Annotated in this window: 99 protein-coding genes and 1 pseudogene (1 of these 100 cut by a window edge); 41 read left to right on the top strand and 59 right to left on the bottom strand. The window is 70.9% G+C overall.

Annotation, left to right across the window (positions count from 1 at the left end; all coding sequences use genetic code 11):
• The 3 genes in view from fmt to def are tightly spaced (at most 14 nt apart) and all read right to left on the bottom strand, a layout consistent with a single transcriptional unit that may run on beyond the window.
• A protein-coding gene (gene fmt / locus GON04_RS25935; RefSeq protein WP_157401011.1) for a methionyl-tRNA formyltransferase crosses the window boundary here: on the bottom strand, positions 1 to 199 show its 5' end (the start). 764 nt of this gene lie to the left of the window's left edge; only the first 199 of its 963 coding nucleotides appear in the window; it begins with the start codon at positions 197 to 199; the stop codon falls past the left edge of the window.
• Positions 199 to 708: a hypothetical protein gene (locus GON04_RS25930; RefSeq protein ID WP_157401010.1), complete on the bottom strand. Its 510-nt coding sequence runs from the start codon at positions 706 to 708 to the stop codon at positions 199 to 201. Before GON04_RS25930 ends, fmt begins: the two co-directional genes overlap by 1 nt.
• Positions 709 to 722: 14 nt before the next feature.
• Entirely contained in the window at positions 723 to 1,235 is a 513-nt protein-coding gene (gene def, locus GON04_RS25925; RefSeq protein WP_157401009.1) for a peptide deformylase, read from the bottom strand.
• 211 nt (positions 1,236 to 1,446) lie between these two features.
• Here def and GON04_RS25920 point away from each other — a divergent pair, with 211 nt between their 5' ends.
• From GON04_RS25920 to GON04_RS25910, 3 genes are all read left to right on the top strand, one after another.
• Positions 1,447 to 2,670 carry a LysM peptidoglycan-binding domain-containing protein gene (locus tag GON04_RS25920; RefSeq protein ID WP_157401008.1) on the top strand — a complete coding sequence of 408 codons (1,224 nt, stop codon included), beginning with the start codon at positions 1,447 to 1,449 and terminating at the stop codon, positions 2,668 to 2,670.
• A 28-nt stretch (positions 2,671 to 2,698) separates the two neighbouring features.
• Positions 2,699 to 3,820 carry a DNA-processing protein DprA gene (dprA, locus tag GON04_RS25915; protein ID WP_157401007.1) on the top strand — a complete coding sequence of 374 codons (1,122 nt, stop codon included), beginning with the start codon at positions 2,699 to 2,701 and terminating at the stop codon, positions 3,818 to 3,820.
• Between the two features lie 72 nt (positions 3,821 to 3,892).
• A complete protein-coding gene (locus tag GON04_RS25910; protein ID WP_157401006.1) occupies positions 3,893 to 4,366 on the top strand; it encodes a Smg family protein in 474 nt (157 codons plus the stop codon).
• Positions 4,367 to 4,432: 66 nt separating this feature from the next.
• Here the strand turns inward: GON04_RS25910 and GON04_RS25905 are convergent, their stop codons facing one another.
• The 5 genes from GON04_RS25905 to GON04_RS25885 all read right to left on the bottom strand — a co-directional run bounded on the left by GON04_RS25905 (position 4,433) and on the right by GON04_RS25885 (position 14,191).
• Positions 4,433 to 7,174: a DUF1631 family protein gene (locus tag GON04_RS25905; RefSeq protein WP_338051062.1), complete on the bottom strand. Its 2,742-nt coding sequence runs from the start codon at positions 7,172 to 7,174 to the stop codon at positions 4,433 to 4,435.
• A 12-nt stretch (positions 7,175 to 7,186) separates the two neighbouring features.
• Positions 7,187 to 8,146, bottom strand: coding sequence for a protein translocase subunit SecF (gene secF / locus GON04_RS25900; RefSeq protein ID WP_181653808.1), 960 nt, complete (start codon positions 8,144 to 8,146; stop codon positions 7,187 to 7,189).
• A 12-nt stretch (positions 8,147 to 8,158) separates the two neighbouring features.
• Entirely contained in the window at positions 8,159 to 10,039 is a 1,881-nt protein-coding gene (gene secD / locus GON04_RS25895) for a protein translocase subunit SecD (RefSeq protein ID WP_157401004.1), read from the bottom strand.
• A gap of 83 nt (positions 10,040 to 10,122) precedes the next feature.
• Entirely contained in the window at positions 10,123 to 10,455 is a 333-nt protein-coding gene (gene yajC / locus GON04_RS25890; protein WP_157401003.1) for a preprotein translocase subunit YajC, read from the bottom strand.
• 166 nt (positions 10,456 to 10,621) lie between these two features.
• Positions 10,622 to 14,191 carry an indolepyruvate ferredoxin oxidoreductase family protein gene (locus GON04_RS25885; RefSeq protein ID WP_157401002.1) on the bottom strand — a complete coding sequence of 1,190 codons (3,570 nt, stop codon included), beginning with the start codon at positions 14,189 to 14,191 and terminating at the stop codon, positions 10,622 to 10,624.
• A 128-nt stretch (positions 14,192 to 14,319) separates the two neighbouring features.
• Between GON04_RS25885 and GON04_RS25880 the strand changes: the two genes are divergently transcribed.
• Entirely contained in the window at positions 14,320 to 14,799 is a 480-nt protein-coding gene (locus tag GON04_RS25880) for a winged helix-turn-helix transcriptional regulator (RefSeq protein ID WP_181653807.1), read from the top strand.
• Positions 14,800 to 14,868: 69 nt separating this feature from the next.
• On the opposite strand, the gene mltA is transcribed toward GON04_RS25880, so the two are convergent.
• The 5 genes from mltA to GON04_RS25855 are packed head-to-tail and all read right to left on the bottom strand — an operon-like array spanning position 14,869 to position 23,856.
• The gene (mltA, locus tag GON04_RS25875; protein WP_157401001.1) at positions 14,869 to 16,071 is read right to left on the bottom strand and encodes a murein transglycosylase A; all 1,203 of its coding nucleotides are present in this window, start codon (positions 16,069 to 16,071) and stop codon (positions 14,869 to 14,871) included.
• Positions 16,072 to 16,122: 51 nt separating this feature from the next.
• Positions 16,123 to 16,761 carry a response regulator transcription factor gene (locus tag GON04_RS25870; protein ID WP_157401000.1) on the bottom strand — a complete coding sequence of 213 codons (639 nt, stop codon included), beginning with the start codon at positions 16,759 to 16,761 and terminating at the stop codon, positions 16,123 to 16,125.
• Positions 16,761 to 18,833 carry an ATP-binding protein gene (locus GON04_RS25865; protein ID WP_157400999.1) on the bottom strand — a complete coding sequence of 691 codons (2,073 nt, stop codon included), beginning with the start codon at positions 18,831 to 18,833 and terminating at the stop codon, positions 16,761 to 16,763. The genes GON04_RS25870 and GON04_RS25865 overlap by 1 nt, the downstream gene beginning before the upstream one ends.
• A complete protein-coding gene (locus tag GON04_RS25860) occupies positions 18,830 to 19,639 on the bottom strand; it encodes a carbon-nitrogen hydrolase family protein (RefSeq protein WP_157400998.1) in 810 nt (269 codons plus the stop codon). The genes GON04_RS25865 and GON04_RS25860 overlap by 4 nt, the downstream gene beginning before the upstream one ends.
• Positions 19,636 to 23,856, bottom strand: a complete 4,221-nt coding sequence (locus GON04_RS25855; RefSeq protein ID WP_157400997.1) for a YhdP family protein — start codon at positions 23,854 to 23,856, stop codon at positions 19,636 to 19,638. Before GON04_RS25855 ends, GON04_RS25860 begins: the two co-directional genes overlap by 4 nt.
• 103 nt (positions 23,857 to 23,959) lie before the next feature.
• Here GON04_RS25855 and glnE point away from each other — a divergent pair, with 103 nt between their 5' ends.
• From glnE to GON04_RS25820, 7 genes are all read left to right on the top strand, one after another.
• Complete coding sequence (gene glnE / locus GON04_RS25850; RefSeq protein ID WP_232533365.1) at positions 23,960 to 26,677, top strand: bifunctional [glutamate--ammonia ligase]-adenylyl-L-tyrosine phosphorylase/[glutamate--ammonia-ligase] adenylyltransferase; 2,718 nt, start codon at positions 23,960 to 23,962, stop codon at positions 26,675 to 26,677.
• Between the two features lie 104 nt (positions 26,678 to 26,781).
• A complete protein-coding gene (locus tag GON04_RS25845; protein WP_157400996.1) occupies positions 26,782 to 27,027 on the top strand; it encodes an acyl carrier protein in 246 nt (81 codons plus the stop codon).
• Positions 27,024 to 28,268 (top strand): beta-ketoacyl-[acyl-carrier-protein] synthase family protein, encoded by a 1,245-nt coding sequence (locus GON04_RS25840; RefSeq protein WP_157400995.1) that lies wholly within the window; start codon positions 27,024 to 27,026, stop codon positions 28,266 to 28,268. The genes GON04_RS25845 and GON04_RS25840 overlap by 4 nt, the downstream gene beginning before the upstream one ends.
• Before the next feature lie 68 nt (positions 28,269 to 28,336).
• The gene (locus GON04_RS25835; protein WP_157400994.1) at positions 28,337 to 29,431 is read left to right on the top strand and encodes an SDR family oxidoreductase; all 1,095 of its coding nucleotides are present in this window, start codon (positions 28,337 to 28,339) and stop codon (positions 29,429 to 29,431) included.
• A 151-nt stretch (positions 29,432 to 29,582) separates the two neighbouring features.
• Complete coding sequence (locus tag GON04_RS25830; protein ID WP_157400993.1) at positions 29,583 to 31,025, top strand: efflux transporter outer membrane subunit; 1,443 nt, start codon at positions 29,583 to 29,585, stop codon at positions 31,023 to 31,025.
• Complete coding sequence (locus GON04_RS25825) at positions 31,022 to 32,194, top strand: efflux RND transporter periplasmic adaptor subunit (RefSeq protein WP_157400992.1); 1,173 nt, start codon at positions 31,022 to 31,024, stop codon at positions 32,192 to 32,194. Before GON04_RS25830 ends, GON04_RS25825 begins: the two co-directional genes overlap by 4 nt.
• A gap of 10 nt (positions 32,195 to 32,204) precedes the next feature.
• A complete protein-coding gene (locus GON04_RS25820) occupies positions 32,205 to 35,339 on the top strand; it encodes an efflux RND transporter permease subunit (protein ID WP_157401122.1) in 3,135 nt (1,044 codons plus the stop codon).
• Here the strand turns inward: GON04_RS25820 and GON04_RS25815 are convergent.
• From GON04_RS25815 to GON04_RS25800, 4 genes are read right to left on the bottom strand one after another with little or no spacing between them, the layout of a single operon-like run.
• On the bottom strand, positions 35,336 to 35,800 hold the full coding sequence (locus GON04_RS25815) for a carboxymuconolactone decarboxylase family protein (RefSeq protein ID WP_338051061.1): 465 nt from the start codon (positions 35,798 to 35,800) through the stop codon (positions 35,336 to 35,338). The two genes, GON04_RS25820 and GON04_RS25815, sit on opposite strands and share 4 nt — an antisense overlap.
• Before the next feature lie 22 nt (positions 35,801 to 35,822).
• Positions 35,823 to 36,731, bottom strand: a complete 909-nt coding sequence (locus GON04_RS25810) for an RNA polymerase sigma-70 factor (protein WP_157400991.1) — start codon at positions 36,729 to 36,731, stop codon at positions 35,823 to 35,825.
• 35 nt (positions 36,732 to 36,766) lie between these two features.
• Complete coding sequence (gene rfaE2, locus GON04_RS25805) at positions 36,767 to 37,249, bottom strand: D-glycero-beta-D-manno-heptose 1-phosphate adenylyltransferase (RefSeq protein ID WP_157400990.1); 483 nt, start codon at positions 37,247 to 37,249, stop codon at positions 36,767 to 36,769.
• 5 nt (positions 37,250 to 37,254) lie between these two features.
• The gene (locus tag GON04_RS25800) at positions 37,255 to 38,115 is read right to left on the bottom strand and encodes a ferritin-like domain-containing protein (RefSeq protein WP_157400989.1); all 861 of its coding nucleotides are present in this window, start codon (positions 38,113 to 38,115) and stop codon (positions 37,255 to 37,257) included.
• A gap of 188 nt (positions 38,116 to 38,303) precedes the next feature.
• Between GON04_RS25800 and GON04_RS25795 the strand changes: the two genes are divergently transcribed.
• Positions 38,304 to 38,885, top strand: coding sequence for a glutathione peroxidase (locus tag GON04_RS25795; protein ID WP_157400988.1), 582 nt, complete (start codon positions 38,304 to 38,306; stop codon positions 38,883 to 38,885).
• 500 nt (positions 38,886 to 39,385) lie between these two features.
• Here the strand turns inward: GON04_RS25795 and GON04_RS25790 are convergent, their stop codons facing one another.
• Positions 39,386 to 40,000, bottom strand: a complete 615-nt coding sequence (locus tag GON04_RS25790) for a glutathione S-transferase C-terminal domain-containing protein (protein ID WP_157400987.1) — start codon at positions 39,998 to 40,000, stop codon at positions 39,386 to 39,388.
• 135 nt (positions 40,001 to 40,135) lie between these two features.
• Here GON04_RS25790 and purB point away from each other — a divergent pair, with 135 nt between their 5' ends.
• Both purB and GON04_RS25780 read left to right on the top strand, forming a co-directional pair.
• Positions 40,136 to 41,515, top strand: a complete 1,380-nt coding sequence (purB, locus tag GON04_RS25785) for an adenylosuccinate lyase (protein ID WP_157400986.1) — start codon at positions 40,136 to 40,138, stop codon at positions 41,513 to 41,515.
• Position 41,516: 1 nt separating this feature from the next.
• Positions 41,517 to 42,077 carry a YaeQ family protein gene (locus tag GON04_RS25780; RefSeq protein ID WP_181653806.1) on the top strand — a complete coding sequence of 187 codons (561 nt, stop codon included), beginning with the start codon at positions 41,517 to 41,519 and terminating at the stop codon, positions 42,075 to 42,077.
• Between the two features lie 7 nt (positions 42,078 to 42,084).
• Here the strand turns inward: GON04_RS25780 and GON04_RS25775 are convergent, their stop codons facing one another.
• Complete coding sequence (locus GON04_RS25775; RefSeq protein WP_157400985.1) at positions 42,085 to 42,387, bottom strand: putative signal transducing protein; 303 nt, start codon at positions 42,385 to 42,387, stop codon at positions 42,085 to 42,087.
• Positions 42,387 to 42,815, bottom strand: a complete 429-nt coding sequence (locus tag GON04_RS25770) for a DUF3717 domain-containing protein (RefSeq protein ID WP_157400984.1) — start codon at positions 42,813 to 42,815, stop codon at positions 42,387 to 42,389. The genes GON04_RS25775 and GON04_RS25770 overlap by 1 nt, the downstream gene beginning before the upstream one ends.
• A 57-nt stretch (positions 42,816 to 42,872) precedes the next feature.
• Here GON04_RS25770 and GON04_RS25765 point away from each other — a divergent pair, with 57 nt between their 5' ends.
• Positions 42,873 to 43,226 (top strand): phage holin family protein, encoded by a 354-nt coding sequence (locus GON04_RS25765; protein ID WP_157400983.1) that lies wholly within the window; start codon positions 42,873 to 42,875, stop codon positions 43,224 to 43,226.
• On the opposite strand, the gene GON04_RS25760 is transcribed toward GON04_RS25765, so the two are convergent.
• Entirely contained in the window at positions 43,194 to 44,705 is a 1,512-nt protein-coding gene (locus tag GON04_RS25760; RefSeq protein ID WP_157400982.1) for a M48 family metalloprotease, read from the bottom strand. The genes GON04_RS25765 and GON04_RS25760 overlap by 33 nt on opposite strands.
• Positions 44,706 to 44,802: 97 nt before the next feature.
• Here GON04_RS25760 and moaC point away from each other — a divergent pair, with 97 nt between their 5' ends.
• The 6 genes and pseudogenes from moaC to GON04_RS26975 all read left to right on the top strand — a co-directional run bounded on the left by moaC (position 44,803) and on the right by GON04_RS26975 (position 48,480).
• A complete protein-coding gene (gene moaC / locus GON04_RS25755; RefSeq protein WP_157400981.1) occupies positions 44,803 to 45,294 on the top strand; it encodes a cyclic pyranopterin monophosphate synthase MoaC in 492 nt (163 codons plus the stop codon).
• A gap of 110 nt (positions 45,295 to 45,404) precedes the next feature.
• On the top strand, positions 45,405 to 46,358 hold the full coding sequence (locus GON04_RS27310) for a tyrosine-type recombinase/integrase (protein ID WP_157400980.1): 954 nt from the start codon (positions 45,405 to 45,407) through the stop codon (positions 46,356 to 46,358).
• Positions 46,274 to 46,651, top strand: coding sequence for a hypothetical protein (locus GON04_RS25745; RefSeq protein ID WP_198349459.1), 378 nt, complete (start codon positions 46,274 to 46,276; stop codon positions 46,649 to 46,651). Before GON04_RS27310 ends, GON04_RS25745 begins: the two co-directional genes overlap by 85 nt.
• A 170-nt stretch (positions 46,652 to 46,821) precedes the next feature.
• Positions 46,822 to 47,223, top strand: a complete 402-nt coding sequence (locus GON04_RS25740; protein WP_157400978.1) for an RNA-dependent RNA polymerase family protein — start codon at positions 46,822 to 46,824, stop codon at positions 47,221 to 47,223.
• 114 nt (positions 47,224 to 47,337) lie between these two features.
• Positions 47,338 to 47,452 (top strand): annotated as a pseudogene (locus GON04_RS26980) (cyclic pyranopterin monophosphate synthase MoaC); the annotation flags it as partial.
• 11 nt (positions 47,453 to 47,463) lie between these two features.
• Positions 47,464 to 48,480 carry a class I SAM-dependent methyltransferase gene (locus GON04_RS26975; RefSeq protein WP_157401119.1) on the top strand — a complete coding sequence of 339 codons (1,017 nt, stop codon included), beginning with the start codon at positions 47,464 to 47,466 and terminating at the stop codon, positions 48,478 to 48,480.
• Here the strand turns inward: GON04_RS26975 and GON04_RS25725 are convergent.
• On the bottom strand, positions 48,467 to 50,863 hold the full coding sequence (locus GON04_RS25725; RefSeq protein ID WP_157400977.1) for a YfhO family protein: 2,397 nt from the start codon (positions 50,861 to 50,863) through the stop codon (positions 48,467 to 48,469). The two genes, GON04_RS26975 and GON04_RS25725, sit on opposite strands and share 14 nt — an antisense overlap.
• A 115-nt stretch (positions 50,864 to 50,978) precedes the next feature.
• On the opposite strand from GON04_RS25725, the gene GON04_RS25720 reads away from it, so the two are divergent.
• Genes GON04_RS25720 through GON04_RS25680 form a run of 9 tightly spaced genes read left to right on the top strand, consistent with a single transcriptional unit; the run spans position 50,979 to position 58,702 of the window.
• Positions 50,979 to 52,121: an AMP-binding protein gene (locus GON04_RS25720; protein ID WP_157400976.1), complete on the top strand. Its 1,143-nt coding sequence runs from the start codon at positions 50,979 to 50,981 to the stop codon at positions 52,119 to 52,121.
• 30 nt (positions 52,122 to 52,151) lie between these two features.
• On the top strand, positions 52,152 to 52,397 hold the full coding sequence (locus GON04_RS25715) for an acyl carrier protein (RefSeq protein ID WP_157400975.1): 246 nt from the start codon (positions 52,152 to 52,154) through the stop codon (positions 52,395 to 52,397).
• Positions 52,387 to 53,331: an iron-containing alcohol dehydrogenase gene (locus tag GON04_RS25710; protein ID WP_157400974.1), complete on the top strand. Its 945-nt coding sequence runs from the start codon at positions 52,387 to 52,389 to the stop codon at positions 53,329 to 53,331. Before GON04_RS25715 ends, GON04_RS25710 begins: the two co-directional genes overlap by 11 nt.
• Entirely contained in the window at positions 53,315 to 54,355 is a 1,041-nt protein-coding gene (locus tag GON04_RS25705) for a LuxE/PaaK family acyltransferase (protein ID WP_157400973.1), read from the top strand. Before GON04_RS25710 ends, GON04_RS25705 begins: the two co-directional genes overlap by 17 nt.
• Positions 54,348 to 55,520 carry an acyl-CoA reductase gene (locus tag GON04_RS25700; RefSeq protein WP_157400972.1) on the top strand — a complete coding sequence of 391 codons (1,173 nt, stop codon included), beginning with the start codon at positions 54,348 to 54,350 and terminating at the stop codon, positions 55,518 to 55,520. The genes GON04_RS25705 and GON04_RS25700 overlap by 8 nt, the downstream gene beginning before the upstream one ends.
• Positions 55,517 to 56,131, top strand: a complete 615-nt coding sequence (locus tag GON04_RS25695) for a GNAT family N-acetyltransferase (protein WP_157400971.1) — start codon at positions 55,517 to 55,519, stop codon at positions 56,129 to 56,131. The genes GON04_RS25700 and GON04_RS25695 overlap by 4 nt, the downstream gene beginning before the upstream one ends.
• Positions 56,118 to 57,257, top strand: coding sequence for a DegT/DnrJ/EryC1/StrS family aminotransferase (locus GON04_RS25690; protein WP_157400970.1), 1,140 nt, complete (start codon positions 56,118 to 56,120; stop codon positions 57,255 to 57,257). Before GON04_RS25695 ends, GON04_RS25690 begins: the two co-directional genes overlap by 14 nt.
• An 18-nt stretch (positions 57,258 to 57,275) precedes the next feature.
• Positions 57,276 to 58,298, top strand: a complete 1,023-nt coding sequence (locus GON04_RS25685) for an NAD-dependent epimerase/dehydratase family protein (protein ID WP_157400969.1) — start codon at positions 57,276 to 57,278, stop codon at positions 58,296 to 58,298.
• Positions 58,299 to 58,309: 11 nt separating this feature from the next.
• Entirely contained in the window at positions 58,310 to 58,702 is a 393-nt protein-coding gene (locus tag GON04_RS25680; RefSeq protein WP_157400968.1) for a GtrA family protein, read from the top strand.
• 4 nt (positions 58,703 to 58,706) lie between these two features.
• On the opposite strand, the gene GON04_RS25675 is transcribed toward GON04_RS25680, so the two are convergent.
• From GON04_RS25675 to GON04_RS25665, 3 genes are all read right to left on the bottom strand, one after another.
• On the bottom strand, positions 58,707 to 59,558 hold the full coding sequence (locus tag GON04_RS25675) for a methyltransferase domain-containing protein (protein ID WP_157400967.1): 852 nt from the start codon (positions 59,556 to 59,558) through the stop codon (positions 58,707 to 58,709).
• Positions 59,555 to 60,541 (bottom strand): glycosyltransferase, encoded by a 987-nt coding sequence (locus GON04_RS25670; protein ID WP_181653805.1) that lies wholly within the window; start codon positions 60,539 to 60,541, stop codon positions 59,555 to 59,557. Before GON04_RS25670 ends, GON04_RS25675 begins: the two co-directional genes overlap by 4 nt.
• An 83-nt stretch (positions 60,542 to 60,624) precedes the next feature.
• The gene (locus tag GON04_RS25665; RefSeq protein WP_157400965.1) at positions 60,625 to 62,148 is read right to left on the bottom strand and encodes a PglL family O-oligosaccharyltransferase; all 1,524 of its coding nucleotides are present in this window, start codon (positions 62,146 to 62,148) and stop codon (positions 60,625 to 60,627) included.
• 59 nt (positions 62,149 to 62,207) lie between these two features.
• Between GON04_RS25665 and GON04_RS25660 the strand changes: the two genes are divergently transcribed.
• A complete protein-coding gene (locus tag GON04_RS25660) occupies positions 62,208 to 62,996 on the top strand; it encodes a glycosyltransferase (protein ID WP_157400964.1) in 789 nt (262 codons plus the stop codon).
• Between the two features lie 27 nt (positions 62,997 to 63,023).
• Here GON04_RS25660 and GON04_RS25655 read toward each other — a convergent pair whose 3' ends face one another.
• From GON04_RS25655 to sucC, 12 genes are all read right to left on the bottom strand, one after another.
• Positions 63,024 to 65,939, bottom strand: coding sequence for an O-linked N-acetylglucosamine transferase family protein (locus tag GON04_RS25655; protein ID WP_157400963.1), 2,916 nt, complete (start codon positions 65,937 to 65,939; stop codon positions 63,024 to 63,026).
• A 9-nt stretch (positions 65,940 to 65,948) separates the two neighbouring features.
• The gene (locus tag GON04_RS25650; RefSeq protein WP_157400962.1) at positions 65,949 to 66,278 is read right to left on the bottom strand and encodes a hypothetical protein; all 330 of its coding nucleotides are present in this window, start codon (positions 66,276 to 66,278) and stop codon (positions 65,949 to 65,951) included.
• A 67-nt stretch (positions 66,279 to 66,345) separates the two neighbouring features.
• Complete coding sequence (locus tag GON04_RS25645; RefSeq protein WP_157400961.1) at positions 66,346 to 66,771, bottom strand: pilin; 426 nt, start codon at positions 66,769 to 66,771, stop codon at positions 66,346 to 66,348.
• A 223-nt stretch (positions 66,772 to 66,994) separates the two neighbouring features.
• Entirely contained in the window at positions 66,995 to 67,420 is a 426-nt protein-coding gene (locus tag GON04_RS25640; protein ID WP_157400960.1) for a pilin, read from the bottom strand.
• Between the two features lie 166 nt (positions 67,421 to 67,586).
• Positions 67,587 to 69,992 carry a GspE/PulE family protein gene (locus tag GON04_RS25635; RefSeq protein ID WP_157400959.1) on the bottom strand — a complete coding sequence of 802 codons (2,406 nt, stop codon included), beginning with the start codon at positions 69,990 to 69,992 and terminating at the stop codon, positions 67,587 to 67,589.
• 34 nt (positions 69,993 to 70,026) lie between these two features.
• Positions 70,027 to 70,824, bottom strand: coding sequence for an MBL fold metallo-hydrolase (locus tag GON04_RS25630; protein WP_181653804.1), 798 nt, complete (start codon positions 70,822 to 70,824; stop codon positions 70,027 to 70,029).
• Positions 70,825 to 70,903: 79 nt separating this feature from the next.
• Entirely contained in the window at positions 70,904 to 73,147 is a 2,244-nt protein-coding gene (locus GON04_RS25625) for a CHASE2 domain-containing protein (protein ID WP_338051060.1), read from the bottom strand.
• A 53-nt stretch (positions 73,148 to 73,200) separates the two neighbouring features.
• Complete coding sequence (locus GON04_RS25620; protein ID WP_157400958.1) at positions 73,201 to 73,869, bottom strand: FHA domain-containing protein; 669 nt, start codon at positions 73,867 to 73,869, stop codon at positions 73,201 to 73,203.
• A gap of 45 nt (positions 73,870 to 73,914) precedes the next feature.
• Positions 73,915 to 74,700, bottom strand: coding sequence for a Stp1/IreP family PP2C-type Ser/Thr phosphatase (locus GON04_RS25615; RefSeq protein ID WP_157400957.1), 786 nt, complete (start codon positions 74,698 to 74,700; stop codon positions 73,915 to 73,917).
• A gap of 12 nt (positions 74,701 to 74,712) precedes the next feature.
• Positions 74,713 to 77,460, bottom strand: coding sequence for a protein kinase domain-containing protein (locus GON04_RS25610; RefSeq protein ID WP_181653803.1), 2,748 nt, complete (start codon positions 77,458 to 77,460; stop codon positions 74,713 to 74,715).
• 241 nt (positions 77,461 to 77,701) lie between these two features.
• Entirely contained in the window at positions 77,702 to 78,595 is an 894-nt protein-coding gene (sucD, locus tag GON04_RS25605) for a succinate--CoA ligase subunit alpha (RefSeq protein ID WP_157400956.1), read from the bottom strand.
• Between the two features lie 21 nt (positions 78,596 to 78,616).
• The gene (sucC, locus tag GON04_RS25600; RefSeq protein ID WP_157400955.1) at positions 78,617 to 79,780 is read right to left on the bottom strand and encodes an ADP-forming succinate--CoA ligase subunit beta; all 1,164 of its coding nucleotides are present in this window, start codon (positions 79,778 to 79,780) and stop codon (positions 78,617 to 78,619) included.
• Between the two features lie 149 nt (positions 79,781 to 79,929).
• Here sucC and argC point away from each other — a divergent pair, with 149 nt between their 5' ends.
• On the top strand, positions 79,930 to 80,850 hold the full coding sequence (argC, locus tag GON04_RS25595) for an N-acetyl-gamma-glutamyl-phosphate reductase (protein WP_157400954.1): 921 nt from the start codon (positions 79,930 to 79,932) through the stop codon (positions 80,848 to 80,850).
• Between the two features lie 28 nt (positions 80,851 to 80,878).
• On the opposite strand, the gene recX is transcribed toward argC, so the two are convergent.
• The gene (gene recX / locus GON04_RS25590; protein ID WP_157400953.1) at positions 80,879 to 81,340 is read right to left on the bottom strand and encodes a recombination regulator RecX; all 462 of its coding nucleotides are present in this window, start codon (positions 81,338 to 81,340) and stop codon (positions 80,879 to 80,881) included.
• 19 nt (positions 81,341 to 81,359) lie between these two features.
• Complete coding sequence (recA, locus tag GON04_RS25585) at positions 81,360 to 82,418, bottom strand: recombinase RecA (protein WP_157400952.1); 1,059 nt, start codon at positions 82,416 to 82,418, stop codon at positions 81,360 to 81,362.
• Positions 82,419 to 82,565: 147 nt separating this feature from the next.
• On the opposite strand from recA, the gene GON04_RS25580 reads away from it, so the two are divergent.
• From GON04_RS25580 to GON04_RS25570, 3 genes are all read left to right on the top strand, one after another.
• The gene (locus GON04_RS25580) at positions 82,566 to 83,054 is read left to right on the top strand and encodes a MarR family winged helix-turn-helix transcriptional regulator (RefSeq protein ID WP_157400951.1); all 489 of its coding nucleotides are present in this window, start codon (positions 82,566 to 82,568) and stop codon (positions 83,052 to 83,054) included.
• A gap of 77 nt (positions 83,055 to 83,131) precedes the next feature.
• A complete protein-coding gene (locus tag GON04_RS25575) occupies positions 83,132 to 83,806 on the top strand; it encodes a response regulator (RefSeq protein ID WP_157400950.1) in 675 nt (224 codons plus the stop codon).
• Positions 83,807 to 83,882: 76 nt separating this feature from the next.
• Positions 83,883 to 85,355 (top strand): sensor histidine kinase, encoded by a 1,473-nt coding sequence (locus GON04_RS25570; protein ID WP_157400949.1) that lies wholly within the window; start codon positions 83,883 to 83,885, stop codon positions 85,353 to 85,355.
• Here the strand turns inward: GON04_RS25570 and GON04_RS25565 are convergent.
• From GON04_RS25565 to GON04_RS25550, 4 genes are read right to left on the bottom strand one after another with little or no spacing between them, the layout of a single operon-like run.
• On the bottom strand, positions 85,343 to 86,002 hold the full coding sequence (locus GON04_RS25565; protein WP_157400948.1) for a glutathione S-transferase family protein: 660 nt from the start codon (positions 86,000 to 86,002) through the stop codon (positions 85,343 to 85,345). The genes GON04_RS25570 and GON04_RS25565 overlap by 13 nt on opposite strands.
• Positions 86,003 to 86,021: 19 nt before the next feature.
• Complete coding sequence (locus tag GON04_RS25560; RefSeq protein WP_157400947.1) at positions 86,022 to 86,666, bottom strand: SPOR domain-containing protein; 645 nt, start codon at positions 86,664 to 86,666, stop codon at positions 86,022 to 86,024.
• Positions 86,667 to 86,681: 15 nt separating this feature from the next.
• Positions 86,682 to 87,449 (bottom strand): biotin--[acetyl-CoA-carboxylase] ligase, encoded by a 768-nt coding sequence (locus GON04_RS25555; RefSeq protein ID WP_157400946.1) that lies wholly within the window; start codon positions 87,447 to 87,449, stop codon positions 86,682 to 86,684.
• A 10-nt stretch (positions 87,450 to 87,459) separates the two neighbouring features.
• A complete protein-coding gene (locus GON04_RS25550) occupies positions 87,460 to 87,936 on the bottom strand; it encodes an SET domain-containing protein (protein WP_157400945.1) in 477 nt (158 codons plus the stop codon).
• A 79-nt stretch (positions 87,937 to 88,015) separates the two neighbouring features.
• Here GON04_RS25550 and GON04_RS25545 point away from each other — a divergent pair, with 79 nt between their 5' ends.
• A complete protein-coding gene (locus GON04_RS25545; RefSeq protein WP_157400944.1) occupies positions 88,016 to 90,994 on the top strand; it encodes a DNA topoisomerase III in 2,979 nt (992 codons plus the stop codon).
• A gap of 9 nt (positions 90,995 to 91,003) precedes the next feature.
• Here the strand turns inward: GON04_RS25545 and GON04_RS25540 are convergent, their stop codons facing one another.
• The 16 genes from GON04_RS25540 to tkt form a co-directional block, all read right to left on the bottom strand.
• Entirely contained in the window at positions 91,004 to 91,738 is a 735-nt protein-coding gene (locus GON04_RS25540; protein WP_181653802.1) for an FCD domain-containing protein, read from the bottom strand.
• A gap of 10 nt (positions 91,739 to 91,748) precedes the next feature.
• On the bottom strand, positions 91,749 to 92,423 hold the full coding sequence (locus GON04_RS25535; RefSeq protein WP_157400943.1) for a cysteine hydrolase family protein: 675 nt from the start codon (positions 92,421 to 92,423) through the stop codon (positions 91,749 to 91,751).
• Positions 92,420 to 93,991, bottom strand: coding sequence for an ABC transporter ATP-binding protein (locus tag GON04_RS25530; RefSeq protein WP_157401115.1), 1,572 nt, complete (start codon positions 93,989 to 93,991; stop codon positions 92,420 to 92,422). Before GON04_RS25530 ends, GON04_RS25535 begins: the two co-directional genes overlap by 4 nt.
• 38 nt (positions 93,992 to 94,029) lie before the next feature.
• Positions 94,030 to 94,737, bottom strand: a complete 708-nt coding sequence (biuH, locus tag GON04_RS25525) for a biuret amidohydrolase (protein WP_157400942.1) — start codon at positions 94,735 to 94,737, stop codon at positions 94,030 to 94,032.
• Between the two features lie 55 nt (positions 94,738 to 94,792).
• The gene (locus GON04_RS25520; RefSeq protein ID WP_157400941.1) at positions 94,793 to 95,710 is read right to left on the bottom strand and encodes an ABC transporter permease; all 918 of its coding nucleotides are present in this window, start codon (positions 95,708 to 95,710) and stop codon (positions 94,793 to 94,795) included.
• Complete coding sequence (locus tag GON04_RS25515; protein ID WP_157400940.1) at positions 95,707 to 96,795, bottom strand: ABC transporter permease; 1,089 nt, start codon at positions 96,793 to 96,795, stop codon at positions 95,707 to 95,709. Before GON04_RS25515 ends, GON04_RS25520 begins: the two co-directional genes overlap by 4 nt.
• A gap of 25 nt (positions 96,796 to 96,820) precedes the next feature.
• A complete protein-coding gene (locus GON04_RS25510) occupies positions 96,821 to 97,924 on the bottom strand; it encodes a BMP family ABC transporter substrate-binding protein (protein WP_157400939.1) in 1,104 nt (367 codons plus the stop codon).
• Positions 97,925 to 97,973: 49 nt separating this feature from the next.
• Complete coding sequence (locus tag GON04_RS25505; protein ID WP_157400938.1) at positions 97,974 to 98,966, bottom strand: Bug family tripartite tricarboxylate transporter substrate binding protein; 993 nt, start codon at positions 98,964 to 98,966, stop codon at positions 97,974 to 97,976.
• Positions 98,967 to 98,968: 2 nt separating this feature from the next.
• Positions 98,969 to 99,346: an oxalurate catabolism protein HpxZ gene (gene hpxZ / locus GON04_RS25500; RefSeq protein ID WP_157400937.1), complete on the bottom strand. Its 378-nt coding sequence runs from the start codon at positions 99,344 to 99,346 to the stop codon at positions 98,969 to 98,971.
• Positions 99,346 to 100,728, bottom strand: coding sequence for an AtzE family amidohydrolase (locus tag GON04_RS25495; protein WP_157400936.1), 1,383 nt, complete (start codon positions 100,726 to 100,728; stop codon positions 99,346 to 99,348). Before GON04_RS25495 ends, hpxZ begins: the two co-directional genes overlap by 1 nt.
• Positions 100,725 to 100,931: a DUF4089 domain-containing protein gene (locus tag GON04_RS25490; protein ID WP_157400935.1), complete on the bottom strand. Its 207-nt coding sequence runs from the start codon at positions 100,929 to 100,931 to the stop codon at positions 100,725 to 100,727. Before GON04_RS25490 ends, GON04_RS25495 begins: the two co-directional genes overlap by 4 nt.
• A gap of 2 nt (positions 100,932 to 100,933) precedes the next feature.
• Positions 100,934 to 101,143, bottom strand: coding sequence for a hypothetical protein (locus GON04_RS25485; protein WP_157400934.1), 210 nt, complete (start codon positions 101,141 to 101,143; stop codon positions 100,934 to 100,936).
• Positions 101,143 to 102,894: an allophanate hydrolase gene (gene atzF, locus GON04_RS25480; RefSeq protein ID WP_157400933.1), complete on the bottom strand. Its 1,752-nt coding sequence runs from the start codon at positions 102,892 to 102,894 to the stop codon at positions 101,143 to 101,145. Before atzF ends, GON04_RS25485 begins: the two co-directional genes overlap by 1 nt.
• Before the next feature lie 82 nt (positions 102,895 to 102,976).
• Entirely contained in the window at positions 102,977 to 104,281 is a 1,305-nt protein-coding gene (locus GON04_RS25475) for an adenylate/guanylate cyclase domain-containing protein (protein WP_157400932.1), read from the bottom strand.
• 141 nt (positions 104,282 to 104,422) lie between these two features.
• Positions 104,423 to 105,424 (bottom strand): type I glyceraldehyde-3-phosphate dehydrogenase, encoded by a 1,002-nt coding sequence (gene gap / locus GON04_RS25470; protein ID WP_157400931.1) that lies wholly within the window; start codon positions 105,422 to 105,424, stop codon positions 104,423 to 104,425.
• Positions 105,425 to 105,506: 82 nt separating this feature from the next.
• Entirely contained in the window at positions 105,507 to 107,582 is a 2,076-nt protein-coding gene (gene tkt, locus GON04_RS25465; RefSeq protein WP_157400930.1) for a transketolase, read from the bottom strand.
• Between the two features lie 98 nt (positions 107,583 to 107,680).
• On the opposite strand from tkt, the gene speD reads away from it, so the two are divergent.
• The 5 genes from speD (at position 107,681) to GON04_RS25440 (ending at position 113,167) form a co-directional block, all read left to right on the top strand.
• Entirely contained in the window at positions 107,681 to 108,043 is a 363-nt protein-coding gene (gene speD / locus GON04_RS25460; protein WP_157400929.1) for an S-adenosylmethionine decarboxylase, read from the top strand.
• Positions 108,044 to 108,060: 17 nt separating this feature from the next.
• Positions 108,061 to 108,738 (top strand): N-acetylmuramate alpha-1-phosphate uridylyltransferase MurU, encoded by a 678-nt coding sequence (murU, locus tag GON04_RS25455; protein WP_157401114.1) that lies wholly within the window; start codon positions 108,061 to 108,063, stop codon positions 108,736 to 108,738.
• Complete coding sequence (locus tag GON04_RS25450; protein ID WP_157400928.1) at positions 108,735 to 110,120, top strand: aminopeptidase P N-terminal domain-containing protein; 1,386 nt, start codon at positions 108,735 to 108,737, stop codon at positions 110,118 to 110,120. The genes murU and GON04_RS25450 overlap by 4 nt, the downstream gene beginning before the upstream one ends.
• Positions 110,121 to 110,233: 113 nt before the next feature.
• The gene (locus tag GON04_RS25445) at positions 110,234 to 112,558 is read left to right on the top strand and encodes an NADP-dependent malic enzyme (protein WP_157400927.1); all 2,325 of its coding nucleotides are present in this window, start codon (positions 110,234 to 110,236) and stop codon (positions 112,556 to 112,558) included.
• A gap of 204 nt (positions 112,559 to 112,762) precedes the next feature.
• Positions 112,763 to 113,167: a guanyl-specific ribonuclease gene (locus GON04_RS25440; protein ID WP_157400926.1), complete on the top strand. Its 405-nt coding sequence runs from the start codon at positions 112,763 to 112,765 to the stop codon at positions 113,165 to 113,167.
• Positions 113,168 to 113,215 lie beyond the last annotated feature (48 nt).

Genomic DNA, 113,215 nt, shown 5'->3' with positions numbered 1-113,215 from the left:
GCCGCAGGCTGCGCGGCTGCGCGACCGGGATGCCGTGCGCCAAGGCGGCCTGCTTGACGGGCGAGGCCTGCAGCTTCAGGCCGCGCCCGGCCGGGCGGTCAGGCTGGGTGAGCACCAGCGGGATCGTGTGGCCGGCCGCGTGCAGGGCCTCGAGGGCGGAACGGGCGAAGTCCGGGGTCCCGGCGAAGGCGACCCGCATCAAGGCCGCAGCGGGCTGCCGCGCAGCGTCTCGATGCCCGGATGGGCCCGCCGCACCACGTTCTGCGGGTCGAGGTAGACCCAGTAGAAGCGGTCCATGTCGGGGCCCTCGTTCCAGCGGTAGGTCATGATGTCGCCGTTCCAGCTGGCGACATGGTCGACCTTGGCCGGGCGGCCGAACTCGCGCTCGACGTCGGCCCGCGTCCACTGGCCGAGGTTGGCGTTGAGGCGGGCGAAGTCGATCGGATTGAGGACCTGTCGAACGGACACCATGCGTCCGCCGGCATCCATGTCCACCATGTAGGCGTACTGGCCGGCCGGCTGCAGCGAGTACTGCAGGCGCTCACCGCCATTGGGCAGCGGCACCACCGCGGTGGGGCGCCCCATGCTGGCGAACACCTGGTCGCGGCTCGCGCCGGGCTGCAGGTTGGAGCCGGTGGCACAGCCCGCCAGCGCCAGAACGGACGCCGCGCCGGCTGCGGCCGCCAGGATTCTCAGGGTCCGAGTCATACACGCTCCCTGGGTCAAACGCGCTCCGTGTCCCGTCGCGCCTTCAGCATCTTGGTCTTGATGCGGTTCCGTTTCAAGGGCGACAGGTACTCGACAAAGACCTTCCCGAGCAGGTGGTCCATCTCGTGCTGGATGCACACCGCCAGCAACCCATCGGCTTCCAGCTCGCGCGAGCGGCCCTGCTCATCCAGGGCCCGCACCCGCACCCGGGAGGCGCGCTCGACGCCGTCGTAGATGCCGGGGACCGACAGGCAGCCTTCGTCATTGACCTGGCGCTCCGGACTGGACCAGGTGATCTCCGGGTTGACCAGCACCAGCGGCTGGTTGCGGTCCTCCGAGATGTCGATCACGACCACCCGCTCGTGCACGTCGACCTGGGTGGCCGCCAACCCGATGCCCTGGGCCTCGTACATGGTCTCGAGCATGTCGGCGATCAGCTGGCGGACGCGGTCGTCCACGGCCGCGACCGGGCGGGCGACGGTGTGCAGGCTGGGGTCGGGGTAGCGCAGGATGGTCAGGAGGGCCATGGAGAAGAGATGCGGATGGGGGCGGGAAATTCCCGGCGCGGGTCGCCCGTCGGCTCCCCGGCATGCCGGTCGTCCCGTCGCGGGGAACTGTCGCTATTTTCGCCACTTTTGCGGAGACTCGACCGGCGAAGCGGCCAAAAACGTTGCCCGATCAAGGGCTTGGGCCCAGAATCGACAGCGATTTGTCAAGTCAGTTACGAGGAGGAAGAACATGATGGCGCATCGCCTGGCAGCAGCCGGCTTCCCGGGGCGCGCGCGCGCCACCGTTGTGTTGGCCGCGGCCCTCGCCGCCGTCCCCGCCCTCGCGCAGAACCTGCCCGTCACCCCCGGCCAGCGCTCCACCGCCGAGCAGGTGGCCCAGGCCGGCGTGCCGCTGAGCGAGCTGGCGCCCAACGCCCCGGACAGCTACACGGTCAAGACCGGCGACACGCTGTGGGCGATCTCCAAGGTCTTCCTCACCAGCCCGTGGCGCTGGCCCGAGCTGTGGGGCATGAACATGCAGGAGGTGCGCAATCCGCACCGCATCTACCCCGGCCAGCAGCTGGTGCTGGAGAAGAAGGACGGCCGCGCCCGCCTGCGCCTGCAGGCCGGCACCGAGGCCGTGCCCACCGAGGCGGTGCGGGTGTCGCCGCGGGTGCGCATCCAGGCCCTGGCCGACGCCGCCCTGCCGACGCTGCAGCCGCACCTGATCGAGCCGTTCCTGGCCGAGCCGGTCATCGTCGATGGCGGTGTGCTGGAGGCCTCGCCGCGCATCGTCGCCGGGCCCGAGAACCGGGTCCTGCTGACCCGCGGCGACCGGGTCTATGCCCGCGGCAGCAACGGCGTGCAGATGACGGCGCGCGCGTCCGGCCCGGCGGAGGAATTCCGCATCTTCCGCAACGCCGTGCCGCTGCGCGACCCGGTCACCCGTGCGGTGCTGGGCTACGAGGCCCAGTACCTGGGCAAGGCGGCGCTGCTGCGCGGAGAGACGGTGGAGGCGGTGCCGACCAGCGACGGCGGCGCCCGCAACACGCCGGTGCCGGCCACCCTCGACATCGTGTCGGCCCGCAGCGAGATGCGGGTGGGCGACCGGCTGCTGCCCGAACCGGGTCGCCAGCTGGTGAGCTACGTGCCGCGCGCGCCCGAGGCGGTCGTCGACGGCGCCGTGGTGTCCATGTACGGCGACGCGGTGGCACTGGCCGGCCAGAACTCGGTGGTGGTGATCAACAAGGGCCGGGCCGAGGGCATCGAGTCCGGCCACGTGCTGGCCATCCTGCGCCGCGGCGCCAGCCTGGTCGACCGCTCGCAGCCGGGCGAGCGCACCGAGATCAAGCTGCCCAACGAGCGCAACGGCCTGATGATGGTCTTCCGCCCCTTCGAGCACCTGTCGTACGCGCTGATCCTGGACAGCACCGAGGGTGTGCAGATCGGCGACCGCGTCATCAACCCGCGCTGAGGCGTCACCGCCCGCTGGCGCGCTTCCCATGGAGCGCGAGGAACTCGCCGCCTGGTTGCGCCTGGCCCAGACCCCAGGCGTCGGCCGCGCCACGGCCCGGCGCCTGCTGGCCGCCTTCGGCCTGCCTGGCCAGCTGTTCACCCAGACCCCGCAGGCGCTGGACGCCGTGCTGCCGCCGGCACTGGCCGAAGCCCTGCTGGCCGAGCCGCCCGGCTGGGCCGACCAGGTCGAGCGCACCTGGGCCTGGCTGCAGGAGGGCGCCGACCGCCGGCTGCTGACGCTGGCCGATCCCGACTATCCGCCGGCGCTGCTGCAGACCGAAGACCCGCCGCTGCTGCTCTATGCCCACGGCCAGCCCTGCGCGCCGTGGCCGGCCGCCATCGCCGTGGTCGGCAGCCGCAATCCGACCCCGCAAGGCCTGGCCCACGCGCGCGACTTCGGCCGCGCCTTCGCGCAGGCCGGCCTGACGGTGGTCTCCGGCCTGGCGCTGGGCATCGACGGGGCGGCGCACGAGGGCGCGCTGGAGGGCGCCGGCGCCGGCCAGCTGGCCACCATCGCCGTGGTCGGGACCGGGCTGGACCGCGTCTACCCGAGCCGCCACCTGGAACTGGCGCACCGCATCGCCCGCCAGGGGCTGCTGCTGTCCGAATATCCGCTCGGCATGGGTCCGCTGGCGGCCAACTTCCCGCCCCGCAACCGCATCATCTCGGCCCTCGGCCAGGGCACGCTGGTGGTCGAGGCGGCCTTGCAGTCCGGCTCGCTGATCACCGCGCGGATGGCCGTCGAACAGGGCAAGGACGTGTTCGCCATCCCGGGCTCGATCCACTCGCCGCAGGCGCGCGGCTGCCATGCCTTGCTCAAGCAAGGCGCCAAGCTGGTCGAGACGGCGCAGGACGTGCTCGAGGAACTGGCGCCGGCAGCCGTGGCGGCGCCGCGCGCGCCGGCCCCGGCGGTGCACGAAGCCCCGGTCGACCGGCGCGCAACGGCGCTGCTGGAGGCGCTGGGCTTCGACCCGGTCGGCCTCGATGCGCTGGTCGCCCGCACCGGCATCGCCGCCTCGACGCTGCAGGCCCACCTGCTCGAACTGGAGCTCGCCGGCCGCGTGGCGCGGCTGCCGGGCGGCCTGTTCCAGCGCCAGGCGTCGGCTTGAGCGGCGACGCTTGCGGGCAACAGTGGGCCAAATCCGCGCCGACGGCGGCGGGGTCTGGGCTATATTGGGTCCATGTTCGAAGTGCTGGTGTTCGTGTACGAAAACTACTGGCGCGGGGATGCATGCCCCGAACTCCAACAGCTGGAGCGCAAGCTCAATGCGCACGGCTTCGAGCCCGACGAGATCCACCAGGCGCTGGACTGGCTCGATGGGCTGAACTTCGCGGCCCAGAGCGCCGAATTCGATGACGCCGCGGCGCCCGCCCCCCAGTCCAGCCACGGCATGCGGGTCTACTCGGTCGCCGAGCAGGACCACCTGGGGGCGCAGTGCCTGGGGTTCATCAGTTTCCTGGAGACCGCCGGCGTGCTGCCACCGGCGCTGCGCGAGATCGTGGTCGACCGGGCGATGGCCGTGCCGGGCGATCCGGTCGCCGTCGACGACCTGAAGATCATCATCCTGATGGCGTACTGGAGCACCGGCCGCGAGCCCGACGCCCTGGTGCTCGACGAGCTGTGCGACGACACCACCGGGCGCCTGCCGCACTGAGCGGCGCCGGGACTCCATGACGAAGGGCCGCTTGCGCGGCCCTTTTCTATTCGGGCGCGCGGCGGCCTACGCCAGCAGCCGCTCGGGGTTGGCGTCCAGCTTGGCCAGCGCGTCGCGGGTGGCACGCACGGTGAGCGCCTCTTCTTCCGCCGGCAACACCAGGCCGGCCTGCAGGTAGGACGCCAGGCGCCGCAGCTGCACCAGGAAGCTGCGGCCCTCGGCCGAGGCGAACAGGTGCAGCTGGCGCCGGTCGCTGCGCCAGACGTACTGCACCTGGTGCACCGTGCCGTTGTGGTCGAGGGTGAACCAGTTGCCCTGCTGCAGCTCCAGCGCCCAGGACAGCATCGCGTCGCTGGGCTTGGAGCCGCCGTCGGCCACCACCTCGATCATCGAGGCGTCGATGCCCAGCATCATCTCGATGCTCTCGGCATCCAGCGGCAGGTCGGCTTCGGCGCCGGGATCGTCGGAGACGAAGTCCTCCAGGTTGGCCAGCCGCTTGGTCAGCGCCTCGATCTGGGCCTGCGGGATCGACTCGGTCTTGGACATGAAGGCGTCGGCCAGGGTGTCGCCGATCACCTTGATCTGCTTTTCCTGCTCCGCCGCCTGCAGCCCGAGCAGCGACATGCCGGCGCGCAGCCGCGTGAGGAGGTTGGGCAGGTCCTGGATGACCTTGGCGCGCTCGGCCCGGTTGGGCTTGGCGCTGGCCGACCACACCAGGTCGGCGGCCGACTTCTTCATGGCAATGGTGTCGGCATGCTGCGGGCCGTTGCGCACCGCGGCCACGGCCAGCACCTCGGCCCAGACCTTGAACAGGAACTCCCGGATCTCGTCGCGCACCGGGATGTCGTTGAGCATCTTGCGCAGCTCGATGGTGTACTGGATCGCCATCGTTTCCTTCTGCTCGACCTGCTGCGCCACGCTCACCAGGCGCTGGGTGTCGCCCTTCTCGGTGAGGAACTTGGCAAGGAACTTCTGGAACTCGTCGTACACCAGCTGGAACACGCGCCGGCCGGTCTCGGGATACTGCTCGATGACCTGCACCACCCGCTTGATCTCGCTCTCGAGTGCGCTGCCGCCGATGCTGGCGGCGTTGAAGCCGAGCACGCAGGAGCCCATGCGGTCGATCAGCTGGCGGGCCGGGTGCTGCAGGGTGCCGAAGAACTCGGGTTCGGCCAGCGCCACCCGCAGCACCGGCATCTGCAGCCGGGCGAACCACACCCGCACGGCGGCCGGGATGCGCTCCTCGGACAGGATGCTCTGGAACATCAGCGCGACGATCTCGATGGTGGCCTTCTCGGTCTGGGTCGCGGCCTTCTTCTTGAGCTCGGTGGTGCGCTGGCGCAGGTCGACGGCGACCTGCTCCACGGCGGCGTCGTCGAAGACCACCACCTCCTGCAGGGTGTTGGCCTGCTCCTGCAGCTGGGTGTTCACCTGCGTCTGGACCTGGGTCGCGTGCCGCTGGATCGCCTCGGTCAGTGCCGGCGACGCGCCCCCCGCGCCCTGCTCGGGGTTGTAGCCGGCCTTGTCGGTGAGCAGGCGCCGCAGCTGGCCGATGACGCCCGAGGCCCGCATGCGGGCGCGCGCCAGCGGCGTGCTGGACGTCATCAGGCGGGTCTCGTCGGCCACGCCGCCCATGCTGCGGGTGCCCTGGCCGCCGGCCGGCTCGCCCGGACCGCCGCCGGCCGCGCCGCCCCCTGCGGATGCGCCGCCCTGGAAGCCGGTGCCGCCGGAACCGGCACCGGCGGACCCACCACCTTGGACGCCGGCACCGGGGGTGCCGCCACCGAACCCGCCGCCGTGGCCACCTGCACCGTGGGCACCGGCGCCGTGGCTACCCGTGCCGTGGGCACCTGCACCGGCGAAGCCACCGCCCTGGAAAGGCGCGCCGGGGCCGCCACCGCCCTGCAGGCCGCCGCCCATCGCACCGGCCCCCCCGGGCACGGTGGCGCCGCCGGGCACGGTGGGGCCGCCCGGCATGCTGGCGCCGCCGGGGATGGAGTAACCGCCCGAGGGGCCGCCCGCATAGTCGCCGCCGTACCCGCCCGAGGTCGAGCCGCCGCCTGCGGACCAGCCGCCCGTCCCGGGGTCGCCCTGGGCCGCCGGATCGGCGCCCGGCTCCGCGGCCGGACCGCCCCCCGGGGCACGCCGCAGCGGACCGGCGCGCCGCACCCGCTTGGACAGCTCGATGTCCGGCATCACGCCGCGCTCGACCAGGAAGGCGTTGAGGGACTTGTAGACCGGCACCAGGCCGCCGGCCATGTGCTTTTCGATGACGTCCTGCGCCGCCTGCCAGTGCGGCCGCGTCAGCCCGCTGCCGGTCCATTGCTCGAGCATGAGCTGCGCGATGGCCTCCGGCCGCAGGATGTCATCGCTGGCGAGATCGCCGTCTTCCAGGTGCTGCATGCGCACCTTCAGGTCGTTCAGCTCCCAGCTGGCCTTGTCGCCGATGGCCTGCGCCAGGCGCGAGGACAGGATCTTGGCCTCCACCACGTCGTCGCCGATCAGCTCGAGGTTCAGCATCTCGAGCCGCACCCGGGTGGTGGCCGTGGCCGGCACCAGCGCCTTGCGCCAGGCGCGCACGGTGCCTTCCTGCCAGGCGACGCGCTGGCGGTCGAACTCGAGCAGCGCATCGCGCCGCTCGTGGCCTTCCCGGCTGTTGGTGGCGCTGTCCACCAGTTCGCTGAGCCGGTTGCGCACGGCGTCCGCCAGCGGCCTCAGGGTCTCCAGCAGTCCCGCCACGAAGTGCTCACGCGCCTGTCGTGCCAGCGGCAACGAGGGGGGCGGCGGGGGAGGAGGCGAGCGGAACACGGTGTCGGACGGTCAGACCATGGCGCCGGCGTTGGGGTCGTTCGGGTCTTCCTTGCGGGAGCCGCCGCCGCCCCCCTTGACCAGGTCCTCCCGCTTGACGCCCAGCCACATGGCGATGGCGGCAGCGACGAACACCGACGAATAGATGCCGAAGCAGATGCCGATGGTGAGCGCGAGCGCGAAGTAGTGCAACGTGGCGCCGCCGAACAGCAGCATCGACAGCACCATGATCTGGGTCGAGCCGTGGGTGATGATGGTGCGGCTGATGGTGGAGGTGATCGCGTTGTCGATGATCTCCACCGTGTTCATCTTGCGGTAGCGGCGGAAGTTCTCGCGGATCCGGTCGAAGATGACCACCGACTCGTTGACCGAGTAGCCCAGCACCGCCAGCACCGCCGCCAGCACCGCCAGCGAGAACTCCCACTGGAAGAAGGCGAAGAAGCCCAGGATGATGACCACGTCGTGCAGGTTGGCGACGATGGCCGCCACCGCGAACTTCCACTCGAAGCGGAAGGCCAGGTAGATCATGATGCCGGCCACCACCATGGCCAGCGCCTTGAGGCCGTCGGTGGCCAGTTCCTCGCCGACCTGCGGGCCGACGAACTCGGTCCGGCGCAGGGCGACGGCCGGATCGGCGGCCTTGAGCGCGCCCATCACACGCTCGCTCTGTTGCGCGGAACTGACGCCTTTTTGCGCCGGCAGCCGGATCATGACGTCGCGGGCGGTGCCGAAGTTCTGCACCTGCACGTCGGCGAAGCCCAGGCCGGAGACGGTCTGGCGGATGCGCTCGACGTCGGCCGGCTGGCTGTAGGCGACCTCCATCACGGTGCCGCCGGTGAACTCCACCGAGAGGTGCAGGCCCCGGTGGAACAGGAAGAAGACGGCCGCGGCGAACGTCAGGAACGAGATCAGGTTGAATGCCAGCGCGTTCCGCATGAACGGGATGTCGCGCCGGATCTTGAAGAATTCCACTACAGCTCTTCCTTATTCGGCCTTGGTTATAGCGCTGTCCGCCGCCGGACGCCAGACCGTTCCGATCGACACGGTCTTGAGTTTCTTCTGGCGGCCGTACCAGAGGTTGACCAGCCCGCGCGAGAAGAACACCGCCGAGAACATCGACGTCAGGATGCCGATGCAGTGCACGACGGCGAAGCCGCGCACCGGCCCGGAGCCGAAGGCGAGCAGGGCCACGCCGGCGATCAGGGTGGTGACGTTGGAGTCCAGGATGGTGGCCCAGGCCCGGTCGTAGCCGGCATGGATGGCCGCCTGCGGCGCCGCCCCGTTGCGCAGCTCCTCGCGCACCCGTTCGTTGATCAGGACGTTGGAGTCGATCGCCATGCCCAGTGCCAGCGCCATGGCCGCCATGCCCGGCAGGGTCAGGGTGGCCTGCAGCATGGACAGCACCGCCACCAGCAGCAGCAGGTTCACCCCCAGCGCCAGGCCGGAGAACAGCCCGAACAGCATGTAGTACACGGCCATGAAGGCCACGATGGCGGCGAAGCCCCAGGCCACGCTGTGGAAGCCCTTGGCGATGTTCTCGGCGCCCAGGGTCGGGCCGATGGTGAGCTCCTCGATGATCTCCATCGGTGCCGCCAGCGAGCCGGCGCGCAGCAGCAGGGCCAGGTCGTTGGCCTCGGTGACGCTCATGGAGCCGGAGATCTGGAACCGGTTGCCCAGCTCGCCCTGAATGACCGGGGCCGTGAGCGCCTCGCCCTTGCCCTTCTCGAACAGCAGGATCGCCATCCGCTTCTTCAGGTTCTCGCGGCTGACGTCGCGCATGATGCGGCCGCCCTTGGCGTCCACGGTCAGGTCGACCTTGGGCTGCTGGTTCTGCTGGTCGAAGCCGGGCTGGGCGTCGGTCAGGCTGTCGCCGGTGAGGATGACCTGCTTCTTGACGATGACGGCCCGGCCGTTGCGCTCGAGGTAGCGCTCGGAGCCGAACGGCACCGGGCCGGCCCCGACCTCGGCGGCGCGCGCCTCGCTGCTCTCGTCGACCAGGCGCATCTCCAGGGTCGCCGTGCGGCCCAGGATGTCCTTGGCCTTGGCCGTGTCCTGCACGCCGGGCAGCTGCACCACGATGCGGTCCAGGCCCTGCTGCTGGATCACCGGCTCGGCCACGCCCAGCTCGTTGATCCGGTTGTGCAGCGTGACCATGTTCTGCTTGAGCGCCTGCTCCTGCACCCGGCGCGCCGCTTCCGGCCGCAGGGTGGCGGTGATGCGGTACTCGGTGCCGTCGGGGGCGTCGGTCGCCTGCAGGTCGGCGAACTGGTCCTGCAGCACGCGGCGGGCGGCGGCCACCGTCTGGCTGTCGCGGGCCCGGATCTCGATCGCCTGGCCATTGCGCTGGATGCCGCCGTGGCGCACGCCGGCCTCGCGCATCTGGCTGCGCAGGTCGCCGGCCAGCGACTCGGCACGCTTGGTGAGCGCCGCCGGCATGTCCACCTGCAGCATGAAGTGCACCCCGCCGCGCAGGTCCAGGCCCAGGTACATGGGGGCCGCGCGCAGGGCGGTGAGCCACTTGGGCGAGCTGGACAGCAGGTTCAGCGCCACCACGTAGGCGGTGTCGTTGGGATCGGGCGCCAGTGCCTTCTGGATCGCGTCCTTGGCCTTGAGCTGGGAGTCGGTGCTGTCCAGGCGGACCTTGACCGAGCCGGCCTCCAGGCTTACCGCCTCCGGCTGGACGCCGGCCGCGGCCAGCGCCTGTTCCACCTTCACGCGCGTGGTGTCGTCGATCTTGACGACCGACTTGGACGAGGACACCTGCACGGCGGGCGCCTCGCCGAAGAAATTCGGCAGCGTGTACAGCACGCCCACCACCAGTGCGACCACGAGGATCGCGTACTTCCAGACCGGGTATCTATTCATGGCGAAGGTTCAGCGTGCGGCGCCGGCGGGGGGCGCGAGCCGGCGAGTCCCGCCCGACGCTCGACGCGCGGGCGGCCGACCTCTTACTTGATCGTGCCCTTGGGGAGCACCTGCACGACGGCGCTGCGCTGCAGCTGCACTTCCACGCCGCCGGCGATCTCGACCGACAGGTAGGTGTCACCCAGCTTGGTGACCCGGCCCAGCAGGCCGCCGGCGGTGGCCACCTCGTCGCCCTTGGCGAGGGCCTCGACCATGGTCCGGTGCTCCTTCTGCCGCTTCATCTGCGGGCGGATCATCACGAAGTACAGCACCACGAACATCAGCACCAGCGGCAGCATGCTCATCAGGGAGGACTGCATGTCGCCGCCGGTCGAGGCGGCCGGGGCGGTCTGGGCGAAGGCGGAGGAAATGAACAAGGGAACTCCAGCGGAAAGCCGACGGACGCGTCGGACAGGACGAGCGCGCACCCGCCGGGCGGCCGGTGCGTGCACAACCGCGGGATTGTAGAACGCCGGCGGAGCCGGCCCCGGCCGCGGCAGGGGCATGGCCGACCGCCGCCGGCCAGGGCTGGGCCGGCCGGGCTCAGGCGGCCTGGCAGGCCGGCGCCGGCTCGCGCCAGCGCTGCAGCAGCACCTCCCAGCGCGGGCGAACCGCCGCCAGATGGCGCTCCTTGACGTGCCCGTAGCCCTTGATCTGCTCGGGCAGGGCGGCGATCTCCAGCGCCAGGGCATGGTTGCCGGCGTCCAGCCCGGCCAGCACCTCCTCGATGGCGGCGCGGTACTCACCGATCAGGGCCCGCTCGGTGCGGCGCTCCTCGGTGCGGCCGAACACGTCCAGCGGCGTGCCGCGCAGGCCGCGCAACTTCGCCAGCAGCCGGAAGCCGACCGCCATGCCGGGGCCGTACTTGCGCTTGACCAGCTCGCCCTGGGCGTTGCGGCGGGCGATCAGCGGCGGCGCCAGGTGGTAGTGGACCTTGTAGTCGCCCTCGAACTGGGCCGCGATGCGCTCCTGGAAGCCGGTCTCGGTGTGCAGGCGCGCCACCTCGTACTCGTCCTTGTAGGCCATCAGCTTGAACAGGTTGCGGGCCACGGTCTCGGCCAGCGCGGTGCGGCCCAGGCCGGACTCGGCCGCCCGCACCCGCTCGACGAAGTCGGCGTAGCGCCGGCCATAGGCGGCGTTCTGGTAGGCGGTGAGGAAGGCCACCCGGCGCGCCACCAGGCTGTCCAGCGTCTCGCGCTTCTTGAACTCGATCACCTGCGCCGCCGGCGCCAGCAGCTGCTGCACGGCGGCCGGGTCGTGCGCCGCCTGCCGGCCCCAGGCGAACGCCGCCTTGTTGGCCTCGACCGCCACCGCGTTCAGCTCGATCGCCCGCAGCAGGGACGCCAGGCCGAGCGGCACCCAGCCCTTCTGCCAGGCATAGCCGAGCAGCATGGGGTTGGTGTAGATGCTGTCGCCCATCACCCGCGTGGCCAGGGTGTCGGCGTCGAAGCTGCCGACCTGCTCCGGCCCCACCGCTCCGGCGATGTCGGCCACGCAGGCCTCGGCCGGGTTGGCCCAGTTGCCGTCCTTGACGAAGGCGGCGGTGGGCGTGCTGTGGGCGTTGAGCGCCACCCGGGTCCGCCCAGGGCGCAGCCGCAGCACTGTCTCCTTGCCGGCCGCCACGATCGGGTCGCAGCCGATCACCAGGTCGGCCGCCGCCATGCCCACCCGGGTGGTGTGGATGCACTCGGGGCTGTCGCCGATCAGCACGTGGCTCCAGGTCGCGCCGCCCTTCTGCGCCAGCCCGGCCGCGTCCTGGGTGACGATGCCCTTGCCCTCGATGTGCGCCGCCATGCCGAGCAGCTGGCCGATGGTGATGACGCCGGTGCCGCCGACGCCGGCGACGACGATGCCGTAGGCACCGTCCAGCGCCGGCAGCGCGGGCTCGGGCAGCGGGCCCAGCTCGGCCGGCGACGGGACCTTGGCCTTGGCCTTCGCCTGGGTCTTGAGCTTGCCGCCCTCGACCGTGACGAAGCTGGGGCAGAAGCCCTTCAGGCAGCTGGTGTCCTTGTTGCAGGTGCTCTGGTTGATGGTGCGCTTGCGGCCGAACTCGGTCTCCAGCGGCTCGACCGACAGGCAGTTGCTCTTGGCGCTGCAGTCGCCGCAGCCCTCGCACACCAGCTCGTTGATCACCACCCGCACGGCCGGATCGACGATGGCACCGCGCTTGCGGCGGCGCCGTTTCTCGGTGGCGCAGGTCTGGTCGTAGAGGATGACGGTGGTGCCTTCGAGGTCGCGGAACAGGCGCTGGATCCGGTCGAGCTCGTCGCGGTGCTCGACCCCGACGCCCGGCGGCAGTTTGGCCTCGGCGTACTTCTGCGGCTCGTCGGTCACCACCACCAGCTTCTTCACGCCCTCGGCCACCAGGCTGTGCGCGATCTGCAGCACCGAGTGGCCCTCCGGCCGCTCGCCCACCTGCTGGCCGCCTGTCATGGCGACGGCGTCGTTGTACAGCAGCTTGTAGGTGATGTTCACGCCGGCGGCGATGGCCTGCCGGATCGCCAGCAGGCCGCTGTGGAAGTAGGTGCCGTCGCCCAGGTTGGCGAACACGTGCTTCTCGCCGGTGAACGGCTGCTGGCCGACCCAGGGCACGCCCTCGCCGCCCATCTGGGTGAAGCCGACGGTGGAGCGGTCCATCCAGGTCGCCATGAAGTGGCAGCCGATGCCGGCCATGGCGCGCGAGCCCTCGGGCACGACGGTGGATGTGTTGTGCGGGCAGCCGGAACAGAACCAGGGCTGGCGGTCGGCCTTGACCTCCAGCACCTGCATCGCGCGCTCCTTGGCCTCCAGCACCGCCAGCTGGGCGTCGATGCGCGCCGTGGTGTCGGCGTCCAGGCCCAGCTTCTTCAGCCGGCGCGCGATGGCGCGCGCGATCAGGGCCGGCGACAGGTCGGCGTTGGCGCGCAGCAGCGCGTGGGCACTGGGATTGGGCACCGACCACTCGCCACCGCTGTAGTCGCCCTCGCCCTCGTCGAACTTGCCCAGGACGGTGGGCCGCACGTCGGGCCGCCAGTTGTACAGCTCTTCCTTCAGCTGGTACTCGATGACCTGGCGCTTTTCCTCCACCACCAGGATCTCGCGCAGCCCGGTGGCGAACTCGCGCGTGATCTGCGCCTCCAGCGGCCAGACGACGGCGACCTTGTGCACCCGGATGCCCAGGCGCTGGCAGGTGGCCGCGTCCAGCCCGAGGTCGTCCAGCGCCTGGCGCATGTCGTTGTAGGCCTTGCCGCTGGCGATCAGGCCGAAGCGGTCGTTCGGGCCCTCGATGACGTTGTGGTTCAGGCGGTTGGCGCGGATGTAGGCCAGCGCGGCGTACCACTTGTAGTCGAACAGGCGCGCTTCCTGGTCCAGCGCGTGGTCGGGCCAGCGGATGTGCACGCCGCCCGGCGGCATCGTGAAATCGTCCGGCAGCCGCACCTGCACCCGCTGCGGATCGATCAGCGCGGTGGCGCTCGACTCGACGATCTCCTGGATGGTCTTCATGCCGGTCCAGACGCCGGCATAGCGGCTCATGGCGAACGCGTGCACGCCCAGGTCCAGGATGTCCTGCACGGTGGCCGGGAAGAACACCGGCAGCCCGCAGGCCTTGAAGATGTGGTCGCTCTGGTGCGCCGCGGTGGAGCTCTTGGCGACATGGTCGTCGCCGGCCACGGCGATCACGCCGCCCCAGGGCGTGGTGCCGGCCATGTTGGCGTGCTTGAAGACGTCGGAGCAGCGGTCCACGCCCGGCCCCTTGCCGTACCAGATGCCGAACACGCCGTCGAACTTCTGCGGCTCCTTCGGCGCGAAGCCCAGCTGCTGCGTGCCCCACAGCGCCGTCGCCGCCAGCTCCTCGTTCACCCCGGGCTGGAACACGATGTGCTGCGCCTTCAGGTACTTGCTGGCCTTCCACAACGCCTGGTCGTAGCCGCCCAGCGGCGAACCGCGGTAGCCGCTGATGAAGCCGGCGGTGTTCTTGCCCACCAGCGCGTCGCGCCGGCGCTGCAGCATCGGCAGCTGGACCAGCGCCTGCACCCCGCTCATGAAGGCGCGCCCGTACTCGAGTGCGTACTTGTCGTCCAGCGTGACGGTCTCGAGCGACTTGCGGATGTGTTCAGGCAGGGGCGCGTTCATCGAATCGGGTCTCCGGGGGAGCGGCGTGGGACAGCGGCACAGTGTAGGGAGAAAGGCCGGATCAGTCTTTGCTTTCGATGCCCCAAAACCGCTAGGATCAGGAAGATCCTTGCTCAAGATAGGTCATCGTGGAAAGACTCGACAAGTTCGACCTCCGTATCCTGGAAGAGTTGCAAGCCGACGCCCGGCTCACCAACGCCGAGCTGGCGCAGCGCGTGGGCCTGTCGGCGGCGCCCTGCTGGCGCCGCGTGCGGGCGCTGGAGGAGGCCGGCTACATCAAGGGCTACCACGCCGAGATCGACCGCCACCGCATCGGCCTGGGCGTGCTGGCCTTCGTGCGGCTGGACGCCGACCGCAACACCGGCGAGCGCACCCGGGAGATGGAGGAGGCGATCCGCAAGATCCCCGAGGTGGTGTCCTGCCACTACATCAGCGGCGCCGGCACGTTCGAGCTGCAGGTCGTCTCCAGCGACCTGGACAGCTTCTCGCAGTTCGCGCGCCGGGTGCTGATCAACCTGCCCAACGTCAAGGACCTCCACACCAGCTTCTCGCTGGGCGAGGTCAAGGCGAGCCGCGCACTGCCGCTCGGGCACTTGAAGCCGGATTGAGCGCGCGCCGGCCTGCGGCGACGGTCACCCGCAAGGTCGGCAGCGTGGTCTGCCGCTGAGCGGCCCGCGTCAGCGCGGCCACAGCGCCCACAGGCGCAGCGGCTGCTTCAGGCGCCCGGCCAACTCGCCGGCCTCGGCGCCCCAGCCGGCGAACCAGTCGGCCCGCAGCGCCCCGACGATGGCACTGCCGGTGTCCTGGGCCAGCACCAGCCGGTTCAGCGTGACCACCGGGCCGCTGGAGGCCAGCCAGACCGGCGTGCCGTACGGGATGCTCTCCTTGTCGACCGCGATCGAGCGGCCGGGCGTCAGCGCCACGCCCTGGGCGCCGCGCGGCCCGAAGGCGGCCTCGAGGTCGCCGAGCGGCTCCTCGCGGAAGAACACCACCCGCGGATTGCTCCACAGCAGCTCCTGCTGGCGCTGCGGGTTGTCGCGCAGCCAGCTGCGGATGCCGGGCCAGGAGGCGTCGCGCACCGCGCCCTGCTGCAGCAGCCAGCCGCCCACGCTGCGGTACGGCTGCTCGTTGCTGCCTGCGTAGGCCAGCCGCGCCATCCGCACGCTGCCGTCGGGCTCGGTGATGCGCAGCCGGCCGGAGCCCTGGATCTGCAGCACCAGGGCCTCGATCGGGTCGGCCAGCCAGACGATCTCGCGCCCGCGCAGCTGCGCACGCGGCTCCGGCTGGGTGTCGATCTCCTGCCGGCTGTACCAGGGCTTGCGGCTGGCCAGCGTGGCCGGCGGCCGGTACAGCGGCACCGTGTGGCGGGCGGTGGGCTGGCGCGAGGCGTCCAGCAGCGGCTCGTAGTAGGCGGTCAGCAGGCCCTCGGCCGCGCCCTGCAGCGGTTCGATGCGGTAGGGCTGCAGCCGCTCGCGCATCCAGGCGCGCTGCTCCTGCGCGCTGCCGATCGACAGCTGGCGCACCTGCGGGCAGAGGGCGGCGAAGGCGGCCGGCGGCCGCTCGCAGCTGCGTAGCCAGGCGTTCCAGGCCTCGTGCAGGGCATCGTCGTCGAAGCCGGGCAGCTCGTTCCAGCGCACCGGCACCCAGCGGCTGCGGCCCTGCAGCAGCGGCGCGCCGGGCGCCGCCTCGTCGGCCGGGGCGGCGGCCGACGGCGCTGGCGGCGGGGCCGTCGCCGGCACCGGTTCGGGCAGGGGCACCGAGGCGCAACCCGCCAGCATTCCTACAATCAACGCCCATCCGTACCGTCGTCGCATGCTGCTGATTCTGCTGGAAGCCCTGCTCGCGCTGGGCCTGCTCGTCCTGATCGTCTGGTGGACCATGTTCTCCGGCCGGCCCAAGGGCGAACCGCCGCCCGAGGACGAGCCGCCGCGCTAGCGCGCCGGTTCGACGTCGCGCAACACGTTGGCCAGTTCGACGGCCGACTTCACCTCCATCTTGTCGAACACCCGGGCCCGGTGCACTTCCACCGTGCGCACGCTGATGGCGAGCTGGTCGGCGATCAGCTTGTTGGGCAGCCCGCGCGCCACCAGCCGCATGACGTCGCGTTCGCGCTCCGTCAGCTCGGCCAGCCGCGCCGCCAGCCGGTCGCGCGCGCGCCGCGACGCCAGCACCCGGCGCGACTGCGCCAGCGCCTGCTCGATGCGGTCGACCAGCGCGTTGTCGGAGAACGGCTTCTCGCAGAAGTCGAAGGCGCCGCGCTTGACCATGCCGACCGCGGTCGGCACGTCGGCATGGCCGGTCAGGAAGATCACCGGCATCACCTCCACCAGCCCCTGCGCGGCCAGCCGCTCGAACAGCGCCAGCCCGCTCAGGCCCGGCATGCGAACGTCCAGCAGCAGGCAGCACGGCTGGCCCGGCTGCCAGCCGCCGGCCAGCATGGCCTCGAAGTCCTCGCCGGCGGCGAAGCGTTCGCTCGGCAGGTGGCGCGAGCGCAGCAGCCAGGCAAGCGCCTCGCGCACGCCCTCGTCGTCGTCGACGATGAACACAGTGGCATCGGGAGCTGGCTGCATCAGGCGGTGGCCGGTTCGCTCGGCGCCGCGAGCGGCGCCGCCACCGGCTGGGTGGGGAGGGTGAATCGGAAGACGGTGCCCTGCGGCCGGTTGGGCTCGTAGGCGAGGAAGCCGCCGTGCTGCTCGACCACCGTGCGGCACAGCGACAGGCCCAGGCCCATGCCCTCCGCCTTGGTGGTGAAGAAGGGCGTGAACAGCTGCTTGCGGACCTCGTCCGGGATGCCGGGGCCCTGGTCGGCAACGGCGAACTCGAGCCAGGCGCGGCCGTTGGCATCGTCGGGCGCGGCGCGCCGCACCTGGATCTGCAGCGTGGGCTGGCGCACGCCGGCCTGGTCCATCGCCTGCATGGCGTTGCGCGCCAGGTTGAGCAGCACCTGCTCGACCATCGTGCGGTCGCACAGCACCGCCGGCAGGCCGGCCGGCACCCGGGTCTGGACCTGCACGCCGAGCTTGCGCGCCTGCAGCCCGACCAGCGGCATGACGGCCTCGATCAGCGCCTGCGGCGCGACCGGCTCGCGGTCCTGGTCGCGCCGGCGCACGAAGTCGTGCACGCTGCGGATCACCTTGCCGGCGCGCTCGGCCTGCTCGGCGATGCGGCGCAGCGCCAGCTGCATGTCGGCCTGCGCCGCCGCGCCGCCCGCCTGCAGCAGGTTGAGCGAGCCGGTGGCATAGCTGGAGATCGCCGCCAGCGGCTGGTTCAGTTCGTGGCTGAGCAGCGAGGCCATCTCGCCCACCGTCGCGAGGCGGGCCGTGGCCTGCAGGCGTTCCTGGCTGGCGCGCGAGAGTTCCTCGATCCGGCGCTGCTCGCTCATGTCGAGGAAGGCGCTCATCCAGCCGGTCTGCACGCCCTGGGCGTTGATCAGCGGCGCCTCGATGATCAGCACCGGGAAGCGCGAGCCGTCCTTGCGCATGAAGACCGACTCGAAGCCCTCGCGCGGCGGTGCGAAATGGCCGGCCAGCCGGACCTCCTGCCGCTTCTGGTACTCGCCGGCCAGCTCGGGCGGCCAGTACGGCGCCGGCGTCGCCTGGCCGAGCAGTTCCTCGGGCGGAAAGCCCACCATGGCGCAGAAGGCCGGGTTCACGTAGGTGATGCGCCCGCGCAGGTCGCGCGCCCGCAGGCCGGTGACCAGCGAATCCTCCATCGCCTTGCGGAACGCCAGCGCCTCGGCCAGGTCCTGCTCGACCTGCAGCCGCCGGCGGGTGTCCTTGCCGAGCAGGAACAGCACCGCCAGCAGCGCGATCGAGGTGATCGTGACCAGCGCCGTCAGCACGTTGGGGAAGATCTCGGGCGCGCCGCGCCAGCTGTCGACGCGCAGCACCAGGGTGTTGCCGGGCAGGTCGAGCAGCTGCTGGGCGGTGAACACGCGCGAGCCGCGGCGGGCATTGCCGTGCAGCGCCAGCCGGGTGCCGTCGGCCTCGGTGAACGAGACCTCCTGGCTGCGGGCCAGCTGCGGGCCGACCAGGCTGGCCAGCATCTCGCCCAGCGAGTAGGTGGCGACCATGTAGCCGGTCAGCTGGCCGGCCACCATCTGCGGCAGGCACAGCTCCATCACCTCCAGCCCCAGCCCGTCGTTCTGCGGCACGAAGTAGCTGGCGGCGTAGCCGGCGCCGCTGCTGCGGCGCGCGTTGGCGCAGGCCAGGGCGACGTCGGCATGGGCGTTGGCGCGGCCCAGGCGGTCGAACACCGGCGGACGGTACGGCGTGTCGACCGAGCCCATCACGCCCAGCTGGGCGTCGCGCCACTCCACCCGCACCAGCTCGCGCCGCTCGTGCAGCAGCCGCAGCGCCTCGGCCGACCAGGCCGCCAGCGTGGGCGTGCCGGCCTGCAGGGCCTGGATCGACTGCACGTTGCGGGTCATGGCGCCGCGGATGTCGGACAGCGCCTCGGCGGCGTCGCGCTCCAGGCGCGACTGCACCTGGCTGGCCTCGTAGCGCCCGGCCAGCCAGATCAGGGTCACCAGCAGCGTGGCGACCAGCGTGCTCAGCGACCCCCACAGCAGCCAGCGCTGCGCCGCCGGCGGCCGGCCGCCCCCGTCGTCGGGCGGGGACTGCAGGCGCCGGGCGTCGCTCATAGGACGCGGTGCTCCAGCGCCGGCAGCTGGCGGCGCACCTGGGCCAGGCGCTCGCCGTCCAGCGCGGCCACCACCAGCCCCTCGCCCTCGTCCTCGCGCTGCGCCAGCACCACCCCCCAGGGATCGACCACCAGGCTGTGGCCCCAGGTGCGGCGGCCGTTCTCGTGCAGCCCGCCCTGCGCCGGCGCGGCGACGTAGGCCAGGTTCTCGATCGCCCGCGCGCGCAGCAGCGGCTCCCAGTGCGCCTGGCCGGTGCCGTGGGTGAAGGCGCTGGGCACCAGCAGCAGGTCGGCGTCCAGCCGCCGGTACAGCTCGGGAAAGCGCAGGTCGTAGCAGACCGACAGGCCGACCCGCCAGCGCCGGCCGTCGCGCGCGGCGAGGTCGAACGCGACCGGCGCGGCGCCCGGCTCGATGGTGCGCGCCTCGTCGAAGCGCTCGCGCCCGTTGTCGAACCGGAACAGGTGGATCTTGTCGTAGCGGGCCACCGGCTCGCCGGCCGGCGACCAGGCGATGCAGGTGTTGCGCACGTGGCCGGGGTCGGCGCCGGCCAGCGGCAGCGTGCCGCCGACCAGCCACAGGCCGTGGCGGCGGGCCTGGTCGGCCAGGAAGTCCTGCACTGGGCCGGCGCCGGGCTGCTCGCGCACCGCCAGCTTGTCGGTCTCGGCGCGGCCCAGCAGGCAGAAGTACTCCGGCAGCACGGCCAGCTCGCAGCCCTGGGCGGCGGCCTGCGCCAGCAGCCGGCCGGCCGCCGCCAGGTTGTCGTCCAGGCGCGGGCCGGACAGCATCTGGATCGCGGCGATCTTCATCGCGACACTCCCTGTTCGGCCAGCGGGCCGGCCTGGCGGGCGTTCTCGGGCGGCGGCTTGGTGACCTTGCTGATGCGCGGATCGGTCCAGGTGCCGTCGATCTGGAACTGCTGGGTGATGGCGCGGGCCAGCGGCTCGCGCAGGAAGATCTGGGCCAGGAAGGTGCCGATGCCGATCGCCGGGTTGATGGTGGCGGCCACCAGCGAGGCGGTGCCGGCGTTGATCTCCGGCACCACCACCACCCGCACGTCCTGCGTCTCGCGCGCCAGGTCGGCCTTGCCCTCGGTCAGCACGGCGGCGTTGACGCCCTTCATCTGCAGGTTGTTGGTGGCGGCGACGCCCTGCTGCACGGTGACGTCGCCGCGCAGGAAGTCGAACGCGAAGCCCTCGCTGAAGACGTCGCGGAAGTCCAGCGTCAGCCGGCGCGGCAGCGACTGCAGGCTCAGCACGCCCAGCAGCTTGGCCAGCCCCGGGTCGGCCTTGAGGAACTGGCCGTTCTCGACGTTGATGTGGAAGGCGCCGGTCATCGACGGGTAGTCGAAGCCCAGCGGCGAGCCGATCCAGGCGATCTGGCCTTCCAGCCGGCCCTGGCCGCGCTGCACCACGCCCTTCATGCCCATGCGGCCGAGCAACTGGCCGGCGTCCTGGATGTCGAGCCGGAAATTCATCACCGTGCGCCGGCGCTCGTGCGCGACCCGCGGCGGCGGCCGGCTGCCGGGTGGCTGCGCCTGGGCGTCCACCGCCGCCCAGTTGCCGATGGCCGAGAAGGTGGCCTCCGGCATCAGCAGGCTGAGCTTGTTGAGACGCCATTCGCGCACCCCGCCCTCGCGCGCGACGGCGCCGCCGCCGCGGTTGACGGCGTCGATCTCCAGCCGGCCGAGCTTGCGGCCGCGCAGTTCGAAGTCCTCCACCACCACGTCCAGCGCCGGGATCGCGCTCGGCTGTTCGTCCAGCATCGCCTCGACGGCGCTGGCGGCGGCGCTGGCGATCGACAGCCGGGCCAGCCGGGCATAGACCCGGCCGGCGCCGTTGCCCGAGGGCTGGCGGTACTCGACATAGCCGCCGAGCTCGTCGGCGTCGACATTGCCGCGCCAGAGCAGTCCCTCGCGCGTCCCGCCCACCACCAGGTTGTGGAGCGTGCGGCCATCGACGGTGAGTTCGCGCGCCCGCAGCGCCAGCCTGGTGGGCAGGTAGCCCAGGCCGTCGATGGCCGCGGTCGCGCCGCGCGGAGCCGGGGACGCCGTCGCGGCGGGGGCCGAGGTCGGTGCGGATGCCACGGCAGGTGCAGATGCGGCGGCCGGCGCGGATGCGGGGGCAGGTGCGGACGCGGGAGCCGACACGGCAGCGGCCGCCGCGTGGCCCACCACCCCGTCCAGTGCTTCCTCCCAGGCGTCGATGTTGGCCACGCCCAGCACCAGGTTGGCGGCCACGCCCTGTTCGGGCAGGGCGACCGACTCGCCGGGCGGCAGGCCGACCGCGATCGTGCCGCGCAGCACCCGCGGCTCGGCGCCCGAAACGTCGCGCACGTAGCGGACCGCCAGGGCGCGGCCGATCTCCACCGACAGCTGGTCGACCGGCTCGCCCTCGCGCAGCCGTGCGTTCTCGTAGCGCAGCGGCAGGACGGCGTCGGGTGCCTTGTTCAGCGGCGGCGGCAGGTTCAGGCCCAGGCCCTGCAGCGAGCTGGTGAGCTGGATCTCGGGGCTGCCGCCCCGGCGGAAGGTGAGCGTGCCGGCGTAGGCGGCGCTGCCGCTGGCCTGGCGCGCCAATCGGGCCACCCCGCCCAGCTCGCGCGCCTGGCGCAGGCCCTCGGCGCTGGCGACGCCCTGCACCCGCAGCACGACGGCGCTGTCGCCGTTGCTGCCTCGGGTGCCGCCCTCCACCCGCAGGTCGCCGCCAAAGGCGCGCGCCTGCGTGCCGGTGAGCGAGAACCCGCGCTCGTTGAACGACACCGTTCCGCGGGCCCGGCCCAGCGCCGGGCTGTCGGGGGTGATCTGCAGGTCGTTGCCGGCCAGCACCACCGAGCCCTGCACCCGGCTGCGTTCGAGCTGGGCGATCGGCAGCGACAGCTTCAGCCGCACCTCCGCCGGGCCGTTGGCGGTGGCGCGGGCCAGCGCGTCCTGGGCCAGCGCCGACACCGGCGAGCGCTGCACCACCTGCAGCGCCTCGGCGAGCGGCCCGCGCACCTCGCCGCTGACCTCCACCGTGCTGCGCGCCAGGTCGGCGACCTCGGCGTCGGCTTTCACCCGCAGGCCCGGCGCGCCGGCGAAGCGGCCGTCGGCATGGACCACCCGCAGGCTGGTGCGGTCGAACACCAGCTGGCCGGACAGCTGCGTGAGCACCGGCCACGGCAGCGCGCCCGGCTTGGCCGGCGCCCGCGGGGCGAAGGCGTAGGTGGCGTTGCGCACCTGCGCCGTCACCTTGAACTCGCCGGACTTGCCCTGGGCGAACGGGAACTCGCGCAGGTCGCCCTTCAGGCGGAACCGGGCCTCGCTCACCTCGGCCTGCTGCACCGCCTCGCGCACGTAGCTGCGCGCCGTCTGCGGCAGCCGCAGCGGCAGGTAGCGCCAGACCCGGCTGCCGTCGGCGCGCGCCAGGCTGCCCTGCAGGTCGAGGACGCCCGGATAGCGGTGGGCCGGGTCGTCGCCGGTGCGCCAGGAGCCCTGGGCCTCGCCCTGGGCGTCGGCATTGGCGAACTTCAGGTTGCTGGCGGTGACCGCCAGCCGGCTGCCGGTGCGCTGCCACTGCAGGTCGCCGCTGAACCGGGCGAACGGCAGCAGCGGTTCCTCGAACACGCCGGGCAGCTCGAGCGCGCCGTCCTGCATGGTCAGCCTGGCCCGGCCGCCGGCCTCGCTCAGGTCGAACTCGGCCGCCAGGTTGCGCACGCCCGGCGTGCCCGCGACCGGGCGGCCGCCGGCCGGCGGCTGCGGCGCCGGCACCGCGGCCACGTGCAGGCCGCTCAGGCGGCCTTTGGCCTGGTAGGACGTCGGCGCCTGCACCGGCCCCTGCCAGCGCGCCTGCAGCGTCTCGACCACACCGCGCGGCGCGTGCGTGGCCAGGGCGGCGTGGGTCGCCGCCCCCAGCGGCAGCCGCTCGGCCAGCGCCCCCAGCGCCGCCAGGTCGAGGCGGTCGGCGCGCACCTCGCCGCTCTCGGGTCGCCTGGCGCCGGCCGGGGTCCAGCCGACGAACACGTTGCCGCCCGGCCAGCGCTGGCCGTCGGCGGTGACGAACTGCAGGTCGCGGGCCTCGACCTCGACCCCCTCGCCGACCCGCCGGGCGGCGATGCGGCCGGCCAGCGAGGCCAGCGCCAGCGGCTGCAGCCCGGGCGCCAGGCGGGTCGAGACGCCGGCCACCGCCAGGTCGGCGACGGCACCGGTGACCTCGCCGGCGGCGATGTCGACCCAGGCCCGCACGGCGCCGTGGCCGCCTTCGAGGCGCGCGTCGATCGGCGTGTAGCGGCGCAGTTCGCCGAGCTCGATGCGGCCAAACGCGCCATGGAACTGGCCGTCCCAGTCCTGCCAGCGACCGGGGTGGGTGGACAGGAACGGCTGGCGGAACGCGCCGACCAGCGTGAAGCGGTCGCCCACCGCCGCGGGCGGCGTGGCGTCGAGGCGGATCGCGTGCCGGCGGGCGGTGTTGCGCACCACCAGGTCGACGCCGGCGAGCACCAGTTCCGGCGCCTGCCGCATCTCGTCGGTCCAGTGCAGCTGGCCGCCGCGCAGCACGATCTCGGCCTGCTCGAACACCCAGTCGGCGGCGCCGCCGTCGTCGCGGCCACCGCGCGTCACGTCCAGGCCGGCGACCAGCACCCGGCCGTCGACGGTGCGCCGGATGTCCAGCACCGCGCCCTCGATGTACAGCTGGTCGAAGCCGCGGTGCCAGAGCGACCGCGGCGACAGCGCGGTGACCACGCGCGGCAGCCGCAAGGCCTCGCGGCCCTGCGGGTCGAGCAGCACGACGCCGTCGAATTCGACCGTCGGGATCAGGCCCTCGCTGCGCGCGCTGACGGCGCCGATGCGCACGGGCACCCCCAGGACCCGCGTGGCCTGGGCTTCCAGCACGGGGCGCCAGTCGCTGATTCGCGGCACAATCCAGCCGTGCAAAGCGCCCCAGCCCAGCGCCAGCAGCAGCCAGAAGGCGGCCAGCAGCCATAGTGCCCCCTTCGCGCAGGCGGCATAGAACTTCAGCAGGCGCGATGGAAGGGGCGGCGAATCGTTCATGAAAGACGACGATGTGGCAGGAATTATGAGCGCCGGCTCCGGCACCGCCCCGGAGCCGGGCAGCCCGGTCCTGCCGGGCGCAGGACGGCTGGTGCAAGGTGAGATGGCCCCGCCGGCCGCGGGTTCCGCCCATTCCCGCTTCGTGCAACGGATCCGGCGCCGCTACGCGCAGGAGCTGGCCCTGCTGCCGCCGGGCGTGCCCGGCCGCGAGGCCCTGCGGTCCACCTGCGAGGCCCTGCGCCAACGCGGCCACCCGCTCGGCGACGCGCTGCGCATCCTGCGCCAGCTGGTGCTGGAGCGGCTGGCGCGCCTCGACTGCGAGGAGCACGCCTCGCTGCGCGCGGTCACCCTGGCGGTGACCCACCTGGCCGAATTCACCCTCGACGCCGCCTGCCGGCAGGCGCTGGCCGACCTCGACGCGGTGCACGGCGAGCCGCGCGGGGCCGACGGCCGGCGCGCCCAGCTGTGGATCGTCGGCATGGGCAAGCTGGGGGCCCGCGAACTCAACGTGTCGAGCGACATCGACCTGGTGTACGTGTACGACCAGGACGGCGAGACCGACGGCGTCGACGGCCGCGGCCGCATCAGCCACCAGGAGTACTTCGCCAAGGCGGTCAAGGCCGTCTACGGCCTGATCGGCGACACCACCGAGCACGGCTTCGTGTTCCGGGTCGACCTGGCGTTGCGCCCGAACGGCAACTCGGGACCGCCGGCGGTCTCGCTGGATGCGCTGGAGGAGTATTTCGTCGTCCAGGGCCGCGAGTGGGAGCGCTTCGCCTGGCTCAAGAGCCGGGTGGTGGCGCCGCGCGGCGCCATCGAGGACGGCTCGGCCCAGGCGCTGCGCGCCGTGGTGCTGCCGTTCGTGTTCCGCCGCTACCTGGACTACAGCGTGTTCGACTCGCTGCGGGTGCTGCACCGCCAGATCCGCGAGCATGCCGCCCGGCGCAGTGCCGGCCGCCCCGGGCGCGCCAACGACGTCAAGCTGTCGCGCGGCGGCATCCGCGAGATCGAATTCATCGTGCAGCTGCTGCAGGTGGTGCGCGGCGGCCAGTTCCCCGAACTGCGCACCCGCCCGACGCTGGACGCGCTGGAACGGGTCGCAGCCGCCGGCCTGATGCCGGCGGCCACCGCCCAGGGGCTGGCGCACGCCTACGAGTTCCTGCGCCGGGTCGAGCACCGCATCCAGTACCTGGACGACCGCCAGACGCACGTGCTGCCGCTGGGCTGCGGCCAGGACGGCGAGGAGGGCGAGCGCGACCTCAACTGGATCGCCCGCAGCATGGGCTACCCGGACGGCTGCCCGTTCCTGCACGAGCTGGACAGCCAACGCGAGTTCGTGGCCCAGGAATTCGACACCCTGCTGGGCGGCACCCAGTCCGAATGCCGCGGCTGCGCCGGGCCGCGCGGTCGCGCCCAGCCGCCCACCCTGGACGAGCTGTGCGAACGGCTGCCGGCGCCGGTGCGCGAGCGCATCGAGCGCTGGCGCGACCACCCGCGCGTGCTGGCGCTGCGCGAGGACGCCCGCCACCGCCTCGGCCGGCTGGTGGCACGCACCGCCGACTGGCTGCTCGAGGGCCGGGTCTCGGAAGAGGCGGCGCTGCGCATGGCCGACTGGCTGGAGCCGCTGCTGCGGCGCGAGAGCTACCTGGCCCTGCTGCTGGAGCGGCCCAACGTGCACGAGCGGCTGCTGCGCCTGCTGGGCGCGGCCAAGTGGCCGGCGCGCTACCTGCTGCGCCACCCGGGCGTCATCGACGAGCTGGCCAGCAACGCCATGGTGTCCGAGCGCTTCGACGCCGCCGCCTTCGCCCAGGACCTGCAGGACCGGTGCGCGGCCCTGCGCCGCACCGGCGAGGACGACGACGAGGCCCTGCTCAACCTGCTGCGCCGCGCCCACCACGCCGAGGTGTTCCGCACCCTGGCGCGCGACATCGAGGGGCGCCTGACCGTCGAGCAGGTGGCCGACGAGCTGAGCGCGCTGGCCGACGCCGTGCTGCGCGTCACGGCGCTGTGGTGCTGGGAGCGGCTGAGGGCGCGCCACCGCGACACGCCGAGCTTCGCCATCATCGGCTACGGCAAGCTGGGCGGCAAGGAACTGGGCTACGGCAGCGACCTCGACATCGTGTTCGTGTTCGAGGACGAGGACGAGCGCGCCCCCGAGATCTACGGCGCCTTCGTGCGCAAGCTGATCAACTGGCTGACCACCAAGACCGGCGAGGGCGACCTGTACGAGATCGACACCGCGCTGCGCCCGAACGGCAGCTCGGGCCTGCTGGTCACCACCTTCGCCGCCTACGCCAAGTACCAGGAAGGCCGCGGCAGCAACACCGCCTGGACCTGGGAACACCAGGCCATGACGCGGGCGCGCTTCGTGCTCGGTGAGGCGGCGCTGGCCGGCCGCTTCGACGCCGTGCGCGAAGCCGTCATCGCCGCCCCGCGCGACGTCGGCCGGCTGCGCGAGGAGATCGTGGCGATGCGCCAGCGGGTGCGCGCCGCGCATCCGATCAAGCCCGGCTGGTTCGACGTCAAGCACAGCCCGGGGGGCATGGTCGACGCCGAGTTTGCGGTCCAGTACCTGGTGCTGTCCTGTGCGGCCGCCCATCCCGAGCTGGTGCCCAACGTGGGCAACATCGCGCTGCTGCAACGGGCCGAGGCGGCCGGCCTGCTGCCCCCGGGCGTCGGCGACGCCGCCGCCCGTGCCTACCGCGAACTGCGACGGGTCCAGCACCAGGCGCGCCTGGACGAGGCCGCCACCCAGGTCGCCGTGCTGTCGACAGAACGCGACGCCGTGCTGGCGTTGTGGCGGCACCTCTTCACGTCCTGACCCCATCCGTCGGCCCGGTCGGGCCGCGTTCAGGTTTCTGCAAGCCCATCCGCTAGACTTTACAGTCGAGTTACAAAAGTTTTCTTTTCGGCAGGGCTTCCCGCATGGCTACATCCACTTTCGACCGCTTGGCGGCCCTCGTCGCCCAACAGCACGCGGTCGACCCCACCGCCCTGACCCCGGCCACCGGCCTGGCCGACGCCGGCCTCGATTCGCTGGCCGTGGCCGAACTGCTGTTCACCATCGAGGACACCTTCGGCGTGAACCTGGGCGACATGGACGTCACCGACGTGCCGGCCACCGTCGGCGAGGTGGTCGCCCTGATCGACAGCAAGCTGGCGCCGGCATGACCGGCGCCGACGCCGAGGCCTGGATCACCGGCATCGGCATCCTGGGTCCGCAGGGCTGCGGCTGGGACGCCGTGGTGCGCGGGCTGCAGCAGCCGACGCCGCTGTTCCAGCCGGTCCCGCCGGCCTGGCAGGCCGAGCCCGGCGTGCCGGCCGCGTGGACGGCGCCGCTGGCCGCCGACGCCGAGGCGGCGCTGCAGCCGTTCGACACCGCCAGCGCCGACCGCGCCTGCGCGATGGCGCTGGCCGCCGCCGACCAGGCCTGGCGCCAGGCCGGCGCCGAGCCGCAGCCGCGCCGCGGCGGCGTCTGGTGGGGCACCGGCATGGGCGGCGCGCAGAGCACCGAACAGAGCTACCGCCGCTTCCTGCTCGAGCGCGCCGCGCTGCGGCCGATGACGGTGCCGCGCATCATGGCCAGCTCGCCGGCGGCGCAGATCGCCACCCGGCACGGCCTGCGCGGCCCCAACCTCACCTATGCGATCGCCTGCGCCTCGGCCGCCACCGCCATCGGCGAGGCGCTGCTCGCGCTGCGCGTCGGCCGCGTCGACCTCGCCATCGCCGGTGGCAGCGAATCGATGCTGCAGGCCGGCGTGCTGGCCGGCTGGCAGGGCCTGCGCGTGCTGTCGACGCTGCGCCAGGCCGAGACCGCCGCGCAGGCCTGCCGGCCGTTCGGCGCCGGCCGCAGCGGCCTGGTGCTCGGCGAAGGCGCCGCCGCACTGGTGCTGGAGCGGCCCGCCAGCGCGCGCGCCCGCGGCGCCCGCCCGCTCGCCATCCTGGCCGGCTACGGCAGCAACTGCGACGCCGCGCCCTCGCTGGTGCACCCCCAGGCCGACGGCGAGGCCGACGCCATGCGGCAGGCGCTGGCCGATGCCGGCGCCCCGGCCGACGCCGTCGGGCTGGTCAACGCGCACGGCACCGGCACCGACGCCGGCGACGTCGCCGAGGCCGAGGCCCTGGCGGCGGTGTTCGGCACCGGCCGGGCGGCCCCGGCGGTCTGCGCCACCAAGTCGCACCACGGCCACCTGCTGGGGGCCGCCGGCGCGATGGAAGCGGTGGTGAGCATCGCCAGCCTGGTCCACCAGCTGGTGCCCGCCACCCTGGGCGCCGAGCCGCGCGACCCGCGCTGCGCCCACCTGCAGCTGGCCGCGCAGCCCACCGGCCGCCCGCTCGACTGGGTGCTGTCCAACTCGTTCGCTTTCGGCGGCGCCAACGTCTCGCTCCTGTTCGGCCGCGCGCCGGCCTGAGCGCGCCGCCGGCCGCTGCCGCCCATCCCGTTTCCTTCTTCCTCCACTGTTGTTCTTCTGGTGACCGCATGCGACTGCTGCTGACGGGTGCGACCGGTTTCGTCGGGGGTGCGGTCGCGGCCGCACTGGCCGGCCGGGACCTGCTCGCGTCCACCGTGTTCCTGGTGCGCGCCGCCACCCCGGCCGAGGGCGCCCGCCGGGTGAGCGCCAACCTGGCCCGCTTCGGCGTCGAGACCGCCATCACGCCCGACCAGGTGGTGCTGGGCGACCTCACCGAGCCGCAGGCGTTCGCCGCCGCGCCCGGCCTCGACGGCCTGACCCAGGTGATCCACTGCGCGGCGCTGGCGACCTTCTCGACCAACCCGGCCATCTGGGCCCACAACGTCGACGGCACGCTGGCGCTGGCGCGGGCCGTGCACGCCCGCTCGCCGGGCCTGCGCCGCTGGGTGCAGGTCGGCACCGCGATGTGCTGCGGCCCCGGGCTGCCCTCGCCGGTGGCCGAGTCGTGGGAGGCCGGCCGCGACGAGGAGGCCCACCTGGTGCCCTACACGCGCTCCAAGATCGCGGCCGAACTGGCGCTGCGCGAGCTGCCCGGCTTCCCGCTGGTGGTGGCCCGGCCGTCCATCGTGGTCGGCCACAGCCGCCTGGGCTGCGCGCCCTCGCCCAGCATCTTCTGGGTGCTGCGCATGGCGTTCGCGCTCGAGCGCTTCACTTGCTCGCCGGCCGAGCGGATCGACATCATCCCGTCCGACTGGTGCGGCGAGGCGCTGGTGTCGCTGGCGCTGGCGCCGCGGCTGGCGCACGACCTGTACCACCTGTCGGCCGGCGGCCGCTCGAACCGCTTCGACGAGATCGACGTCGCCTACGCGCAGGCCAGCGGCCGCGAACCGGTGCTGCCGCGCTACCAGCAGGTCGCCGTGGACGAGCTGCGCAGCCTGGTGCCGCTGTTCGAGCAGCGCCTGGGCCGGGTCAACCGGCTGCTGATCCTGCGCGCCCTGACGCTGTACGGCGCCTTCGCCCAGCTCAACTACGTGTTCGACAACCAGCGCCTGCTGGCCGAGGGCGTTCCGCCGCCACCGCCGTTCGCCGACTACCTCGCGGCCTGCGTGCGCAGCAGCGAGCACGTGCCGATGACCGAGCAGATGGCGGCCGACTTCAAGTAGCGCGGCGGGCGGGCGCGGGCTCCCGCCCGGCGTTCGGTCCCGGCTGGCGCGCGTGATGTAATCCCTCGGCTCCGGCCGGCGCGAGGCGCGCCCCGCGTCCCCCGGCCGCAGGCCCGGCGGCGGCGTGCCGCCGGCCCAGGAACCGATCCCGATGACCCGCTCCGCCCGCTCCGCGCTGCGGCCCGCCCTGCTGCTCGGGCCGGTGCTGCTGGCCGCCTGCGCCGCCGCGCCGCCGCTGACGCCGCCCCGCGCGCTGGCCGAGCTGGCCCCGGCCGGCTGGCAGGCGCCGTTGCCGCACGCCGGCGAACCGGCCGCGATCGCCCGCTGGTGGCAGGGCTGGGACGATCCGGTGCTGGCCCGGGTGGTCGATGCCGCCCAGGCCGCCAGCCCCACGGTGGCGCAGGCGCGCACCCGCATCGCCCAGGCCCGGGCCGAGCGCATCGGCGCCGGCGCGGCGCTGCTGCCGCGCGTCGACGGCATCGCCTCGGCCAGCCGGGCGATCACCAGCCCGCTCTTCCCCAGCCCGGCGACCACGCTGCAGGCCGGCCTGCAGGCCAGCTGGGAACTCGACCTGTTCGGCGGCCTGGCCCAGGGCCGCACCGCCACCGACGCCCGCCTGCTCGGCGCCCAGGCCGGCTGGCACGAGGCGCGGGTCAGCGTCGCCGCCGAGGCGGCAGGCAGCTACATCGCCGTGCGCACCTGCGACGCCCTGGCGGCGGTGACGCGCGACGACGCCGGCTCGCGCGCCGAGACCGCCCGCCTGACCCGGCTGGCGGCCAATGCCGGCTTCCAGGCCCCGGCCGACGCCGCGCTGGCCGACGCCAGTGCCGCCGACGGCGCGGTGCGGCTGGCGCAGCAGGACGCCCAGTGCGCGCGCGACCGCCACGCCCTGGCCGCGCTCACGGCGATCGACGAGCCCACCCTGCGCCAGCTGCTCGCCACGGCGCCCGGCGAACTGCCGGCCCCGCCCGCCATCGAGGCCGTGCCGGCGCGCCTGCTGGCCCAGCGCCCCGACCTCTACACGGCCGAGCGCGACGTGGTGGCCGCTGCCGCCGATGTCGGCCAGGCCGATGCGCAGCGCTACCCGCGCGTGACGCTGGGCGGCTCGGTGACGCGGGTGCGCTTTTCCTTCCTCGGCACCGACAGCACGCTGAACACCTGGTCGGCCGGACCGCTGGCGCTGTCGCTGCCGCTGTTCGACGGCGGCGTGATCGGCGCCAACATGGATGCCGCCCGGGCGCGCTACGACGAGGCGGTGAGCGTCTACCAGGCCCGCCTGCGGCAGGCAGTGCGCGAAGTCGAGTCGGCGCTGGTCGACCTGGACAGCACCCGCCAGCGCGAGAGCGACGCCGCCCGCGCCGTCGAGGGCTTCCGCATCTCGTTCATCGCCGCCGAGGCACGCTGGCGCAGCGGCCTGGGCAGCCTGATCGATCTGGAGCTGCAGCGCCGCACGCTGCTCACCGCCCAGAGTTCCTGGGTGACGCTGCAGCAGGAACGCGCCGCCGCCCTGGTGGCGCTGTACCGCGCCACCGGCGGCGGCTGGTCGCGCGAGGACGTCGCGGCCGCGGCCCCCACCACCCCGGAGACCCGATGACCCGCCTCGCCCCGTCCTGGACCCGCCGCCTCGCCGCCGGCCTGGCCCTGCCGGCCACCCTGCTGGCCGCCTGCGGCGACGGCGGCGGTGCCACCGGCGGCCCGGCACTCGCGGCCTCGGCCGCACGGCCGGCACTGACCGTGGCCACGGCCACTCCCGAGCGGGTGACGCTGCCCGTCACGCTGGCCGCCAACGGCAACATCGCCGCCTGGCAGGAGGCCAGCATCGGCGCCGAGACCAACGGCCAGCGCCTGACCGAGGTGCTGGCCGGCGTCGGCGACACGGTGAAGAAGGGCCAGGTGCTGGCCACCTTCTCCACCGCCACCCTGGGCGCCGAGGCGGCGCAGACGCGCGCCGCGCTGGCCGAGGCCGAGGCGGCGGCCGCCGATGCCGCCGCCAATGCGCAGCGCGCGCGCACGCTGGAGGAGACCGGCGCCCTGTCGGCCTCGCAGATCAACCAGTACCTCACCGCCGCCAAGACCGCGCAGGCCCGGGTCGAGGCGGCGCGCTCCACCGTCGAGGCGCAACAGGCGCGGCTGGCGCAGAGCAAGGTGCTGGCGCCGGACGACGGCGTGATCTCGGCCCGCACCGCCACCGTCGGCGCGGTCGTCGCCGCCGGCACCGAGCTGTTCCGACTGATCCGGCAGGGCCGGCTCGAGTGGCGCGCCGAAGTCACCTCCAGCGAGCTGGGCCGCATCACGCCCGGCACCCTGGCGCACGTGACGGCGGCCAGCGGGGCGCGGCTGGAAGGCCGGGTGCGCACGCTGGGCGCGGCGGTCGATCCGCAGACCCGCGCGGCCCTGGTGTACGTCGACCTGCGGCCGCTGCCCGGGCCGGCGGCCGGCAGTGCCCGCGCCGGCATGTACGCGCGCGGCGAGTTCCAGCTCGGCAGCACGCAGGCGCTGACGGTGCCGCAGGCGGCGGTGGTGGTGCGCGAGGGCTTCAGCTACGTGATGCGCGTGCAGCCCGACAACCGGGTGGCGCAGCTGAAGGTGCGCACCGGCCGGCTGGTGGGCAACCGGGTCGAGATCCTGGAGGGCCTGCCGGCCGACGCCCGGGTGGTCGCCGCCGGCGGCAGCTTCCTCAACGACGGCGACCTGGTGCGGCTGGCGCAGCCCGGCGCGCCGGCGGCAGCCGCGCCGGCCTCCGCCGCCTCGACGGTCAAATGAGCCAGCCATGCTGAACGTCTCGTCGTGGACGATCCGCAACCCGATCCCGTCGGTGCTGCTGTTCATGCTGCTCACCTTCGCCGGCCTGCTCGGGTTCCGGCTGATGAAGGTGCAGAACTTCCCCGACATCGACCTGCCCACGGTGAGCGTCAGCGCCTCGCTGCCGGGCGCCTCGCCGTCCCAGCTGGAGACCGACGTCGCGCGCAAGGTCGAGAACGCCATCGCCAGCGTGCAGGGCCTCAAGCACATCACCACCCGGGTCACCGACGGCGGCGTCTCGATCACGGCCGAGTTCCGGCTGGAAAAGCCGGTGCAGGAAGCGGTCGACGACGTGCGCTCGGCGGTGCAGCGGGTGCGCGCCGAGATGCCGTCGGACCTGCGCGACCCGGTGGTGACCAAGCTCGACCTGGCCGGCCAGCCGGTGCTGGCCTACACCGTCGCCTCCAGCAAGCTCGACGAAGAGGCGCTGTCCTGGTTCGTCGACAACGAGATCTCGCGCCGGCTGCTGGCCGTCAAGGGCGTGGGCGCGGTCAACCGGGTCGGGGGCGTCACGCGCGAGATCCGCGTCGCCCTCGACCCGCGCCAGATGCAGGCGCTCGGCGTCACGGCGGCCGAGGTGTCGCGCCAGCTCGGCCAGGTGCAGGTGGAAAGCGCCGGCGGCCGCACCGACCTGGGCGGCAGCGAGCAGCCGGTGCGCACGCTGGCGACCGTGCGCAGCGCGGCCGAGATCGCCGCCATCGAACTGTCGCTGCCCGGCGCGACCAGCAACGGCGACGTGCGGCGGGTGCGCCTGGACCAGGTGGCCCAGGTGAGCGACACGGTGGCCGAGCCGCGCGCCGCCGCCCTGCTCGACGGCAAGCCGGTGGTCGGCTTCGAGGTCTCGCGCAGCCGCGGCGAGAGCGAGGTGGCGGTGGGCGCCGGGGTGCGGCGCGCCCTGGCCGAGCTGCAGGCGCAGCGGCCCGACCTGCAGCTGACCCAGGCGTTCGACTTCGTGACCCCGGTGCAGGAGGAGTACGAGGGCTCGCTGCACCTGCTGTACGAAGGGGCGGCGCTGGCGGTGATCGTGGTCTGGCTGTTCCTGCGCGACTGGCGCGCCACCTTCGTCTCGGCGGTGGCCCTGCCGATGTCGGTCATCCCGGCCTTCCTGGGCATGTACCTGCTGGGCTTCTCGATCAACGTGGTCACGCTGCTGGCGCTGTCGCTGGTGGTCGGCATCCTGGTCGACGACGCGATCGTCGAGGTCGAGAACATCGTGCGCCACCTGCGCATGGGCAAGCGCCCGTTCGAGGCCGCGATGGAGGCGGCCGACGAGATCGGGCTGGCGGTGATCGCCACCACCTTCACCCTCATCGCCGTGTTCCTGCCGACCGCCTTCATGAGCGGCATTGCCGGCAAGTTCTTCAAGCAGTTCGGCTGGACCGCCGCGCTGGCCGTCTTCGCCTCGCTGGTGGTGGCGCGCATGCTGACGCCGATGATGGCCGCCTACCTGCTGCGGCCGATCGCGCACCCCGGGCGCGATCCGGCCTGGCTCACCACCTACATGCGCTGGGTGGCCTGGTGCACCCACCACCGCCTGGTCACGCTGATCGCCGCCACCCTGTTCTTCTTCGGCTCGATCGCCCTGGTGCCGCTGCTGCCGACCGGCTTCATCCCGCCGGACGACAACTCGCAGACCCAGGTGAACCTGGAACTGCCCCCCGGCAGCACGCTGGCGCAGACCCGCCAGTCGGCCGAGCACGCGCGCCAGCTGCTGGCGACGCACATCCCCGAGGTGCGCAGCGTCTACACCACCATCGGCGCCGGCACGGCCGGGGCCGATCCGTTCGCGCCCCAGGGTGCGGCCGAGACCCGGCGCGCCACCCTCACCGTGCTGCTGGCCGAACGCGGCACCCGGGAGCGCAAGCAGGCGGTGGAGAACCGCATCCGCCAGGCCCTGACCGAGCTGCCGGGCGTGCGCTCGCGGGTCGGGCTGGGCGGTTCGGGCGAGAAGTACGTGCTGGTGCTGACCGGCGAGGACCCGCAGGCGCTGCAGACCACGGCGCTGGCGGTGCAGAAGGACCTGCGCACCATCCCCGGGCTGGGCGAGGTGTCGTCCTCGGCCAGCCTGATCCGGCCGGAGATCGCGGTGCGGCCCGACTTCGCCCGCGCCGCCGACCTGGGCGTGACCAGCGCCGCCATCGGCCAGACGCTGCGCATCGCCACGCTGGGCGACTACGACGTGTCCCTGCCCAAGCTGAACCTCTCGCAGCGCCAGGTGCCGATCGTGGTTCGGCTGGCCGACGAGGCGCGCCAGGACCTGTCGATGCTGGAACGGCTGGCGGTGCCCGGCAGCCGCGGCCCGGTGATGCTCGGCCAGGTGGCGACGCTGGAGCTGGCCGGCGGGCCGGCGGTGATCGACCGCTACGACCGCTCGCGCAACATCAACTTCGAGGTCGAGCTGTCCGGCCTGCCGCTGGGCGAGGTGACCAAGGCGGTGCAGGCCCTGCCGTCGCTGCGCAACCTGCCGGCCGGCGTGAAGGTGGCGGAGGTCGGCGACGCCGAGGTGATGGGCGAGCTGTTCGCCAGCTTCGGGCTGGCCATGCTGACCGGCGTGCTGTGCATCTACGTCGTGCTGGTGCTGCTGTTCAAGGACTTCCTGCACCCGGTGACCATCCTGGCCGCGCTGCCGCTGTCGCTGGGCGGCGCCTTCGTCGGCCTGCTGGTGGCGCAGAAGAGCTTCTCGATGCCGTCGCTGATCGGGCTGATCATGCTGATGGGCATCGCGACCAAGAATTCCATCCTGCTGGTGGAGTACGCCATCGTCGCCCGCGAGCACGGCATGAGCCGCTGGGACGCGCTGATGGACGCCTGCCACAAGCGGGCCCGGCCCATCATCATGACCACCATCGCCATGGGCGCCGGCATGCTGCCGATCGCCGTCGGCTTCGGCACCGCCGACCCGAGCTTCCGCTCGCCGATGGCGATCGCGGTGATCGGCGGCCTGATCACGTCGACGGTGCTCAGCCTGCTGGTGATCCCGGTGGTGTTCACCTACGTCAACGACGTGGAGCACTTCGTCCGCCGCCAGCTGCAGCGGCTGCACCGGCGGCATCCGCCGCCGGCAGCGACGCCGGCGCCGCTGGCCGACGCGGCGCCGCGCGACTAGCCGCGCACCGCCAGCGGCCGGCGCGCCACCGGCAGCCGCATCGCCACGCCCAGCCGGTTCCAGGCGTTGATCTGGGCGAGCGAGAAGGTCAGGTCGGCGATCTCGGCGTCGCTGAAGTGCGGCCGCAGCGCATCGAAGCTGGCCTGCGGCGCGTGGCTGTCGGCCAGCAGCGTCAGGTCCTCGGCCCATTGCAGCGCGGCGCGCTCGCGCGGGGTGTACAGCGGCAGCTCGCGCCAGGCCGGCAGGCCCAGCAGGCGCTGCAGCTCCTCGCCGGCCGCCAGCGCCTCGCGCGTGTGCATGTCGAGGCAGTACGCGCAGCCATTGAGCTGCGACACGCGCACGTGCAGCAGGGCCTGCAGGGCCTTGCCGAGCGGCGAGCGCTGCAGCACCTCGCTGACGCCGAGCATGGCGCGGAAGGCGTCGGGGGCGAGCTGGGTGTGGGGGAGGCGGGCAGTGTCCACGGAGCGTCCTTTCAAAGTGGTGTCACTGCTCAAGACGCGCCGGCCCGCCCGCCTGTGACAGGTGCGCGCGCACCCGTGCCAATTTGTCGGGGTTGCGCTGCACGAACACGGCGGCGATGCGGCCGGCCTGCACCTCGAAGGCCTGCACCGATTCGAGTTCGCCGTCGATCCAGCGCGCCAGTCCCGGCTGGCCGTTCACCCGCACCGGCTGGTAGCGCACCCCGGCCCCGAGCCGCAGGAACGTGGCGTAGTACAGCTGCGCGAGGCGCTGGCCGCCCTGCAGCAGGTGGCCGAACGCGCGGACCTTGCCGCCGCCGTCGCTCACCAGCTGGGCGTCGGGCGCCATCAGGTCGCGCAGGCCGGCCAGGTCGCCCCGGGTGGCGGCGGCCGCGAAGGCCTCCAGCAGCCGCTGGTGCTCAAGCGGATCGACCACCTGCGCCGGCCGCGCCGCCCGCACCCGCTCGCCGGCGCGGTGCACCAGCTGGCGGCAGGCCGCCTCGGTCTTGCCCAGCATGGCCGCCAGGTCGGGGTAGTCGACATCGAACACCTGGCGCAGCACGAAGGCGGCGCGCTCGTGCGGTGCCAGCTGCTCCAGCAGCCGCAGCAGCGCGACCGAGACCTGGTCGGCCCGCTCCAGCAGCGCGTGCGGCGTGTCCTCGTCGGCCGCCTCGACCAGCGGCTCGGGCAGCCAGAAGCCGGTGTAGTGCTCGCGCTCGGCGCGCAGCGCGCGCAGGCGGTCGATGGCCAGCCGGGTGGTGACGGTCACCAGCCAGGCCTCGGGCGTGCGCAGGCTGTCGGTGTCGGATTCGTTCCAGCGCAGCCAGGCGTCCTGCAGCACGTCGTCGGCCTCGGCCGGCGAGCCGAGCATGCGGTAGGCGATGCCGAACAGGCGTCGGCGGTGCTGCTGGAAGGTGGCGGTGCGCTGGTCCATGGCGAAAGACGGACCGGCCGGCCGGCGTGTGACCGCTAGGCGCGGATTTTGCGCACCAGCGCGGTCGTCGAGTAGCCGCCGACGAACGGGATGGCCAGCGCGCGGCCACCCCAGCCCTGCACCAGCCGGGTCTCGGCCAGGGTCTCCATGGCGTAGTCGCCGCCCTTGACGTACAGGGCCGGCCGCAGCTCGTCCAGCAGCTGCACCGGCGTGTCCTCGTCAAACCAGGTGACCAGGCTCACGCTCTCCAGCGCCGCCAGCATCGCGGCCCGGTCCTGCTCGTTGTTCAGCGGCCGCTCCGGCCCCTTGCCGAGCCGGCGCGCCGAGGCGTCGGTGTTGACCGCGACCACCAGGCTGGCACCCAGGGCGCGTGCCTGCGCCAGGTAGGTGGCGTGGCCGCGGTGCAGGACGTCGAACACGCCGTTGGTGAAGACCACCGGCCCGGGCAGGGCGGCCACGGCGGCCGGGGCCTGCGCGCGCGCCACCACCTTGGCGAGAAAGGCCGGCGCGGTGGCCATGACCGTCACGCCGCGTGCGCGGCGGCGGTGCCCTGGGCCAGGACGGCCGTCAGTTCCTTGCGGTAGCGATTGAGCTCCTGCACGCTCTGGAAGCTGCGGTCCATCAGCAGACTGAGGTTGTGCAGGATGCGCTCGACCACCTTGGTCTCCCAGACCGCGTCGAACTTGATCTGGGTGTCCAGCCAGTGCTCCAGCCACTCGGGGTTGGGCAGCCGGCTCTGGATGGTGTCGCGCGGGAACAGCGACTTGTTCACGTGCAGGTTGGTCGGGTGCAGGGCCTGGGCCGTGCGGCGCGCGCTGGCCATCAGCACGCCGACCTTGGCGAAGGCGGCCTTGGCCTCGACGCCGAAGTTGTTGATGGCGCGCTTCATGTAGCGCAGGTAGGCGCCGCCGTGGCGCGCCTCGTCCTGGCTGAGGGTCTGGTAGATGTGCTTGATGACCGGTTCGGTGTGCCACTCGGAGGCGCGCCGGTACCAGTGGTTCAGCCGGATCTCGCCGCAGAAATGCAGCATCAGGGTCTCGAGGGCCGGCGCCGGCTCGAACTCGAAGCGGACCTCGTGCAACTCCTGCTCGCTGGGCACCAGTTCGGGGCGGAACCGCTTGAGGTACTCGATGAGCACCAGCGAGTGCTTCTGCTCCTCGAAAAACCAGATCGACATGAAGGCGGAGAAATCGCTGTCGTTGCGGTTGTCGCGCAGGAACATCTCGGTGGCCGGCAGCGCCGACCACTCGGTGATGGCGTTCATCTTGATGGTCTGCGCCTGTTCGTCGGTCAGCAGCGAGGCGTCGAACCGCTCCCAGGGAATGTCCTTGTCCATGTCCCAGCGTACGGACTCGAGTTGCTTGAACAGTTCTGGATAGAGCATGGGACGTTGTCGTTGGTATTGCGCAGATTTTAAGCGGGGGGCATGAAACGGTCTTGACAGCGTATCGGGATGGCACACGTCAGTCTGCGGCCGGGTCGCGCGCAGGGACACTCGGCGGCCCAGCCATTGGCCCGCCGCCCGAGTGCGCGCAGAATGCGTGCCACCCCCCTCCTGCCAGAAAGCCCCGCATGCGCACGACCCTGCTCGCCTGCCTGGTTGCCACCGTGGCGCTGGGCGGGGCGCCCACGCAAGCCCAGCCGGCGAAGCCGGGCGCCCCCGCGTCTGCCGCAGCCTGCCCTGCGCTGCTGAACCAGGAGTTCCCGCGCCTGCAGGACGAGAAGCCCCAGAACCTGTGCCAGTACGCGGGCAAGGTGCTGCTGGTCGTGAACACCGCCAGCTACTGCGGCTTCACGCCCCAGTACCAGGGGCTGGAGGCGCTGTACGGCCGCTACCGCGAGCGCGGGCTGGTGGTGCTGGGGTTCCCGTCCAACGACTTCGCGCAGGAGACCGGCAGCAACCGCGAGATCGCCGATTTCTGCGAGAGCACCTTCGGCGTCAAGTTCCCGATGTTCGGCAAGAGCGCGGTGCGCGGCCGCGACGCCAACCCGCTGTTCAAGGAACTGGCGGCCCGCACCGGGCGCGCGCCGGCGTGGAACTTCCACAAATACCTGGTGGCGCGCGACGGCACGGTCGTGGCCCAGTACTCCAGCCTCACCGCGCCGGACGACCGCGCCTTCGTCGCCGCGATCGAGAACCTGCTGGCCCGCTGACTGGCGGGTAGCCATCCGGACACGGCAGTCCGGGCCTGCTGACCGGCTCACAAAACTTTACCTGGCTCATGGCCTGCGGCACGGAACCCCGCGGGGCGCCGGCGTGTCTAGAGGGGCACGGAGCACGGCTCCAGAAGAATTCGGTTATTGCTGCGTAGCCTTCCGGCCCCTAGAGGACCGGCTGCAATCCCGGGGCGACTCTTCTCCTCCTCCCTCCCTCCCTCCTTCGTCCCGGGGCGCTTCGCAGCATTTTTCTCACGCCGCACACGCGGCATCCGGCGGCAGCGCGAGGGACCTGTCGCCGGCTTCGGCGGCTGCCGCCCACCCTCTGCGCGACCACGACGAGAGCCAGCAGCTAGCAGCAGGCAGCGGTCGGCGGCACCACCGCGGCATGCGCGCGCGGCGGCCTGCATGCATGGTTGGGGATCGATGCGCCGGGCAACCCTGGGCCGGCCGCGAGCGCGCGTGTCGAACGGCCGCCGGTGACCGGCGGGGTGCCCTCAGGCGGGCTTGGTGTCCTGGAAGCTGGTGCGCTGCATCAGCTTCTCGTGCAACCGCGCCAGGTTGGGGTAGGGCGTGCGCCAGTCGATGTCGGGGAAGCGGAAATCGAGGTAGCCCAGGGCGCAGCCGACCGCGATGTCAGCCAGGCTGAGATGGATGCCGGCGCAGAACGGCTTGTCGCCCAGGCCCTGGCTCATGGCCTTGACGCTGGCGTTGACCTTGCCGAGCTGGCGATCGATCCAGGCCTGGCTGCGCTGCGCCTTGGTGCGCGGCGCCCAGTTGGCCTCCAGCCGCGCCAGGATCGCGGCGTCGAGCACGCCGTCGGCCAGCGCCTCCCAGGTCTTGACCTCGGCGCGCTCGCGGCCGACCGCCGGAATGAGCTTGCCCACCGGCGACAGGGTGTCGAGGTACTCGACGACGACGCGCGAGTCGAACAGGGCCTCGCCGCCTTCCATGACGAGGCAGGGCACCTTGCCCAGCGGATTCGATTCGGTGATGGTGGTTTCGGCGGCCCAGACGTCTTCCTGCACGAACTGATAGTCGAGCTTCTTCTCCGCCATGACGACGCGCACCTTGCGGACGTAGGGGCTGGTCACGGCTCCGATCAGTTTCATGGGACTCTTGCTGTTGTGGGCCACGAACAATTTTAGGGGGAAGCCGTTTCCCCGCTGTGGCAGGGGTGCGACAGGGCCAGGCGCCCCGGCCCGCGCGAGCCGGCGCCTACAATTCGCCCTCCCGAACGGCCTGCCATGACGCTTTCCACCATCTCCGCGCTGTCCCCGCTGGACGGCCGCTACGCCGCGCGCCTGGCGCCCCTGCGACCGCTCATGAGCGAGCAGGGCTACATGCACCGCCGCGTGCAGGTCGAGGTCTGCTGGTTCATCGCCCTGTCCGACGCCGGCTTCGCCCAGTTCAAGCCGCTCACCCCGGGCGCCCGCACCTACCTGCTCGGGCTGGTCAAGAACTTCTCCGAGGCCGACGCGCTGGCGATCAAGGAGATCGAGAAGACGACCAATCACGACGTGAAGGCGGTCGAATACTGGATCAAGTCGAAATTCGAGGCCCGTCCCGAACTGCGGGCGGCGAGCGAATTCGTCCACTTCGCCTGCACCAGCGAGGACATCAACAACACCAGTCACGCGCTGCAGCTCAAGGGCGCGCGCGACCAGGTGCTGCTGCCGGGCCTGGACGGCCTGATCGCCACGCTGCGCGAGATGGCGCACGCCCACGCCGACGTGCCGATGCTCAGCCGCACCCACGGCCAGACCGCCAGCCCCACCACCGTGGGCAAGGAGATCGCCAACGTGGTCGTGCGGCTGGCCGCCGCCCGCGAACGCATCGCCTCCGTCCAGCTGCTCGGCAAGATGAACGGCGCGGTCGGCAACTACAACGCCCACCTGGCGGCCTGCCCCGATTTCGACTGGGAGGCGTTCAGCCGCAAAGTCGTCCAGTCGCCCGAACCGCTGGGCCTGGGCCTGACCTTCCAGCCGTACAGCATCCAGATCGAACCGCACGACTACATGGCCGAGCTGTTCGACGCGGTGGCGCGCACCAACACCATCCTGGTCGACTGGGCGCGCGACGTCTGGGGCTACATCAGCCTGGGCTACTTCAAGCAGCGGCTGCGTCCGGGCGAGATCGGCTCGTCGACCATGCCGCACAAGGTCAACCCGATCGACTTCGAGAACGCCGAGGGCAACCTGGGCCTGGCCAACGCGCTGCTGCGCCACCTGTCGGAGAAGCTGCCGGTCTCGCGCTGGCAGCGCGACCTGACCGATTCGACCGTGCTGCGCAACATGGGCGTGGCGCTGGGCTATGCGGTGCTGGCCTACCACTCGCTGGGCATCGGCCTGTCCAAGCTCGAGCTCAATCGCGAGGCGCTCGACGCCGACCTCGACAGCTCCTGGGAAGTGCTGGCCGAGCCGATCCAGACGGTGATGCGGCGCTACGGCGTGCAGGGCGCCTACGAGAAGCTCAAGGACGTGACGCGCGGCAAGACCGTGCGCGCCGAGGACCTGCACGGCCTGATCCGCTCGCTGGAGATCCCGCCGGAGGAGCGCGACCGCCTGCTGGCCATGACCCCGGCCAGCTACGTGGGCATGGCGGCCGACCTGGCACGGCGCGCCTGACGTGGCGCTCAAGTCCACCGTCTTCAAGGCGCAACTGGCGGTCGCCGACATCGACCACGGCTACTACGCCGACCACGCGCTGACGCTGGCGCGCCATCCCAGCGAGACCGACGAGCGGATGATGGTCCGCCTGGCCGCGCTGGCGCTCAACGCCCATGCGCTGCAGACCGAGTGCAACAGCGACGGCACGCTGGCCTTCGGCGCCGGCCTGTCCGACCCCGACGATCCCGACGTGCACCTGCGCGACTTCACCGGCCGCACCCGCCTGTGGATCGAGGTCGGCCAGCCCGAGGACAAGCCGATGGCGCGCGCCTGCTCCAAGGCCGACCGCGTGCTGCTGTACGCGTTCAGCCCCTCGGCCGAGATCTGGTGGCGCGGCATCGAGACCAAGCTGACCCGCCTGGACCGCCTGCAGGTCTGGCGCATCCCGACCGAGGCCGCGCAGGCGCTCGGGGCGCTGGCCGAGCGCTCGATGCAGCTGCAGGCCACCATCCAGGACGGCGCGCTGCTGCTGTCGAGCGGGACCGGCAGCGTCGAGGTGGAGCCGCTGCGCTGGAAGTGAGCCGGGCTCAGTCCGGCATCGGCCGGCCGCACTGCCAGCAACTGGCGAACCCGCCCTCGACCAACTCGCCGCAGGCGCAGGCCCAGCGCCGCTGCGGCGGCCGCTGCACCTCGCGCAGCATCTCGCGCGCCGCCGCCTCCTGCGTGACGTCGACCAGCCAGACCTCGGGCAGGCACTGGTCGGGCGGCAGCTCCCCGGCCGCGGCGCCCAGGAAGTAGCGGTTCAGGCAGGCGTCGAAGCCGGCCTGGCGCAGCATGTCGACCCACAGCGACGCGATGGCGATGTTGGGCGCCCGCGCCAGCCGCAGCATCAGTCCTTGCCTTCCGGCGGGGTGCCGCCGCCGGCCCTCTCGGCATAGCGGTTGAAGCGCCAGGCGTCACCGGCCAGCGTGATGCGGCGCCAGGTGGCGCGCTTTTCGGCCGGCGTCATCTCGGGCCAGTGCTGCACCTCCTCGAAGGTGCGGCCGCAGCCCTTGCAGTCGTCGTCGCCCTGGCTGGTGGAGCAGATCGCGATGCAGGGGGTGTCGGGCGTGCTGTCGTACCAGGTCCTCCAGGCCGCGTAGGCGGGCGCCGGGAAGCCGTGCTCGTCGGCCTCGTCCTCGTGGTAGTACACCATCAGCGCGTAGACCTCGGCCAGCGCGCGCAGCTCCGGAGCCAGCGTCACGCCGTCGGGCGAGGGCTTGCGCTCGCGCCAGAAATTGATCGCGGCCTCGATGTCGGTGATGTGGATGCCGGCCATGGGGGGCGACGATGATAGCCCGGCCGGGCGGCGGGACCGGATGCTATCCTCGCGCGCATGAAGCTGCTCGCCAAGTGGCTGCTCAGCGCGATGGCATTGTTGTTCGTCGCTTACGTCTACCACGGCGTCGAGGTGAAGAGTTTCACTTCCGCGCTGCTCGCCGCCCTTGTCATCGGCCTGTTCAACATGGTGGTGCGGCCGGTGCTGCTGGTGCTCACGCTGCCGGTCACGGTACTGACGCTGGGCCTGTTCCTGTTCGTGATCAACGCGCTCATGTTCTGGGCCGCCGCCACCGTGCTCGAAGGCTTCGAGGTGCGCGGCTTCGTCGGGGCGCTGGTCGGCTCGCTGATCTACTCGGCGATCGGCGTGGTGATCGAGTCAGCGCTCGAGCGCCTGTTCCCGCGCCAGTGATTCCACCGCCCGCAGGCGGGTGTCGACGATCGAGGCCTCGATGTAGTCGCCGCCGCCGGTGCTGCCCCGGCGCGCCACGTCCTGGGCGGCCTTGAAGCGGTCGACCGCCGCCGGGTAGTCCAGGTGCGCCACCTGGGCCTCGGCCTCGGCGCGCAGGGCGCGCAGCTGCTGCCCCTGGGCGGCGTAGGAGGACGCCAGCAATTGCCAGGCAGTGGCATCGCGCGGCTGCGCCGCCACCCAGGCCTGCAGGCGCTGCGCCACCTCGGGCGCCCCGCCGGTGGCCATCCGGGCCTGGGCCCACAGCAGCACGTCGGCCCGGCTCTCGCTCTTGCCGTCGACCAGCGCCAGCGCGCGGTCGGTGCGGCCGACGCCCAGCGCCAGTTCGGCCGCCAGCAGGCGGGCGTGGCGGGCGCCCACGGCCGACCCTTCGAGCGTCTTGCCCAGCCGCTGGCCGAGCGCGAACGCGGCCTCCTGGTCGCGCAGCCGCGACGCTGCCAGCGCGGCCGCGTACAGCACCGAGGCGGCGCGGGCCTGCGGCGCGCCCGGCTGCAGGTTGGCGGCGTCGCTGGCCAGCGCGCGCAGGCCGTCGACGCCGTTGGCCGAGATCGCCCGCGCCCGGCCGGCCATCAGCGCGTGCTCCAGCACCGCCTCGGGCGCCGGCGCCGCGCCGCGCGGGATGAGCTGCAGGCGCTGCTGCATGTCGGCCACCCGCTCGGTGGTCAGCGGGTGGCTGCGCAGGTAGGGGAAGGCGCCGTAGTCGTTCAGGCGCGAGGCCTGCTGCAGCTTCTCGAACATGCCGACGAAGCCCTGCGGCTGGTAGCCGGCCTGGCTGAGGACGCCGAAGCCGACCCGGTCGGCCTCGCGCTCCATGTCGCGCGAGAAACTCAGCTGGCCGTGGATGGCGGCCGCCTGGCTGCCGGCGATCACCGCGTTGGCCGCCTGCGGGTTGCGCGACGCCGCCAGCGCGCCCAGGATCATGGCGCCGATCACCCAGGGCGTCTGGCGCTTCTCCTGGCTGACCAGGCGGGCGATGTGGCGCTGGGTCACGTGGCTCAGTTCGTGGGCCAGCACCGAGGCCAGTTCGTCGCGGGTGGCGGTGACGCTCACCAGGCCCAGGTTCAGCCCCAGCCAGCCGCCCGGCACCGCGAAGGCGTTGACGGTGCGGTCCTTGCCCAGCAGCACCTGCCAGGCGAACCGGTCGTCCAGCTCCGGCGTCAGCTCGCCGCGGGCGCGGGCGGCGTCCAGCAGCGGTTGCCAGATGCCGCGGACATAGTCGGCCAGAACCGGGTCGTCGATGAAATCGGGATCGCGGTACAGCTCGCGGGCGATCCGCTCACCGAGGCGGCGCTCGGCGGCGATGCTCATGTCGGCGCTGTCGCCCAGCGTCGGCAACTGGGCCCGGGCAGGCACGGCCAGCAGCGCGGCGGCCACCAGGGCCGCCAGCAGGCGCAGGGCCGGGCGGTGACGTGCGGAAGTCATCGGGCAATGATGCGACAGAACTGTCAACGGCAAGTAACCGGCCCCGATCGCCCTGTCGGCCGCCCCGCTTATCATCGCGTCCACCCCGAGCCCCGCCATGACCGGTCTGACCCACTTCGACGCCCACGGCCAAGCCCACATGGTGGACGTGGCCGGCAAGGCCGCCACCCGTCGCGTGGCCGTGGCGGGCGGCCGCATCGCCATGCTCCCGGCCACCCTGGCGCTGGTGCGCGCCGGCAGCGCGGCCAAGGGCGACGTGCTGGGCGTGGCCCGCATCGCCGGCATCCAGGGCGCCAAGAAGACCAGCGAGCTGGTCCCGCTGTGCCACCCCCTCGCGCTGACACGCGTCGCGGTCGACTTCACCCTCGACGAGGCGGCTTCGGCCGTCCTGTGCACCGCCACCGCCGAGACGATCGGCCCAACCGGCGTCGAGATGGAGGCCCTCACCGCCGTGCAGGTGGCCCTGCTGACCATCTACGACATGTGCAAGGCGGTCGACCGCGGCATGACGATCGGGGATGTCAGGCTGCTGGAGAAGCGGGGGGGGAAGTCGGGGGAGTGGAAGGCTTCTCCGAGGGAAACCGGCTGATTCTGAGGTGTTGGGGAGGGGGCTTGCTGGGGTAGGTTCTGCACCTCCCATCGCGGCCTCCAAAGGGCTGAAAACGCCGTTTTGTCCATCGTTTGTCCAAGTGAGACGCGATGGCATCGATCAGAAAGCGCGGTAGCGCGTGGCAGGCTCGTGTGACTCGTAAGGGTTTCCCAGACGAGACCGCATCGTTCAAAACGAAGTCCGAGGCGCTGGAGTGGTGTCGCAGCATCGAGACCGGCATGGACGCCGGACGGTACATCCGCACCAAGGAGGCGGGAGACACACCCCTAGCGGAACTGCTTAGACGGTATCGTGAAACCGTAACGCCGTTGAAGCGAGGCGCACATGACGAGGCGATTCGGCTAAAGGCATTCGAACGACCACGCTTCGCCAAGCTCTCGCTGCTGAACGTGACCCCAAAGGTCATCGCGGCCTTCCGAGACGAGCGGCTAGGAGAGTGCAGTCCTGCTACGGTCATCCGCGACTTGGCCGTGCTGTCTTCGATCTTCAACCACGCAAGGCGCGAATGGGGGGTCGAGTTCCCGAACCCTGTTCAACTTGTTCGCAAGCCAGTTGCTCCAGCCGGACGAGATCGCACGCTTTCGGTCCCGGAAGAGGAAAGACTGCTTGCGGCGTCGGCACCAACGGGCAGACGGAACCCCTTACTCCACCCTCTTGTTCTCATGGCGCTGGAGACTGCCATGCGCCGTGGCGAGTTGCTGTCTTTGCGATGGGAACACGTGCATCTCAACCGCCGCTGCGTCTTCTTGCCGCAGACGAAGAACGGCACCTCGCGCTGGGTACCCCTTTCGACCCGAACGTTGAGTGCGCTGGAGGGCCTCCACAGGGCTGCAGAGGGGCTTGTCTTCCCCATTGCAGCTTCAGCTCTAGACAAGTGCTTTAGGCGAGCCTGTGCCCGCGCAGGCATCATGAACTTCCGATTCCCAAAGATCAAGCTCCTGCGAAGGTCAGATGGCGGATGCGTCTCGGCGACCCCGTATCCGGGGTTCGCGATTTCGAAGAAGCCGCACATAGCGAAGAAGAACGCTGGCCCCGCCAAGTAGTGAGCGACGGCATCCGCTTTGAACTCATTGAGCCACGACGTAACCATCTTCTGGGCGAGAAGATCGTGCTCCTGCGTGAAGGGGACGTTGAGGGCGGCAAGACGCGCCTTGGCTCGATCGACCGCATCGCTGACGCTCTTCGTGTACGGATTCAGGTCAGGCTTGATTCGGTCCTGAATCGCATGCCCAAGTTCGTGGGCCACCACGGCGAAGTGGGGCAACAGCCCCAACGCGTGGCCAGGTACAGAGACTCGGAGAACTGGCCAGGTGATGGCGCCCACCGCGTCCTTTAGTGACTGAGTCGCGCCCTTCAATCCGAGCGCATTTCTTCCGTCGATCGGACGAAGCTCGTAGTTGGGAAGATGCTCTGCCCGGAAGAAGATCGTCTGTTTGATCCCCAGGCCTTCCACCCATCGCTGAAACGGGCCGACTAGCCGAGCGTGGCATCCGATACAGCAGATACGTGGACGATGTGACGGTGTCGTCCCGCAGCGCATTCGACCCTGAGACCAAGGAATGGGTCCTCGCGCAGGTCTACGGAATGATGGGAGGAGCGGGGTTCAAGCCACAGAGGGAGAAGCACATCAGCCTGAGTTCGAGGCTTCCCATGACCATCATGGGTCTGAATGCCAACAGCAGGAAGGGACCTACCATCCCTCAGGCCGAACGTGCAGTTATCCGGGCGCAGGTTCATCGTATTGCAGCAGGTGAGAACGGCCCCGAACTCAGTGCGCTTCTCGCGCAATCGAGCGGTCGAGTGTCGAAGTTGAAACGTCTCCACCCCAATGAGGCCGAGCCTTTGCGAATGCGCCTCCGTGAGGCCGCCGACCTGCTGGCACGACTCAGTCGACCGGCTGCCTCCTGATTCAGTACCATTGCGCTGGGCAGCAATGAGGCTGTCCAGATTTTGTCCAACCCAGATGGGCGACACGGCACCAGAGGCATTACCTCTCGCCTTATGAATCAACGACTTAGCCTCGCCCTGCTCACGATCTACGACATGTGCAAGGCGGTCGACCGGGGGATGACGATCGGGGATGTCAGGTTGTTGGAGAAGCGGGGGGAAGTCGGGGGAGTGGGTCCGCCCGGACTGAAGGATTCGCGCATGTCGCAGTGGTCGCTACCCTGGTCATTCGAGCCCCAAGCGTACCGGCAGTGGAACGAGGACCTCGACGGCCTCGAAGATGATGAACTCGTCGAGCACTACACCAACCAGGGCAAGCAGGAAGGGCGCCGGCCGTTTCGACTGACGAGCCGCGGCGAGTTTGCCGCCCTGATCCCGGCGACGGCGCTGGCACTGGAGATCGGCCCGTTCGCATCCCCCGTGCTGCGTGGTCCCAACGTTCGGTACTGCGACATCCTGGACACCGAGCAGCTGCGGCGGCGCGCACCGGAGCATGGTGTCGATCTGGCGAACGTGCCGGCCGTCGACTACGTCATGCCCGGGGCCTCCCTTGACGCCATCCCCGACCAGTTCGATGCCCTGCTGAGCTCTCATGCGATCGAGCACCAGCCCGACCTGGTGCGGCATCTGCAGGAAGTCGAGCGGCGCCTGCGTCCCGGCGGCCGCTATTTCGTGCTGGCGCCGGATCACCGGTACTGTTTCGACCGCAATCTCGCGCCGTCGACCATTGCCGAGGTGCTCCAGGCCCACCTCGAGCAACGTCGCGTGCACACCTTGCGCAGCGTCATCGAGCACCGGGCCTACAACACCCACAACGATCCCGCGCGGCACTGGACCGACCCGACACCGGCGCGGCTCGATTCGCGGCAGGTCGATCTGAGACGAGTGGCCGCGGCCATGCGCGAGCACGAGTCCGCTGCCGGCGGGTACATCGACGTCCACGCCTGGTACTTCAACCCGGACAGCTTCGGGCACCTCTTGGAGCTGCTGCGCGGGCTAGGGCTCACTCGGCTGCAGGTGGAGCGGCTCTATCCCACCTGCCGGGGCAGCGTGGAGTTCTGGGCGGTGCTGGCGCTCGACCCGGGACCGGCGGGGCCCTGGGATGCCGCTGCGGCTCGGCCGGCGGCCGACTGGGCTCCCCCGGCGGCCTCGTCGCCGGCAACACCGCGTGCGGGCCTACTCGGACGCACGCTGCGGACGCTGGTCACGCGCCGCTGAGCGAGGCAGCGGGATCGCGGCGGGGTCGCCGCCACCCCAGCGCGGCGACCAGCAGCAGTCCGGCCAGCCCCATGGCCAATCCCGGAACCAGCCCCGGCAGCGCATACCGCAGCTCGATGGCATGCGGTCCGGCAGTCACCGGCGCCGCGATAAAGCCGAAGTCGGCCCGCACCAGCGGCACCTCCTGCCCATCGACGCGCAGGCTCCAGCCCCGGTAGGCCGGGATCGAAAACACCAGGATGCCGTCCTCCGTGGGCGCGATGCGGCCTTCGAGATGGTCGTTCTTGAAGCTGGTCAGTTGCAGGCCGGTGCGCCGCAGCTGCTCGGCCGGCTGCGCGTAGAGGGCCGGCATATCCAGGATGCCCCGGGCCGCATGTCCGCCCAGGTCCCACCGCCGCCCCCACCTGGGCATCGGCTCGTCCAGCACGACGGCGTTGAACAGCGTGAGATCGCGAAACCACCGCTGGCGGTCCGGCGGCTGCCGGCGCAGGTCGCCGACCTCGCGCCGGGTCACCTGGCGGGTGTGCACCACGCCCAGCGGCAGGGCCAGTTCGTTGCGATACACGTACCAACCCGGCCCGGAGCCCATCAAGGTGAAGCCGGGCCAGTCCCGAACGTCCTTGGAGATGACATACTTCACGGCCAGCGCGCCGGCGACGGCGAACCGTTCGTCCGGCCCAGCCAGCCAGTTCGTGTAGTTGACCGGCGGCGTCGGGAACGGGAACCGGCGCATCAGGTCCATGTTGCGGTGGAAGTCCACCACCGCGGAGCCGTGGTAGTAATACGACTTCACGCCCATGTAGTCCTGCGCGACGGCATCCGCCTCCGACACCGACGTGAAGGTCTTCTCGATCCGGTACACCCCCGAGTCGGCCCGCCGGATGGCCGCCAGCGCCGGCTCGGTGACGTCGCGAAATGGCTGGCGGGTCGCCGAGACCGTGGACCGCCAGGTGTTCATGGACGGCCAGTCGACCGCCACGATCTCCACCATCGACAGCACCAGGGCCGAACTGGCCAGCCTGGAACCGCGCAGCCAGCCCAAGCCGGCGAACAGAAGCACGAGCGTGCCGGCCGCGATGAACACCGCGACCTTGCCCACATGGGCCGGCACGACGTTACCCGGCAGCAGGAAAGCTACCCCGCCGAGGCAGCCGCCCACAAAAACCACGCCAATTCCCAGCAGCCGCAGGTCGACGCCCTGGTCGAACACGCGCTGGAAGGCGCGGGCGGCCAGCAGCAGCAGCGGCAGCGACACCCACAAGGTGGTCGAGCGGAAATAGGGCGAAGCAAACCCAAAGGCCGCCAGCCGGAATGCCGGCACGACGATGTAGAGGGCGATGGCGACGAGGGCGACGAGAAGCGCGCGACGTTCGCCGCGATCGCCCTTCCACAGCTGCGGCAGCACAAGGAGCGGCAGCATTCCGACCCAAAATCCCGGGCCCTCCAGGTAGTTCATGTACCCGCGGTAGGTGTTGGCCGAGCCGAAGAGGTCCTTGTGGAAGAAGGAGCCCAGCTGCAGGAGCCAGAGCGGGATGTCTAGGACCTGAAAGCCCTCGTTCCAAATCTTGGCCAGCAGCGAGCCGGAGTTGGGGAGGCGGGGACTGTCGAACTGCTGCAGCGCGATCGGCAGGGCCACGGGAGCCGCCACGACGAATCCCAAGCCGATCAGGGGAACGGCTCGGCAGGACAGTAGACGAAGGGTCTCGATGCGCCGCTCGGACATAGCGACCAGCACGGCGAAGGCGACCGCCAACGACACCGAGAGGGTGAGAAAGAAGATGCCGGATACCAGCGCGGCGGCCACGCTCAGGGGCAGGGCAATCCGGTCGCCACTGCGCATACAGCGCACCAGCGCCCACAGGACGAGCGGGAAGAAGATGAACGGATTGGCTTCGGGGTCCCAGACGCCGTTGATCACAACGTACCCGCAGAACGAATACAGCAGGGCCACCAGCAGCGCCGCTTCACGGCGTTCGACCAACGTCCGCACCAACAGGAAGAACGCGGCACCGCCCAGCACCAGCTTGAGCAGGTAAACCCAGATCCGCAGTTCGAGCACGTGCTCCGGCCCGCCCGCCATGGTGAGCAGGCGAAAGGCATCGCTGAACATGAAGCTCACGGGCGCGCCCAGGCCGATGCCGAAGGACCAGCCGCTCCACCCCTCCCGCTGCAGCAGGCGCCCAAGGTGCACGGCATGGCTGGTGAATATCTCGTATGTATCGGCAGCGATGTCGAGGAAAGCGAAATAGCGCGAACCGTCGATGTAAGACCAGAAAACGAGCAGCGCCAGCACGGCCTGCAGAAGCAGCAGCGACAACCAGTCGCGCATGAGACCGCGCCGCGGCTCGGCGCCCTTTATCCCGAAGCCTTGCTCGGTCCCCATCCACTGCCTCCATTGTCGCGATCGCGCAGTGTAGCGAGCGTGCGCCTATGATCCGCCTCACGTGAGCCCCGACTGCCCCCTTCCGATCCTACGCGCTACCACGCCCAGAGCCGACGTGTCCCGGCTCGACGACGCCTGGGGCGCAGCTGCCACGTTTGCCTACGTGCCGGAGCAATGTCCTGTCGGTGATGACTGGCTTGCCGGCGCGCTGGCGCATCTTCCTCAGGACTTGCGCGTTGGCCACTACGCGCTCCTGACGTCGGGCAGCACCGGCCAACCCAAGCTCGTGATCGGCCGCAGATCAGACACCGAGGCACTTACCCGCGTCATCCACGCCCGGCAGGGCCTCCAAAGTGTCCAAGCGACGGTGCTTGCACTGCCGTTGACCTACTCCTACGCCTTCGTGAACCAATGGCTATGGGCCCGCGTGCATGGAGCCGAGGTGAGGTCGACACTGGGCTTGGCCCAGCCGCGCGTTTTATTCGAAGCCCTTCGGGAGTCCGGCCCGTCCATGCTGTGCCTTGTCGGTGCCCAACTGCCACTCCTCCGATCGTTGTTGCCTGCCGGCGAGCGCTTTGCCCACGTGCATCGGCTGAATTTCGCTGGCGGCGCCTTCCCGCAGAACGAGCTGAGCTGGCTAGCGGAGGTATTCCCGCAGGCCGCTGTCTTCAACAACTACGGCTGCACCGAGGCACTGCCGCGACTTTGCATCCGCGCCGCCGCCGACAGCCAAGACCCGGCATGGATCGGCAAGCCTCTCGACGGCGTCGACCTGCGAGTGGGCCCCGCCGATGCCTTGCAGTTTAGGAGCGCGTATGGGGCAGTGGCCATCGCCGAGGGCGCGGGCGTGCGTCGGTTGGCTGAGGATGCCTGGATCGACACGGGCGACGCAGGCGCACAGGATGGCGCGGGGTGGCGACTGCTGGGACGCCAGGCTGAAGTGTTCAAACGCTATGGCGAAAAGGTCTCGCTGCCGGAGCTTCTTGCAACCGTGCGGACCTGCTGGAGCGGAGGGGCTGCCTTCTACGTGGAGCAGAGTACTGGCGAGCCAGCTCACGTGCTCGCGCTGGCGCCAGCCCCAGACGCGAACCAGCTGCGTGCGATTCTGCAGGCATTCCGCGCACGCCATCGGCGCCCCTTGTGGCCGGCGCGCATCGAGGCCTTGCCGGCCCTGCCCTTGTCGGCGAATGGCAAATCCGACGCGAGGGCACTCGCGGCCGACCCCTCCCGCAGCGTGGCATGGCGACAGATCGGATAGGATCCCCCGGCCGATTCGAAGTACCAGCCCGTGACCAATCGCGACAAACTCAAGCAACTGCTGCTGGATGTTTTCCTGCTGACCGACGACCAGTTCTCATTCGATCTGCGCAAGGAAAGCGTCGATACGTGGGACTCTCTCGGCGTGGTGTCGCTAGCCGTGGGGATCCAAGAAACCTTCGGTTACCACTTCACCCCGGAAGAAGCGACAGGCGTGGAGAGCGTCTCAGACATCGTTCGCATCCTGTCAACTCACGGCATCCGCCTTGACGACTGAGACCGCCAAGCTGGATTGGCCGGAAGTGCGCGGCCTGGATCCGGCCAGCACCGTCGCCTGGGCCTCCCGACCGATCCTCCCGGTCCTGCGCGACGAACTGCCGTTGCCGCTCACTGATTCCGGCAGCATGCCGGCGGCGCGGATTCACACTGTGGTGGTGGTCGGGGGTGGAACCTTGATCGACCGCGCGAAGCTCTGGCGCCACCGCCACAGCCCTGCCACCCGACTCATCGCCGTGCCGTCGCTGTGGGGCAGCGGGGCGGAAGCGTCTCCGGTCGCAGTCGAATCCGTTGCGGGCCGCAAGGTTGCCTCGATGGGCGTACACCTGCTCCCGGATGCACGCGCCGTGCTGCCCTTGCTGGCCGACCTGGTGCCGCCGCGCGCGGCACGCCATGGCTTCGGCGACGTCTGGGCGCACGCGCTCGAGGCGTGGCTATCACCTCTGGCGGACGACCGTCTGCGCAGCGACGCCGCCTCCTTCGTGCGTGCCGACCTGTTGCCCGCTGCGCTCACCCCGCATCCAGGCTGGTTCGAGCTGTCGTCGAGGGCTTGCACCCTGCAGGCGCGTGCCGGCGTGGGACTTGTGCATGGTGCGGCACACGAGCTCGAACCGCTGCTGGCCCAGGAGGATGCTCAGGTGCTGCCGGGCGGTGGCGGGCATGCGCACTTGTGCTCACTACTGTTGTGGCCGGTGATGCGCTGGAACGCCGAGCGCAGCCCCCGCGTTCAGGCACTGCTCGGTGCTGACGCGCCCGCCATCCTGGCGCGTTTACGCGAACTGCACGATCCAGTCGAATTCGAAGCGCTCGCCACCGTGATGGCCCGCGCATGGCCGGCCATCCTGCGCAATCCGATTACACGCACCAACGCCGTTCTGGTGCGGGCCGACACCCTCGAACGCCTCCGCGAGCTGGCCCATGAGCAAGCTGCTTGAGCAGTCACCGTACGCTTCGCGCGACGACGCGGTATTCCTGCGCGAGATGAACGAGCTGGTCGCCCATCACCGGCACCACTGTCCTCCTTATGCCACCTTCACTTCGCCCACTGCCGCCGAGCGCGTAGAGGACCTGCCCTTCGTGCATGTGGGGCTCTTCAAGCGCGCAACACTAAGATCCAACACGGGTCCCGGAACCGGCGGCCGCACGGTCCTGTCATCCGCGACATCGGGACAGACTAGCCGGGTCTTCATCGACGACGCCAGCGCCGCGCTGCAGGCTCGCAGCTCGCAGGCCATCCTGGCGGACTTCATCGGCGGGGGCCGGAGGCCGCTGCTTGTGCTGGACAGCGCGGCTTCCCTGCGGCGTCGCGGCGAGTTCTCAGCGCGCATCCTGGCCGCCATGAGCCTGAAACCGTTTGCGAGCGAGGTCTTTTTCCTGCTGAGTGATGCCGGCGACCCCGCCAGCTTCTCCACGATCCAGCTCGAATGCGCCTTGAACCAGGGCGGCGACCTTCTGGTCTACGGCTTCTCCTGGATGCTTTGGTTGGCATGGGCTCGCAGGGAACTGCCGCAGGCACTGCGCGATGAAGTGGCCCGTCGTCGCATCTGTTTCGTCCACTCTGGAGGCTGGAAGAAGCTCGAAGCGGCGAGCGTCGACCGGGCCGTCTTCGACAGCACCTTGCTGGCCGGTGCCGGGACTGGCTCGCTGGTGCTCGACTACTACGGGCTGGTGGAACAAATGGGCGTCGTATTTCCCGTCTGCGACCAAGGCGCGCGTCACGTGCCCCGCTGGGCCGACGTGCTGGTGCGGGACAGCTGGTCGCTAGCCGCCCTGGAAACCGGTGTCGGTCAGCTGCAACTCCTGAACACTGTCTCCTGGGGTGCGCCCTGCCACAGCGTCCTGACCGAAGATCTCGGCCGCTTGCTGCCCGGCCGTTGTGCCTGCAGCAGGAGCGGTCCGCGCTTCGAGTTGCTCGGTCGGGTTCCGCAGGCCGAACTGCGAGGTTGCGCCAATGTTTGACGAGCTGCTGTGGTTCGAGCATGCGGACACCTGCTCAGCCGTGCGCAACATCAGCGACCCAAGGCATCTGATCGAGGGCTGGCAACAGCTGCGTAGCCGGATGGTCCGCAAGCGCGAGCCATCATTCACGCGCGATGAGTGGGCCTATCTGCTGCAATTCCTGGCCCCTGAACGCCTGCAAGGTGTCTGGGATCATGCGTTCGGGACCCGGAGTGATGCGCCACGCGCGCCCGGCTGGCTCCTCGTCCCGCCGCGCGAGGTTGCGCTCTGGCTGCCGAACAACGTGAGCCTCTTGGGCTGCCTCACGATGGTCCTGGTCTCGCTTACGGGCGCCCGGCTGCGCATCAAGGCCGGTTCGCACAGCAGTAACCTATGCACACCGTTCGCGTCCTGGGCCTCGGGCACTCTGCCCGACGGCCCGCTGCGGACCTGGCTCCACGATGCCCTTCTGGTACAAGCCTTTGGCCGCGACGACCCGGCGAACGTTGTAATGAGCAGCACCGCGGACGCGCGCCTTTTCTTCGGCAGCGACACCGGCGCTCGTGCGGTGGAAAACCTGCCGCATGCAGTGGACAGCCGCTGGTTCGCGTTCGGCACGCGGGTGTCGGAGGCCTGGTTCACGCCGGCCGCCACCCGGGATGCGGAAACGGTGGCCCGGCTGGCGCGTGTTTTTGCCGTGTACGGACAGGCTGGTTGCACGTCGCCGAAGCGGGTGGTCGTCATCGACGGTACGCCCGAAGACGTGCAGGCGCTTCACCGGCTGCTCGCCGAAGCGGTGGCGACGAGCCGCTGGCCGGAGCCGCCGCAGGCGCAGGCGAGCGAGGTCGTCCTGGGCGAGCAGTGGGCCCGCTCCTGGGGCCTCGAGGCGCACCGCCTACCGGGCCAACGTGCGCTACTCGTGCTGTCGCCCGCCGCCGCGCCGCAGGTTTTCGCACATCGTGCACTCCAACTGCAGTGGGGCACGCTGGAGCAGGCGGTCGCAACGGCGCCCGGGGAACTGCAGACGATCGGCTGGGCCGGCGAGCCGCCGGCATCCTGGGTCGCGGCGATCGGCGCCACCCGCGCGAACCGGTTCGTGCCGCTAGACCGAATGCACGATTTCGGCCCGGTCTGGGATGGCATGGCCTGGTGGCGGGGACTTTTCAGGGAGGTCGAACGGGGATGACTGCGAGCAGGTCCGGCGATCGCATCGAGGCGCATGGAGTGGTTTTGCGCCGTCTCACGGCGGTCGATATCGAGATGGTGCGTCAATGGCGCAACGACCCGGCGGTCAGCCGCTTCATGGCGGCTCGCGAGAACATCTCGCCCGAGATGCAGGCGCGCTGGTTCGCCGGCCTGGATCCGGCTCGGCAGTACTTCTACGTCGTCGAGTACGGCGGCCGCGACGTGGGGCTGGTGAACCTGAAGAATCTCGACCCCGTCGCGCGCAGTGCCGAAGGGGGCATCTACCTTGCAGACCAATCCTTGCGCGATGGATTGGTGGGAATGGCGGCGTTGCTGGCCATGTACGACCACGGGTTCGGGGCGCTCGGACTAGGCACCATCAGCGCGCACATCCTGGACGACAACCCACGGGCCCTGCGCTTCAACCAGGCGCTGGGATTTCGCATCGCCCCGGCGCAGCAGGGCGTGCGCAACCAGCTTCACCTCCTGGCCCAAGCGGACTACTTCGCACGAACGGCGAGATTTCGCGCCCTTTTCGCCGCTCCCCCGCCGTCTGGGGCTAAGCTCAGCGATTCAGCTCAGCCGCAGGAAGGACACAATGACCAAGGTTGAATTCTTCAGGCACGGCCTGACCCGAGCCGACGCGCAGGCCGTCGCCGACGTCCTAGACAGCCCTTTCCTGACCTCGGGCGCGGTGGGCCGTGGTGTTGAGTTGCAGTTGCGCCAATTCTTCGACATGCCTGCGGCCATGCTGGTCAACAGTTGGACCAACGGCGCGGTGGCGACCCTGCTCGCGCTCGATGTCGGCCCGGGAGATGAAGTGATCGTCCCGGCCATGACGTTCATCGCAACCTCCAACGTGGTCGAGCTTCTGGGCGCGCGGCCGGTATTTGTGGACGTGGCACCCGACACGCTACTGTTGCAGCCGCAAGCCGTCGCCTCGGCCCTCACGCCCCGCACCAAGGCCGTGATCCCGGTGCATCTGTACGGACAGATGTGCGACACGGCGGGTCTGCAGGAGGTGCTATCCGGGCGGCCCGACATCCGGGTGATCGAGGACGCGGCACATTGCTTCGAGGGTCTGCGCAACGGCGACAGCCCGGGACGCTATTCCGACGCGGCGATCTTCTCGTTCTACGCCACCAAAAACGTCACTTGCGGCGAGGGCGGCGCGATCGTGACGCGGCATGCCTGGCTGGCCGACCAGCTGGTGAAGACGCGCCTGCACGGCATGTCGGCTGGCGCGGCCGACCGCTTCAAGGCTGGGTTCTACCGACACTGGGACATGGACCGGCTCGGGGTGAAGGCGAACCTGCCCGACCTGCTGGCCGCGCTGCTACCGCTGCAGATAACTTCCATTCGCGACCGCCTCGCGCAACGCGAGCGCATCGCTGCCGTCTACGAGGAAGCCTGCGCGCGGCTGGGCTTGCGCGTCCCGGCGAGCGCGCCGGGCGTGGTGCACGCCCGCCACATCTTCCCCATCCATGTCGATCCGGCCCTCCGCGATCCACTCATCACGGCCTTGAACGAGCGAGGCATCAGCGTCGCGGTCAACTACCGCAGCGTGCCCGCGACGACCTACTACCGCGAGAAGTATGGCTTCGTCCCGCAAGATTTCCCGGTGGCTTGGCAATGGGGCGAAGGCACCTTGACGCTACCGTTGTATCCCGGCATGCCGGACGAGGCGATCGCAGCCGTGATCGCCGCCCTCGAGCAATCGCTGGCACAACTGCGCTGAGCCCAAAGGAGGACTGCGATGAAGACCGTACTCGTCACCGGCGCCGGGGGCTACATCGGCTGCGTGCTCGTCGGCCAATTGCTCGAGGACGGCTGGGAGGTGCTCGCCGTTGACCGTTTCTTCTTCGGCGAGGAGCGTCTGCAGGACATGCGTGAACATCCGCGGCTGCGGCTGTTGGTCAAGGACGTGCGGGACCTTGCGCCGGCCGACTTCGTCGGGGTCGATGCCGTGTGTGATCTCGCTGCGCTATCCAACGATCCGTCGGGCGACCTCGACCCCGAGCTCACCATGGCGATCAATTTCACCGGTCGCGCGCGCGTGGCGCGGCTTGCCAAAGCGGCGGGCGTGCGCCAGTACGTGCTGGCCAGCAGCTGTTCGGTCTATGGGAAGGGCAGCGGCGGTCAGCTCGACGAGACGTCGACACCGCATCCGCTGACGGTGTACGCCAAGGCCAACCTCGCCGCCGAGCGCGAGGTGTTGCCGCTTGCCTGCGAAGGCTTCAACGTCACCGTCCTGCGGCAGGCAACCGTCTTTGGCCTGTCGCCGCGCATGCGTTTCGACCTGATCGTCAATCTGATGACGCTGAACGCAGTGGAAAAGGGCAAGCTGTTCATCACTGGCGGTGGAAAGCAGTGGCGCCCGCTGGTGCACGTGGCGGATACCGCCACGGCCTTCCGGTTCGTTCTAGCGGCTCCGGCTTCGAAGGTCAACGGAGAGGTGTTCAACATCGGCAGCCTGAACATGCAGGTGCTGAACGTCGCCTACACGGTCCGCGAGGCCATCCCCTTTTCCATCGAAATCCAGGTCGTTCCAGACGATCCCGACAAGCGCAGTTACCACGTCTCCTTCGACAAGGCACGGCGGGTGCTCGGATTCGAGACGGCGCGCCGACCCGAAGACGGCGTGCGCGAAATTTACGAAGCCCTCAAGTTCGGGAACATCGCCTCCGAGCCGTGGACATTCACCGTGGGCTGGTACCGGCGCCTGCTCGAGGCTAAACAGCTGGTCGACAAGGTCATGCTCAACGGCCGATTGCTCTGAGCCGGCGGCTGGTGGTCGCCGTTCCCGGCCGCACCTGGTGCCAGCTGCTCCGCTTCGGGGCTGTCGGCCTCGGGTCGAACCTACTACTGTATGGGATGTTCCTGCTACTGCTGCAGCTGGGCATGCCTGCCTTGGCAGCCATGACGACGACGTATTTGGGTGCGCTGTTCCTTAGCTTCACCCTGAATCGCCGTTGGATATTTGACTATAGTGGCCGGCTCGCCGGGCCCCTGCGACGCTATCTCGTTGCGCAGGCCGCGTGTTTTGCGCTGAACGCGGGGCTACTGCATCTGGCGATCGGCACATTCTGCTGGCCCCCGGCGCTGGTACAGGCCGTTGCCATTGTGTTGATCGCCGTCATCCTGTTCATGGCCCAGAAGTTTTGGGTGTTCGCCGGGAACTGAAAATTCATACCACCGAGGCCGCCACGATGCAGCTTCCACCGAACCGCATGGAACGGCCGTGCCCGATGTGGTCGATTTCGGTTCGCAGGAGCCACTGCGCCACGGACGACAAGCCGCCGCGGCGGGCGGCATGGTCGCTGTGCACCTGCCCGGAATCGGCCGGCCGGCGCAGCCCGAGCCGGTATGGCAGCGTGCGAAGCAGCAACACCGGCAGGGGCAGAGGGCGAAAGAAGTAGGACGCGTAGTCGATGCGGAAACCGGCGCGCCGTAGCACGTCGCAGACCTCTCGGAGGTCGTAGCGCCGCATGTGGCCGGCATCGACATCCGCCTCGGACCACAAGCCCCGGTAGGCCGGCACGGTCAGGTACAGACGGCCCGCCGGCGTCAGAACGAACCGCAGGTCGGACAGAAAGGCCACGTCGTCCTCGATATGCTCCAGGACGTCGAATAGTCCGGCCGCGGGGACGGTCCCCGGCCGGAAGCCCGCCGCCTGCAAGGTGGAACAGGCCACTTGGCGCAGCCCTCGTCGCCGGGCATTCAGGGCCCCGGTCCAGGCCGGCTCGATCAGCGCCACCTCGAAACCGGCGTCCTGAAGACCTTTGGCGACCACGCCATTGCCACCACCTACGTCCACAAGCAGGCCGCGGTCCGCGGGCGGTTGCGCAACCACCAACGCCTCGATGCACCGATTGCGGTGCTGGAACCAGAACGATCCGTCCTCGACCGCGAAGCACGACGCGTGGCCATCGGCTGGATACGACACCTGCGCCTGCTCACCGGCCGACCAGATGCCATGCTCCCCGACTCTCAGCCGCGTCGCCAGGAATTCCAGCCGCGCAGAGGAAGGTGCGCTCACAGCCATTCCCGAACCGCCAATGGCCGGGCGAGGGTTGGCTCCTCGTTCACCCTCGAAGGCGGCAGGACGCTCGTCTCGATGCCCTCGGAGGCTCGCAGTAGGTACAGAGGCCGCCGCTTGGTCTGCGCGAATACCGAACCGACGTAGAGGCCGACGATCCCCGTCGTGGCGATCGCTAGACCGCCCATGACCAGGATCGCACTCATCAGGCTCGCATAGCCGAGGACGGCAATTCCGCCCTGTAGCGCACGGACCGCGATCACCAGCGCATATGTCAAGCCGACGGACGCAATCACGAACCCCAGGGTGACCAGGACCTCCAGGGGTTTCTCGGAAAATCCGATGGCGCCGCGCACCGCGAGCGCCACCTGCTTGCGCAGCGGATATTTTGTCTCGCCCGCGAAACGAGCACCGTGTGTGACATCGATCGACGTGCGGCTGAAGCCGACCCAGTCGGTCATGGCCGTGAACAGACGAGGTGTTTCGCGCATGGCGCAGACAGCGTCGACGATGTCGCGGTGCATCACCCGGAAGACGCCGACGGAAGCATCGAATTCGAAGTCGGCGAGCCACGTCATCGCCCGCGCGAACAGTTGAGACAGACTGCGCTTGAAGGGCCCATGCCGCTTGCCGAGCCGCCGGGCCACTACCATGTGGTAGCCCTCGGCGGCCTTGTCCAGCAATGACGTGATCGATTCCGGCTGGTCCTGCAGGTCACTGTCCATGACCACCACCCACTCGCCGAGCGCATGGTCGAGTCCGGCCGTAATCGCCACATGATGTCCGAAGTTGCGCGAGAAGCGGAGGCCCCGCACCGCCGGATAGAGAGCCCGCAGTCGGACGATTTCGCCCCATGACCCGTCCCGGCTCCCGTCGTCGACAAGAATGATCTCGCACGGCCGGCCTTGCAGGGCGACATCGATGCGCCGCACCAGTTCCTCTAGGCACTCCCGTTCGTTGTAGACCGGAGCAATCACGGACACCAAGCTCGTTCTTGCCGTCACTGCGCCAGTTTCTGCGGCCCTCATGGTTTGTTCCCTATTCCCCATTGGGGCTCCGGACAATGTTAACGTGCCAGCCCATCAGGGCGCTCCGGCGACGCCTTGTCGAGAGTGCTCAGGGCCAGCTCTCGCAGCTGCCATTTGGCATAGTCATCTGGGAATGCCGCCTGGTAGCGCGGGACCAACCAGGCGACCTCGTCGGAGCGTCCCAGCAGCAGCGCGCTCTCGGCGAGTTTCTCAATGACGCCCGGCTCGGGCGAGTAGTGCAGCATCCGCAGGGCTAGGTCGTGCACATGGCGGGCGGATCGATCGGTGACCGGGGTGACCGACAGCTCGGCGAACTCGAGCTGGCTGCGAAACAGCAGCGGCGTGCCGGCCGCGCGGACCGGGTCCGCGCGCATCGTCGGCCGGCGCTCGGCCGGTTGCAGGTAGGCCTGCGAGACCGTGTCGTACTCGCGCGCCATCAGCGCGAGTGCCACCAATGCCAGCGCCACGCCAGCCGCCGTCGCGCCGCGACGCGGCGGCGACAGGGCCGGCACCCGCACCAGCAGCGCGACGGCCAGCAGCACGGCCCACTGGAACGGTCCGTACCAGAGCGGGTATTCAACCAGGCTGTGCAGGCCCACCACCGCCAGCACCGCCCAGGCGAGCTGGCGCGCCGGATCCGCGTCGCGCCAGGGCTTGGCACGCAGCACGGCGACCGCCAGCAGGGCCGTCGCCAGGACGGCGGCGGGCAGCCCGAACTCCACCGCCAGGTGCAGCGGCAGGTTGTGCGCGTTGTCCAAAATGTTGCAGAAGCGCTCTCCGTCGTAGAGCGTCGCGTAGTGGGCGTAGTCCAATTCGCCCCAGCCCCAGCCGGTCCAGGGCTTGGCGGCGATCAGCTCGGCCACGTTGGACCACAGCACCTTGCGGCTGCTGCAGCCCAGCTCGGTGGACACCCGCACGAAGACGTTCAGCGCATCGGCCCCGCGCCACCACGCCAGCAGCAGCGGCAGCAGGGCGCCGGCCAGGATGTAGCCCGCCAGGCCGGCGACGCACAGCGCGACGCGGCCCTTCCTCGGCCCCGGCCAGGCGGCGGCCAGCACCGTGAGCGCCATCCACTCCACCAGGCCGGTGCGCGACGCCGACAGCGCATTGCCGATCGCCAGCAGCAGCACCGCGGCAAGGGCCGGCGCCGGCGCCAGCGGCACCCGCCGGAACACCAGCACCGCCAGCCCGATCGCGGTCAGGGAGGCGAACTGGTTCTTCTGCCGCAGGTTGCCGTAGGCCTCGCCGATCTGCGCGAGGCTGACCAGCGGCGTGCGCGGCGCGAGGTCGAACCACTGCAGCACGCCGATGACGGCACTGACCAGCGCGGCGGCCAGCCAGGCGCGCGATGCAGTGGTCTCCAGCAGGTCGGCGGGCCGCGCCGCCGTGGCGATGGCCAGCGCCGCCAGCAGACCGCAAGTCCAGGCCACCAGCAGCGGCACGACGTTGGGTGAAGGACCGGGGGTGTAGGGCCAAAGCCACGGCAGCGCGAGCAGTGTGGTGCACGCGAGGGCCGCCACACTGCTGGACGCGTGCAGACGCGCACTAAACTCAGCAGCCATTCCGACCGGCTCTGTTCCGGCACGACGGATGCACCCGTCGCCACCCTGAGGATTCCGCATTGAGAGTTCGCCCGATCGCCTGGCTGAAGAACACCGCCCGCAACCGCCTGAAGGATGGCCTGCTGGGCCGGCTGGTGGCGCCGTCGGCGCGCGACGTGACGTTCGAGCGTGTGCGCATCGTCAGCGCCACGCGGATGGATGAACAGACATTCTGGAAATCCTCGGCGCTGGGCCAGAGCCTGGCCATCCGTCGCAAGGATGCGCGCCTGGTGTTCGACATCGCCTTCAGCAACAAGGCGGGGCTGCCGAAAGTGTACAACGCGGCCATCACGCTGGCCGGCCCCCGCGACGCGCTGCTGTTTGTGCATGACGACATCTGGCTGGACGATCCGCAGTGGCTCGACAAGCTGCTGGTGTCACTGAAACGCTACGACGTCGTCGGCCTGGCGGGCAACCGCCGCCGCGTCGCCGGCCAGCCCGCGTGGCTGTACACCAAGGAGGAGGGCGGCCGGTTCTGGCTCGATGGCGAGAACCTCTCGGGCGCCGTCTGCCATGGCAAGGCGGCCAAGGGCAAGGTGTCCTACTTCGGGCCGTCACCGGCGCGCTGCGAACTGCTGGACGGCCTGTTCATCGCCGCGCGCGGCGACGTGCTCAAGCACTCCCGGGTGGGCTTCGACGATCGCTTCAACTTCCACTTCTACGATCTGGATTTCTGCCGCGGCGCGCGCGTCGCCGGCCTGAGCGTCGGCACCTGGCCGATCATGGTCACCCACCAGAGCACCGGCGCCTTCAACAGCCCCAGTTGGTACGAGGGCCGCGACAAGTACCTGGGCAAGTGGAGGACCTGAAACGCGCCGCGGTTACCCCAACTCCAGTCAGCCGCCCGGCGTGAAGTAGGCATCCGCCACCTGCACGCCTTCGGCAGTCGATGCGATCGGCGTGGACAGCGAGGTGTGGTCGTCCCTGGGTTGCTCGAAAGGGCTGAAAAGCATCTGGCGCGCACATTCCATACGCGCTTCGCTGCGGTTCGACGCGTCCAACTCGATGCCACCCGCCAAAAGCACACCGAGGTTGCGGTGCACTGCCAGGCGCTTGCCGCCGCGCGCGAGCGCGTGCGTCCAGGCCTCCTCCAGCAAGGTCTCGCAGCCAAGGAGGTTGTCATCGAATCCGCCGGCGATGCCGGGCCCGGCACGCATGGCCAGCACGGCACCGTCCAGGACGGCCATTCCGCCCACCAGCGGCTCGGAGCCGAGACCGAGCACGTGCAGATCGTTGAGGCCCTCCTTCTCCGACGACGGCGCCAGGAACCCGCCGGCCTTCTGATCGAAAGCCTCGGCCCGCCAGTCCAGCCGTACCCAGCGCTTGGCGCCCGAACTGCCCACGCAGTCGGCCGCCTCGAGGCCCTCCAGTAGGTGCACCAGGAACCGCGGCTGGTGAATCTCGACGTTCTTCTGAAGTAGCACGACCACTGCGCCGACGGGCCCGGACAGCACCCGGCGGTAAGCGCCAAGACGTCGCGACTCGTCGCAGCGGGTGAATGTCAGGGTCGAACCGGTCGGCAGAACGCAGGTGTTCTCGACTTGCCGCCGGATCACCTCGAAACGCTCGGCCGAATCACAGGGCACCAGGATGTGCATCGCGCCGCCGTCGCGGGACCCCGCGACCGGGATGTCGGCAGTGCCGTCCATGACGACGGCGCAGGTCCGATACAGCCGCAGCTGCGCCTGGTCGAAGGCGTCGACCACGCCGAGCGGCTCGAGCCGCGCCATGCAGTCGCGAGCCGCGGCCGGATCGCGCCGCAGCAGTTGCATGCGGGCGAGGGAAATCCACGCGGGGATCTGGTCGGGAGTGGAGAAGGCGTCCAGCTGGCCGCGCACGTAGGCGATGGCCTGGTCGACCATGCCGGCCCAGACCATGATCTGGGCCTGCAGCAGGTGGGCAGGGCCGGCGTTCGGGTAGTGGGCCACGCAATGCCGCAGCACGCGCTGGGCGGCCTCCGGCTGGTTGGCCGCCAGCACCGCGTAGGCGCGCCGGATCAGCTCGGTGACCGGCAGGACCCCGAGCTGATTCTCGCGGGGCGGTCGTGCCGGCTGGTGCTCGGCCAGCGCCTGCAGGCACGCGGCCTCGAAGTCGCGCGCGAACAGCGCGCCATTACCGAGGGAGGTGCTGCGGAACCCTTCGCGCGCGGTGTGCTTGAACCGGCGGACGCGATCGGTGTCGTGGGCCAGCGCGACGGACTTGGCCACGTAAGAAGGCACGTCGTCCACCGCCAGGTCTGCGAAGCCCAGGGTGGTGAGCATCGACAGGCCCATGCGGCTGATCAGGGACTTGCCGGCGATCGCCACCAGCGGCACGCCCATGTAGGCGGCGAAGCAGCTGGTCGTTCCGCCATTGAAGGGGAACGTGTCCAGGATGATGTCGATGTCGTTGTACGAATTGAAGAACGCCGCTCCGCCTTCGGGCGCCCGGAAGTCCAGGCGGTCCATCGGCAGGCCCCAGCGTTCGAGCCGTTCCCGCGTGGACGACAACCCGATCGGATCGGCGAAGTTGACCGACCGCAGCAGCAGCCGGCTGCCAGGCACCCCGGCCAGGATCTCGGTCCAGGCCTTGGCGATGCGCTCGCTGATCTTGGACACGTTGCCGACCGCGCCGAAGGTGACGTAGCCATTGACCACCAGAGGCGGCTCCGGCGCGACCGGCGCGTCCTCTTTCGGGTCGAAGCACCAGAACGAGTCCGGCAGCGCCAGCGGACGCTCGGCGTAGAAGCGGGCGGCGTCGGCGGTGAGAACGTGTCGGTCGAGCAGCTTGTAGTCGACGCTGGGCAGGCCGGTGGTGGGCGGGTAGCCGAGGGCATTGACCTGCAGCGAAGCCATCCGGCACTGCAGCAGCGACATGCGGTTGTGCGAGGTGTGCCCGGCCAGGTCGACCAGGATGTCGAGCTGGTGCGAGCGGACCAGGTCGCGCAGGTCGAGGTCCATCAGCTCGTGGACTTCATGGAAGTGATCGGCGGCCTCCTCGATGCGCTCGGTCTGCACGTCGCGGCCCGGGAAGTCGTGGTACAGGAAGATCTCGAACCGCTCGCGGTCCTGGTGCTCCAGCAGCGGGCGGAAGAAGTAGCGAACCGAGTGGTTGCGGAAGTCGGGCGACCAGTAGCCGATGCGGATGCGGCGGCCGGCCTCGGGCGGGCCGGGCGGCTGCCAGTCGTCGCCCGGGATCGGCTTCAGGCTCTCGGCCCAGAAGCGGTGCTCGCCGGCGATGACCTCTTCCTCGACGTCGTCGTAGCCGACCCAGAACAGGTTGGCGTTGGCCGAGCGCAGGTTGTCGAAGTCACTCAGCCAGGACTTGAGCTGGAACTGGCGGGCGCGCCCGATGTCGCCCTGGCGCATCAGCAGGCCGGCGTAGACGTTCTCGGTGTGCTTGAAGTCAGGCGCGCAGATCTTGGCCCGCTCCAGGAAGCCCAGGGCCTCGGTGCCACGGTTGTTGTCGACCAGCAGCTTGGCATGGTTGACCATCGCCGGGATGAAGGTGTCGTCGAGGGAATAGGCCAGCTCGAACGACGCCGCAGCCCCTTCGAGGTCGCCGATGTCGGCCAGGCAGGCGCCGACGTCATTCAGCGCCCGCACGTTGGACGGGTCGGTCTGCAGGTAGTCGCGGTAGGCCCGGACCGCCCCGCGCTTGTCGCCGTTGACCATCAGGTCAGTCGCGTACTCCAGCAGCCCAGCGTCCGGCACACGCTCCGTCTCGGCAGCCCGGCCCGCTCCGGCCAGCTTGCGCAGCACGTTCAACAGCATCGACACTACTCAGGAGGGATCGGAGGGCGCGCTGCGGGTGGGCTTGGACAACTCGACAACCAGCCCCTCGACGGCGACGTCGATGAAGTCGTCAGGATAGCCGGCGTTCTTCAGCCCCCAGCGGAATCCGTTGGCGAGGAAGGCCCGGCGGATGAAGCCCAGCCGGTTCTCGCGCTGGTACGCGGCCGCGGCCTGGAACGTTTTCTCCAGCTGGCGCGTCACCTTGTTCACCGACAGCACCTTGCGCCGGGTCTCTATCAACGTGGGAGGCAGTTCCTTGGTCAGGCGTTCGACCAGGTCTTTGGCAAAGCCGTTGTCGCGGGAGGGACCGAATTTCATGAAAGGCTGGCGGTGAAGAAAACAAAAAGCCCCGATGAAGGGGCTTTGCTGACGAGGCGGTGGCCTGTCAGGTACCGCGGCAGGAGCCGGGCAGGTACTTGATCGGGCTGCCCGAGCAGGTCCAGGTCAAGCTGCCACCGGTGGCGCTGGCGGGAGTCAGGGTGACGGTGACGTCGGCGCCGACCGAGCTGGCGGCGGCGGAACCGGTCACGGTGACCAGGCCACCGGTCGAGACGCTAGCCGTCGTGACTTTGCCGACGGCGGCGATGGAGCAGTCCGCAGCCACGGTGCTGGGAACGCCAGGGCCGTTCGATTGCGCGGCCTCGGTGATGCAGGTGCGGGCGCCGGAGGCGGCCAGCATCAGCTCCGAGACCTTGGCGCGGATGGTGTAGTCCTGATAGGCCGGCAGCGCGACGGCCGCCAAGATACCGATGATCGCCACGACGATCATCAGTTCGATAAGGGTGAAACCCTGTTGCAGTTGACGCTTCATGGAACCTCCGTTGAAGAAGCAGGCTACCTCAGCAATTCATGTGCCATTCGGCGTCGCCTCATGCGAAGGCCTTTTTCGTGCCCAATTCACGAACCTCAAGCGGACGGCGTTTCGACCCATGACAAATGTGGCGATCAACAATGTCCCCATGACCCGGCTTGTCCGGCACGCGCATGAAAAAAAGCCCCGGTGACGGGGCTTTTCCTGTCGAGGCGAAGGCCTGTCAGGTCCCGCGGCAGGAGCCGGGCAGGTACTTGATCGGGCTGCCCGAGCAGGCCCAGATCAGGCTGCCGCCGGTGGCGCTGGTGGGGGTCAGCGTGACAGTGACGGCAGCGCCGACCGAGCTGGCGGCGGCGGAGCCAGTGACGGTGACCAGGCCACCGGTCGAGACGCTAGCCGTCGTGACTTTGCCGACGGCGGCGATGGAGCAGTCCGCAGCCACGGTGCTGGGAACGCCAGGGCCGTTCGATTGCGCGGCCTCGGTGATGCAGGTGCGGGCGCCAGAGGCGGCCAGCATCAGCTCCGAGACCTTGGCGCGGATGGTGTAGTCCTGGTAAGCCGGCAGCGCGACGGCCGCCAGAATACCGATGATCGCCACGACGATCATCAGTTCGATGAGGGTGAAACCCTGTTGCAGTTGACGCTTCATAACAACCTCCCTTGGCGAAGCAGTAGTACATGAGCAATATTTGCGCCGGGCCAGGATCGGGCGCGGGCAGGGCGGCAAGGCCCGAAGCAGCGTCGGCTTAAGCAAGCCCCCTACACCAATTGCGGCTGAGCTTGACAGTTTTGTCAGCCAGCTTTGTCGCAACAGGTCACTTGATGCACACCGACCGCACCTGCTTCAGGTCGGTCAGGCCCATCATGATCTTCTCCATGCCGTCCATCTTGAGGGTGCGCATGCCGTTGGCCACCGCGGCGATGAAGATCTCGGCGACGCGGGCGCGCTCCTGGATCAACTTCTTGATGCCGTCCTCGCCGATCAGCAGTTCGTGCAGGCCGACCCGGCCCTTGTAGCCGGTCTGGTTGCACTTGTCGCAGCCGACCGGCCGGTACAGGCGCAGCCGGCCGTTCTCGCCGTAGGCCTCGATCCAGCCCTCGTACAGCTGCTGGGCCTCGCCGCCCTCGTCGGCCCGCCAGGCCGGCGTGTGGCGCAGGTCCTCGGCGTATTCGGCGATGAAGGACTTGATCTCGGGCTGCTCGGGGAAGTAGGGCTCCTTGCAGTCGCACAGGCGCTTGGCCAGGCGCTGGGCCAGGATGCCGAGCAGGGCGTCGGCGAAGTTGAACGGGTCCATGCCCATGTCGAGCAGGCGGGTGATGGACTCGGGCGCCGAGTTGGTGTGCAGGGTCGAGAACACCAGGTGGCCGGTGAGCGAGGCCTCGACACCCATCGACACCGTCTCCTTGTCGCGCGACTCGCCCACCATGATGATGTCCGGGTCGGCGCGCAGGAAGGCGCGCATCACCAGCGCGAAGTCGATGCCGGCCTTCTTGTTCACCTGCACCTGGCGCAGGCCCTTCTGCGTGATCTCCACCGGGTCCTCGGCGGTCCAGATCTTGGTGTCGGGCTTGTTCAGGAACTTGAGCACCGAATGCAGCGTGGTGGTCTTGCCCGAGCCGGTGGGGCCGCAGACGTAGAACAGGCCGTACGGCTTGCTGACGGTCTTCTCGAGGGCCTCCTTGTTGTGCGGCGTCAGGCCCAGCTTCTCGAGCGGGATCGGCTCGCCGGCCGCCAGGATCCGCATGACGACGTCCTCGACGCCGCCGGCCGACGGGATGGTGGCCACCCGCAGCTCGATGTCGAGCGGGCCGTACTTCTTGAACTTGATCTTGCCGTCCTGCGGCTTGCGGCGCTCGGAGATGTCGAGGTCGCACATGATCTTCAGGCGCGTGACCAGCGCCTGGCGGAAGTGCGCCGGTACCTCGATGTAGGGCACCAGGCTGCCGTCGATGCGGAAGCGGATGCCGGTCTTGCCCTTGCCGGGCAGCGGCTCGATGTGGATGTCCGAGCAGCGCTGGTTGTAGGCGTCGACGATGACCTTGTTGACGAACTTCACCAGCTCGTTGTCGGAGGCGGCCGATTCGAGCGAGCCGTCGTCGCCCTCGTCGTCGACCGGCGAGCTCAGGTCGGCCAGCATCTCGTCGATGGACTGTCCGCCGTCGCCGGCGCCATAGAGCTGGGCCAGCGTTTCCTCGAACTCGGTCTGGGTGGTGACGCGCCAGGCGAACCGGGTGAAGCGCGGGAACACCTGGGGCACGATGCGCGACCCGCGCACGGCCTCGGGGTCGGTGCACATGATGACCAGGCCCTCGGCCGATTCCTCCAGCGGGATCCAGCCCTGCTCGACCACGAAGTCGCGCTTGAGCGGGCCCTGCAGCTGCTCCGAGCGGATGCGACCCGCGTTGAAGCCCTCGTAGGGCACGCCGAAGAAGCGCGCCAGCGAGGGGCCGATCTGCGCCGGGCGGATCTGATAGTCGGTCATCAGGACGGTCTCGACCGGCTGGGCGTCCTCGCGCGCCTTGACGATGCAGTTCTGCAGCTCGTCCTGCGTCAGCACGCCGGCGGCGACCAGGCCGTCGTACTTGGTGGCGCGCCGCCGCTGGCTCTCGACCTCCTTCTTCATCCGCTGGCGGATGGCGGTGGCGAGCGTCTTGCACAGCTGGGTGGCGCCCTCGATCTCGAGGTCGCCAAACGGCTGGTCGCTCTTGTTGTTGATGATCTGCAGCACGCCGTGCAGCGCCTCGCCGTCGAGGACCGGCAGCACCATCATCTGTCGGGTGCGGTAGCCCGAGCGCTTGTCGACCTCCTTCAGGAACGACAACGTCGGGTGGATCCGCTTGAGCGCCTCGTCGTCGTAGACGTCGGCGATGTTGACCATCTGCTTGCTGAACGCCACGTAGCCGGCGATGCTCTGCGCGCTGATCGGCAGCTTCAGGTCCTTGGCGGTGTTCAGGCCAGTCTTGACCTTGGAGACGATGGAGGCGCGGTCCTCGCTGACCGCGTAGACCGTCAGCCGGTCGGCGTTGAACAGGCGGCAGATGTCCTGGCTGGCCTCCAGGATGATCTGGTCGATGTTCTCGGTCTCGTGGATCCGGGTCGTGACCACCTGCAGCTGGCGGAAGAACAGGGCCTCGAAGGTGACCCCGCGCTTGTCCGGCGGCAGCTGCTGCGAGTCGTAGAACGCCTGGGAATCGCGCTGCTCTCGCAGGACTGCACTCATGGGGCTCTCCTCGGACGGCGCGATGCCGGGTGGATCACAGCTCGAACACCTGGCCGACGCGCAGCCAGCGGATGTCGTGCGTGACGTTGGGGCCGAACGGCTGCGTCTGATCGAAGCGCTGGATCTCGGCCATGATCAGGTCGGTCTCGGCCGGCTTGGTGTGGGTGACGAAGATGGGGAACGACTTGCCGCGGTCGATGCAATCGAGCTCCTCGGCCAGCGCGTGCGGCGACAGGTGCAGGCTGCGCCGCGCCAGGTCTTTCTCGCGGTTGCTGAAGGCGGTCTCGATCACCAGCGCGGCGACGTCCATGGCGTTGATGCGGCGCCAGAACGCCGGGTTGCGCTCGGTGTCGCCGGTGAACACCCAGGCCGGCCCGCCGCGCGCCGGTGCGACCGCGTAGCCCACCGCCGGCACCGTGTGCACCGCCGGCAGCACCTCGATGCGCTTGCCGCCGATCTCCAGCACCTGCCCGACCTGGATCGGGTGGAAGCTGAGGAACGGCTTGTCGGCCGTGGGGATGCGGCTGAAGTCGGGCCAGATGACGTTGTTGAAGACATGCGCCTTCAGCGCGGCGATGGTGCCGGCCAGCGCGTGCACCTGCACCGGGCGGGTGAGCTGCGAGGCGATCGCGTCGAGCATCAGCGGCAGCGCCGCCACGTGGTCGAGGTGCGAATGCGTGAGCAGCACGTGGCCGATGCCGGCCATCTCCTCGAGCGTGAGGTCGCCCACGCCGGTGCCGGCATCGACCAGCACGTCGCCATCGAGCAGGAACGACGTGGTGCGGCAGTCCCGGGCGATGGCCCCGGAGCAGCCGAGCACGCGGACCTTCACGACGGCTCCCGGCGGCAGGCGGGCCCGGGCGCTCCCGCTGGCTGGCGACGGAGGCGGGCGGGCGGGCGCATGGGAAGGCTCACTTGGTCTCGAAATTGGTGGCGCCGTCCCACTCGGGATCGAACGGCAATAACCTCATCGAGGCTACACGCTCGGAATACAGCTCGTAAAGGTATTTTTTGGGGTTCATCCGGCGCAGATTGAGCAGCAGGACGTCGCACTGGTCCCAGTCCTGGGCACGGTAGGCCCGCAGGAACGTCCCCCAGACCTTGAGTTCGTCGACCTGGGCCGGCTCCAGCCAGTCGGCCGGGGCCAGCGGCCAGTGGATCGCCACCGCCTGCTCCTTGCCCTTGACGCGGACCCGATCGAGCTCCTGCCAGGCGAACTGGCCGGCGATCTTGCGGGTGGTCTCGCTGACGACGATGTCGACGCCGTAGGCCTTGGACAGGCCCTCCAGCCGGGAGCCCAGGTTCACCGCATCGCCGATCACCGTGTAGCTGCGGCGCACCTGCGAGCCCATGTCGCCCACGCACATCATCCCGGTGTTCAGGCCGATGCCCACGCCGATCTCGGGCAGGCCCTGGACACGGTGTTCCTCATTGAGCCGGCGCACCGCGTTGGCCATCTCGAGCGAGGCCTTGACCGCCAGGTGTCCGTGCTCGGCGGTCTCGACCGGAGCGCCCCAGAACGCCATCACGCAGTCGCCCATGTACTTGTCGATGGTGCCGCGATTGGCACGGATGATGTCGGTCAGGCGGTTGAACACCTGGTTCAGCAGGTGCTGCAGCTGCACCGGCTCCATCCGTTCGGACATCTTGGTGAAGCCGCGCATGTCGCAGAACATCACCGTGAGTTCCTTGTTGGTCGCCGCCATGCTGTAGCTGTCGGGATCCTTGACCATCTCGTCGACCAGCTCGGGCGGCACGTAGGTGCCGAACAGGTTGGCGAGGTCGCGCTTGGACCGGCTCTCGATGAAGTAGCCGTAGCTCATGTTCAGCGCGAAGGCGGTCAGGACCATGACCAGCGCCGAGGCCAGCGGCAGCACCAGCCCGGCGCCCAGGTACAGCCACAGGTTCAAGCCGACCACCGCGGCGAGCACGGCGACGCTGGCGCCGACCGCCTTCGCTGCCGACAGCAGCGGCAGGGCGAAGGCCAGCGTGAGGCCGGCCAGCACCAGCACCACCACCTCGTAGCCGACCGCATAGTCGGGGCGCACGTGCAGCTTGCCGTCCAGCAGGCCGGCGATCATGTTGGCGTGGGTCTCGACTCCGGGGTAGGTCTCGCCGACCGGGGTCACCCGCAGGTCCTGAAGGCCGGGCGCGGTCGTGCCGAGCAGGACGATCTTGCCCTTCAGGCTGCCCGGCGGCAGCCGCTGGCCCACCAGGTCGGCCGCCGAGACGTACCGGAACGAGCCGCCGGCGGGACCGCCCGGGCCGCGGAACGGCACCAGCGCCGCCACCCGGTCGTCGACCGGGATCGACAGCGTCTTCTGGCCCAGGCGCAGCGTGACGCTCTCCAGGCCCTGGTAGCTGCGCGAGACGGTGCCGTCGCGCGGGAAGCCCGGCTCCACCGCCGGCAGCCCGACCAGCGTGCGGAACATGGCCAGCGACAGCGACTCGTAGTGGCGGTCGCGGTGCTCGGCCAGCAGCGGGATCGAGCGCACCACGCCGTCGCCATCGACGATGGGATTGAAGAAGCCGGCGATCGGGGCCGCCCTGGCCAGCTGCTCGATGTTGGAGCCGTAGCCGTTCCAGCTGGTGAAGCGGATCGGCCGTCCCTCCAGGGCCTCGCGCGCCATCACGGGGGGCGGCAGCAGGCCGGAGGTGCGGCCCTCGCGGTCGCTGGTGAAGTAGTAGCCCAGCACGACCGGCCGCTTCTGCAGTGAGCGCGCGAACGCGGCGTCGTAGTCGAGCGAGCTGCCCAGCTGGCCGACGCGCTCGGCGAAGCCGGCCTGGTCCTTCAGCTCGCCCTGCGCGAGCTGGCGCAGGCGCTTGAGGCCGGAGCTCTCGTCGGCCTCGGCGAACACCACGTCGAAGCCGAGCAGGGCGGCCTGCTGGCGCTCGAACAGTTCGTCGGTGAGTTCGGCCAGCCGGTTGCGTCCCCAGGGCCAGCGGCCCACCTCGGCCAGGCTCTTCTCGTCGATGTCGACGATGACGATGCGCTCGTCGAGCGTGCGCGGCATGGTGGCGCGCAGCCGGGCGTCGTACAGGACGTCGTCGAGGCGCTGCAACAGGCCCAGCGGCAAGACCCCGCCCGCGTGCAGCAGGGCGATGAACAGCGGAATCAGGGTGACCGCGATGCGGGTCCAGTGCCTGGCTAGCACGGACCCTCCGCCCGCCAAGCGCTGGCCTGCAGTGTCGGCACGGCGGGGGCGGCTTAGCCCTGGACGAACTGCATCTGGGTGCCGGCGAGCTCCAGCAGGTCGCCGTTCTTCAGCGTCACCGGCTCGGCCCCGATCGGCGTGCCGTTCAGGGTGGGCTTGTTGCCGCCCTCGACATGGGCGACGACGAAGCCGTGCGGACGCTTGGTGATGGCGGCCACCGCCACCCCCGGCTTGCCGATGGTGGTGACCACCTTGACCAGCGGCACCTCGCGGCCGGCGGCGGCGCCCGAGAGCACCTTGATGACACCGGTCACGCCACCGGGTTCAGCCCCGGCCGGAGCCGGCGCCGGCGCCGCGGCGCCCTCGGGCCTGGCCACCGGCGGCGGCACCATGCCCGGCTTCATGATCACGGTCTTGTCGAACGTGGCCCCGGGGACCTCGTTGATGTACTTGATCTTGTACTTGCCGATCTCGACCGTGTCGTTGTTCTGCAACAGCTGCTTCTTCACGGCCTTGCCGTTGATGTAGGTGCCGTTGGTGCTGTTCAGATCCTCGAGGAAGACCTCCGTGCCGGTCATCTGCAGGACGGCATGCTCGCCGCTGACGGCGAGGTTGTCGATGACGATGTCGTTGTACGGCCGCCGCCCCAGTGACGTGCGGTCTTTCGTCAACTGCACTTCCTTGATGACGACACCGTCGATCGACACGATCATTTTCGGCATGGCCCACTCCTGTTTGTTTAGTCTTCTGCTACCGAAGATCGAAGGCTATTTTCCCAGCAATCGGGAGATCAGGCCCTTTTTTTTGGCTCCGCTGTCCGCCTGCGCCAGCAGCACCGAGATGTTGTCGCGCCCTCCATTGCCATTGGCGGCATCGACCAGGCGGACCGACTTCTCCTCCAGGCTGCCGTCGCCCTGCAGGATCCTGGCGATGGTCTGGTCGTCGATCATGTCCGACAGGCCGTCGGAACACATCACGTAGATGTCGCCCGGCTCGACCCGGTGCTCGTTGACCTCCAGCAGCACGGCGTCCTCGACGCCCAGGGCCCGTGTCACCAGGTTCTTGTTGGTCGACACGGCGGCCTGCTCGGGGGTGATCAGGCCGGCGTCCATCTGCTCCTGCAGCAGCGAATGGTCCTTGGTGATCTGGGCCAGCTCGCTGCCGCGCAGGCGGTAGCAGCGCGAGTCGCCGATGTGTCCCAGCATGAGGCGGCCGTCCTGGAACACCCCGACCACCAAGGTGGTTCCCATCCCCGAGTACTGCGGATTGGAATTGGCGGCGTTGAAGATCGAGCGGTTGGCGTTGTCGACGCAGATCTCCATCGCCCGGCGCACCTCGCGCGAGTTGGCGTGGCGGCCGGCCTGCGACAGCCAGCGGCCCAGCTCGGACTTGATGAAGGTGGTGGCCATGCCGCTGGCGATCTCGCCGGCGTTGTAGCCACCCATGCCGTCGGCGAGGATGCCCAGGCGGGTGGGCTCGTCGATCGCGACCGAGTCTTCGTTGTTTTCGCGCGCCAGACCCGGGTCGGTGCGGAGGCAGAACTCGTATTTCATGGCGGGCGGGTCTCAGGCCTTCGGGTCCGGCTGGCCACCGGGAGCATCCGACGGGCTGAACACGGCTGTCTTGTCGTAGGCCGTGGCGCCGGTGGCGGGCACGTGGGCCGCATCATAGCCGGGCGTCGGCGGGGCGCCGGGCCCGGTGGCGGCGGCCAGCACCAGGGTCTTCTCGGCGGTGGCGTGGGCCTGCGTGGCGGCGGCCAGCGAGACCGCAGCCGCGGTGCCGGCCGGGGATGCCGGCGCCGCCGCGGTGCCGGACAGCTGCGCCAGCAGCGCCTTCAGGTCGCCGGCGAACTGGTCGCCGTCCTGGTAGCGCAGCTCGGGCTTCTTGGCCAGGGACAGCGCCACCACGTGGGCCAGGCGCTCGGGCAGATCGGGCCGGACGACGCGGATGTCCGGCGCCTCCTCGTTGGCGATCTTGAACATCAGCTCGGCCATCGAGTCGCCGCGGAAGGGCAGCACGCCGGTGAGCATCTGGAACAGCATCACGCCCAGCGAGTACAGGTCGGAGCGGCCGTCGACCTTCTTGCCGGCGATCTGCTCGGGCGACATGAAGCTGGGCGTGCCCAGCACCAGGCCGGTCTTGGTCTTGCTGGAGTCGGTGATGCGGGCGATGCCGAAGTCGGTGACCTTGACCGTGTCGGAGTCGACCTCGTACATGATGTTGGCCGGCTTGATGTCCCGGTGCACCACGCTCTGGCGGTGCGCGTAGGCCAGCGCCTCGGCCACCCGCGCCACGATGGACAGCACCCGGGGCATGGGCAGCAGGTGGCCGGCCTTGCAGACGTCGACCAGGTCGCGGCCCTTGAGGAACTCCATGGCGATGTAGGCCAGGTCGTGCTCCTCGCCGGCATCGAAGATGGTCACGATGTTCTGGTGCTGCAGGCGGCCGGCGGTCTCGGCCTCGCGGAAGAAGCGCTGGCGGGCGTCGTCCAGTTCCTCGCCCTCGAACTCCTGCGACAGGGCCATCGTCTTGATGGCGACCACGCGGCCGATCTTGGGATCCTTGCCCAGGTAGACCACGCCCATGGCGCCCTTGCCCAGCTCCTTCTCGACCTGGTAGCGGCCCAGCATGGGTTTCTCCACCGCGCCGCCGTCCAGCAGCAGGGTGCCGCCCGGGTGGGCACCGCCGCCGCCCAGGATGACGGTCTCGGACAGGTTGCGGGCCCGGTGCAGCTTGCTCTGCAGGTCCTTGTAGTCCTTGTTCCAGGCGGCCATGTGGGCGTACACGGCCTCGGCCTTGTTGAACTGCCGCTTGCGCTCGAAGTCCAGTGCCAGGTTGTACAGGTTGTCCATCAGCGCATCGCCCATGGGCACGCGGCGGAAGCGGTCGAACGCCATGTCCAGCTGGCCCTGACCCTGCAGCGCGAGACCCATCATGCGGTTGGTCTCGGCCGACTCCTCGTCCGACTTCACCTTGCCGGCCTCGGTGACCAGGAAGCGCTTGGTGGTGAGGGCGGCGTGGCCGATCACCAGCAGCGCCGCCGGCAGCACGAAGCGCAGCCAGGTCGCGGCGCTGGACAGCAGCAGGTACTCCGCCGCCAGCAGCAGCACCAGCAGGCCGCCCGTGGCGCCGGCACCCAGCCCCGCCGACAGGCGCGGCAGCAGGACGACCAGGTAGGCCGCCACCAGCAGGAAGGCGCCGAAGGCCGCCAGCGCGCCCCAGGAGGGCTCGACGATGGAGTGCTCGGCCAGGATGCTGGAGGTGACGTGCGCCATCATCTCCGCCGGGCTGAGCGCCGGGTAGCCGGGGACCGGGAAGGTGGTGCCGACGCCGGCGGCGGTGGCGCCGACCAGGACGATCTTGTCGGCGTACTTGGAGGCCGGGATCTTGCCGCTCAGGACGTCGTAGAAGGAGTCGACGGCGAATGGCGGCCGGCCGTCGCGGGCGCGGTAGAACTGCGGCAGGACGCGGGCGGCCTCGTCGGTGCGCACCTGCAGCTTGCCGACCCGGAGGCCCTCGCCGGGCTGGACCCGGATGTCGTCCGGGCCGAGGTTCAGGCTGCGGGCCGCGGCCAGCAGCGCCAGCGAGGGCACGCCACGGCCGTAGTAGTTGACCAGCAGCGGGTCGGCGCGGACCGCGCCGTCGACGTCGTTGGTCTGGTTCAGGTGGCCCACGGCCGCGGCGGCGTTGCCGATGGTGTCGATCGGGTACTGGCCCCGCACGGCCGGCAGGGCGAAGCCGCTGCGGTCGTCGACGGTGCCGCGGGCGACCGCGGCCGGCAACGGCTTGTCGGGCTTGCCCTGGGGCTCACCGAGCTCGAACACCGCGGGCACCAGCACATTGCCGGCCCTGGCCATGCTGGCGGCCAGCTTGCCGTCGGTGTCCAGGGTCTGCTCGGCCTCGGCCGTCAGCGCGGCCAGCGCCTCGTTGCCGGTGCCGGCGCCCAGCGCCTGCCGGATCCTGCGGATGTAGGCCAGCCCGCGGTCGGTGTGCGGCTCGAAGAAGAAGGTCGTGTAGACGATGGTCTTGGCCCTGGCGGCCGCGAGCTTGTCGATCAATTCGGCGTGGACGTCGCGCGGCCAGGGCCAGCGGCCGATGTTGGCGATGCTCTGGTCGTCGATGGCGATGACGGCGATGCGGTCGGACGGCTGGCGCGCGCTCTGGACGCTGGCGACATCGTAGAAGCGTCGCTCGAGGGTCTCGAACAGGCTGGTGGACTTCCAGAGGACGAACACGGCGACCACGATGGCGGCGCCGATGAACCAGTCCGCGCGCCAGAACTGGCGCCGCTTTGCCGAAGAAGATGTACTCACCTGCGCCCCTTGTCCTGATGGCTGCCCATTGCCTCTGGGTGCAGCTCCTCGCCCGCTCCGCCATCCAAGGTGCAGGACTCCTGGCGGGACGGTAACAGAGGGTCCCAGGGCGGACAAGGCAGTTTGTCACACCGCTAATACATTCTGTTGCAAACAGGCGCTATTGGGAATGGGGGATTGCGCGGGCACAAAAAAGCCGGCCCGCGGCCGGCTTGGCGTCAGCGGCGGGGCCGCCGCCGCTTCAGAGCAGTGCCTTCAGCAGCTTGGCCATCTCGGACGGATTGCGCGTGACCTTGAAGCCGCACTCCTCCATCACCGCCAGCTTGGCATCGGCCGTGTCGGCGCCACCGGAGATCAGCGCGCCCGCATGGCCCATGCGCTTGCCGGGGGGCGCCGTCACGCCGGCGATGAAGCCGACCACCGGCTTCTTCATGTTGGTCTTGCACCAGCGCGCGGCGTCGGCCTCGTCGGGGCCGCCGATCTCGCCGATCATGATCACGGCGTCGGTGTCGGGGTCGTCGTTGAAGGCCTTCATCACGTCGATGTGCTTCAGGCCGTTGATCGGGTCGCCGCCGATGCCCACGGCGCTGGACTGGCCCAGGCCGATCTCGGTGAGCTGCGCCACCGCCTCATAGGTCAGCGTGCCCGAGCGCGAGACCACGCCGATGCGGCCCTTGCGGTGGATGTGGCCGGGCATGATGCCGATCTTGATCTCGTCAGGGGTGATCAGGCCGGGGCAGTTGGGCCCGAGCAGCAGCGTCTTCTTGCCGCCCTTGGCTTCCTTGGCCTTCATCCTGTTGCGCACTTCCAGCATGTCCTTGACCGGGATGCCTTCGGTGATGCAGATGGCCAGGTCGAGGTCGGCTTCCACCGCTTCCCAGATCGCCGCCGCGGCGCCGGCCGGCGGCACGTAGATCACCGACACGGTGGCGCCGGTCTGCTGCTTGGCTTCCTGCACCGAGGCGTAGATCGGGATGTCGAAGATCTTCTCGCCGGCCTTCTTCGGGTTCACGCCGGCGACGAAGCAGTTCTTGCCGTTGGCGTACTCCTGGCACTTCTCGGTGTGGAACTGCCCGGTCTTGCCCGTGATGCCCTGGGTGATGACCTTGGTGTCCTTGTTGATGTAGATCGACATGTCTCGTCCTAATCGGTTGCTTCAGGCCTTGACGGCGGCGACGACTTTCTGGGCGGCCTCCGCCATCGTGTCCGCGCTGATGATCGGCAGGCCCGAGTCGGCCAGCATCTTCTTGCCCAGTTCCTCGTTGGTGCCCTTCATGCGCACCACCAGCGGCACGTTCAGGTTCACCGCCTTGCAGGCGGTGATGACGCCGGTGGCGATGGTGTCGCACTTCATGATGCCGCCGAAGATGTTGACCAGGATGGCCTTGACCTTCTTGTTCTTCAGCATGATCTTGAAGGCCTCGGTCACCTTCTCGGGGGTGGCGCCACCGCCCACGTCGAGGAAGTTGGCCGGCTCCGCGCCGAACAGCTTGATCGTGTCCATGGTCGCCATCGCCAGGCCGGCGCCGTTGACCAGGCAGCCGATGTTGCCGTCCAGGCTGATGTAGGCGAGGTCGAACTTGCTGGCCTCGATCTCGGCCGGGTCTTCCTCGTCGAGGTCGCGCAGGGCCACGATGTCCGGGTGGCGGAACAGCGCGTTGCTGTCGAAGTTGAACTTGGCGTCCAGGGCGACGATGTTGCCCTTGCTGTCGCGGTTGAGCGGGTTGATCTCCACCAGCGAGGCATCGGTCTCCATGTAGCAGCGGTACAGCTTCTGGAAGACGTCGACGGCCTGCGCCGTCGAGCCGGCCGGGATGCCGACGCCGTCGGCGATCTCGCGGGCCTGCGCCTCGCCCAGGCCGGCCAGCGGGTCGATGAACACGGTCTTGATCTTCTCGGGCGTGGCGTGCGCCACCTCCTCGATGTCCATGCCGCCTTCGCTGGAGGCGATGAAAGCCACCTTCTGCGTCGCGCGGTCGGTGACCACGGACACGTAGTACTCCTTCTGGATGTCGGCGCCGTCCTCGATGTACAGGCGGCGCACCTTCTGGCCCTCGGGCCCGGTCTGGTGCGTCTTGAGCTGCATGCCCAGGATCTCGCCGGCCAGGCGCTTGACGTCGTCGACCGACTTGGCGACCTTGACGCCGCCGCCCTTGCCGCGGCCGCCGGCGTGGATCTGCGCCTTCACGACCCAGACCGGTCCGCCCAGCTTCTGTGCGGCTTCCACCGCTTCCTGCACCGTGAATGCCGGGATGCCGCGCGGGACGGGCACGCCGAAGCTGCGCAAGATCTCCTTGCCCTGGTACTCGTGGATCTTCATGGGATGTCTCTCGAGGAACGTGGATGGTGCACGCGAGCCTGGCGCGGCAATGGCCGGCCCCTGCGGAGTGCAGCCGCGAACTGTATCATGGTGCATCGCACAAACCGCCTGCGGGGCCACGGCCGCGCAGCCTTCCCAGGACGACCCCGATGGCCAAAGTCTTCATCGACGGCGAAGCCGGCACCACCGGCCTGCAGATCCGCGAGCGCCTCGCGACCATGCCGCAGGTGCAGCTGGTGAGCATCGCGCCCGAGCGCCGCAAGGACCCGGCGGCCAAGCGCGAGCTGCTGGCCGGCGTCGACCTGGCGATCTTCTGCCTGCACGACGACGCCGCGCGCGAGTCGGCCGCGATGGTCGAGGACATTCGGCGCCAGCAAGGCCGCGCCCCGCGCATCATCGATGCCTCGACCGCGCACCGCGTCGCCGACGGCTGGGTGTTCGGCTTCCCGGAACTGGCCCCCGGCCAGGCCGACGCGATCCGCACCGCCGAGCGGGTGAGCAACCCGGGCTGCTATTCGACCGGCGCCATCGCGCTGCTGCGGCCGCTGGTGGACGCCGGCATGCTGCCGCCCGACCATCCGGTGGCGCTGCCGTCGGTCAGCGGCTACTCGGGCGGCGGCCGCACCATGATCGAGGCCTACGAGGCGGGCTCGGCGCCGCCGTACGAGTTGTACGCCCTGGGCCTGAAGCACAAGCACCTGCCGGAGATCATGAAGTACACCGGCCTGTCGCGGCGGCCGATCTTCGTGCCCTCGGTGGGCAGCTTCCGCCAGGGCATGCTGGTGCAGCTGCCGCTGCACCTGGACCTGCTGCCCGGCCGGCCGTCGCTGCAGGACCTGCACGGGGTGCTGGCGCGCCACTACCGCGGCAGCGAGTGGGTGACCGTGGAGCCGCCGACCGACGATGGCAAGCTGGAGCCGACGGCCCTGAACGACACCAACCGGATGGAGCTGCGCGTCTACGGCAACATGGACCACGCCCACGCCGTGCTGGTGGCGCGGCTGGACAACCTGGGCAAGGGCGCCAGCGGCGCCGCGGTGCAGAACCTGCGCCTGATGCTGGGCCTGTGAGGCGCGCGCGGCGCGCGCCGCGTCCGCATCACAGGCCGTCGTCGTCGTCGGCCGAGCCGCCCAGCACCCGCTGGATCACGTCGCCGGCGAACCCCCGCGCCGCCAGGAAGCGCGCCTGCTTGCCGCGCTCGGCGGCGTCGCGCGGCGGGGCGTCGAACTTGCGCCGCCAGACCGCCCGGGCCCGCGCGACCTCGGTCGCCTTGAGCGCCTGCACGGCCTGGCCGACCAGCTCGCCCGGCAGCCCCTTGGCCTGCAGCTCCTGCCGGATGCGGCCGGCGCCGAGCCGGGCGGCGCGCCGGTGCAGCACCGACTCGACCACCCGCTGCTCGTCGATGAAGCCCTTGGCCTGCAGCTCGTCGAGCACCCGGGCCAGCTGGCCGGCCTCCTGCTCGTGCGGGCCGAGCTTGCGCTCGAGTTCGGCGCGCGAATGCTCGCGGCCGCCCAGCAGGCGCAGGGCGCGGCCCTTGAGTGACAGCTGAGCCTGCGGCATGCCGCCGGACCCGGCCGCCTTACTCGGCGGCCTCGACGTCGGCCGGCAGCAGGGGGATCTCGAGCGACTCGCGCACCTTGTTCTCGATCTCGCGCGCCAGCTCGCGGTTCTCGCGCAGGAACTCGCGTGCGTTGTCGCGGCCCTGGCCGATCTTCTCGCCCTGGTAAGCGTACCAGGCGCCCGACTTCTCCAGGATGCGGGCGGTGACGCCCATGTCGATGATCTCGCCCTCGCGGCTGATGCCCTCGCCGAACAGGATGTCGAATTCGGCCGTCTTGAACGGGGGCGCGACCTTGTTCTTGACCACCTTGACCTTGGTCTCGTTGCCGATCGCCTCCTCGCCCTTCTTGATGGTGCCGGTGCGGCGGATGTCCAGCCGCACCGAGGCGTAGAACTTCAGCGCGTTGCCGCCGGTGGTGGTCTCGGGGCTGCCGAACATGACGCCGATCTTCATGCGGATCTGGTTGATGAAGATGACCATGCAGTTGGTCTTCTTGATGGTGGCGGTGAGCTTGCGCAGCGCCTGGCTCATCAGGCGGGCCTGCAGGCCGGGCAGGGAGTCGCCCATCTCGCCCTCGATCTCGGCCTTGGGCACCAGCGCCGCCACCGAGTCGATGACGATGAGGTCGACCGCGCCCGAGCGCACCAGGCTGTCGACGATCTCCAGCGCCTGCTCGCCGGTGTCGGGCTGGCTGATCAGCAGCTCCTGCAGGTTGACGCCCAGCTTCTGCGCGTACTGGGTGTCCAGCGCGTGCTCGGCATCGACGAAGGCGCAGGTGCCGGCCTGGCGCTGCATCTCGGCGATGACCTGGAGGGTGAGGGTGGTCTTGCCCGACGATTCCGGGCCGTAGATCTCGATGACCCGGCCGCGCGGCAGGCCGCCGACGCCCAGGGCGATGTCCAGGCCCAGCGAGCCGGTGGAGACGACCTGGATGTCCTCGATCTTCTCGCCCTCGCCCAGGCGCATGATCGTGCCCTTGCCGAACTGCTTCTCGATCTGGGCCAGCGCGGCCTGCAGAGCCTTGGCCTTCTCGCTGTCCGCCGCCGCGACCTTCGTTCCCTTGACTTGGGCATCCATGGCAATTTCTCCTTGTGGATCAATGGGTTAGCTAGCCGGATCCAGCTGTTTCGAACCACAGGCTGGATGCATGGCCAGTACTCTAACGCGACGGCAGCGGGAAAGTAAACGCAGTTTTTCGTCAGTTTGCCTTACCATTTCCCCCACATGGAGGAGCCCGCATCCGTCCCCGACGACCGCTGGCGCCAGACCCACCTGGGCCGGCTGCTGGGGCATGCCATGCGCCGTTTCGACGAGCGCGTGCTGCACCTGATGGCGCACGACGTCCAGGTGCCGCTGGCGCTGTCCAACCTCGCCGCCCGGGCCCAGGTGGGCGCCGCCCACGTCCACATCACCCGCCACCTGTCGGTCGACGGCTCGCGCCTGACCGAGCTGGCCGAGCGCGCCGGCATGACCAAGCAGGCCATGGGCGACCTGGTCACGCAGTGCGAGGCCTGGGGCCTGGTGGTGCGCGAACCCGACCCGCGCGACGCCCGCGCCCGCCAGGTGCGCTTCACCGCCAGCGGCCTGGCCTGGCTGCAGGCCTTCCGCGCCGCCGTCGCCCAGGCCGAGGCCGAGTTCCGGGCCGAGGTCGGGCCCGAGGTCGCCACCGTCGTCGCCCTGGGCTTGGAGGCGTATGCCGGCCCCGCGGCCTGAGCCGGCCCCGTCCGCAGCCGGCGGCCCAGCCTAGAATTTCCGCAAGCCGCGCCCGCGACGGCCCCACAGGAGACAGCATGCGCATCCTCATCGCCGAAGACGACCAGGTGCTGGCCGACGGCCTGCTGCGCACGCTGCGCGCGTCCGGGGCCGCGGTCGACCACGTGCGCAGCGGCACCGAGGCCGACGCCGCCCTCATGACCAACAACGAGTTCGACCTGCTGATCCTCGACCTCGGGCTGCCGCGCATGCACGGGCTGGAGGTGCTGCGCAAGCTGCGCGGCCGCGGCTCCTCGCTGCCGGTGCTGATCCTGACCGCCGCCGACAGCGTCGAGGAACGCGTCAAGGGCCTGGACCACGGCGCCGACGACTACATGGCCAAGCCGTTCTCGCTGCAGGAACTGGAGGCGCGGGTGCGCGCCCTCACCCGGCGCGGCATGGGTGGCACCAGCAGCATCATCAAGCACGGACCGCTGGTATACGACCAGGCCGGGCGGGTCGCCACCATCGACGGCAAGATGGTCGAGCTGTCGGCACGCGAGCTCGGGCTGCTGGAGGTGCTGCTGCAGCGCGCCGGCCGCCTGGTCAGCAAGGACCAGCTGGTCGACCGCCTGTGCGAGTGGGGCGAGGAAGTGAGCAACAACGCGATCGAGGTCTACATCCACCGCCTGCGCAAGAAGATCGAGAAGGGCCCGATCCGCATCGCCACCGTCCGCGGGCTGGGCTACTGCCTGGAGAAGATCGCGGGTTGAGCGGCGCCCACCCTCCGTCCGGCCCGGACCGCCCCGACCCGCGCCCACCGCCGACCGCGCGCCGCCGGACCACCCCATGAAAATCTTCCAGCGCGAGCAGCGTTCCCTGTTCGGCGAGATCCTCGACTGGATGCTCACGCCGCTGCTGCTGCTGTGGCCGATCAGCCTGGCGCTCACCTGGCTGGTGGCGCAGAGCATCGCCGGCAAGCCGTTCGACCGCGCGCTCGAATACAACGTGCAGGCGCTGGCGCAGCTGGTCACGGTGCAGAACCAGCGGGTGGTGTTCAACCTGCCGCAGCCGGCGCGCGAGATGCTGCGCGCCGACGATTCCGACCAGGTCTACTACCAGGTGCGTGGCGGCCGCGGCGAGCTGCTCAGCGGCGAGAAGGACTTCCCGGCCCCGCCCGACGACGAGCGGCCGGTGGCCGGCGAGACACGCCTGCGCGACGACGAGATGCGCGGGCTGGACGTGCGCATCGCCTACACCTGGGTGCGGCCCGACCTGCCAGGCGCCGCCCCGGTGCTGGTGCAGGTGGCCGAGACGCGCGAGAAGCGCTCGGTGCTGGCCACCGAGATCATCAAGGGCGTGATGCTGCCGCAGTTCGTCATCCTGCCGCTGGCGGTGCTGCTGGTGTGGCTGGCACTGGTGCGCGGCATCAAGCCGCTGTCGCAGCTGGAGGAGCGCATCCGCGCGCGCAAGCCCGACGACCTGTCCCCGCTGGACGACAAGGCGGTGCCGCTGGAAGTGGCGCCGCTGGTGTCGTCGGTCAACGACCTGCTGACCCGGCTGAAGGACTCGATCGCCACCCAGAAGCGCTTCCTGGCCGATGCCGCCCACCAGCTCAAGACGCCGCTGGCCGGCCTGCGCATGCAGGCCGACCTGGCCCAGCGCGAGGGCGCCAACGCCGAGGAGCTGAAGCAGTCGCTCAAGCAGATCGGCCGCTCCAGCATGCGGGCCACCCACACCGTCAACCAGCTGCTGGCGCTGGCGCGCGCCGAGACCAGCGGCAAGACCCTGCCGCGCCAGCCCTGCGACCTGGCCCTGCTCACGCGCGAGGTGGTGCAGGACCTGCTGCCGCGCGCGCTCGATCGCCGCGTCGACCTCGGCTACGAGGGCGCGCTGCCGGGCGCGCCGGGGGTGGTGGTCACCGGCAACCCGACGCTGCTGAAGGAGCTGATGCGCAACCTGGTCGACAACGCGATCAACTACACCCCGTCCAGCGCCGAGCACCCGGGCGTGGTCACGGCGCGGGTGCTGGCCGACCCGATCGGCCGGATCGCGCTGCTGCAGGTCGAGGACTCCGGCCCCGGCATCCCCGAGGCCGAGCGCGAGCTGGTGTTCCAGCCGTTCTACCGCTCGCTGGACACCACGGTCGACGGCTCCGGCCTGGGCCTGCCGATCGTGCAGGAGATCGCCCAGCAGCACGAGGCGGCGGTGCGCCTGGAGGACGCCCGGCCGGGCCACCTGCCGCCCGGCACCCTGGTGGTGGTGCGCTTCGCCACCGTGGCCCCGGCCGAGGTGCCGCACGCGCTCGCTCAGCCGGCCTGAGTCAGGTCGAGCTGGAGCCGCTCGCGCGCGATGGCGCGCGCCACCGGCGGCAGCTGCGCCACCTTCTGCACATGGGCCCAGGCGGCCGGGAAGCCCTTGGGGTCGATGCCGGCGAAGCCGCCCCAGCGCAGCAGCGTCAGGGCGTAGGCATCGAGCGGGCCGAACTGCGGGCCGCCCAGGAACGGCCGGCCCTGCGCCACCGCGGCCTGGACCAGCGCCTCGATCTCCTGCAGCAGCGGCCGGTACAGCTGCGCGTTGTAGGCCTTGAGCTCGGCCTGCACGTCCGGCTTGTCGCTGTACTTGAACGGCATGAAGACGTGGGTGAACGTCGGGTGCACCGTGTTGTTCATCCAGGCCAGCGTCTCCATCACCCGGGCCCGTGCCAGCGGCTCCTGCGGCAGCAGGCCCAGCTGCGGGAACTTCGCGTCCAGGTAGCCGACGATGGCCAGGATCTGGGTGATGACGGCGTCGCCGTCGACCAGCACCGGCACCTGCCCGTGCGGGTTCAGTGCCCGGTACTCGGGCGCGTTCTGCTCGCCCTTGTGCAGCTTCACCAGCACCGGCTCGAAGGCGGCGCCGCTGGCCTCCAGCAGCGTGTGCGGCACGAACGAGCAGGCGCCGGGCGCGAAGTAGAGCTTGAGGGTCATGGTGTCTCCGGGTCCAGGGTCAGCGGCAGGGCCGCAGGGTGGCGCCGGCCAGCGCCGGCTTCAGGTCGTCCAGCCGGCCGCGCAGGCCGTCGTCGACGGCCGGCAGGGTCAGGCGCTGGCCGCGCAGCTCGGGCCGCTCCTGCACCACCCGGGCGGTGCGCACGCCGCGCGTGGCCAGGCGTTCCAGCTGGGCATCGGCATCGGCCTGGCTGGCGAAGCCGCCCAGCGACAGCCCGGGCTCGAGCGCCGGGTTGGACAGCGGCTCGAAGGCGACGCCGATCTGGCGCAGCTCGCCCTTCTTGCGGCCGACATGGTCGGCGTCGGCGTACTTGCCCATGTAGACGATCCAGCGCCCCGGCTCGGTCACCGGCGCCAGCGACCAGCTGCCGGCGGGCCAGCCGGCCAGCAGCTGGCGCAGCGGCTCGACCGCCTTGTCCTCGAAGGGGCCGGCCTGCAGGCACTCGGGCGGCCGGGGCCCGGCCTCCAGCCGGCGCGCCTCGTCGGCCGGCAGGACGCGCACCGCCTCCGGCCGGATCTGCTGGGCCAACCGGTAGGGCTCCTCCTGCTGCGCCGGCGCCCAGCCCCAGGGCAGCAGCAGGCCCTGCGACCAGGCGTAGTAGACGCCGTTGGCCAGGACGAGCAGCAGGGCGACGAGGCGGAGCATGGGGCGGGGCGGGGATCAGGCCGGGCGGACGCTGACCTCGGCGCTGGTGACCGCCACCGTGCCGCCTGCCGTCTGCACCAGCAGGGCGCCGTCGCCGCGCACGCCGGCGCCGCTGCCGCTGGTGCCGTCCGACAGCTGCAGCGGCCGTCCGGCCAGCAGGTCGAGGGCCTGGAAGCGGGCCTGGAAGGGGGCGAAGCCGCCGGCCTCGAAGGCGGCCAGCGCGCTCGCCAGCGCACCGGCGACCCGCAGCAGGGCGTCCCCGGCCTCGATGCCCGGCAGCAGCTCGCGCAGGCCGGCCGGCGCGGTCGACAGCCCGTCGGCCGCCGGCACGGCCAGGTTGATGCCCACGCCGACGACGGCGTAGCGGCCCTGGGCCGGCGCCGGCGTCGGCGCCGGCGCGGCGGCCGTCTCGACCAGGATGCCGGCCAGCTTGCGCTCGCCCAGCCAGAGGTCGTTGGGCCACTTGAGCCGCAGGTCCGGGTGCAGCGCGCCCGCCAGCGCGACGCCCACCGCCAGCGACAGTCCCGACCAGTCCTGCGGCGCCAGCAGGCGGCCGAACGAGAAGGTCAGCGAGTCGCCCGGCCGGGCCTGCCAGGCGCGCCCGAGCCGGCCGCGGCCGGCGCTCTGGCGCTCGGCCACCAGCAGCACGGGGTCGAGCTGGCCGGCGCGGGCCCGGCGCATCAGCTCGGAGTTGGAGGAATCGATCTCCGGCAGCACCTCGACCGTGAAGCCGGGCAGCTGTGCCACCACCTGCTCCCACACGGCTTCGGACGGCCAGCGCATCGATCCGGCCTCAGCGGCGCCGCTTGGGCGCCAGCAGGGTGCCGCGGCAGCCCTTGGCGCCGCACCAGCAGGGGTACTCGGCCTTGAGCTTCTTGGTGTACCGCTCGTCGATGATCAGGCCGTAGTCGTAGTTGAGTTCCTCGCCGGCCCGGATGTTGCGCAGCGCCTTGATGAAGACGCGCCCCTCGTCCTCATCGGCCTCGCAGTTGGGATCGCAGGAGTGGTTGATCCAGCGCGAGGAGTTGCCCCCGTACAGCGCGTCGATGACCCGGTCCTCGTCGACGTGGAAGTAGAAGGTGTGGTTCGGATCGGCCGGATCGTGCGGGTGGCGCCGCTGGGCCTCGGCCCAGGAGATGATCTCGCCCACGTACTCGATGATGGTCTCGCCCTCGGCAATGTCCTGGAGGGCGAAGACCCCTTTGCCGTGGATGCCCGACTTGCGGGTCTGGATTTTCCGTCCACCATCCTGCCCTGCTTTTGCTGGCATTCGAAAAACTCTGATAAGTTGGTTGTGCACACGTACGCGTGCGCATCCGCGCGCGTGAGAGAGCCGAGATTGTAGGGACATGAGCAAAACACTGGTCATCGCCGAGAAGCCTTCGGTCGCACAGGACATCGTGCGGGCGCTCACGCCCGCGGTCGGCAAGTTCGACAAGCACGACGAGTACTTCGAGAACGAGAAGTACGTCGTCACCAGCGCGGTGGGTCACCTGGTGGAGATCCAGGCGCCGGAGCAGTTCGACGTCAAGCGCGGCAAGTGGAGCTTCGCCCACCTGCCCGTCATCCCGCCGTACTTCGACCTCAAGCCGGTCGACAAGACCAAGACGCGCCTGAACGCGGTGGTCCGGCTGGCCAAGCGCAAGGACGTCACCGAGCTGGTGAACGCCTGCGACGCCGGGCGCGAGGGCGAGCTGATCTTCCGCCTGATCGAGCAGTACGCCTTCGGCAACCTCGACGAGGAGCCGGCGCCGGCGCGCAAGTCGGCCGCCGCCCGCAAGCCGGTGCGCCGCCTGTGGCTGCAGTCGATGACGCCGCAGGCCATCCGCGACGGCTTCGACCAGCTGCGCACCGACCGCCAGATGGAAGGCCTGGCCTCGGCCGCGCGCTCGCGCTCGGAGGCCGACTGGCTGGTGGGCATCAACGGCACCCGCGCCATGACCGCCTTCAACTCGCGCGACGGCGGCTTCTTCCTGACCACCGTCGGCCGGGTGCAGACGCCGACGCTGGCGGTGGTGGTCGAGCGCGAGGAGCAGATCCGCAAGTTCATCAGCCGCGACTACTGGGAGGTGCACGCCACCTTCGGGGCCGAGGCCGGCGAGTACCCGGGCAAGTGGTTCGACACCCGGTGGAAGAAGAACCCCGAGGACGCCGAGCTCAAGGCCGACCGGCTCTGGTCGCTGAAGGAGGCGCAGGCCATCGCCGACGCGGTGCGCGGCCAGTCCGCCAGCGTCACCGAGGAATCCAAGCCGACCACCCAGGCCTCGCCGCTGCTGTTCGACCTCACCTCGCTGCAGCGCGAGGCCAACGGCCGCTTCGGCTTCTCGGCCAAGACCACGCTGGCGCTGGCGCAGTCGCTGTACGAGCGGCACAAGGCGCTGACCTACCCGCGGACCGATTCGCGCGCCCTGCCCGAGGACTACCTGGCCACCGTCAAGCAGACCATGGGCATGCTGGCCTCCAGCGGCATGAAGCACCTGGCGCCGTACGCGCAGCAGGCGCTGGACGACGGCTACGTCAAGCCGACCAAGCGCGTGTTCGACAACGCCAAGGTCAGCGACCACTTCGCCATCATCCCGACCCTGCAGGCGCCCAGCGGGCTGTCCGACGCCGAGCAGCGCCTGTACGACCTGGTGGTGCGCCGCTTCCTGTCGGTGTTCTTCCCGAGCGCCGAGTTCCAGGTCACGACCCGCATCACGCAGGCAGCCGGCCACAGCTTCCGCACCGACGGCAAGGTGCTGGTCAAGCCCGGCTGGCTGGCCATCTGGGGCAAGGAGGCCGAGCAGGAGGGCGACGAGAACGGCAAGACGCTGCTGCCGGTCAAGCCGGGCGAGCTGGTGCGCGCCGACGTGGTCGAGGCCAAGGGACTCAAGACCCGGCCGCCGGCGCGCTATTCGGAAGCCACGCTGCTGGGCGCGATGGAAGGGGCCGGCAAGCTGGTCGAGGACGACGAGCTGCGCGAGGCCATGCAGGAGAAGGGCCTGGGCACGCCGGCCACCCGCGCCTCCATCATCGAAGGCCTGATCGGCGAGAAGTACATGCTGCGCGACGGCCGCGAGCTGATCCCGACCGCCAAGGCGTTCCAGCTCATGACGCTGCTGCGCGGCCTGGGCGTCGAGGAGCTGTCCAAGCCCGAGCTGACCGGCGAATGGGAATACAAGCTGGCCCAGATGGAGCACGGCAAGCTCTCGCGCGACGCCTTCATGCGCGAGATCGCAGAGATGACCGAGCGCATCGTCAAGAAGGCCAAGGAATACGACCGCGACACGGTGCCGGGCGACTACGCGACCTTGGCCACCCCGTGCCCGAACTGCGGCGGCGTGGTCAAGGAGAACTACCGCCGCTACACCTGCACCGGCCGCAGCGGCAGCGGCAGCGACGCCTGCGGCTTCTCGTTCACCAAGATCCCGGCCGGCCGCGCGTTCGAGCTGCACGAGGTCGAGCAGTTCCTGCGCGACAAGCGCATCGGCCCGCTGGAGGGCTTCCGCTCCAAGGCCGGCTGGCCGTTCACCGCCGAGATCACGCTGAAGTTCAGCGAGGAAGAGCGCAACTGGAAGCTGGAATTCGACTTCGGCGACGAGGCCGACCCGGCCGAGACCGGCGAGCTGATCGACTTCTCGGGCCAGGAGTCGCTCGGGCCCTGCCCGAAGTGCGGCGCCCGCGTGTTCGAGTGGGGCAAGAACTACGTCTGCGAGAAGTCGGTGCCGACGCCGGACCAGCCCACGCCCAGCTGCGACTTCAAGTCGGGCCAGATCATCCTGCAGCAGCCGGTCGAGCGCGAGCAGATGCACAAGCTGCTGGCCAGCGGCAAGACCGACCTGCTGGACAAGTTCGTGTCGATGCGCACCCGGCGCCCGTTCAAGGCCTTCCTGGCCTGGGACGCCGAGGCCGGCAAGGTGAACTTCGAGTTCGAGCCGCGCACCAGCAAGTTCCCGCCGCGCAAGGGCGCGCCCGGCAAGACCGCACGCGAGCCGGCGGCGAAGTTCGCGCCGGCCGCCAAGGCGGCCAAGGCCGCGGCCGGCGCGAAGGCGGCGCCGGCCAGGAAGGCACCGGCGGCCAAGAAGGCGGCCGCGCCCAAGGCGCCGCGCAAGACCGGCCCCGGCCTGCGCCCGAGCGCCGAACTGGCGGCGGTGGTGGGCGCCGAGCCGGTGGCGCGCACCGAGGTGATCAAGAAACTGTGGGACTACATCAAGGCCAACGGCCTGCAGGATGCGACCGACAAGCGCGCGATCAACGCCGATGCCAAGCTGCAGGCGGTGTTCGGCAAGCCGCAGGTGACGATGTTCGAGCTCGCCGGCATCGTCGGCAAGCACCTGAGCAGCGACTGAGCGCCGGCCTCAGCGGGTCGGCACGCCGCGCCGCGCCAGGTGCACCTGGTGCAGCGTGATCTTGCGCACCTCGGCCTGGCTGGTCTCGATGTGGGCGCGCAGCAGCAGCGCCGCCTGGTCGCCGCGCTTGCGCTGCACCGCGCGCAGGATCTTGCCGTGCTCCTCGTAGGTGGCTTCCATCCGGGCCGGCTTGGTGAAGTCGAGCCGGCGGATGATGCGGATGCGGTCGGTCACCTCGCGGTGCACGCGCGCCATCTCGCCATTGCCGGCCGCCGCCACCAGGGCGCAGTGAAACTGCTCGTCCCACTGCGCGACTTGCGTGGCGTCGGTGCTGCGCGCGGCCGCCGGCACCAGCCAGACGGCGTTGAGCTGCTCGAGCAGGGCGCGGTCGACCCGCTCGCCGCCGGCGCACAGGCGCTGCACCGCGGCCGTCTCCAGCACCATGCGCAGGTCGTACAGCTGCTCGAACTGCGCGAAGTCGAATGGCAGCACGCGCCAGCCGCTGCGGAACAGCACCTCGACGTAGCCTTCCTGCTGGAGCCGGAACAGGGCCTGGCGCACCGGCGTGCGCGACACCAGCAGGCGCTCGCACAGCTCGTTCTCGGTGAAGCGGTCGCCCGGCACCAGCTTGAACTCGGAGATGTCGTGCTTGAGCTGGTCGTACACCGCGTCGGCGCGCGAGCGGTGCGCAGGCGCCGCCGGCGCGCGCGGCGCACGGGCGGGCGAAGGGGCGGCGGTCTGCACCGGCGGCACTCTAGCAGCGCGCCAGCTCGGCCAGCAGCGCGGCGCTGGGCGCCGTCCAGCCGACGATGGCACCCTGGGCCCGGATCATCTCCAGCGTGGCGGCCTTGAAGGCCGGGAAGTAGCTCTCGGTGCAGTCCTCCAGCAGCAGCGCGTCGTAGCCGCGGTCGTTGGCCTCGCGCATGCTGGTCTGGACGCAGACCTCGGTGGTCACGCCCATGAACAGCAGGTGGCTGATGCCGCGCTCGTGCAGCAGCGCCTGCAGCGGCGTGGCGTAGAACGCGCCCTTGCCGGGCTTGTCGAGCACCACCTCGCCGGCCAGCGGCGCCAGCGCCGGGATGATCTGGTTGCCCGGCTCGCCGGCCACCAGGATGCGGCCCATCGGCCCGGGGTCGCCGATGCGCAGTGTCGGCGCGCCGCGCCCGCGCTTGGCCGGCGGGCAGTCGGACAGGTCGGGCCGGTGGGCCTCGCGCGTGTGCACCACCAGCGCGCCGGCCTGGCGCCAGGCCGCCAGCACCGCCCGGCAGGCCGGGACGATGGCCTCGAGCCGGCGCACGTCGTTGCCCAGCGTCTGGCCGAAGCCGCCCGGCTCGATGAAGTCGCGCTGCATGTCGATGATGACCAGGGCGGCGTGCGCCAGGTCGAAGCGGAACGCGAACGGCTGCGCGCGCGCCAGCGTGATGCTCATGCGGGTGCCTCCTCGGACCGGGGCGCGCCGGCCGGCGCGTGCTGGTGGCCGCCGCCCATGTGCGCGCCCAGCACGTGGCGCTCGGCACCGGCGGCGGCGGTCTCGTGCACGATGCGGCCCTCGCTCATCACCACGATGCGGTCGGCCAGCGCCAGCAGCTCGTCGAGGTCCTCGCTGATCAGCAGCACCGCGCCGCCGTGCGCGCGCACGCCGCGCAGGCGGGCATGGATCTCGGCGACGGCGGCGAAGTCGAGCCCGAACACCGGGTTGGCCGCCACCAGCACCGCGATGTCGCCGGCCAGCTCGCGCGCCAGCACCGCCCGCTGCACGTTGCCGCCCGACAGGCTGGCGATGGGCGCGTCCTCGCCGCGCGTCTTGACGCCGTAGGCGCCGATCCACTCGCGCGCCCGGGCCCGCCAGGCCGGCGGCCGCAGCAGGCCGCGGCGGGCCAGCGGGGGACGGTCGAAGTCGCGCAGCGCCATGTTCTCGGCCACGCTGAGCGCGCCGACGCAGGCGTTGCGCAGCGGCTCCTCGGGCAGGCTGCGCACCCGCAGCCGGTGGTTCTCGGCCCGGCTGGCGCCGTACGGCTGGCCGCCCACCTGCACGCTGCCGCCGGCGCGCGGCCGCTGGCCGACCAGCGCCTCCACCAGCTCGCGCTGGCCGTTGCCGCTGACGCCGGCCACGCCCAGGATCTCGCCGGCGTGCACCGTCAGTTCCAGGCCCTGCACCGCCAGCGTGCCGCGGTCGCCCAGCACCTGCAGGCCCCGCACCACCAGCGCCGGCGCCCCCGCCACGCCGGCGTGGTTGGCGTCGTCACCCGGCAACGCCGCCTTCGCCTCCCCCGCGGCGGCGCCGCTGTCGCCCACCATGGCCTGCGCCAGCCGGGCCGGGGTGGTGGCGGCGACCGCGCCGTGGTGCACCTGGCGGCCGCGGCGCAGCACCGTCACGTCGTCGGCGTAGGCGGTCACCTCGCGGAACTTGTGCGTGATCAGCAGCACCGTGCAGCGGCCGGCGCGGGCGAACTCGCGCACGTGGCCGAGCACCTCGTCGGCCTCCTGCGGGGTCAGCACCGAGGTTGGCTCGTCCAGGATCAGCAGCCGCGGCCGCAGGTACAGCTGCTTGAGCAGCTCCAGCTTCTGCTTCTCGCCCGCCGCCAGCGTGGACGGCGTGGCGTCGAGGTCGAGCCGGAACGGCGTGGTGGCCAGGAAGGCCTGCAGCTGGGCGCGCTGCGCCGTCCAGTCGATCAGCGCCGGCGTGCGGCCGCCGGCCAGCAGCAGGTTCTCGGCCACGGTCATGCCCGGGGCCAGCGTGAAGTGCTGGTAGACCATGCCGATGCCCAGGCTGCGGGCGGCCACCGGGTTGGCGATGTCCTGCTCGCGGCCGTCGACCACGATGCTGCCGGCCTCGGCGCGGTGGAAGCCGGCGATGCACTTGACCAGGGTGCTCTTGCCGGCCCCGTTCTCGCCCAGCAGGGCGTGCACGGTGCCGGGCGCGGCCCGCAGCGACACGCCGTCGAGGGCGGTGAAGGCGCCGAAGCGCTTGGTCAGCGCATAGGTCTCCAGCGCCATGGCGCCCTCTGCCGCCGGCAGCGCGCCGGGCCGCGCGTTCACTGCTGGCCTCCCGACGCCAGCGCCTCGAGCACCGCGCCGGACGGCGCATGGGCGCCGAACACGCCGCCCTGCATGGCGATCATCTTCAGCGCCGCCTCGTGGTTGCCGCGGTCGGTGGCGGCGCTGCAGTCGGACAGCAGCAGGCACTCGAAGCCGCGGTCGTTGGCCTCGCGCATGGTGGTGTGGACGCAGACGTCGGTGGTGATGCCGGCCAGCAGCAGGTTGTCGATGCCGCGGGTGCGCAGGACCAGCTCCAGGTCGGTGGCGCAGAACGCGCCCTTGCCGGGCTTGTCGACCACCACCTCGCCCGGCAGCGGCGCCAGTTCCGGGATGATCTCCCAGCCCGGCTCGCCGCGCACCAGGATGCGGCCGCAGGGGCCGGGGTCGCCGATGCCGATGCCGGCGGTGCCGATCTGCCGGCTGCGCCAGCGCTTGTTGGCCGGCAGGTCGGACAGGTCGGGCCGGTGCCCCTCGCGCGTGTGCAGCACCGGGTAGCCGGCCTCGCGCAGCGCCGCCATCAGGCGCTGCAGCGGCGCGATCGGCGCCCGCGTGAGCGCTATGTCGTAGCCCATGCTGTCGACGTAGCCGCCGCGGCCGCAGAAGTCGGTCTGCATGTCGATCACCAGCAGGGCGGTGTTGGCCGGCCGCAGGTCGCCGTTCCAGGGCCAGGCATAGGGCTGGGCGCGCACGTGGGTGGTCTTCATGGGCTCTCCTTCGGCTGCCTCGCGCAGCCGGTTGCGCCGGGTCCGTGCATGGCCGTCACCGCGCCGACAGTTCGCCCGGGCTGCCCGCCGCCAGCCGTCCGGGGCGGCAACTGGCCACCAGGATGGCCAGCGTGAGCAGGTAGGGCACGACGTTGAACAGGTGGTAGCCCCAGCCGATGCCGACCGACTGCAGCGCCGGGCCGAGCGCACCGGCGCCGCCGAACAGCAGCGCGGCGCCGACGCAGCGCAACGGGCTCCAGCGGGCGAAGATGACCAGGGCCACCGCGATCAGGCCCTGGCCACTGGAGATGCCCTCGTTCCAGCTGCCCGGGTAGAACAGGGTGAGGCAGGCGCCGCCGAGGCCGGCCACCATGCCGCCGGCGGTGGTGGCGCCGATGCGCAGGCCGGCCACCGAGTAGCCGAGCGCGCGGGTGGCGTCGGCCGAGTCGCCGGCCATGCGCACCAGCAGCCCGATGCGGGTGGCGCGCAGCAGCCAGCCCAGCGCCAGCGCCAGCAGCACGCCCAGCGGCAGCAGCGGATTGAGCTGCAGCGCCGCCTGCACCGCCGGCGACGCGCTCCAGCCGCCGAGCGCGAGCGCCGGCAGCTGCGGCGCCTGCGGCTGGATCAGCGGCTTGCCGAGGTCGAACGCCAGCCCGGTGCCCAGCAGCATCAGCGCGATGCCGGTGGCGACGTCGTTCACGCGCGGCAGCGAGCACAGCACGCCGTGCAGCGAGGCCAGCAGGCCGCCGGCCAGCATGCCGGCCGCCACCCCGATCCAGGGCGAGCCGCTGGCGTAGGCGCCGCCGAAGGCCGCCATGGCGGACAGCACCAGCACCCCCTCCAGGCCCAGGTTGATGCGGCCCGACTTCTCGGTCAGGCACTCGCCCAGGCTGACGAACAGGAAGGGGGCGCCGACCCGCAGCGCGCCGCCGAGCACCGCCACCACCAGCGTGAGCAGCTGGTCGGCGGTCATGGCGTGGTCTCCGGGGCGGAGCGGGCCGGCAGCTGCTGCTGCGGCGGCGGCACGATGCCGAACAGCCAGGCGAAGAAGCGCCGCCAGTCGGTGTCGCGCACCGCCTCGCTGGCCAGGATCAGGACGAAGGCCATGCCCTGCAGCACCAGCACCGACGCATCGGGCAGGCCCAGGCGGCGCTGCAGCAGGCTGCCGGCGGCGCCGAAGCCGCCGAACAGGATGGCCACCGGGACGATGGCCAGCGGGTGCTGGCGGGCCATGAAGGCGACCAGGATGCCGGCGTAGCCGTAGCCGGCGATCAGCGAGGCGTTGGCCGCCGTGTGCACCGCCGCCACCTCGACCGCGCCGGCCAGACCGGCGGCGGCGCCGCCCAGGGCGCAGGCCAGCAGGATCAGCCGTGTGGCCGGCAGCCCGACCAGCTGGGCCGCGCGCAGGTTGCCGCCCACGACCCGCACCGAGAAGCCCGACGGCGTCCAGCGCAGCCAGAGCGCCGCGGCGACGCAGGCCGCCACCCCCAGCGCCAGCCCCCAGTGCACGTCGGAGCCGGCGATGCCGCCGATGCGCAGGCCCTCGGCCAGTGCCGGCGTCGACGGCTTATTCAGGCTGGCGGGGTCGCGCAGCGGACCCTCGACCAGGTGCTTGAACAGGCCGATCGCCACGTAGGCCAGCAGCAGGCTGCTGATGGTCTCGTTGATGCCGCGCCACTGGCGCAGCCAGCCGGCCAGCGCGACCCAGGCGGCACCGGCGGCGGCGCCGGCCAGGCAGACCAGCACGGTGCCGGCCAGGCCGGCCCCGGCGAGCGCCGGCGCCAGCCCGGCGCAGGCCAGCCCGCCGAGCACCAGTGCGCCCTCGCCGCCGATCACCACCAGGCCGGCGCGGGCCGGCAGCGCCACGCACAGCGCGGTGAGCATCAGCGGCGCGGCGCGCTGCAGCGTGTTCTGCCAGGCGAAGCCGCTGCCGAAGGCGCCCTTGAACAGGGTGGCCCAGACCTCCACCGGACTGGCGCCCTGGCCGGCGACGAACACGCCGAACAGCAGCAGGGCCGCGCCGACGGCGGCGACCGGGAGCAGCAGGTTGCGCAGCATGGCGGGCGCTCCGGGGGTGGCGGCGTCAGAGCGAACCGACCACGCCTTCCACCAGGTAGTTCATCTTCTCCAGCTCGAGGTCGGTCTGCACCAGCGACTTGCCGGGCGGGATGACGACCGCGCCCTTGTTGTCCTTCAGGCCGCCCTGGAAGATGTCGAACTTGCCGGCCAGCATCTGCGCCTTGATGCCGTCGGCCTGCTTCTTCGCCGCCTCGCTGACGGCCGGGCCGTAGGCCGACATCTTCACGAAGCCGTCCTTCAGGCCGCCGCGCACGAAGTTCGGGTGCGGCTTGCCGCCCCGCGCCGCCTCGATGAACCTGGTGTAGGCGGTGAGCCAGTTCCACTCGGCCCCGGTCAGGTAGGCCTGCGGCGCCAGCCTGGCCTGGCTGGCGTGGTAGCCGCAGACCATCTTGCCGCGCCTGGCGGCGGTCTCGACGATGACCTTGGGGCCGTCGACGTGCATGGTGAACACGTCCACGCCCTGGTCGGCCAGGCTGTTGGTGGCCTCGGCCTCCTTGACCGGCATCGACCAGTCGCCGGTGAAGATCACCTGGGTGGTGAGGGTCGGCTTGACCGCGCGCGCGCCCATGGTGAAGGCGTTGATGTTGCGCAGCACCTGCGGGATCGGCTTGGCGGCCACGAAGCCGAGCTTGCCGGTCTTGCTCATGTGGCCGGCGATCACGCCGTTGAGGTACTGGCACTCGTCGATGTAGCCGAAGTAGCTGGCCGTGTTCGTCGGGTGCTTGCCCTCGGTCCACATGCCGCCGCAGTGGGCGAAGCGCACCTGCGGGTTCTTCGCCGCCACCGCCAGCATGTGCGGGTCGAAGTAGCCGAACGAGGTCGGGAACAGCAGCGACGCGCCGTCCTGCGCGACCATCCCGGCCATGGTCTTCTGCACCGCGGCGGTCTCGGGCACGTTCTCCTCCTCGACCACCTTCACGCCGGCCATCTTCTTCAGCGCCGCGGCCGCCTCGGCCTGGGCCTGGTTGTAGCCGTAGTCGTCGCGCGGGCCGACGTAGATGACGCCGACGGTGATCGGCTTCTGGGCGAAGGCGGCCGGCGCGAGGCCGGCGGCGCCCAGGGCGGCGAGTGACTTGAGCGTGCCGCGGCGGGTGGAAGCGAAGGTCATGGCAACTCCAACGTGGGTGGACTGGGAGAGGTCGTGGATCGGGGCGCCGTCACTGCTCGGCCCGCGCCCCCGTGGCCTTGGCGATCGCGCCCCAGCGCTCCCAGTCCGCCCGCACCATGGCGGCGAAGGGACGCGCGGGCAGGATGCGGATCTCGGCGCCGCGCTGCCACATCTGGCCGCGCAGGCGGGTGTCGGCGCCGGCGGCCGCGACATCGGCCTCGGCCTTGCGCACGATGGCCTCGGGCGTGCCCCTGGGAAAGAACAGCCCGTACCACTGGTCGGCGGCGAAGCCCGGGTAGCCCAGGCTGGCGACGGTCGGCACGCCCGGCAGCCGGGTGGTCGGCTGGGCGCCGGTCACGGCCAGCACGCGCAGCCTGCCGCCCTCGATCAGCGGGAGCGACGAGACGATGATGTCCATCATCAGCTGGATGCGGCCGGAGATCAGGTCCGGCAGGGCCTGGGCGCTGCCGCGGTACGGCACGTGCTGCATCCGGAGCCCGGCCTGGCTCAGGAACCACTCGGTCGCCAGGTGCGGCAGCGAGCCGCTGCCGTTGGACGCATAGCCCAGCGCGCCGGGATGGGCCCTGGCGTGCGCCACCAGGTCGGCGAAGGTGCGCAACGGCGACTCGGCGGGCACCACCAGCACCAGCGGCGAGGTGGCGAAGCCCGCCACCGGCACCAGGTCCTGCAGCGGGTCGTAGCCGAGCTTCGGATAGATGTGCGGCGCGATCGTCACCCCGGCCGGGATGCCCATCACCAGGGTCGCGCCGTCCGGCGTGCTGCGCGCACCCGCCTCGGTGCCGATGGTGGAGCCGGCACCGGCCCGGTTCTCGAACACCACCGGCTGGCCCCAGCGTTCGGCCAGGGCGCCGCCGATGGCACGGGCGGCGTAGTCGGTGGCGCCGCCGGCCGGGAACGGGATGACCAGCCGCACCGGCCGCGCCGGCCAGCCGGCCTGCGCGGAGGCCAGGCGCGGCGCGGCGACGGTGGCCGCGGCCGCCGCGAGCAGCAGCCGGCGCCGGAAGGCGGTGGATGTCGCCATGCTCAGGCCTGCAGCAGGCTGACGTGGGCGGCCACGACGCGCCAGCCCTCGGGCATGCGCACCCAGGTCTGGCTCTGGCGGCCGGTCCGGGCGCTGCCGGCGCGGCGGAACTCGATGTTGGCCGTGGCGAAGTCCAGGCCGTAGGTGGTGATCACCGTGCGCAGCACCTCGCGTTCCAGGCCCTGGGCCGGGCGGCCGGCGCGGAAGGCCTGGATCTCGGCACTGCCGTACAGGTTCTCGCCGGCGCCGTAGCGCAGGGTGAGCGGGCTGTCCCAGAACAGCTCGTCGAGCACCGCCACGTCGTTGCCGGTGAGCGCCTTCTCGTAGCGCTCGAACTGCGCCGTGACCTCGGCCACGACCGGCGGCAAATTGATCGCCATCACCACTGCACCTCCTTCGTGCCGGCCACGCCGGCCTGTTGCAACACATGGGCCGCCCGCAGCGCGAGCGACTCCTTCCACGGCGCCGCGATCAGCTGCACGCCGAGCGGCAGGCCGCCGGCGCCGGCCGGCCACAGCGGCGCGGCGACGACCGGGCAGCCGGCGAACGAGATCGGCTGGGTCAGCAGGCCCATGGCCGGGCGGCTGGGGTGCTGCTGGCCATTGAGGTCCAGCCACTCGGTGCCGATCGCCGGCGCCGGCACCGGCGTCGCCGCGCACAGCAGCACATCCCAGTGCTGGAACAGCGCGTTGACCCGGTCGCGGTAGATGCGGCGGAACCGCTGCGCCCGCAGGTACCAGTCGGCCGGCTGCAGCAGCCCGGCGAGGAAGCGGTCGACCGACAGCGGCTCGAAGTCCTGCGGCCGGCTGGCCAGGTCCTGCCGGTGCAGGCTGCCGCCCTCGCTGGCCGTGACCAGGAACGCAGCGGCGCGCGCCAGGGCCGGGTCGGGCCAGGCCACCTGGTCGGCGGCGCCGAGCGCCTGCGCCGCCGCCGCCACCGCCGCCCGTGCCGGCGGCGTGGCCAGCTCGTCGAAGTAGCCGCCCAGCACGCCGATGCGCAGCCCCTGCACGCCCTGTGCCAGCGCGCCGGCGACCGGCTGCACGCGCAGCGCCTGGCAGCCGGGGTCGAGCGGGTCGGGTCCCTGCAGGGCGTCGTAGGCCAGCGCCAGCGCCTCGACGCTGTCGGCCAGCGGGCCCAGGTGGTCCAGGCTGTGGACGAACGGGTAGCTGCCGCGGCGCGACAGCCGGCCGAAGGTGGGCTTGAGGCCCCAGACGCCGCACAGCGAGGCCGGCACCCGGATCGAGCCGTTGGTGTCGGAGCCCAGCGTCAGCGGCACCTGTCCGGCCGCCACGGCGGCGCCGGAGCCGCCCGAGGAGCCGCCGGCGATGCGCGCTGCGTCGTGCGGATTGCGCGCCGGGCCGTAGTGACTGTTCTCGGTGGTGAAGCCGTAGGCGTACTCGTCCATGTTGAGCGCGCCGACCAGCACCGCACCGGCCGCGCGCAGCCGCTGCACCAGCACCGCGTCGGCGCGCGCCGCTGGCAGCTCGCGGTTGATCCTGGAGCCGGCCAGGGTGGTGACGCCCTCGATGTCGAACAGGTTCTTCACCGCGTACGGCAGCCCGGCCAGCGGCGGCAGGGCCTCGCCGCGGGCGCGCCGGACATCGACGGCATCGGCCTCGCGCCGGGCCCGCGCGGCGGTGCGGGTGGTGAAGGCGTTGACGCGGCCATCGCTCGCCTCGATGCGCTCCAGCGCGCCCTCGCAGGCCTCGCGCGCCGACAGCGCGCCGGTGGCGATGGCCCGCAGCAGCGGCGCGGTCTTCATTCGTCCTGGGCCGGGAACGGCGCCGGGCGGTAGATCTCGGCCAGCTCGCCCTCGGGGGCCAGCGGCGCGGTGTCGAGCACGCGGGCGATGGCCACGCTGCGGGCGAAGTGCAGCGCCACGGCGCGGGCGCGCGCCTCGTCGAGCGGCAGCCCGATCGCCCGGGCGGTGGCTTGCACGTAGGTCAGGGCTTGGGTTTCATCCATGGTCAGAAGGCGGGAAGGGAATCGGTGCGGTGGCAGGCCGTCTGGCGGCCCGGGCGGCGCGCGCCGAGCCCGGGATGGACGCCACCAGCGCGCGGCTGCAGGGATGGCGCGGCGGGGCCAACACAGCGTCGGCCGGGCCGCTCTCGACCGCGGCCCCGGTCCATCACCAGCACCCGGTCGCCCAGTAGCCGCACCACGTTCAGGATGGTCATCAGGTTGCTCCTGGCGCGGGTCGGCGGGCAGATGCCGGGGTGGCGGCCAGCGCGGCCATGTAGGCGCGCCAGCCACCGTGGTGCGTGATGTCCTGGGCGCCGGCCAGCGCGGCGGCTTCGCAGACGAAGCCCTGCACGGCGCTGCCGTCGGCCAGCCGCAGCGTGCCGATGCCCAGCGGCGCCGGGATGGCGGCGACGAAGGAGCCGTAGTGCTCCAGCGGCATCTCCCAGAGTTCGAGCGCGATCGGGGCGCCGCCGCCGGCGGCCACCCGCACCAGCCCCGGCTTGGCCGGCGTGGTGTCGGGCAGGGCATACAGGCGGTAGTCGGGCGCGGTCTCGGCGACGCGCAGCAGGCGCGCCCCGCGCTCGGTGAGCTGGCCGTTCAGCGGCATGCCCGAGAGATGCGCGCCGACCACCGCCAGCTGCACGCTGGCGGCCGGCGCCAGGCCGGCGATCGCTGCCGCGCCCGGCAGCGGGCGGCCGGTGGCGCCCTGGGTGAGGCCGGTGGCGTGGTGGTAGCGCTGGCCGAGGTCGGCCAGCTGCCAGTCGCTGCCGCAGCGGCCGACGAAGGTGATGCCGAACGGCAGCCCGTCGGGCCGGATGCTGCTGGGCACCGCCAGCGCCGCGTAGTCGAGCAGGTTGACGAAGTTGGTGTAGGCGCCCAGGTTGCGGTTGAGCGCGATGGGGTCGGCCTGCAGCTGCGCGATCGTGTAGTGGGTCGGCGTGGTCGGCACCACCAGCACGTCGATGCGGTCCCACATGCGGTCGGCCGCCTGGCCCAGGATGCGCAGGCGGGTCTGGGCCTCGCAGTAGTCGGCCGCGCTGTAGCCGCAGCCGCCGGCGACGATGCTGCGCACCGGCTCCAGCACGGCGTCCTCGCGGCCGTCGAAGAAGCCGCGGATGGCGGCGTAGCGTTCGGCCACCAGCGCGCTGTCGTACAGCAGCTCGGCCGCCTTGGCCAGCGGCGCGTGGTCGACCGGCACCGGCGTGCCGCCGAGCTGGCGCAGACGCACGATGGCCTGCTCGAAGGCGGCGCGGGCCAGCCGGTCGCCGAAGAACGGCAGGGCGTCGGGCACGCCGAAGCGGAAGCTGGCCGGATAGGGCCGGCCGGCCAGCGCCAGCCGGCGCGAATAGGGGTCGAGCGGGTCCGGCCCCGCGGCGGCGGCCAGCACCCGCGCGGCCAGGCCGACGCTGCCGGCGAAGATGGACACGCAGTCGATGCTCTGCGCGGCCGGCACCACGCCGCGCGCGCTGACGAGGCCGCGCGAGGGCTTGAGGCCGACGATGTTGTTCAGGCCGGCCGGCACGCGGCCGGAGCCGGCGGTGTCGGTGCCGAGGGCGAAGTCGGCCTGGCCGGTAGCCACCACGTGGGCCGAGCCGGAACTGGAGCCGCCGCTGATGAAGCGCGGATCGAACGCGTTGGGCACCGGGCCGTAGGGCGAGCGGGTGCCGTTGAGTCCGCAGGCGAACTGGTCGAGGTTGGTCTTGCCGAGCACCGACGCACCGGCATCGAGCAGCCGCTGCACGACGCTGGCGTGCTCGCCGGGCGTGTACTCGAACGCCGGGCAGCCGGCCGTGGTGGGGACGCCGCCGACGTCGATGTTGTCCTTGGCCGCGAACTGCAGGCCGGCCAGCGGGCCGCGCGGCGCGCCGGCCAGCGGCCGCGGCAGGCGGGTGATCCAGGCGGCGGCGCCGGGGTCGGCGTCGGCGGCGGGTTCGAAGGTCGGCTGGGACCGGACGGCTTGCACCATGTCTGAGCATCCAAGCTTGTATCCAAGCCTCGACGCAAAGGCTGTGCCAAGAGCCGGCGCCGCCCGACCGGCGGCGTGCGGTTCAGGCCGCGTGCACCCGCGGCGCGGCGCCAGCCGGCACGGCGCGCGCAGTGGGCGCGGCGTTCGCCCGCTGCGCGTGCGGGATCGGCGCCGCCGGCGTGGTCGCCGTCCGCGGCCCGACCAGCCAGGCCGTCGCCAGCCGGCCGCGGCCCTGCAGGTCGACCGGCCCGCGCGGGGCGAACAGGAAGTCCGGGCCGGCCTGGCGCACCACCGCCTCGCTCACCAGGATGCCGCCGGCGCGGCCGGCCGCCTCGATGCGGCTGGCCACGTTGACGGTGTCGCCCCAGACGTCGTACAGGAAGCGTTTGGTGCCCAGCACGCCGGCCACGGCCGGTCCGGCGTGCAGGCCGATGCGCATCGCCAGCCGGGTGCCGTTGGCCTGGTTGTAGGCCGCCACCGCCTCGCGCATGGCCAGCGCCAGCCGGCACAGGGCCGGCAGGTCGTCCTCGGCCACCGCCAGGTAGGCGTCGCCGATGGTCTTGATCTTCTCCACCCCGTGCTGCTCGACCAGCGCGTCGAAGGCGGAGAACACGCCGTCCAGCGTGAGCACCAGGGCCTCCGGCGGCAGCTGGCTGGCGTAGCGGGTGAAGCCGACCAGGTCGGCGAACAGCACGCCCAGGTTGGCGATCTTGCGCGCCGGCACCCGGCCGCTGCGCTTGAGTTCATCGGCGACGGCCGGCGGCAGCGCATTGGCCAGCACCTCGTCGGCACGGGCCCGCTCGGCCTCGGCGCGCTGGGTCTCGCGGAACAGCGCCAGGTCGCGCGAGTAGGTGAAGCGGTCCAGCCACAGGCACAGCATGACGACGCAGAACGGGTTGACCAGGAAGCCCACCAGCGCCTCGATGCTGGCCACGCTGTCGGCCTTGGCCCAGGCCAGCGCCAGCAGGCTGCCGACGTACATCGGCCGGCGCACCGGCACCGGGGTGGCGATGACGGCGGCCATGAAGGTGCTGCAGGCCGCGTAGATGGCCAGCCCGGTGCCCTGGGTGCGCACGCCGGTGACGCCGGCCCAGGTGATGATGGCCATGAACAGGCCGCAGAACAGCGACAGCGCCAGCTCCTGGCCGCGCAGCCGCGGCAGCAGCCGGTCGGCCAGCAGCACGCCGTAGACGGCGGCGCCGATGGCGGCCTGCCAGGCCAGCAGGCCGGCCAGCCGGGCCTGCTGCGCGGGGTCGGGCGCCAGCCACAGCGGCACGTCCTTGGCGATGGCGGCGACCGGCAGCAGCCAGGCCACCGCCTTGCAGTAGCGCACCATCAGGCCCCAGCTCCTGTGCGTGAGCCAGCGCCGGAACACCGGATCGACCATGCCACCCCGCCGCCCCGCGCCGCGCGAGGGAGTGGCGACCTTAGGGGCGGCAGCGGACGGGCGCAACGCGCGTCCGCATGAAAAACGCGCCCGGCGGGCGCGTTTTTCATCCGATCGGACGAGGGCCGAAGCCCGTCGCGGTCAGCGGGCGCTGACCACCCGGCACATCTCGAGCACCTTGTTCGAGTAGCCCCACTCGTTGTCGTACCAGCTCACCAGCTTGACGAAGGTGCCGTCCAGCGCGATGCCGGCCTCGGCGTCGAAGATCGAGGTGCGCGGATCGCCGCGGAAGTCGGTGGCGACCACCTTGTCCTCGGTGTAGCCCAGCACGCCCTTGAGCGCGCCCTGCGACTGCGCCTTGAACTCGGCGCAGATGTCCTTGTAGGTGGCTTCCTTGACCAGCTCGACGGTGAGGTCGACCACCGAGACGTCAGAGGTCGGCACGCGGAAGGCCATGCCGGTGAGCTTCTTGTTCAGCTCGGGAATGACCACGCCGACGGCCTTGGCGGCGCCGGTGGAGGACGGGATGATGTTCTCCAGGATGCCGCGGCCGCCGCGCCAGTCCTTGTTGCTCGGGCCGTCGACCGTCTTCTGGGTGGCGGTGGCGGCGTGCACCGTGGTCATCAGGCCGCGCTTGATGCCCCACTTGTCGTTCAGCACCTTGGCCAGCGGCGCCAGGCAGTTGGTGGTGCAGGAGGCGTTGGAGATGATGGCCTCGCCCTTGTAGGTCTTGTCGTTGACGCCGAACACGAACATCGGCGTGTCGTCCTTGGACGGCGCCGACATGATCACCTTCCTGGCGCCGGCGGTGATGTGCTTCTGCGCCCCGTCCTTGGTCAGGAAGATGCCGGTGGATTCGACCACCACATCGGCGCCGACGGCGCCCCAGTTCAGCTCGGCCGGGTCCTTCACCGCCGTCAGGCGGATGCGCTTGCCGTTGACCACCAGCGTGTTGCCGTCGACGGCCACGTCGCCGTCGAAGCGGCCGTGGACGCTGTCGTACTGCAGCATGTAGGCCAGGTAGTCCGGCTCGAGCAGGTCGTTGATGCCGACCACCTCGATGTCCTGGAAGTTCTGCACCGCGGCGCGGAACACCATGCGGCCGATGCGGCCGAACCCGTTGATCCCGATCTTGATGGTCATGAAAAGCTCCGAAGGATGAGAAAACCGAAAAGTCGATCTTGCCGCAAGGCGCCGGGGCCGTGCGGCATCGCGGGTGGCCCGTTCAGCGCGACAACGCGGCGCGCACCGTGTCGGCGACGTTCTGCGGCGTGAAGCCGAAGTGCTGGAACAGCACATTGGCCGGCGCCGACTCGCCGTAGCTGTCGATGCCCACCACCGCGGCGCAGCCGTACTTCCACCAGAAGTCGGTGACGCCGGCCTCCACCGCGATGCGCGGAATGCCGGCCGGCAGCACTTCCTGCTTGTAGGCGGCGCTCTGGCGGTCGAAGGTGGTGGTGCTGGGAAGCGAGACGACGCGCACCGCGATGTCCTGCTGCGCGAGCAGCTCCTGCGCCTTGAGCGCCAGCTGCACCTCGCTGCCGGTGGCGATGAGCACCGCCTGGGGCCCGTGCCGCAGGCCGACCTCGCCCGGCTCGGCCAGCACGTAGCCGCCCTTGCTGATGTCTTCCAGGCCGGCCTTGGGCGCGTACGGCAGGTTCTGCCGCGACAGCAGCAGGGCGGTGGGGCGGCTGGTGTTCTGCAGCGCCACCGTCCAGGCCACCGAGGTCTCGGCGGTGTCGCAGGGACGCCAGACGTCCAGGTGGGGGATCAGGCGCAGGCTGGCGGCGTGCTCGACCGACTGGTGGGTCGGACCGTCCTCGCCCAGCCCGATCGAGTCGTGGGTGAACACGTGGATGACGCGCCGCTTCATCAGCGCCGCCATCCGGATCGCGTTGCGGCTGTAGTCGCTGAAGGTCAGGAAGGTGCCGCCGTAGGGGATGTAGCCGCCGTGCAGGGCCAGTCCGTTCATGACCGCGGCCATGCCGAACTCGCGCACGCCGTAGTTGATGTGGCGGCCGATCTGGCCCTCGGTCAGCTTCACGTGGCCGGCCAGGTCGATGCGCAGCGGCGGCGTGCTCTTGGTGTTGGTGAGGTTGGAGCCGGTGAGGTCGGCGCTGCCGCCCAGCAGCTCGGGCAGGGCGGCGGTGAAGGCCTCCAGCGCCAGCTGCGAGGCCTTGCGGGTGGCCACCGTCTCGGCCTTGGCATGCGCCGCCACCGCGGCGTCGACCGCCACCTGGGCGAAGTTGCGCGGCAGCTCGCCCTTCATGCGGCGGCGGAATTCGGCCGCCAGCTCCGGATGCGCGGCCTCGTAGGTGGCGAAGCGGTCCTCCCACTGGGCCTGGGCCGTGCGGCCGCTGGCCTTGGCGTCCCAGGCCTGGTAGATCTGCGGCGGCACCACGAACGGCTCGTGCGGCCAGCCCAGTGCCTCGCGGGTGAGCTTGACCTCCTCCAGCCCCAGCGCCTCGCCGTGCGCCTTGGCGGTGTTGGCGCGGTTCGGGCTGCCCTTGCCGATCTGGGTCTTGGCGACGATCAGGGTCGGCTTGTCGGCGCTGCGGCGGGCGTCGGCGATGGCGCGGTCGACGGTGTCGGTGTCATGGCCGTCGATCGGGCCGATGACGTTCCAGCCGTAGGCCTGGAAGCGGCGCGGGGTGTCGTCCACGAACCAGGGCGTGACCTGGCCGTCGATGGAGATGCCGTTGTCGTCGTAGACCGCGACCAGCTTGTTGAGCTTCCAGGCGCCGGCCAGCGCGCAGGCCTCGTGGCTGATGCCTTCCATCAGGCAGCCGTCGCCCAGGAACACGTAGGTGTGGTGGTCGACGATGGCCAGGCCGTCGCGGTTGAACTCGGTCGCCAGCAGCTTCTCGGCCAGCGCCATGCCGACCGCGTTGGTGAGGCCCTGCCCGAGCGGGCCGGTGGTGGTCTCCACGCCGGGTGTGACGCCCACCTCGGGGTGGCCGGCGGTCTTGCTGTGCAGGCTGCGGAACTTCTTCAGCTCCTCCAGCGGCAGGTCGTAGCCGGTCAGGTGCAGCAGCGCATAGATCAGCATCGAGCCGTGGCCGTTGGACAGCACGAAGCGGTCGCGGTCGAACCAGTGCGGATCGGCGGGGTTGTGCTTCAGGTGGCGGTGCCACAGCGCGACGGCGATATCGGCCATGCCCATGGGCGCGCCGGGATGGCCGGAGTTCGCCTGCTGCACCGCGTCCATCGACAGGACCCGGATCGCGTTGGCCATCTGGGAGGCGTCGGCGCTCGATGCAGGCGTGGGCACGGCCAGGGAGGCGGCAGGGAATGAGGACATGGGGGGAGGGGGCTGCGGGAAAACCCGAGATTTTACCGGCTGGGCTGTCCCGGCCGTCCGGCGGCCGCCGCATCGCCCCATGGTCTACAGTGTCCGGGATGCGAGGCCTGCACCTGACCGCCGATCTGTACCAGTGCCGCTGCGAGCCGCGCTGGCTGAACGACGCCACCCAGCTCGGGCCCTGGTGCCGACAGGCCGCCGAGGCGGTGGGGCTGCCGGTCGGCCATGACCTGGTGCGGCCGTCGGCCGACGGCCTGGACGCCGCCCTGCTGCTGACCGGTTCGCACGTGTGCCTGCACACCCACGCCGGCGAGCGCAGCGCCAGCATCGACGTCTACCTGTCGCACGGCGATGGCGACCTGTCGGCCAAGGCGCGCGGGCTGATGTTCGCGCTGGTGCAGCGCTTCCAGCCCGAATGGACCGAGCAGCGTTCCCTGGACCGCGGGGAAGGCGACGAGTGAGCGGACCCGCGCAGGCCATGGTGCTGGCCGCCGGCCGCGGCGAACGCATGCGGCCCCTCACCGACCACTGTCCCAAGCCGCTGCTGGCGGTGCGCGGCCGGCCCCTGATCGGCTGGCACCTGGAGGCGCTGGCACGGGCCGGCTACGCCGACGCCGTGGTCAACACCGCCTGGCTGGGCGAGCAGATCGAGCAGCGCTGCGGACCGGCGGCCGGTGCGCTGCAGCTGCACTACTCGCACGAGGGGCGCGACTTCGGCGGCGCGCTGGAGACCGCCGGCGGCATCGCCCGCGCGCTGCCGCTGCTGGACGAGGTCTTCTGGGTCGTCGCCGGCGACGTCTACGTGCCGGGCTTCGCCTTCCCGCGCGCGGCGCTGCAGGCCTTCGCCGCCGGCGGCAAGCTGGCCCACCTGTACCTGGTGGCCAACCCGCAGCACAACCCGGGCGGCGACTTCGGCCTGCAGGACGGGCTGGCGCGCAATGGCGGCGCGGCGCGCCACACCTACTCCACCATCGGCCTGTACCGGCGCGCCTTCTTCGCCAGCCTGCCGGCCGGCAACCCGGACGGCCTGAAAGTGCCGCTGGCCCCCATGCTGCGGCAGGCGATGGACAATGGGCTGGTCAGCGCGGAGCTCTACGCCGGCCCCTGGACCGATGTCGGGACGCCGCAGCGCCTGGCCCAACTCAACACACCATGAGCACCACCCCCTATGCCGACCGCCGCGCCCGCGTGGCGGCCCAGATCGGTGCCGACGGCATCGCCCTGATCCCGACCGCGCCCGAGCGGCCGCGCAACCGCGACAGCGACTTCCTGTACCGGCACGACAGCTACTTCTACTACCTGACCGGCTTCAGCGAGCCGAACGCCTGGCTGGTGATCACCGGCGATGGCCGCAGCACCCTGTTCTGCGCCCCCAAGGACCTGGAGCGCGAGATCTGGGACGGCTACCGGCTCGGCCCGGAGGCGGCGCCCGCCGCGCTGGGGGTGGACGCGGCGCACGCGATCGACGAACTCGGCCAGCGGCTGCCGCGGCTGCTGGAGAACCGCGACGCGGTCTGGTACCCGTTCGCCATCCACGCCGGCCTGGAGGCGCGCGTGGGCGGCTGGCTCAACCAGGTGCGCGCGCGGGTGCGCTACGGCGCCCTGTGCCCCGAGCAGCAGCGCGACCTGTGCGCGGTGCTGGACGAGATGCGGCTGGTCAAGGACGCCCACGAGCAGGACATCATGCGGCGCGCCGCCGGCATCAGCGCCCGTGCCCACGTGCGCGCCATGCAGTACGCGGCGCGCGGCCTGCGCGCGGGGCGCGAGGTGCGCGAGTACCACCTTGACGCCGAGCTGCTGCACGAGTTCCGCCTCGGCGGCTCCCAGTACCCGGCCTACAGCTCCATCGTGGCGGCCGGCGCCAATGCCTGCGTGCTTCACTACCGGGCCGACGCGGCGCCGGTGCGGGCCGGCGAGCTGGTGCTGATCGACGCCGGCTGCGAGCTGGACAGCTATGCCAGCGACATCACCCGCACCTTCCCGGCCGACGGCCGCTGGAGCGGCCCCCAGCGCGAGCTCTACGAGCTGGTGCTGGCCTCGCAGGAGGCCGCGGTGGCCGCCACCCGGGCCGGCGCGCGCTTCAACGACCCGCACGACGCCACCGTGAAGGTGCTGGCGCAGGGGCTGCTGGATGTCGGCCTGCTCGATCGCGACAAGGTCGGCGGGGTCGACGACGTGATCGAGAAGCGGGCCTACTTCCAGTTCTACATGCACCGCACCGGCCACTGGCTGGGCATGGATGTGCACGACTGCGGCAGCTACGTCGAGCCGTCCGAGGTCGGCGCGGTGAGCGAGCGCCAGGACCCGCTGTCGGGCGAGGTGATCAAGAACCGCCCCAGCCGGGTGCTGCGCCCGGGGATGGTGCTGACCATCGAGCCGGGGCTGTACGTGCGGCCGGCCGAGGGCGTGCCCGAGCGCTTCCACCACATCGGCATCCGGATCGAGGACGACGCCATCGTCACCGACGGCGGCTGCGAGCTGATCACGCGCGACGTGCCGGTGCGGCCGTCCGAGATCGAGGCCCTGATGCGCGGCTGAGAGGCCCGGGCCGGCCCGCGCGCCGGGGTGTCCCGCGCGCGACCTACAATCCCAACCCCCACGAAGCCCGGCATCACGCCGGCCGCAGTGCGCGCGAGAGGAGACGTTTCGCCATGCCCCCCACCGAATCGACGTTCAACCCGGTCGACAAGAGCGCCGAGTTGCGCCGAGCCGCGCTCGAGTACCACGAGCAGCCGACCCCCGGCAAGATCGCCATCGCGGCGACCAAGCAACTGGTCAACCAGCACGACCTGGCGCTGGCGTACTCGCCCGGCGTGGCGGCGCCCTGCGAGGAGATCGTCAAGGACCCGGCGGCGGCCTTCCGCTACACCGCCCGCGGCAACCTGGTGGCCGTGATCACCAACGGCACCGCGGTGCTGGGCCTGGGTGACATCGGCCCGCTGGCGGCCAAGCCGGTGATGGAAGGCAAGGGCGTCCTGTTCAAGAAGTTCGCCGGCATCGACGTCTTCGACATCGAGATCAACGAGAAGAACCTCGACAAGCTGGTCGACGTGATCGCCGCGCTGGAGCCCACCTTCGGCGGCATCAACCTGGAAGACATCAAGGCGCCGGACTGCTTCTACGTCGAACGCAAGCTGCGCGAGCGCATGAAGATCCCGGTCTTCCACGACGACCAGCACGGCACGGCGATCTGCGTCGGCGCGGCCATCATCAACGGCCTGAAGGTGGTCGGCAAGAACCTGCAGGACGTCAAGCTGGTGACCTCGGGCGCCGGCGCCGCGGCGCTGGCCTGCCTGAACCTGCTGGTCAAGCTGGGGCTGCCGAAGAAGAACATCTTCGCCACCGACCTGGCGGGCGTGGTGTACGAGGGCCGCAAGGAGCTGATGGACGACGACAAGCTGCCGTTCGCGCAGCCGACCTCGGCCCGCACGCTGGCCGAGGTGATCGAGGGCGCCGACATCTTCCTGGGCCTGTCGGCCAGCGGCGTGCTCAAGCCCGAGATGGTCAAGTCCATGGCCAAGGACCCGCTGATCCTGGCGCTGGCCAACCCGAACCCGGAAATCATGCCGGAGCTGGCGCGCTCGGTGCGGCCGGACGCCATCATGGCCACCGGCCGCACGGACTTCCCGAACCAGGTCAACAACGTCCTGTGCTTCCCGTACATCTTCCGCGGCGCACTCGACTGCGGCGCGACGACCATCACCGACGAGATGGAGATCGCCGCCGTCCACGCCATTGCCGAGCTGGCCCAGGCCGAGCAAAGCGAGGTGGTGGCCGCCGCCTACGCCGGCCAGAAGCTGGCGTTCGGGCCCGACTACCTGATCCCCAAGCCGTTCGACCCGCGCCTGATGATGAAGATCGCGCCGGCGGTGGCGGAAGCGGCCGTGGCCAGCGGCGTGGCCATGCGCCCGATCGCCGACATGGATGCCTACCGCGAGAAGCTGCAGAGCTTCGTGTACGCCTCCGGCACCGCCATGAAGCCGATCTTCACCGCCGCCAAGAGCGCGGCGAAGAAGCGGGTGGCGTTCTGCGAGGGCGAGGAGGAGCGCGTGCTGCGCGCGGCCCAGATCGTGGTGGACGAGGGCCTGGCGCGGCCGACCCTGATCGGCCGGCCGCAGATCATCGCCCAGCGCATCGAGAAGTTCGGCCTGCGGCTGCAGCAGGACCGTGACTTCGACGTCGTCAACACCGAGTGGGACGACCGCTACCGCGACTTCTGGCAGACCTACCACCGCATGATGGACCGCAAGGGCGTCACCGCCCAGATGGCCAAGATCGAGATGCGCCGGCGCCTGACGCTGATCGGTTCGATGCTGCTGCACAAGGAGCAGGTCGACGGGATGATCTGCGGCACCTGGGGCACCACCGACATCCACCTGCGCTGGATCGACCAGGTGATCGGCCGCCGCGAGGGCATCGGCACCTATGCCTGCATGAACGGCCTGCTGCTGCCGGGCCGGCAGGTGTTCCTGGTCGACACCCACGTCAACTACGACCCCACCGCCGTCCAGCTGGCCGAGATCACGATCCTGGCGGCCGAGGAAATGATGCGCTTCGGCATCAAGCCCAAGGCCGCGCTGCTGTCGCATTCCAATTTCGGCTCCAGCAGCCAGCCCAGCGCCCTGAAGATGCGCGAGGTGCTGGCCATGCTGCGCGAGCAGGCGCCCTGGCTGGAGGTCGACGGCGAGATGCACGGTGACCTGGCGCTCGACGGTGCCGCCCGCAAGCAGCTCATGCCCACCACCACCCTGGCCGGCGACGCCAACCTGCTGGTGCTGCCCAACATCGACGCCGCCAACATCGCCTACAACCTGCTCAAGGTGGCCGCCGGCGGCAACATCGCGGTCGGCCCGGTGCTGCTGGGCGCGGCCAAACCGGTGCACATCCTGACAGCCAGCACGACCGTACGGCGCATCGTCAACATGACGGCGCTCACCGTCGCCGACGCCAACGCTGCCCGCACCAGCCGCAGCTGACAAGCTGGCGCTAACTTAGCAGGCCGTCGACCCGCCCTGGAAAGGCCTTGGCGCCTGCCCAAAATTTGGGCAGGCGCTTGCCTTTTGTGACTGGATCGTTCACACTTGCGGGCTGAAATTTCCGGGTAAACCCGCGGATCTCATCGATCCAAGGCGCTGCCCGGACAGGCGTCCCAAGGCTCTCCCAGAAGGTCCGTTCGATTCATGGCGCGCTCCCAAGCGTTCAAGTTTGCACTTACTAGCTACTTGTTCGCCGCGGTGCTCACCGGCCCAGCCGTGGCGGTGGCCAGGGATGCATCGGACCCTCGAGCCGAGGCCGGTTCGACCACCATCCCGGTGGCCGCGCTGCCCCGGCAAGGCCGGGAAACCTACGAACTGATCCGCCAGGGCGGACCGTTCCCGTACGAAAAGGACGGCTCGGTGTTCGGCAACCGGGAGCGCATGCTTCCGGCGGCCAAGCGTGGCTACTGGCGCGAATACACCGTTGCGACGCCAGGTTCGCGCGACCGGGGAGCCCGGCGCATCGTGTGCGGCGGCCCACCCCGGCTGCCGGACGCTTGTTATTACACCGCTGACCATTACGCCAGTTTTCGCAAGATCGTGGAGTGAGCCCCAACATGAAGCGGGACCAGTTTTTGAATTCCTTGGAAAGAGACG

This window comes from Ramlibacter pinisoli, assembly GCF_009758015.1.
Taxonomy (GTDB): domain Bacteria; phylum Pseudomonadota; class Gammaproteobacteria; order Burkholderiales; family Burkholderiaceae_C; genus Ramlibacter; species Ramlibacter pinisoli.
The sequence above is the reverse complement of the archived record's forward strand: the minus strand, read 5'-3'. Positions and strand labels throughout refer to the sequence as shown.

Excerpts from the sequence above, each read along its gene's own strand:
- biuH (WP_157400942.1), bottom strand. The coding sequence starts at position 94,737 with ATGAAGACCACCCACGTGCGCGCCCAGCCCTATGCCTGGCCCTGGAAC.
- rfaE2 (WP_157400990.1), bottom strand. The coding sequence starts at position 37,249 with ATGGCCACCGCGCCGGCCTTTCTCGCCAAGGTGGTGGCGCGCGCGCAG.
- mltA (WP_157401001.1), bottom strand. The coding sequence starts at position 16,071 with ATGGTCCACCAGACGATCAGGACGAGCAGGCCCAGCGCGAGCAGGGCT.
- GON04_RS25725 (WP_157400977.1), bottom strand. The coding sequence starts at position 50,863 with ATGGGGACCGAGCAAGGCTTCGGGATAAAGGGCGCCGAGCCGCGGCGC.
- GON04_RS25690 (WP_157400970.1), top strand. The coding sequence starts at position 56,118 with ATGACCAAGGTTGAATTCTTCAGGCACGGCCTGACCCGAGCCGACGCG.
- GON04_RS25920 (WP_157401008.1), top strand. The coding sequence starts at position 1,447 with ATGATGGCGCATCGCCTGGCAGCAGCCGGCTTCCCGGGGCGCGCGCGC.
- GON04_RS25760 (WP_157400982.1), bottom strand. The coding sequence starts at position 44,705 with ATGACTTCCGCACGTCACCGCCCGGCCCTGCGCCTGCTGGCGGCCCTG.
- GON04_RS25620 (WP_157400958.1), bottom strand. The coding sequence starts at position 73,869 with ATGCCGAAAATGATCGTGTCGATCGACGGTGTCGTCATCAAGGAAGTG.
- GON04_RS25865 (WP_157400999.1), bottom strand. The coding sequence starts at position 18,833 with ATGAGCGACGCCCGGCGCCTGCAGTCCCCGCCCGACGACGGGGGCGGC.
- GON04_RS26975 (WP_157401119.1), top strand. The coding sequence starts at position 47,464 with ATGTCGCAGTGGTCGCTACCCTGGTCATTCGAGCCCCAAGCGTACCGG.
- GON04_RS25765 (WP_157400983.1), top strand. The coding sequence starts at position 42,873 with ATGAAGCTGCTCGCCAAGTGGCTGCTCAGCGCGATGGCATTGTTGTTC.
- GON04_RS25655 (WP_157400963.1), bottom strand. The coding sequence starts at position 65,939 with ATGCTGTTGAACGTGCTGCGCAAGCTGGCCGGAGCGGGCCGGGCTGCC.
- GON04_RS25640 (WP_157400960.1), bottom strand. The coding sequence starts at position 67,420 with ATGAAGCGTCAACTGCAACAGGGTTTCACCCTCATCGAACTGATGATC.
- moaC (WP_157400981.1), top strand. The coding sequence starts at position 44,803 with ATGACCGGTCTGACCCACTTCGACGCCCACGGCCAAGCCCACATGGTG.
- gap (WP_157400931.1), bottom strand. The coding sequence starts at position 105,424 with ATGACCATCAAGATCGGGATCAACGGGTTCGGCCGCATCGGCCGCATG.
- GON04_RS25555 (WP_157400946.1), bottom strand. The coding sequence starts at position 87,449 with ATGCGCTGGCCGTCCGAAGCCGTGTGGGAGCAGGTGGTGGCACAGCTG.
- GON04_RS25445 (WP_157400927.1), top strand. The coding sequence starts at position 110,234 with ATGCCCCCCACCGAATCGACGTTCAACCCGGTCGACAAGAGCGCCGAG.
- GON04_RS25485 (WP_157400934.1), bottom strand. The coding sequence starts at position 101,143 with ATGACCATCCTGAACGTGGTGCGGCTACTGGGCGACCGGGTGCTGGTG.
- recX (WP_157400953.1), bottom strand. The coding sequence starts at position 81,340 with ATGCCGCAGGCTCAGCTGTCACTCAAGGGCCGCGCCCTGCGCCTGCTG.
- GON04_RS25635 (WP_157400959.1), bottom strand. The coding sequence starts at position 69,992 with ATGAGTGCAGTCCTGCGAGAGCAGCGCGATTCCCAGGCGTTCTACGAC.
- GON04_RS25575 (WP_157400950.1), top strand. The coding sequence starts at position 83,132 with ATGCGCATCCTCATCGCCGAAGACGACCAGGTGCTGGCCGACGGCCTG.
- def (WP_157401009.1), bottom strand. The coding sequence starts at position 1,235 with ATGGCCCTCCTGACCATCCTGCGCTACCCCGACCCCAGCCTGCACACC.
- GON04_RS25440 (WP_157400926.1), top strand. The coding sequence starts at position 112,763 with ATGGCGCGCTCCCAAGCGTTCAAGTTTGCACTTACTAGCTACTTGTTC.
- GON04_RS25775 (WP_157400985.1), bottom strand. The coding sequence starts at position 42,387 with ATGCTGCGGCTGGCGCGGGCGCCCAACATCGCCATCGCGTCGCTGTGG.
- GON04_RS25840 (WP_157400995.1), top strand. The coding sequence starts at position 27,024 with ATGACCGGCGCCGACGCCGAGGCCTGGATCACCGGCATCGGCATCCTG.
- GON04_RS25845 (WP_157400996.1), top strand. The coding sequence starts at position 26,782 with ATGGCTACATCCACTTTCGACCGCTTGGCGGCCCTCGTCGCCCAACAG.
- secD (WP_157401004.1), bottom strand. The coding sequence starts at position 10,039 with ATGAATAGATACCCGGTCTGGAAGTACGCGATCCTCGTGGTCGCACTG.
- tkt (WP_157400930.1), bottom strand. The coding sequence starts at position 107,582 with ATGTCCTCATTCCCTGCCGCCTCCCTGGCCGTGCCCACGCCTGCATCG.
- GON04_RS25860 (WP_157400998.1), bottom strand. The coding sequence starts at position 19,639 with ATGAAGATCGCCGCGATCCAGATGCTGTCCGGCCCGCGCCTGGACGAC.
- GON04_RS25795 (WP_157400988.1), top strand. The coding sequence starts at position 38,304 with ATGCGCACGACCCTGCTCGCCTGCCTGGTTGCCACCGTGGCGCTGGGC.
- GON04_RS25885 (WP_157401002.1), bottom strand. The coding sequence starts at position 14,191 with ATGAACGCGCCCCTGCCTGAACACATCCGCAAGTCGCTCGAGACCGTC.
- purB (WP_157400986.1), top strand. The coding sequence starts at position 40,136 with ATGACGCTTTCCACCATCTCCGCGCTGTCCCCGCTGGACGGCCGCTAC.
- GON04_RS25475 (WP_157400932.1), bottom strand. The coding sequence starts at position 104,281 with ATGGTCGATCCGGTGTTCCGGCGCTGGCTCACGCACAGGAGCTGGGGC.
- GON04_RS25495 (WP_157400936.1), bottom strand. The coding sequence starts at position 100,728 with ATGAAGACCGCGCCGCTGCTGCGGGCCATCGCCACCGGCGCGCTGTCG.
- GON04_RS25855 (WP_157400997.1), bottom strand. The coding sequence starts at position 23,856 with ATGAACGATTCGCCGCCCCTTCCATCGCGCCTGCTGAAGTTCTATGCC.
- GON04_RS25685 (WP_157400969.1), top strand. The coding sequence starts at position 57,276 with ATGAAGACCGTACTCGTCACCGGCGCCGGGGGCTACATCGGCTGCGTG.
- GON04_RS25560 (WP_157400947.1), bottom strand. The coding sequence starts at position 86,666 with ATGCTCCGCCTCGTCGCCCTGCTGCTCGTCCTGGCCAACGGCGTCTAC.
- GON04_RS25825 (WP_157400992.1), top strand. The coding sequence starts at position 31,022 with ATGACCCGCCTCGCCCCGTCCTGGACCCGCCGCCTCGCCGCCGGCCTG.
- GON04_RS25530 (WP_157401115.1), bottom strand. The coding sequence starts at position 93,991 with ATGGCGCTGGAGACCTATGCGCTGACCAAGCGCTTCGGCGCCTTCACC.
- GON04_RS25665 (WP_157400965.1), bottom strand. The coding sequence starts at position 62,148 with ATGGCTGCTGAGTTTAGTGCGCGTCTGCACGCGTCCAGCAGTGTGGCG.
- GON04_RS25615 (WP_157400957.1), bottom strand. The coding sequence starts at position 74,700 with ATGAAATACGAGTTCTGCCTCCGCACCGACCCGGGTCTGGCGCGCGAA.
- GON04_RS25810 (WP_157400991.1), bottom strand. The coding sequence starts at position 36,731 with ATGGACCAGCGCACCGCCACCTTCCAGCAGCACCGCCGACGCCTGTTC.
- GON04_RS25645 (WP_157400961.1), bottom strand. The coding sequence starts at position 66,771 with ATGAAGCGTCAACTGCAACAGGGTTTCACCCTTATCGAACTGATGATC.
- GON04_RS25450 (WP_157400928.1), top strand. The coding sequence starts at position 108,735 with ATGAGCACCACCCCCTATGCCGACCGCCGCGCCCGCGTGGCGGCCCAG.
- GON04_RS25700 (WP_157400972.1), top strand. The coding sequence starts at position 54,348 with ATGTTTGACGAGCTGCTGTGGTTCGAGCATGCGGACACCTGCTCAGCC.
- GON04_RS25570 (WP_157400949.1), top strand. The coding sequence starts at position 83,883 with ATGAAAATCTTCCAGCGCGAGCAGCGTTCCCTGTTCGGCGAGATCCTC.
- dprA (WP_157401007.1), top strand. The coding sequence starts at position 2,699 with ATGGAGCGCGAGGAACTCGCCGCCTGGTTGCGCCTGGCCCAGACCCCA.
- murU (WP_157401114.1), top strand. The coding sequence starts at position 108,061 with ATGGTGCTGGCCGCCGGCCGCGGCGAACGCATGCGGCCCCTCACCGAC.
- GON04_RS25510 (WP_157400939.1), bottom strand. The coding sequence starts at position 97,924 with ATGACCTTCGCTTCCACCCGCCGCGGCACGCTCAAGTCACTCGCCGCC.
- GON04_RS25490 (WP_157400935.1), bottom strand. The coding sequence starts at position 100,931 with ATGGATGAAACCCAAGCCCTGACCTACGTGCAAGCCACCGCCCGGGCG.
- GON04_RS25580 (WP_157400951.1), top strand. The coding sequence starts at position 82,566 with ATGGAGGAGCCCGCATCCGTCCCCGACGACCGCTGGCGCCAGACCCAC.
- sucD (WP_157400956.1), bottom strand. The coding sequence starts at position 78,595 with ATGTCGATCTACATCAACAAGGACACCAAGGTCATCACCCAGGGCATC.
- GON04_RS25790 (WP_157400987.1), bottom strand. The coding sequence starts at position 40,000 with ATGAAACTGATCGGAGCCGTGACCAGCCCCTACGTCCGCAAGGTGCGC.
- GON04_RS25535 (WP_157400943.1), bottom strand. The coding sequence starts at position 92,423 with ATGAGCATCACGCTGGCGCGCGCGCAGCCGTTCGCGTTCCGCTTCGAC.
- GON04_RS25930 (WP_157401010.1), bottom strand. The coding sequence starts at position 708 with ATGACTCGGACCCTGAGAATCCTGGCGGCCGCAGCCGGCGCGGCGTCC.
- sucC (WP_157400955.1), bottom strand. The coding sequence starts at position 79,780 with ATGAAGATCCACGAGTACCAGGGCAAGGAGATCTTGCGCAGCTTCGGC.
- speD (WP_157400929.1), top strand. The coding sequence starts at position 107,681 with ATGCGAGGCCTGCACCTGACCGCCGATCTGTACCAGTGCCGCTGCGAG.
- GON04_RS25910 (WP_157401006.1), top strand. The coding sequence starts at position 3,893 with ATGTTCGAAGTGCTGGTGTTCGTGTACGAAAACTACTGGCGCGGGGAT.
- GON04_RS25565 (WP_157400948.1), bottom strand. The coding sequence starts at position 86,002 with ATGACCCTCAAGCTCTACTTCGCGCCCGGCGCCTGCTCGTTCGTGCCG.
- GON04_RS25695 (WP_157400971.1), top strand. The coding sequence starts at position 55,517 with ATGACTGCGAGCAGGTCCGGCGATCGCATCGAGGCGCATGGAGTGGTT.
- GON04_RS25835 (WP_157400994.1), top strand. The coding sequence starts at position 28,337 with ATGCGACTGCTGCTGACGGGTGCGACCGGTTTCGTCGGGGGTGCGGTC.
- GON04_RS25520 (WP_157400941.1), bottom strand. The coding sequence starts at position 95,710 with ATGACCGCCGACCAGCTGCTCACGCTGGTGGTGGCGGTGCTCGGCGGC.
- GON04_RS25705 (WP_157400973.1), top strand. The coding sequence starts at position 53,315 with ATGAGCAAGCTGCTTGAGCAGTCACCGTACGCTTCGCGCGACGACGCG.
- GON04_RS25830 (WP_157400993.1), top strand. The coding sequence starts at position 29,583 with ATGACCCGCTCCGCCCGCTCCGCGCTGCGGCCCGCCCTGCTGCTCGGG.
- GON04_RS25770 (WP_157400984.1), bottom strand. The coding sequence starts at position 42,815 with ATGGCCGGCATCCACATCACCGACATCGAGGCCGCGATCAATTTCTGG.
- GON04_RS25550 (WP_157400945.1), bottom strand. The coding sequence starts at position 87,936 with ATGCCAGCAAAAGCAGGGCAGGATGGTGGACGGAAAATCCAGACCCGC.
- GON04_RS25515 (WP_157400940.1), bottom strand. The coding sequence starts at position 96,795 with ATGCTGCGCAACCTGCTGCTCCCGGTCGCCGCCGTCGGCGCGGCCCTG.
- GON04_RS25545 (WP_157400944.1), top strand. The coding sequence starts at position 88,016 with ATGAGCAAAACACTGGTCATCGCCGAGAAGCCTTCGGTCGCACAGGAC.
- glnE (WP_232533365.1), top strand. The coding sequence starts at position 23,960 with ATGGCCCCGCCGGCCGCGGGTTCCGCCCATTCCCGCTTCGTGCAACGG.
- GON04_RS25870 (WP_157401000.1), bottom strand. The coding sequence starts at position 16,761 with ATGCAGCCAGCTCCCGATGCCACTGTGTTCATCGTCGACGACGACGAG.
- argC (WP_157400954.1), top strand. The coding sequence starts at position 79,930 with ATGGCCAAAGTCTTCATCGACGGCGAAGCCGGCACCACCGGCCTGCAG.
- GON04_RS25745 (WP_198349459.1), top strand. The coding sequence starts at position 46,274 with ATGCGTCTCGGCGACCCCGTATCCGGGGTTCGCGATTTCGAAGAAGCC.
- hpxZ (WP_157400937.1), bottom strand. The coding sequence starts at position 99,346 with ATGGCGATCAATTTGCCGCCGGTCGTGGCCGAGGTCACGGCGCAGTTC.
- GON04_RS25505 (WP_157400938.1), bottom strand. The coding sequence starts at position 98,966 with ATGGCGACATCCACCGCCTTCCGGCGCCGGCTGCTGCTCGCGGCGGCC.
- recA (WP_157400952.1), bottom strand. The coding sequence starts at position 82,418 with ATGGATGCCCAAGTCAAGGGAACGAAGGTCGCGGCGGCGGACAGCGAG.
- GON04_RS27310 (WP_157400980.1), top strand. The coding sequence starts at position 45,405 with ATGGCATCGATCAGAAAGCGCGGTAGCGCGTGGCAGGCTCGTGTGACT.
- GON04_RS25650 (WP_157400962.1), bottom strand. The coding sequence starts at position 66,278 with ATGAAATTCGGTCCCTCCCGCGACAACGGCTTTGCCAAAGACCTGGTC.
- GON04_RS25800 (WP_157400989.1), bottom strand. The coding sequence starts at position 38,115 with ATGCTCTATCCAGAACTGTTCAAGCAACTCGAGTCCGTACGCTGGGAC.
- atzF (WP_157400933.1), bottom strand. The coding sequence starts at position 102,894 with ATGGTGCAAGCCGTCCGGTCCCAGCCGACCTTCGAACCCGCCGCCGAC.